Source organism: Chimaeribacter arupi (assembly GCF_002858805.1).
Lineage (GTDB): Bacteria > Pseudomonadota > Gammaproteobacteria > Enterobacterales > Enterobacteriaceae > Chimaeribacter > Chimaeribacter arupi.
Genome location: NZ_PJZI01000007.1, coordinates 1 through 115,071 on the forward strand (window position 1 = coordinate 1; position 115,071 = coordinate 115,071).

Here is a 115,071-nt window from a genome sequence, read left to right on the forward strand (position 1 = left end):
GGCTTCGGCTGGTTATCGTCCGGCTTCGGCTGGTTATCGTCCGGCTTCGGCTGGTTATCGTCCGGCTTCGGCTGGTTGTCGTCCGGCTTCGGCTGGTTATCGTCCGGCTTCGGCTGGTTGTCGTCCGGCTTCGGCTGGTTATCATCCGGCTTCGGCTGGTTATCGTCCGGTTTTGGCTGCGGTTGCGGCTTCACATCGTCCGGTTCCGGCTGAGGTTGCGGCTTCACATCATCCGGTTCCGGCTGCGGTTGCGGCTTCACATCGTCCGGTTCCGGCTGAGGTTGCGGCTTCACATCATCCGGCTTCGGCTGCGGCTTCACATCATCCGGTCTTGGTGCCGGGCGTGCGCTATCCGGCCGTTTTGGCGGTGACGCTGCGTCTGGTTTTTTCTTGCCACCACCTCCGGTACCGAAGCTGAAGGAGATGTCATTGCCCCACTCTTTCTCATCTTTAGTGATGGTAGAGGTCTGGCTGCCATCCTTGTTCAGTTTGCCATTGACCTCACCGACGACGTCACCGACAGAAATGGTTGAGTGCTGTGTTTCGTTGAAATGCACTTCATCCACAGTTTCCACATAGCCGTTGACACTGACACCGGTTTTGGTGATACCACCGCCGCCGCCGCCGTAGGCACCGTCTTGCTCAACCTTATCAATGAGTTCAGTGGCGTTGATCTTGCCTTTCGTTTCCACCGTGCCGGTTTTGCTGTCAGAGATAATGTGGGCACCGGTCATGTTGATATCATCACCGCTCTTCACATTCAGCTCACCCTTGGTATGGATGCCCGCCTGTTTATTGGTTTTCGCTTCATCATGATATTCCGAGCCCCCACCAGCATTCACGCCAAAGGTTGGAATCGGCATCATCTTGCTGTCCGTTGTGACGGCCACGCCTACTGAGACCCCGGCATGCCAACTGGACGCGTCGGTGTTTACCGTATCCTGGCGTGAGATGATATTGAGTTTGCCGCCGGTCTCAATATCGGCGGTGTCCGCCTCAATATTCGACCCGTCCAGGGTCATATTTCCCCCGGTCTTAATCTTCACATCTTTCGCTGCAATGGAAGAGTTGGTGTAACTCTTCGTATCACCCGATGACTTACCGCCATGGGCGCTGATATCCAGCGAGGCCCCCATACCGACGGTGTCTTTGTCAACCGCCACGCCCGAACTGATACCGACCTCAAAGCCTTTGGATTTCTCTTTAAAGGAAGTTTTTGCCTCCGCCGCACGCACGCTGAGGTCACCGCCAATGTCCATATTCACGCCATCGGCTTTGATATCCACCCCGTTCAGGGCCGCATCGTTTTTGGTTTTAATATTGAGCTGGCCGGCTTCAATATGGGTAATGTTTTCCTTGCTCGACGATGTAGAACCTGAGGTAGAGTTTTTACTGACGCCCCACGTGGTGGTGGAACTTGCCAGGTCGTTGAAATAGAGGTTAGAGGCATCGCCCGCTACCTGGAGTGCCGTCATTGCCGGGTCAAAGCCAACGTCCGGGTTATTGACTTTATTCACCACCATCGCCGCGTTCTTATCCAGCACGTCGGCGACCACGCTGCCGCTCTGGTTTTTCACCCCAATGAACATCTCTTCCTTGGAATAGGTCGTCTCTAACGTATCTTCATACTTCGTGGACGCCAGTTCCTCGGCCGTGAGATTAACAAGGCCTTTGGACTTGATATCCGCGCCGCCGATATCCAGCGTTTTCCCGGCGGTCATATCCAGTTGTTCGTCAAAGTTAAACTGGGCGTTCTTATTGGTGGTGCTTTGGGCGGTGCTCTCTTCCTTCAGTGAGCTATAACCCGCTTTTACCTCAACCATCGGTGCCACCGGCGCTTTACCCGGTTTTCTGCTGCCCGGAGAGGCGGTGTCGGTGTCATTCACGTTCTCATAGTTGCCGCCATCGGTATGGGAGGATGCGCCGTCGCGGTTACTGTATTCCCCTTCTGCGGTATAGCCGCCGCCACTCACCTTGCCGGAGATAGAGAACTCTTCTTTGACATGTTTCGTTTCACTGTAGGCGTGATCCTGTGCAGTTTTGATCAGGATGTCATTGCCTGCGTTGAATTTACCCGCTTTCGCGGTGTATTCGCCGCCTTCCATGACGATGTCATTGGCTGCGTCAATAACCATATTGTTGCCGGCGGAAATATGGCTCTGCTTACTGGTTGCCTGCGTGTTTTTGGTTTCTGTGGACTCAAAGTTCAGCGCACCGCCAAAGTCAGAGGATTGTTTATATTCCGCAGAAATTTCATGCATTTCATTGAATTTGACATCCCCTTCAGTGGCCTTCATGCCGATATCTTTGCCTGCCGTAATGGTGCCGGCATTGACGGTGATATCTTTGGCTTGCATGCCGATGCTGCCGCCTGCGGAGATGGCATCATCGTAGCGATGGATCTCCTGTTTACCGGTGACATCACGGCCGACGCTGGCAGTGATATTGATTTCACCGTTTTCAGCGCTCATCAGGATATCCTGACCAGCTTTCATCGCAGCGCCGTCATTATTGATGGAGCCATCGGTACTCACCGCAATAATGCTCTCACCGGCTTTGATGCCGCTGTTCATGCCGCGGCTGACGTTATTGATGTCGCCTTTCGACTGGATCACAACACTCTTACCAGCGCTGATCACGCCGTTATTGTTGTTCACTTCAGTCGCGTCAGTGATCACGTTGTTATTGGCGTGAATCACTGCCGAGCCGGCGCCTTCCTGCACCCCGGTTTCCATCTGTTCAATGGTTTTGGCAGAGAGGTAAACCATCGGCACCAGCACATCTGTGCCGTCAATGTTCTGGTTAACGAACCAGACAATGTCCTGATCCAGATTGGCTTTTTGCTCATCCGTCAGCGGTTTACCCACTTCCAGCCCCATGAAAGCATCATCACTGGCCTGACGGGCATTGTTCATCAGCATCTGCACCAGGTCGGCGCCTTCTACCCCATCACGCACGCTGAAGAAGGTGCCGACGGATTGGTTCAGCTGGCGGCGGATCAGTTCGGAGATGAAGTAGTTGTCCCCAATCACCATCGCCGGCTGAGCAGGGTCGTAGCCTACCTGCTCAAAGAAGTACTCAGAGCCAAAGTAGTCGTCCTGATTAATCAGCGATGTCCGGGTCTCATACATCGGCACGACTTTGCTGTCAGGATCTGTTTTAACAGCCTTATCATCGCTATTGCGGGTATTCCACTCGGTCGAGGTGGCGAACATTCCTGGAATGTTGATAAGCTCCGCCAGCGTCGGCAGGGTACTGATGCCGCCACGCAGCTCTTCCACTTTTTTCAGGTTAACGTCGATTTCATAGCCGGCATCAATGGCGTCGACTTCTTGTTCGCCGACTTTCTCCACCACGACATTTTCGTCTTTGCCGGTTTTGATCTCGACATCGTCGATGCCGTTATTCAGGCTGCCGCCATCGTGGACAAAGTCCCCCCCGGAAACAATGCTGCCTTTATCACTTGGCAGGAAATATTGTTTCTTCTCTTTGAGTTGTTTCTCACTCTCACCATTAAGTTTTGCCCAATCACTTTTCAGGTCAGCATAATCTTTTGTGATCCAGCTTTCGCCAAACAGCCTGATCATAATATCGTTTAATTGCGCTGAAGAACTTGGCGTGCCCGCAGAGGTTTTCCGCATAACGTCAACGAATTTAGGACGATTGGCATCTTGCCACCAGCTCCAACTCGGATCGTCATCATAATAGTTATCTGGTTGCCCACTCCCTAACAGGTAATCCAGCAAACTATGCAGCGTATCGAAGGTAGCCGTACGCGTGCCGTCAGCAACGACGCGCCAATAAAAACTAATTTTAATAGGCGTTGCGAGCTGATGATGCAGATAGTCATGCATAGACATATCCACATAACGCGGGGTGTTATACAAATCACCCGTAATAAACATGCTGCCTTTGGACTGAATAATGCCGCCGTCATTTTTAACGCTCATCGGCTTTTCAGTACTGTTGGTAAACAGATCTTTCTGGTTAATGAACATATGCCCACCAGAAGAGATCTCCCCGGCTTTTACCAGTTCAATATCAGAAGAGAGGATGGGCAGGTCTGTCCACATTTTCCACTCTAAGTATTTCATCCCCTCATCACCGGTGATAGAAGCCGTGCCTTGCTGCGTTGGGCCGTAATCCCATTTATCGCCGCTGTACTGGCTGCGGTTTTCAATGACCTGGGCATCCAGGTTCATATTACCTTCAGAACGGATAATCCCTACGTCGTTAATCAGGTTTTCGGCGACGATAGATATATCGCTCATGCTCAGCACATTACCGTTATAACCATTGGTAAAGGTGCCTTCTTTCGCGTCGATATTAAGATCGTCCATGCTCCAGATCAGCGAGTTTTCACTGTTGGTAACATTGGTACCGGTCAGGTAGATGTCCTGGTTACTGATAATGGCGTGGTTATTGGTGAGGTCGCCTTCAGCATTCAGATGAATTTCACCGCGGCTTTCCAGGGCGGAGTCAATCTGCAAATCACCCGTGGTATTAATGGCGAGTTTATTCTTGGCGTTGATTGTCCCGGAGTTATCACTGTCATCAACGTTGTCATCCGGGTTGCTGTCGGCAATATCCCGAAGGGTGAAATCACCCTTGATATTCAGCTCCAGAGAATGATCTGACCAGAGCGTCCCTTCGTGGTTTTTCAGGAGCTTATTGATATTCAGGATCAGGTTTTCATACGCCTGAATTGCGCCGTGGCGGTTATCCAGCGTGTTAGTGAGTAAGTTGACCTCACCAGCGCTGATCTGGCCCCCCATCAGATGATCACCCTTGGCGTTGGACAGGGTGTCTGTGATGATATCCAGGCGGTTATTTGCGACCAGGGCAGCGCCGCCGGTGTTCACCAGCTCATCAGCAATCAACAGTTCCATGCTGTCATCTGCCAGCACGCCGGTACCTTCGTCTGTGTCAGTACCAATGTTCTCCATCGTATCGGCACTGATGCTCACATCGCCCGCGGATTGGATAATCGCTTTGCTGTTGATCAGCTTGCCGATCTGTTCCAGTACCGCTGCGGTTCCGCCGCTGATGTAGGCACCGTCCGCGTTGGTAAGCTCCGCGATGGCCTGCAGCGTCAGCTGCTCGATAGACGCAATCAGGGCCGTTTCACCGCTGTTGACCAGGCGGTTAATGCCCTTCAGCATCACGGCTTCATTCGCCTGAATGACGCCCTGGTTTGCCAGGGTATCGATGTTAACGATGGCTATCTGTGCGGCAGAGAGAATCTGGCTGGTCGCATCATTAGAGAGGACGCCGATATCAGACAGTGTCAGCGCGTCATTAATCGACAACATGCCGGACGCGTTTTCATTTTTCAGCAGGCCGACATTGTCGATATTGAGTGAACCCTGGGACTGAATTGTACTGCTGTCAATATTACGCAGTTGGACGGCATTGCTGATGTCAAGCGAGGTGCCGGCGCTGATCAGGCCTTTCTGGTTAACGATGTTTTCTACACCGTCCAGCACCACCTCATTGGTGGCCGACAGCGTAGACTGCGCATTGGTCAGGTCTTTAACCTGCGTCATGCTCAGCGAATCCCCGGCGAGGATGGTGGAGTCATTCTGGTTAGTCACGGTGTTGATGTTATCCAACACCACGTTATTACCCTGAATCAGGCCTGAGTCATTCAGCAATGTATTGCTGTTTTTCAGGTCAAACGTATTACTGGTAATAATGGTACCGTTATTTTGGTTCGTCAGCGTATCCAGCCCGTTAAGATGGATATTATTACCCTGCAACCAGCCACCATCATTGGTGATATTGAGTTTGCGCTCTTCTGCACCGGTTACCGTCAAATCGCCGTAGGCGGTGGTTTCACTGCCCTGATGCAGGTTTAGTGCATCGGTCAGCGCCAGGTTCATCTCTTTGCCGGAATAGAGTTTGCCGCTGTTGTCCAGGGTGTCGGTTTTAATGCGCAACGCATCTGCAGCCTGCACTTTCCCGGTATTGGTCATTTTCGCGCTGCCGGCCGTGGTGCCGTTCTGCTCGATAGCGACATTTTTACCCTGAATATCCCCGCTGTTGTTAACCAGATCGCCATTCGCCTTGAGCGTAATATCCGCATTGGCGTTGATCACACCGCTGTTATCCAGCGCGCCGGTTTCAACGATGACATTATTGGCAAACATCGCGCCCTGGTTTTCCAGGCTACCCACCGTAAAGCGCTGGGTGTCAGCATAAATAATGCCGCTGTTTTTCGCCTTGCCTGTATTGAGGAAGAAAGAGCCGGCAGCCTGAATGGTACCGTCGTTTTCAGCCACATCAGTAATATTGAAGGTGATTGCGCCTTTTCTGGCTACCACCCCGCCTTTATTGTTTTTGAATTTTTTCACGTTAACGCTGATGTCACCCTGTTGTGCCACGAGCTGCGCATCAGAGGTCACACCGGCGTTCACCACCTGCCCGCCGACCCGCACCACATACGCGCCTTTTTCCAGCGTAATCGTGGCGTTATTCAGGCGGTTACCTTGGGCATCAACCGCATACAGATTGCCCGCAATCTGGTATTCATCATTGACGTTGATGATAATGGACGGGATATTGCCGGTGCTGCTCTGGCCATTTTTAGCCATCAACACTGCGGCGCTTTGCAGCATAGAGCCGGCATCGATGCGGATCGTGCCCTGTTCAGAGACCGCATCGGCCCCCAGCATCAGGTGGGAGAGTGCACGGATAACCAGATCGCCCTGGCTGGCAATGCCGCCGTAACCATTATGTTTCTGTACGGAAATGTTATTACCCGACAGCGTAACATTGCCCTGCTCGCTTTGGATGCCGCTCAGCATCAGGTCGCCGTCGGCCGTGATTTCAACGCCGCGCGTCCCCACCAGGCTGCCCTGGTGGCGCACGCCCACGCCGCTTTCCGTACTGATCAGCTGAACACGGCCGCCATACATGGAGCCTAAGGCGCTGCCGTCGATGGCGACTTCCGGGCGGCCTTCGCCGGTGGTGCTGCGCACGGTGTGCGTGCGGGTTTCCGGATCATAATCATTCAGACCGGTGACCACTTTGGTCTCAGCCTGGCCGGCGATTTCCCCGTCCAGTTTTACGGTGCGGCTGATGATATCAAAATAGCCCAGGCCATCGGTTGAGATGCCGCGCCCTTCGATATCTACCCCACCTTTTTCTACGTTAAGCAGAATACGGCCATCGTTCTGAGGGACGACTTTACCGGTAGTCAGGGTCAGGTTATTGGTATTGACCGTCGCCACACCATTCACTTTGATCCCATTTTCGTTGGCAATGATGACGTCAGCTTTACGGCCAAACACTTCCATGGTGCCGTTAAGGTGAGTACCTTTCGCGCCCGTCACCTCATTGAGGATGACGTTAGCCTCTTTATTCAATTGGGTGTTCTTCATCGTATGGCCGCCGATTTTAGAGACACCATCGGCCATGCTGTTGTTAAAGATCACACCCTGCTGGTTAACGTTGAATTCCGAGTATTTATTATGTGAAATTCCACGTTGGTTAGGATCTGTGATATTAACCACCGGCGTACCATTCGCTGACTGATTCATTGTCGGCGCATTTTGTTTATTGGTTTCCGGGATAATCGCATCACCCATTGCAGCGACCGGCATAACGCTGGCAACGGCCAGGTATAAGGGACGAAGCTTACTGTTCAACCCTTTTCCTTTTTTACTTCCTTTCTGAACCGGCTGTTTTTTACTCACCATTTTTTCCTCTAAAATATCACCATTGCACATCAAAGATTATTCACTTAAAAATTCAACCCAACGCTGTAATAGATTGCGCTTTCAGACACGTCCTGATCCCTTAACGTAGAAGGTTCAGCTAAAGGCCAGCTCATCGTAAGTGACGTATTAAAATATTGGCCGGAGGCTTTAATACCGACGGCAGCACCTGTCATATATTGCGTATGACATACATTAACCCCTGCCGGGCAGTTGTCTTTCACCGTCCCCAAATCGTAACCAATAAACGGCGTAATCTGGTTTACGCCAAATTTATTCACGTAAATCGGGAAATTGAGGTTATTCGCAATATAGGCACCGCTATGCACTGACATAAAGCTGTCTTTATAACCACGCACAGTAAATTCATCACCCACGCTGAATTTCGCGTCGCTTACGGTGACATCCGGCGTATATTGGAAACCTGAGCTCATGTCATAAGTGATGCCGACATGATCATTACGATAGAGGTCGCGTGACCAGTTCACCATGCCGTTATATTTGACATAGTTCAGGTCAAAGCCTTCCAGATCGGCATCGTCTTTCCAGGCTGCGTTAAACCAGGGTGTGCCGGTCGTGATATTCAGATCACCATAGAGCCAGCCGCCCCATAAGGCGCCCACCCGGTTTAACCCGGCAGTGATGCTGCTAAAACGTTTACTGCTGACATCAATGATGTCGCCTTCAATCAGGTTCGCGCTGTCACGCGTTTCTACTTTGACATAGCCGCTGGTTTTCCCCAGCGCGTCACGGTGCAACAGACGGCTCAATTTTAATGAGGCCCGGCTTGAATCACCTTCACTGTGGTAGCCGCCATAATAGCCGCCAATGGTTTTTGCATACCCGGACTTATAGAACATCATGTCCCAGGTCCAGTAGCCTAAAGGCAGGCTGTAGTTAACGGACCAGGAGTCCTGGTTATCCGGATTGTTTTTCAAGTCGTTAAAGGAGTAATAAAAGCCCAGCACATCGTTCAGGCCAAGCGGGTTATTCACATTCAGGCTGGCAGAATATTGCCCCCAGCCTTCAGCTTCCGAACCGGAGTTATTGGTGGCAATGCCGCCGGAAAAAGGCTGAACATCCGCACCTTGCAGATTCACCGTGGAGTAGCCCATTTTTTCATGGGGTACGATGCTCAGTTTGTCACTACGGGAAACACGCATCAGGTTATCGAGGCCCTGATCAATATCCTGAAGGTTTAATGGTTTCCCTTCAGCAAAGGGCATGGCACTGAACAGACGCGATGATTCACGGAATGTCGGCTTCTTTCCTTCCACGCTAAAGTCAGCAACTTTTCCCCACAGCACTTTCAGGTTCAGAATACCTTCACGCAGGTTACCCTGCTGAATGGTGACCAGCGTCGTGGAGTAGCCTTTTCCAATATAGAAATCACTCAGCTCCTTTACCAGGGACATAATTTCATATTGGCCCATTTTAGTATTGATATAACGATCAATAATTTTTTGGCGCGCCGGTGAATCTTCATAGATATCGTCACCGGCAACATTGATCTGTTTAATCATAAACTGGTAGCCGGCACCGGGTTTTCCCAGTTCCGACAAAGAAGTGTCGACCCCCATCTCTTTCTGGGTAATGATCTCTTTTTCACGTGCCTTCTCCTCCTCAATAGTGAGTTGGTTCTGACGGCGCTCTAATTGATCCAGTTCATGCTTTGCGTTATTTGTTGATAACATCGCAGAGTAAGCATTGCCGGAAAGTAGTAATACGCCTGCACTAACGCAAAGCATTTTCTTCATCATGTTAAATTACACCTATAAGACTTAATGTATTGAAATGAGTTAATCCATGTAGATATCAAAAATGGCATACGTATTGACTTTGCCCGGCGTCATCGAGGGAATATCAACAGGAACAATCTGTGCTTTATATTTCAATGTTTTCTTACCGGTAACGTTGCCCACATTGATTGCCTTTGTTTTATCGCCTGTGACATCAATGCCCATGCCCATGCTGTTCATTAATTTCACTTCAACGGATTTTGCGCATTCTGTTGTTTCGCAGTTTTTAATCACGCCTTTCGCTGCCCCAATACTTTGCTCCCCGGTAAAGGCAATTTTTACGGGTACCGTTACCGGGCAATCCAGGGTCAGTTCAAAATCCTTTACCACGCCTTTCGTAATTTTCTTTGTGGTGAAATCTGCAATGGAATAACTGCCTAAATCAACGTTCTGATAGGTTGTCAAAATCGCGCAGGATTTAGGCTGAATGTCGACGGCGCTGGCCAGCGTGACGTTCATTAATGTCAAAGGCGCGCCAGGGTTAGTGTCTGCAGTGACCTGAACCACCCCGATCTGGCCGGCAGGAATCACACCGGCAGAGATGGTGCCGGTCTGAACAAACTCCAGCTTAACCGTATCACCACGTTCACTACAGGCCCCATTACACGGGTATGCAGTGGGGAAATATGCCCCTCGCGACGTTGGCCAGCTTAACCGGATGCCTAAGCCTGGAATATTTGTCTGGTACACATCCGGCACCGTAGACTCCGTACTCAGCTCCGGGCGGGTAAATTTAGAACGCCAGGTATTCCTTATATTGGTTCCGCAGTTATAACTGATCCCCGGCGCCTGAATTTCTGCCGCCCCAAGCACGGTACCGGATGTGCCGTTACTCGCCGGACGCAGGGTAGGCACCGTGATAGCAATATTCATCACTGAACCCGATGTAATAGAGCAATTGTTGGCTGCCGCCACAGGCATGCTATAAAAAGAGAAACCTGCCGCCATAACAAAGGCTATTTTCATCAAAAATTTAAACATAACGCCCCCCTGCCCCGTTCAGAGCAGTAATTTATTTTTTACACATCAGATGCTGGGTAGGAATATCTTCGTCAGAATTAGTGGAAGATGTTTTATCCATTTTATAGTCAATGAAACAGCTGCCTTTCTCTTTTCCGGATGTCCAGCTCACCCGCAATTTTCCGGAAATCTTATCCTGCGGCAGGCTTAACATGGCACGGCCGCCCTGGCCTACAATGCCCAGAACCTCATCGCCTTCATTTTTGATCGTCGCACCATAAGGAATATATTTTCCGTCAACGCGGTTAATCTGAATAAATTGTGTTGAGGTACTTTTAGTATCCAGTTTTATTTTTACTGATGCACCGGCCGTCGGTACGGTCTGTAATTTGGATTCACCAAATTCCACGCCGATGGGTGCGCCCTTTGCTTCAACATAAATTTCGTTATATTGATAAGGGCTCAGGGAAGAGATGATCGCATAGCCATTATCCGACACGGTGGACGTCAACTCTGGGTAAATACGCGCGCCCGCCGCTCCTTTTGCTTCAACAATGCCGAAGGTATTCCCTAATGAAGAGGAGAAATTCACACCGCCGCCATGCACAACGACCGCACCGCTGGCATTTATTGACCCGGTATAAGAGGTTTCTGTCTGGCTATAACTGATGTTGCCTTGTGCGCGGCTGCCGTTATACCCCATATTGAAACCGAAATTGGTCTGGTGTTCCTGGGCATAATCAAACCAGGTGCCGTAGTCGAACTGATTATATTCACCGGCATTGCCGTATAAGGAAGCCCTGAGCTTGGCATCCTGATTGCTGTAACTGACAGCGGCATTCAGTGTCGGGACTTTGGTATGCAATGTCCCGAATGGCACCGACATCCCTAAATAAATTGCCCGATCTTCTATCCCGTCCTCATCAATGGTTTTACTTAAATTGACGCTATAACTGACAGAGCGCCAGGAATTGGAATAACCAAATTGATAGCTGCTTTGTGTATTACGGCTGTAGCGGCTGTCCCAGACACGGCCATAGTAACCGGATGCAAATACACTGCCCCAGCCAGGTGCCAGCGACTGGCTGATATTGACTTCAATTTTGTCGCGGTAGTTTTCCGGCAAAAAGCTGTCATCACCTGTCTCCTGCGCTTCCGCCGTTAACAGCGCATCCATCAACGAGTAGTAGTTCTGGCTGGAATAGCGATACCCTGCCAGGCTCAGGTTGGTGCCCGTCTGGTCAATGTATTTCGCCAGGCTGACTTTCAGGCTCAGATTGCAGATGCTGTCACAGGCATTATCCTGTTCGTCTTCAAACGAGGTGAAAGAGCGGGTTAAATCGATACCCAACGCCCCCAGAGGCGTATTGATTGCCATCCCGCCCATCAGCGCAGCGTAATCACCTGGTGCGGTAATCTGGCCGCCGCCATAGACCGTCACCGTATTATTCAAGCCGTACTGATAAGTGCCTTCCATTAATACAGGGGTATGGCGCAGCGATTCACTGCGGACTTCACCAGCCGTTGCTGAGAACTTCGACGTGCCTGGGCGCAGCAACATGGGCAGGCTGGCGTAAGGCGTAATGAAGGTGCGGGTCTTACCGTTACTTTCGTTGATCGTGACTTCTAAATCACCGCCATAGCCGGTCGCGTAGAGGTCATCGATGACGAACTCACCTGGCGGCACGCTCATTTCACGGATAAGGTTGCCGTTTTGTTTAATGGTGATCCGGGCATTGGTATCCGCCACACCGCGCACAACCGGAGCGTAGCCTTGCAATGACTGCGGCAGCATCCGTTCATCGCTCATCAGGCTTACGCCGCGCAATGCCACGGTATCGAAGAGTGACCCTGTGGTATTGATATCCCCGGCGGTCAGCTCCGCCTTAAGTGGAATAACGGCACGTTGTACATAAGAAGAGAGATGGCTCCATTGCGTGCCGGTCTCATCATTGGTGTTAATATTGTCATAGGTATAGAGACGCCAGGCGCCCCATTTCAGTGATGAGAGCAGGCTGCCGTAATAATAATTAGAGGACGTATGATCATCATATTGGGTGCTGGTTGCACTGACGTTATAGCTGGCTGAGAAGGAAGGCACGCCTTCATCCCACAGCATAGGGTTAATGTAACCCTCCGGATTGTTATTTAAATAACGCTGTGGAATGGTTATTTGCAGGATTTCATCATCAGTGTCATAGTCCGTCGTTGCACCGGGAATAATACCCTTAATTAAAATGCAGGCGTTATTCTGCCAACCGAGCGGCAACGTTTCAGGATTCACATCCATTTTAAGCAGCATCTCTGCTGACAAACAGGGTTCTACATTTCCGGCAGAATCCTTCACAAACTTAATGTGATGCGTACCTAATGTTTTTTTATTGCGCGTAACTTCAACAAAGTATTCGCCCGGCTGAGTGGTTGGCTCGCCATCATAAATACTGAAGTCTGTCCCTTCGTTATAAGCATTGGCAAAACCACGATTAAATTTTACCGCGGATTTTTTAGGGGCAACTGCGCCCCCATCAACAGGTTGGGTGTCACTGTTATTAATAATATGGCTTTCATCTGCATAGTTCACTGCCGGATAGATACTCAGGCTGCCGACCACCAATGAAAGGGCTATTTTTCCTCCTTGTCCAACCCGCATTTTATCTTTTCCTCTATCATAAAAAGTCTGACAACTTAAAACTGCTTATCCACGTAGGCACCAAGATCGGTGATGAAGGTGTATTCCAATACCGGCTTAGCGGTTTTGTTTTTCGTTTTAAAAGAAAATGTTTTTTTACTAAAAGGTGCAACCATATCGCCATTGATCAGCGTTTTATCATCGCCTTTAATGACCAGCCGGGAGAAAGAGACATGGAAAGGCGAATTATTTTCACAGGTATAGGTATACCCGTCCGCATTGTTTGCCATGCTCCACTTCAGATTTTCTCCGGCCTTGATTTCATCACCCTTCAGGCCTGCCGGACGATAGAAGAATTTCAGGCGGGTGCGGAACGCCAGATTAAGCAGATTTTTATCCTGCAACGACGCCTCTTCCGGCGGAATATCCAGGAAGTTAACCCATAAGACGGATTCACGATCTTTCGGGTATTTGTTTACCGTATCCTGCGTCTGGAATATGCGGAATGTTTTCCCTTTTCCTTCATTAACCCGCGCCATCGGCGGCGTAATAACAAACGGCAGATCTTCTTTATCCGCAACACCCGATTCTGCGCGGCTATCCAGCCACACCTGGACTAAGCTCGGTGTATTGCCAACGTTATTGACACGAATAGCCTGCTCTTTATCTTTCGCATTAAATATCACCCGGGTTCCCATAATTTGTATTGAGGCAAAAGAGGGGAAGGCTGTTGTAAATAACAGCGAAGTCAGTAAAAGTGCTTTCAGCTTCATAACATTAGCTCATGTAGAGTAAATAAGGGGGAGCACCCCCCTTATTTAATTAGTTGTAAATAATGGAATAAACAACGTTGGTATTAACCGTACCTGCAGTTGCTGCCCCACCGGTTGCAACATATTGCGCCCAGTAATCAAATCGGGCAGTACTGTTTGTAATTTGTTTACCTTTGGTTGGATCGGTAATTTGCTGGTTAAGATCAATCGCGTTCAGTTTTTCATCCGTCAGCCCTACCTGTACTTTGGTTGCCGCACCCGCTGCAGTGTGGTTTTTCAAATTACCGGTTACCGGGTCAATATTAAGGCTGAGCGCGCGCTCAAAGGAAACATTGGCATATTTCCCGTTTGGACATTGCGCACCACTCAATTTAATATAAAACGGTGTATCCCCAGCACGACGTTTGTCTGCATCCAGAGACGTCACACTGACAGGTTTCAGTTTTACGGTGAAATCACCGGTATCACTGGAACCCGTATCATCGCCCACTTCAATTTCACAGGTTGCATCACTAATATCACCCGTAAAGGTAATGGTGCCGTCTTCAGCGCTGACCGCTGTAGCACTTACCAGTAGACAAACAGGTAACATTAGTGCTTTCATACGTTTAGTAACAATACTCATAATTACTTCTCCTTTAACTAGGCCAATTTCCTAAGGGAGGAAATAATAGACAACCCCTAAAAATACATATATGGCGCTATGCCTAAAATATTCGGAGAAATACCTCAAAATCATTTACTTGCTTCATGATTTTTATTTTACTCATAGAAGAAATGCATTAATTAAACCTGCTTTTAAAGATAAATTAACAATAAAAGTGATGAATACGGGAGAAAAGGATTTAATTTTATAATTACCATTACTATTCGATAATAAGTTTTTCACTTGAATAAGGTGAAGAAAAAGTAAAAGTGCTTAATCAATAATAAGTTGGCTAATAACTAAAGCTTTCTCATTTTTCTCCGCCTTAAAGAAGCCGGCGATTTAAAGCAGAGAGAAAAATACCACTACCCACCCGCTTATTTATCATTATAAATATAAGCGCCGGCTGTCTTTACCTCTTCTTTCCTTTCTTATATTTATCCCTATGATTTACACGCCAATACATGGCGATGCGCTGCCTTTAAAGCGTGCGTTTTATCAGGCCAGCCCTGTAAATAAGACCCGGTGAAATAACTTGTTACTGTGCACAATTCTTATAACCAACTGTTTTTTTTAATTTTTATGAGGGAGGGGCAATAACGGGTAGCGAACAGAGAGGGTCATGACTAGGCTTAATACATCAACAAATCATCATAAGGAGGACACGATGTCGAACAAGAAAATTGCGGTACTCATCACCGATGAATTTGAAGATGCAGAATTTACCTCACCTGCGGACGCCTATAAACAGGCTGGTCATCAGGTCATTACTATTGAGAAGAAAGCCGGTAATGTAGTGAAGGGTAAAAAAGGTGAGGCCAGCGTCACCATTGATAAGTCTATTGATGACGTCAGTGTTGAGGACTTTGATGCGCTGCTGCTGCCCGGTGGCCACTCACCGGATTCCCTTCGCGGGGATGACCGGTTTGTTGCTTTCACCAAAGCATTCTCTGACAGCGGTAAACCCATTTTTGCGATTTGCCATGGGCCACAGCTGCTAATCAGTGCGGATGTGCTGCGCGGGCGTAAGGCCACCACCGTGAAACCGGTCGTGGTTGATGTAAAAAATGCCGGTGCTGATTTTTATGATAAAGAAGTGGTGGTAGACAACGATACACTGGTCACCAGCCGCACCCCGGAAGACTTGCCGGCCTTTAACCGTGAAGCATTGCGAATTCTGGCGCAGTAAGCGCGGGTGAAAGGTCAGTTACTGTGATGTGAAAAGGCCGCATAATGCGGCCTTTTTTATGGGCGGTTTTCACGCTGCCAGAAAAGTTTTTTACCGAACCCCAACGTGTTGTCGGTCATTTTTATTTCGTCCAGTGACAGCCGCCAGACAGGCGACGGCATAGCCCGGGCCACCGGAAATTGTTTGCAGTAAAGCGCCCTGCCCGCCTGCTCTTCCTCCCCCACCAGCTGTATTGCCCGGCCGCTGTATTGTACCCCTTTAATCAGCGCAACGGTTTTCGGCTGTGCGGCAATGGTGCCGCTGACACGGGGCTGCTGCGCCATCAGCGCGCCGTGGCGGGTTTTCAGATCGGTCATCAGCAACAATGCCATCTGTCCCGGTTCCACTACATAAAAACAGTTCGCGCACCATAAATCTTCCCCGGCTGCCGCGCAGAGGGTCAGGACATGGTATTTTTTCAGGTACTTCTCAATGGTTACCCGATCATCAGACAGCTGCATATGTTTCTCCCCTGGGAAGGGTACGCCGGCCTGGCCGGCGCACACGGCAAGTAGAACCCACCCGCCAACTGGTTTACCCTGTGGCCATGATAAATGATCAAAAAACCCTTATTGCTGACTGCGCGCCCGCCGCCCTGTGGCACCTCTATATGCTGCGTACCGCCGCCGGGCTGCTGTATACCGGCATCACTACCGATGTTCCGCGCCGCCTGACGCAACACCAATGCGGCAAAGGGGCGAAAGCCCTGCGCGGCAAGGGGCCGTTGACGCTGGTGTTTCACTGTGTCATTGGCGACCGCTCAGCCGCCCTGAAAGCGGAATATCGTATCAAGCAACTTTCACGCGGCCAAAAAGAGAGGCTGGTAAGTGACCAGCCTCAGGATCTTATGGCGTATATGGCGCAGACCGGCCGGGTGCCCGCTTAAAAACGGTTAAAAGGCGGCGCAAAACTGATAAGGCCGGAGGCATCATCCAGCGCCTGCTCCGACAGCGGATAGATCTGGAAGGCGGCTTCCGCCCCCGGCCAGCGGCAATGCAGCTGATGGGCGGCAGCCGGGGTGAACCCCAGCCGGCCGTACCAGGCCGGGTCACCTAGTACCACTACCGCCGCATAGCCAAATTCATTGAGCGCATCCAACCCCTCATACACCAGTTTGGTGCCGATGCCCTGATGGCGCAGCGTTTCATCCACCGCCAGCGGTGCGAGGCCCACCCACTGACGATCTTCCCCTTCCACATCCACCGGGCTGAATGCGGCATACCCGACTACCCCGCCTTCGTCATCGGTGGCGACGATGCCCAGGGTTAACAAGCCATCCTCACGCAATTGCTGGACCAGATCGGCCTCATCGTCACGGCCAAAGGCGCGGCGTAACAGGTTGTCGATGCCGGCAGCATCCACCGGGATTTCTACACGAATTAACATAATTCACCTGTACGGGAGAAGGTTGCGGTGTCCTGTTGCATACCGGCCTCAATAAAATCAGCCAGCTGGGTCAGCCCTTGCCGGAGCACCGGCGGCAGCGTGTCCAGATCCACGGCATCCATCAGGTTTTTCACATACAGGCCGAGTTCAGTATCCCCTTCAATGCGCAGACGGCGCTGGAAGAAGAGTGTGTCCGGGTCACGGCGGCGGGCCGCGATCAGGATCAGGTCATTGGCGTCCGCACTGAAGCGGACATCCGGCGTGGCGTCTGCACTGATTTTCAGGCTATCATTTTCCACGGTGACATACCAGCGCAGGCCCAGGTCCCGGACGTCGACCTCCAGCCAGCGCGATGCCAGAAATTCCAGCTCCCCGTCAGCCAGTGCCTGCCGGAACTGCCAGTGCAACAGTTGCTGTAACACCTGTCGTTGCAGAGCAAACGGCATAAAGGTTAACGGAATGCGCAACAGTGACGGCCCCTGCCGCACAATGCGTGCTCGTAATTGCTCCAACACTGGCATTTACTCCTCTGGTAAAGACTGGCGCTATTTTGCCATATCGGGAAACAGGTTCAGCGCGCGGTATCCATAAATTTTGCACCAGAACGTCGCTGTGTACAGTGGAATTTATTCATCAGCTTGTTAACAACTCGCCAGAAACTGCCTCAAATCAATACTTCAGCCTGCCGGGTTGCCTAAAATCGCCGGCTGTTATGTCATCACCCATGATGGGTGGCTCTGCCGGGAATATACTATGGAGTTACTTTGCCCTGCTGGCAATCTGCCAGCGCTGAAAGCTGCGATCGAACAGGGCGCGGATGCGGTTTACATCGGCCTGAAAGATGATACAAACGCCCGCCATTTTGCCGGGCTTAACTTCACTGAGAAGAAACTGCAGGAAGCGGTGGGCATTGTCCACCGCCATCACCGCAAACTGCATATTGCCATCAACACCTTTGCCCATCCCACAGGCTTTGAACGCTGGCAGCGCGCCGTGGATATGGCGGCCCAGTCCGGCGCGGATGCCCTGATCCTTGCTGATTTAGCGATGCTGGAGTACGCCGCCCAGCGTTACCCCCACCTGGAACGCCATGTCTCTGTGCAGGCGTCCGCCACCAATGAGCAAGCCATCGCGTTCTATCACCGGAATTTCGCTGTCAGCCGGGTGGTACTGCCGCGGGTGCTTTCCATGCATCAGGTTAACCAACTGGCACGCAGCAGCCCGGTGCCGCTCGAAGTCTTTGCCTTCGGCAGCCTGTGCATTATGGCGGAGGGGCGCTGTTATCTCTCCTCTTACCTGACCGGGGAGTCGCCCAACACGGTCGGCGTCTGTTCACCGGCCCGCTTTGTGCGCTGGCAGCAAACGCCACAGGGGATGGAATCCCGGTTGAATGACGTGCTGATTGACCGTTATGCCCGTGGCGAAAACGCCGGCTATCCGACGCTCTGCAAAGGCCGTTATCACGTCGGGGATGCGCTCTACCACGCTCTGGAGGAACCCACCAGCCTGAATACGCTGGCCCTGTTACCGGCGTTGATGGCGGCTAATATTGCGTCGGTGAAAATTGAAGGGCGTCAGCGCAGCCCGGCGTATGTCAGCGAGGTGACGCGCATCTGGCGGCAGGCTATCGACCTGTGTAAAGCCGATCCCAACGCCTTTGAGCCGCACCCCGCCTGGATGACAGCACTGGGCGGTTTGTCGGAAGGCACACAAACCACGCTGGGTGCCTATCACCGTAAATGGCAATAGAGGATAAGGGACATGAAATACTCATTGGGTGCAGTGCAATACTACTGGCCAAAAGAGAATGTGGAGGCGTTTTACCAGGCGGCGGCAGAGAGCAGCGCGGACATCATCTACCTGGGGGAGACGGTATGCAGCAAGCGCCGGGCGATGAAAGCCACTGACTGGCTGGCCCTGGCACGTATGCTGGCAGCCGCAGGCAAGCAATGCGTGATCTCTACCCTGGCGCTGGTGCAGGCCCCTTCAGAACTGAACGAGGTGCGGCGTTATGTTGAGAACGGGGAGTTTTTACTGGAGGCCAACGACCTGTCGGCCGTCAATATGGCGGCGGAACAGCATCTGCCGTTTGTGGCCGGCCATGCGCTGAACTGTTACAACGCCTATACCCTGCGCATTTTGCACCGGCAAGGCATGGTGCGCTGGTGTATGCCGGTCGAGCTTTCGCGCGACTGGCTGGCCGCATTGCTGGCGCAGTGCGAGACGCTGGGGCTGCGCGGTAAATTCGAGGTCGAGGTGCTGGGCTACGGCCATCTGCCGCTCGCCTATTCTGCCCGCTGCTTTACCGCACGCTCAGAGAACCGCGCCAAGGATGAGTGCGAAACCTGCTGCATTCGTTACCCGACCGGGCGGGCCGTGCATTCGCAGGAGCAACAGCAGGTTTTCGTCCTGAACGGTATTCAGACGCAAAGCGGTTACTGCTACAACCTGGGCAATGCGCTGGCCGGCATGGCGGGCCTGGTGGACATTGTCCGGCTTTCTCCCTCATCCATTGACGATCTGGAGATGCTGTCGCGCTTCAAGGCGAATGAGCAAGGAAACGCGCCGATGACTGTTGCGACACAGCCTGAATGCAATGGTTACTGGCACCGGATCGCCGGGCTGGCGCAGGTCGCGCAGCCGTAACCGGTGCGGCTGCCCGGATGAGGAAGCCCGCCCACTTTCCTGGGGCGGGCCAATAGCGCACATTCCCCTTAGGCAAGAACTGCGGGATGCGTAATACTCAGGGTTATGATTAGTTGGCGAGCTATTTCGCCACTGTATAAACCGTGGGTAATGACTATGTCTCAATCAACGACAGTATCCCAACAAACGGCCTCCCAGCCGCAAACCGTTCCTCTGTCGGTGCTGGACCTGGCACCGGTGCCGCAAGGCCTGGGTCCGGCCGATGCCTTCCGCCACTCCCTTGAGCTGGCACAACATGCTGAAAAATGGGGCTATCAGCGCTATTGGCTGGCCGAGCATCACAACATGACCGGCATCGCCAGTGCCGCAACTTCCGTACTGATTGGCCACCTTGCCGGCGGCACGAAAACCATCCGCCTTGGCTCCGGCGGCGTCATGCTGCCTAACCATTCCCCGCTGGTGATTGCCGAACAGTTCGGCACGCTGGCCACGCTCTACCCCGATCGTATCGATCTGGGGCTGGGCCGTGCGCCGGGTACAGACCAGCGCACCATGATCGCCTTGCGCCGCCATCTTTCCGGTGAAGTGGACAATTTCCCGCAAGATGTGCAGGAATTACAGCACTATTTTGCTGATGCCCAGCCTGGCCAGCCTGTACGGGCAGTGCCGGGCCAGGGGCTGCATGTGCCGATCTGGCTGCTTGGCTCCAGCCTTTACAGCGCGCAGCTGGCCGCCGCGCTCGGCCTGCCGTTTGCCTTTGCCTCACACTTCGCCCCGGACATGCTTTATCAGGCACTGGCGTTGTACCGCAAAAACTATAAGCCGTCAGAACGCTGGCCTGCGCCGTATGCGATGGTCTGTGTGAATGCGATTGCGGCCGACACTTCGGAAGAAGCACACCGTATGTTTACGTCGAACCAGCAGCAGTTTATCAACCTGCGTCGCGGCCACCCCGGCCCGCTGCCGCCGCCGGTGGATGACATCGACAGCCTCTGGTCTCCGGCGGAGCGTTTTGGCGTTGAGCAGTCACTGCGGATGTCAGTGGTCGGCGATAAGAAGAGTATCCGCCACGGCCTTCAGGCGTTGCTGCGCGAAACCCAGGCGGATGAGCTGATGATTAACGGCCAGATCTACGATCATCAGGCACGTCTGCGCTCATTTGAAATTGTGTCAGAGGTGCAGCAGGATTTGGTGAAAGAACCGCGCATCGGCTGAGGCCGTGAATAGCAGGCAAAAAAAAACCAGCCCGGAGGCTGGTTTTTTTATATCACTGGCAATTAATTACGCATCGCCAAAACGACGTGGGGTGCGCTGGCCGTCACGGTTACCTGCCGGACGACGCTCGCCGCCTTCACGACGTTCACCGTTGAACGGACGCGGAGGACGGGCACCGCCTTCACGACGCTCACCGCCGCCAAAGGAACGGCCACGGCCGCCTTCACGGCGATCACCTGCCGGTGCACCACCTTCACGACGCTCACGGCGTGGTTGCGGCTGTGCATCACCCAACAGCTGCATGTTCAGCGGCTTGTTGAGAATACGGGTGCGGGTGAAATGCGACAGCAGATCGCCCGGCATCCCTTTCGGCAGCTCAATGGTGGAGTGGGTAGCAAACAGCTTGATGTTACCGATGTAACGGCTGCTGATGTCGCCTTCGTTGGCGATCGCGCCCACGATGTGACGAACTTCAACGCCGTCATCGCGGCCCACTTCAATGCGGTACAGCTCCATGTCGCCCACGTCACGACGCTCACGGCGCGGACGGTCACCATCACGTGCATCACGGCGATCGCCACGATCGGCACGGTCACCACGACGATCGTCACGATCGTTGAACTCGCGGCGCGGACGCGCTTTGAAAGCCGGCTCCGGCGGCAGAATCAGCGGACGTTCGCCCTGGGCCATTTTCAGCAGTGCTGCGGCCAGGGTTTCGATTTCCAGCTCTTCTTCCGGTTGCAGTTTAGCCAGCAGACCACGGTACAGGTCCAGATCGCTGCTTTCCAGCTGTTGCTGCACTTTCGCAGCAAATTTAGCCAGACGACGTTGACCCAGCAGTTCTGCGTTCGGCAGCTCTACTTCAGGAATGGTCAGCTTCATGGTGCGCTCGATATTGCGCAGCAGACGGCGTTCGCGGTTTTCCACGAACAGCAGCGCACGACCCGCACGGCCTGCACGGCCGGTACGGCCGATACGGTGCACGTAGGATTCAGAATCCATCGGGATATCGTAGTTCACAACCAGGCTGATGCGCTCAACGTCCAGGCCACGGGCCGCTACGTCGGTAGCAATCAGGATGTCCAGACGACCATCTTTCAGGCGCTCCAGAGTCTGCTCACGCAGAGCCTGGTTCATGTCGCCGTTCAGGGCAGCACTGTTATAGCCATTGCGCTCCAGCGCTTCTGCCACTTCCAGGGTCGCGTTTTTGGTACGTACGAAGATGATCGCCGCATCAAAATCTTCCGCTTCCAGGAAACGTACCAGCGCTTCATTTTTACGCATACCAGACACAGTCCAGTAGCTCTGGCTGATGTCAGGACGGGTCGTCAGGCTCGACTGAATGCGCACTTCCTGCGGGTCGTTCATGAAACGACGGGTAATACGACGAATCGCTTCCGGCATGGTGGCAGAGAACAGGGCGGTCTGATGGTCAGCCGGGATCTGCGCCATGATGGTTTCAACGTCTTCGATGAAGCCCATACGCAACATTTCGTCAGCTTCATCCAGTACCAGACCGCTCAGGTTGGAGAGGTCCAGCGTACCGCGTTTCAGGTGGTCCAGCAGACGGCCTGGAGTCCCTACTACAATCTGCGGGCCTTGACGCAGGGCGCGCAGCTGTACGTCATAACGCTGGCCGCCGTACAGGGCAACCACGTTGACGCCATGCATGTGTTTAGAGAAATCGGTCATTGCTTCAGCAACCTGAACCGCCAGCTCACGGGTCGGTGCCAATACCAGGATCTGAGGTGCTTTCAGATCGGCTTTCAGGTTGTGCAGCAGCGGCAGCGAGAACGCTGCAGTTTTACCGCTACCGGTCTGTGCCATGCCCAGCACATCGCGGCCGTTCAACAGGTGAGGAATACACTCAGCCTGGATCGGTGACGGTTTTTCATAGCCCAGGTCAGTCAGGGCGGAAATGATCGGAGCAGACAGCCCCAGGTCAGCAAAAGAGGTTTCAAACTCAGTAGTCATGTACACGTGCCTCATATGAGATGGCGGCCAGTCTACGTAACTCGTCGAGAAAATTTTCAGTCATTTTCATTGAAAAGTGTGAACCGGCTCAAAATAAATTTAATAAACGAACAAAAAAGCCTCGCCCGTTAAGGCGATTGACGTTGGTGGAAAACCAAGGTAAATCAGGCTGATAGGTCCGTCAGCTATTGCTGGTCCGATTCTGATAGGTCGTCTTGCTCTTGGCCCAAAAGCGCCAATTCCAACAATGCGTAGCGGTGCTCAACAAAGTTATGAACATTGTTAGCCACCGTCAGCTTGAACAGTGCCGAAGCGCTGCTCTTGTCCCCCAGACTCAGGTAGTGTTTACCTAAATAGAAGTCAGTTTCACTGAGATGCTCAGCGAGCGAAGTGTTATCCGTTGCATCTGCCTTCAGGCGGTCCATCAGCGTGTCTTCGCTGATTTTGCCCAGGTAGAATTCGACAATATTCCATCCCCATTGCCCTCTGTCCGCTTTGTCGTGACGCTGTTCCAGCAACACGTCAGCCTCTTTGGGGTCGATTTCTCGTTCCACCAAATAAAGCCACAACGAACGGAAGGGATCATTTGGGTCGTCTTGATAAAACGCCTGCAGATCATCCTGCGCCAGGCGGTACCGGCCACCGTAATACAGTGCGATGCCCCTGTTTAAACGCGCGTAATTGTAAGTTGGATCAAGCTCTAATACAGAATCAAACGCTTCATAGGCAGCATCAAAGTTGCCTGCCTGCGTTAAGTAAATGCCCAGGTAGTTGAAAACTTCCGGCATGTCGGGACGAATCGCCAGCGCCTGTGAAAAGTCGTTTCGCGCTAACGCCCGTAATCCAAGGCTATCATACAGCACTCCACGCTCATATAACAACTGCGCACGCTCATCATCTGTCAATGCCCGGCTGGCAAGGATTTGTTCCATGCGTGCCAGAATGACTTCCTGCTGCAGCGTAGGCTGCAAAGGAATCGCCAGAACGTCGTCTTTACGCCAATCATGGTTGCTGCATCCTGCCAGCATAAGTGCTGTCGCAACATAACACCAGCGCAAGAAAGGCTTCATTTCCCACTCCCGAAGACAAACATTGGATGATCGTCCTGTCATCCGCTTGCTTAACACAAAGGCGTCCTGCCCTCGCGATACGAACAGCGCCCTGCCACCGGCAAGGCGCTGTAAAACTGCTTTAACAGTTATTCTGCTGCGGGTGCAGCCGCTTCCGGAGTTGGCGTCGTTGCTTCTTTAATGCTCAGACGCACACGGCCCTGGCGATCAACTTCCAGTACCTTAACCGGGACTTCCTGACCCATTTCCAGGTAGTCGGTCACTTTCTCAACGCGCTTGTCAGCGATCTGAGAAATATGAACCAGCCCTTCTTTACCGCCGCCGATAGCCACGAAGGCACCGAAATCAACGATACGGGTCACTTTGCCCTGATAGATGCGGCCTACTTCGATTTCAGCGGTGATCTCTTCGATACGGCGAATCGCGTATTTGGCTTTGTCACCATCTGTTGCGGCAATTTTAACGGTACCGTCATCTTCGATTTCGATGGTGGTGCCGGTCTCTTCCGTCAACGCACGGATAACAGAGCCGCCTTTACCAATCACATCCTTGATCTTATCAGGATTGATTTTGATGGTGTGGATGCGCGGAGCGAACTCAGAGATGTCACCACGCGGCGTGCTGATCGCCTGTTCCATCACACCCAGGATGTGCAGACGCGCACCCTTGGCCTGGTTCAGTGCCACCTGCATGATTTCACGGGTGATGCCTTCGATTTTGATATCCATCTGCAGAGCAGTGATACCTTCGCGGCTACCGGCTACTTTGAAGTCCATGTCACCGAGGTGGTCTTCGTCACCCAGGATGTCAGACAGCACGACAAAGTTCTCGCCCTCTTTCACCAGACCCATCGCGATACCTGCTACAGCGGCCTTGATCGGCACGCCGGCATCCATCAGCGCCAGGGAGGCACCACATACGGACGCCATAGAGGAGGAACCGTTGGACTCCGTGATTTCAGACACCACACGCACGGTGTACGGGAACGCATCAGCTTCCGGCATAACAGCCAGCACACCGCGCTTCGCCAGACGACCATGGCCGATTTCACGACGTTTTGGTGAACCTACCATGCCCGTTTCCCCGACCGAGTACGGAGGGAAGTTATAGTGGAACAGGAAGTTATCGGTACGCTCGCCCATCAGCTCATCAAGGTTCTGCGCATCACGTGCAGTACCCAGCGTCGCGGTAACCAGCGCCTGCGTCTCACCACGGGTGAACAGTGCGGAACCGTGGGTACGCGGCAGCACGCCGGTACGGACGTCCAGACCACGGATCATGTCTTTTTCACGGCCGTCGATACGCGGCTCACCACGCAATACGCGGCTGCGCACCACATTTTTCTCAATGTGACCCAACACATCCATGATTTCGCCGTCATCCAGCGATTCATCTTGTGCCAGCAGGGCAGCGCTGACGTCCGCTTTAATGGCGTCAACCTGCGCATAACGCGCTTGTTTGTCAGTGATGCGGTAAGCATCGCCCAGGCGGGACTCAGCCAGTTCTGCCACACGGGTGTGCAGGGCTTCGTTCACCGGCTCCGGCTGCCAGTTCCATTTTGGTTTACCGGCTTCAGCGACCAGAGAATTGATGTTCTCGATAACCACTTGCTGTTGCTCATGGCCAAAGACCACAGCACCCAGCATCTGATCTTCGCTCAGCAGCTGCGCTTCGGATTCCACCATCAGCACGGCACCCTGGGTCCCGGCAACCACCAGGTCCAGTTTGCTTTGCTTGAGTTCATCCGCAGTCGGGTTCAGCACGTACTGGTCATTGATGTAACCAACGCGCGCAGCACCAATCGGGCCATTGAACGGAATGCCGGACAGGCTCAGTGCAGCAGACGCGCCAATCATCGCCACGATATCCGGGTTAACCTGTGGGTTAACAGACACTACGGTCGCGATGACCTGAACTTCGTTCAGGAAGCCGTCTGGGAACAGAGGACGGATTGGGCGGTCAATCAGGCGGGAGGTCAGGGTTTCGCCTTCGCTCGGGCGGCCTTCACGACGGAAGAAACTGCCCGGGATGCGGCCTGCCGCATAGGTACGTTCTTGATAGTTAACAGTCAGCGGGAAGAAGTCCTGGCCCGGCTTCGCTTTTTTGGCACCGACGACGGTAACGAAAACCGCGGTGTCGTCCATGCTTACCATCACAGCGGCAGTCGCCTGGCGGGCCATCATGCCGGTTTCCAGCGTTACGGTGTGCTGGCCGTATTGGAATTTGCGTACGATCGGATTAAGCAAAATCATATCCTTCTTTAAGACACAGCACCGCATTGGCGGCGTCGTGTCAGTAACTTACCGACCTTCACATTACATCCTCGCGACTAATGACAATCCTTATCTTTTCCACTGAAAGACAAAGCCTCTCATTAGCCGCGCGAACCTCTGTAGCGGAAGATCCTCTTTAGAAACAACACCCATTACCATACTGCGTTCTTGTGTTGCTTCCTAGAATAAAGGGGCCAAATTTGGCCCCTTTACACTGAAACTCGCAGACTTAGCGACGCAGACCCAGACGTTCAATCAGGCTGGTGTAACGTGCAACATCTTTACGCTTCAGGTAGTCGAGCAGCTTACGACGCTGAGAAACCATACGCAGCAGACCACGACGGCTGTGGTGATCTTTTTTGTGCTCTGCAAAGTGACCTTGCAGGTGGTTGATCTGAGCGGTCAGCAGAGCTACCTGAACTTCGGTAGAGCCGCTATCGTTTGCACCGCGACCGTAGTCGGCTACGATCTGTGCCTTAGCTTCAACGCTTAGAGACATGGTAATACTCCAGATTATAGATAAAAAAAACAGGTGCCGATCTCTAATTCAGCAACCCAATGCATAAGCTGCGCCATTCTACTCTTTGCCTTGGGTATTCGCAAGATGAGCAGCAGCGCCTCAGACAGGGTTTTCTACCACCAGACGGCGGGGCGCAACACGTCCGTCATCCGCGATTTCGCCGACGCCGATAAAGTGGTGTTCTTCCCCTTCCGTGATGCGAACCATCCCTTGTGCCGGTGCCTGCGCGGCCTGAACCGGCTGCCCCTGCTTGACGTAGCCTGCCACCACGAGCGGCAGATTCACTTCCGGGAAGTGCTGTACGGCACTGTCCATCGGCATCAGCAGCGGATCCAGCACCTCTGACGGGGTACGCCCTTCGGCATCACACTGTTCAAGCAAACTGTTCAATTGCTCCAGGGTCACCATGCGGGCAACCGGATAGGTCGCGACCTGCACACGGCGCAGGAAGATAACGTGCGCGCCGCATCCCAGCTTCTCACCCAGGTCATCAATGATGGTACGGATGTAGGTGCCTTTGGAGCAGTGAATTTCCAGCTCCAGCTCCAGCCCTTCATGGCGGATAAACTGAAGTTCATACACCGTGATATCGCGGGCTTCGCGCGGAACCTCAATACCCTGGCGCGCGTACTCATACAGCGGTTTACCCTGATGCTTGAGCGCGGAATACATTGACGGCACCTGCTTGGTGGCACCGCGGAAACTCTCCAGTGCCGTCTCCAGCTGGGCAGCGGTAAACGCCACCTCACGCTCAGAGATGATCTGGCCGTCTGCATCGGAAGTATCCGTGCGCTGCCCCAGGCGTGCGATCACCCGGTAGCGCTTATCGGAATCGAGCAGGAACTGGGAAAATTTGGTGGCTTCACCCAGGCAAACCGGCAACATGCCGGTGGCCAGCGGGTCCAGTGCACCGGTATGCCCCGCCCGGTTGGCATTATAAATGCGCTTTACTTTTTGCAGGGCATCATTGGACGAGAGACCCTGCGGTTTGTCCAGCAGCAGGATGCCGTGAATATCGCGCCCGCGACGGCGAGGACGTCCCATTATTCTTCCTCGTTATCGCCTGCGGCAGAACGGCGCTCAGCGTCATTCTTCACAACATTGGTCACCAGGTTGGACATACGCATACCTTCAACCAGAGAGTTGTCGTAAGCGAATGTCAGCTCCGGCACCACGCGCAGGCGCATCGCTTTACCCACTAAGGTACGGATAAAACCTGAGGCGTCTTGCAACGCTTTGATACCGGTCACCACACGATCAGGATCGTGATTTTCTGCCAGCACATCCAGGAACGTGACGAAGACTTTGGCGTAGGCCAGATCGCGGGACACTTCGACGCCTGAAACAGTCGCCATACCAATGCGCGGATCTTTAACTTCACGCTGCAAAATGATAGCAATCTCTTTCTGCATCTCCTGAGAGACGCGCTGAGTGCGGCTAAATTCTTTTGCCATAAGGGATTCTCCAGACAAAGCGGGGGGCGCAAGGCCCCCCAATTGGATCTAAGCAGAGTGTCGCTGTGATTAAGCGATGGTGCGTTGGATCTCGATGGTTTCGAAGACTTCGATCATGTCGCCGGTACGAACGTCATTATAGTTCTTCACGCCGATACCACATTCCATGCCGTTACGCACTTCGCTGACGTCATCTTTGAAGCGGCGCAGGGATTCCAGCTCGCCTTCATAGATAACCACGTTTTCACGCAGTACACGGATTGGGCTGTGGCGCTTGATGATACCTTCGGTAACCATACAACCGGCAATCGCACCAAACTTCGGCGATTTGAACACGTCACGCACTTCGGCCAGGCCGATGATCTGTTGTTTGTATTCCGGTGCCAGCATACCGCTCATCGCCTGTTTCACTTCGTCGATCAGGTCATAGATCACGGAGTAGTAACGCAGGTCGAGGCTTTCAGACTCGATAACGCGACGGGCAGAGGCATCAGCACGCACGTTGAAGCCGATCACGATAGCGTTGGATGCAGCCGCCAGGGTTGCGTCGGTTTCGGTGATACCACCTACGCCGGAGCCAACAATCTTCACCTTCACTTCGTTGGTGGAGAGCTTCATCAGGGAGTCGGCAATCGCTTCTACAGAGCCCTGAACGTCCGCTTTGAAGACGATGTTCAGTTCGGACACTTCGCCTTCGGTCATGTTGGCAAACATGTTTTCCAGCTTGGACTTCTGCTGACGTGCCAGTTTGACTTCGCGGAATTTGCCCTGACGATAGAGCGCCACTTCACGGGCTTTCTTCTCGTCACGCACTACGGTGGCTTCATCACCTGCTGCCGGCACGCCGGACAGACCCAGGATTTCAACTGGGATAGACGGACCCGCAGAGTTAATCTCACGGCCCAGCTCATCACGCATCGCACGCACACGGCCATATTCAAAGCCACACAGCACGATATCGCCCTTGTTCAGGGTACCTTCACGTACCAGTACCGTTGCAACCGGGCCACGGCCTTTGTCCAGGAAGGATTCGATAACCACACCGCTTGCCATGCCGTTACGGATTGCTTTCAGCTCCAGAACTTCAGCCTGCAGCAGGATGGCGTCCAGCAGCTCATCAATGCCGGTACCCGCTTTGGCGGAAACGTGCATGAACTGGGATTCACCGCCCCACTCTTCCGGCATAACGCCGTACTGGGAGAGTTCGTGCTTAACACGGTCCGGATCGGATTCTGGTTTGTCGATTTTGTTCACCGCCACCACAATCGGCACATTGGCCGCTTTGGCGTGCTGGATAGCTTCAATCGTCTGCGGCATCACGCCGTCATCGGCAGCCACGACCAGAACAACGATATCGGTCGCCTGGGCACCACGGGCACGCATTGCGGTAAACGCGGCGTGGCCTGGGGTATCCAGGAAGGTGATCATGCCGTTTTCAGTCTCAACATGATAAGCACCGATGTGCTGGGTAATGCCGCCTGCTTCGCCTGCCGCCACTTTCGTGGAGCGGATGTAGTCGAGCAGAGAGGTTTTACCGTGGTCAACGTGGCCCATGATGGTCACAACAGGCGCGCGGGATTCTGCACCGGCACCGGTGTCACGGTCACTCATTACCGCTTCTTCCAGCTCGTTCTCACGACGCAGGATAACTTTGTGGCCCATCTCTTCAGCAACCAGCTGTGCGGTTTCCTGATCGATAACCTGGTTGATGGTAGCCATCGCGCCCAGTTTCATCATCGCTTTGATGACCTGAGAACCTTTGACCGCCATCTTGTTAGCCAGTTCTGCTACCGTCAGCGTTTCACCGATCACCACATCGCGGTTCACGGCCTGAGCCGGCTTGTTGAAGCCCTGCTGCAAGGTGCTTGGCTTACGCTTACCTTTACCGCCACGGGTAACGGCGCGGGCCTCTTCACGGTCAGCTTTGGATTCAGACAGCTTGCTGCCTTTCTTTTGCTTGGTGGATTTGCTGGTACGGACACGGCTGCGGCGCTCGCCTTCAACCTGACGATCGTTCTCGTCTTCCGCTTCGCGGGCATGGTGAGACGTGGTGACATGATAGTCAGCAGACTCGGACTCAGTCGGCTCTGCCGTTTCAGTCCATACGCCGGAATCCGCCATTTTACGGGCTTCTTCTGCAACGAGACGGGCATTTTCTTCAACCTTGCGGCGCGCTTCGTCTTCTGCTTTGCGTTTCAGTTCGGCGGCCTCAGCCTCGCGTCGTGCTTTTTCTGTCTGAGCTGGCTTGGTCATTTCGTCGGTATGTTGGTTAGTCACTTTTTCTTTTTCCGCTGCGTCACGCTTCGCTTTTTCAGCGGCCTCACGTTTGGCTTGCTCATCGGCTACACGCTTCGCTTTCTCAGCGGCTTCACGTTGAGCTTGCTCTTCTGCCAGGCGTCGTGCCTGCTCTTCCGCTTCGCGCCGTGCTTGCTCTTCCGCTTCAGCCTGAGCCTGTTCAGCCTCGGACGTGTCGCGTTTAACATAAGTGCGTTTCTTGCGGACCTCAATTTGCACCGATTTACTTTTACCGCCGGTGCTCGGAATATTCAGGGTACTACGCGTTTTGCGTTGCAATGTCAGTTTATTTGACGCACCGCTGTTATCACGGTTCAGATGCGCCAGTAATGTCTCTTTCTCGTGCTGGGTCACAGAGTCCGCTTCGGATTTATTGATCCCTGCATCAGCAAACTGCTGTACCAGGCGATCAACCGACGTTTGGATCTCTGCGGCCAATGATTTTACGGTTACATCTGTCATGCTGTTCCTTCCTGCTACAGTTTATTACGCATTGTCGCCGAACCAGCAGATATTACGTGCGGCCATGATCAGCTCGCCGGCTTGCGTATCGTCAAGCCCTTCAATATCTGACAGGTCGTCAACACCCTGCTCGGCAAGATCTTCCAGCGTACAAACCCCACGCGCAGCCAGTTTAAATGCCATGCTGCGTTCCAGACCAGCCAGGTTCAGCAGATCGTCTGCGGGTTGCTTATCGCCCAGACTCTCTTCCTGTGCCAGTGCCAGGGTGGTCAGTGCAGCTTTGGCGCGTTCGCGCAGCGCTTCGACTGTATCTTCGTCCAGACCGTCGATTTCCAGAAGTTCTTTCATCGGCACATAGGCCAATTCTTCAAGCGTAGAGAAACCTTCTTCCACCAGGACTGTCGCGAAGTCTTCGTCAATATCGAGGTGTTTAGTGAAGGTATCGATAGCAGCATGTGCTTCAGCCTGATGTTTGGCTTGCAAGTCATCTGCTGTCATGACGTTCAGTTCCCAGCCACTGAGCTGAGATGCCAAACGTACGTTCTGGCCGTTACGGCCGATCGCCTGAGCCAGATTACTGGCTTCAACAGCGATATCCATCGTGTGTCGATCTTCGTCAACCACAATTGACGCCACATCCGCCGGCGCCATCGCGTTAATGACGAATTGTGCCGGATTGTCATCCCACAACACGATATCAATGCGCTCACCGCCCAGTTCACTGGAAACGGCCTGAACGCGTGCGCCACGCATACCGACGCAAGCACCCACCGGATCGATGCGCTTGTCATTGGTCTTCACAGCGATTTTTGCACGGGAACCCGGATCGCGGGCTGCCGCTTTAATCTCGATCACTTCTTCGCCGATTTCCGGCACTTCAATGCGGAACAACTCAATCAGCATTTCCGGACGTGAGCGGCTGACGAACAGCTGCGCGCCGCGTGCTTCCGGGCGAACGGCATACAACACGCCACGGATGCGGTCACCCGGACGGAAGTTCTCACGCGGCAGCATATCTTCACGCAGAATGACTGCTTCCGCATTATTGCCCAGGTCCAGAGAGATGCTGTCACGGTTAACTTTCTTCACAACGCCGGTGACGATTTCGCCTTCCTGCTCGCGGAACTGGTCAACCACCATCGCACGTTCCGCTTCGCGGACTTTCTGTACGATAACCTGTTTAGCGGTCTGGGTGGTAATGCGGTCGAAGGTGACAGATTCAATCTGATCTTCAATATAGCCGCCTACATCAATAGACGGATCTTCAAACTGGGCAGCTTCACGGGTAATTTCACGCGTAGGCTGGGTAACTTCTTCAACAACCAGCCAGCGGCGGAAGGTGTCGAAATCACCGGTTTTACGATCAATGCTGACGCGTACGTCAATTTCTTGCTCGTATTTTTTCTTTGTCGCCGTAGACAGTGCAGTTTCCAGCGCTTCAAAAATTTTTTCCCGCGGGAGGGCTTTTTCGTTCGAAACTGCTTCTACAACAGCCAGAATCTCTTTATTCATCCTAGTTGCCTCATCCTAACTTTAAAAGTGGGGTACCAGGTTCGCTTTCTGGATGTTACTCAGCGCGAACACTTCATCTTTCCCATCCACAGTCACCGTGATCATCTCACCATCGACAGCCTTGATAATACCCTGCCATTTGCGACGGTTTTGCATTGCCATACGCAGGACAATGCTGACTTCTTCACCAAGATAACGGGTATAGTGTTCAGCGGTGAACATAGGACGATCAAGGCCCGGAGAGGAGACTTCCAGGTTGTAAGCCACAGTGATGGGGTCTTCAACATCAAGCACTGCGCTCACCTGATGGCTTACATCAGCACAATCGTCGACATTGATGCCGTCTTCACTATCAATATAGATGCGTAGCGTTGATTGGCGACTACGGATGAATTCGATACCGACCAGTTCATAGCCTAACGCTTCTACCGGCGCGGTAATCATCTCTGTCAATTTTTGCTCTAATGTGGACAAGCCCACCCCCAAGACATAAAAAAAGGGCTTAATAGCCCAGTGATTCTGTTGTCAAATAACAAAAAACCCCGATAAATCGGGGCTTTTTGTGACTGGACCCTATTTGCCGCAGTGCGGCTTCGGTGCACTTTCTGGCAAGAATTTTTTCAAATTGCCCTGAAAACACTGTCGATTCATTCACAGTATATTTGAAAAAAGACTTTAAGGGAAAGTGGTTGCGGGGGCCGGATTTGAACCGACGACCTTCGGGTTATGAGCCCGACGAGCTACCAAGCTGCTCCACCCCGCGTCCGAAAACGTGGCGAATACTACGCCGAAATTTGCGAAAATGCAAATCAATAAAAGGATTGGTACCGAGGACGGGACTTGAACCCGTAAGCCCATGCGGGCACTACCACCTCAAGGTAGCGTGTCTACCAATTCCACCACCTCGGCACTTTTTTTTAAACAACCGTCTTTGCTGCTTAGGCGCATTAACCGTTATTTGAAAAGCGTTTACTGCTGTTTGTCACGTGTCGCTTACTGCGGCAAGTCACTGTTCTGAGCCGGTGCTGCCGGTGCAGTTGTCTGCTCAGATTTTACTGGCTGACCCAGGTTTTCCCACTCGCTGCCTTTATGGCTTTGGTTACTGCTCAGGTTGCCCAGGATCAGGCTGATGACGAAAAACAGTGTTGCCAGAATCGCCGTCATGCGGGTCATGAAGTTACCGGAGCCGCTTGAACCGAAGAGAGTGGCTGAACCACCTGCTCCGAAAGAAGCGCCCATATCCGCACCTTTACCTTGTTGCAGCATAATCAGAGCTACAAGCCCTAACGCCACGATCAGGAAAATAACCAGAAGAGCTTCGTACATAAACGTACCTGTATCCTTGCGGGTTCACCGCATGCCAATTGCTTCGCACCAATCAAGCAGGTCAGGCTAACTCACTCACCTACTGAAGCGGGTGTGAATACTAACCAAAGGGAGCACCACGCGCAAGGGCAATTTTTTATATCTGGTTTGATTGCGGAAAAAAGCGCCAGACCAGAATAAATTACAGCCATTTGCCGGCCGTGCGACGTGCGCAGGCCGGCAAAAACCGGCTGTCAGCCAGCGGCTTTCACCGCATCGGCAATACGGTTCGCCAGGGATTCAACCAAAATGGCATCCTCCCCTTCCACCATCACGCGGATCAGGGGTTCAGTACCCGATTTACGCAACAGAACGCGGCCCTTACCTGCCAGTTGTTTTTCCACTTCCTCAGTGACTTTCATCACTTCAGGAGACTGCAGCGGATCATTTTCCCCGGCAAAACGCACGTTAACCAGAATCTGCGGCAGCAGTTTCATCCCGCTGCACAGATCATGCAGGCTCATATGGTTACGCACCATCGCAGTAAGCACTTGCAAACCTGCTACGATGCCGTCCCCGGTCGTGGTTTTGTCCAGCAGGATGACATGCCCGGAGTTTTCAGCGCCAATGCGCCAGCCCTTCTCCTGCATTTTTTCCAGCACATATCGGTCGCCCACTTTGGCACGCGCAAAAGGAATGCCCAGCTGTTTCAATGCCAGCTCCAGCCCCATGTTGCTCATCAAGGTACCGACAGCACCGCCACGCAATTGGCCCTGACGAAGCCCTTCCCGTGCAATGATGTACAGGATCTGGTCACCGTCTACGGTGTTACCCTGATGATCCACCATCATCACGCGGTCGCCGTCACCATCCAGCGCCAGCCCGACATCCGCCTTTTCAGCCACAACACGTTTTTGCAGCTCACGCACATCTGTTGCGCCGCATTTTTCGTTGATATTCATGCCATCCGGCTCACAGCCAATGGCGATGACTTTGGCACCCAGCTCACGCAGCACACTTGGCGCGATGTGGTAGGTTGCACCATTGGCACAGTCCACCACGATCTTCAGCCCGCTCAGGCTCAATTCGCTGGGGAACGTCCCTTTGCAAAATTCAATGTAACGGCCTGCGGCATCAACGATGCGGCTGGCTTTACCCAGCTCACTGGACTCTACACAGGTCAGCGGTTTTTCCATTTCCGCTTCAATGGCTTCTTCCACTTCATCCGGCAGTTTTGCGCCATCGATCGAGAAGAATTTTATACCGTTGTCATAAAACGGGTTATGGGACGCCGAGATTACAATCCCCGCCTCGGCCCGGAAGGTGCGGGTCAGGTAGGCAACCGCCGGGGTTGGCATCGGCCCGGTGAAGGCCGCTGAAAGCCCTGCGGCAGCCAGGCCGGCCTCAAGCGCGGACTCCAGCATATAGCCTGAAATACGCGTATCTTTTCCGATGATGACTTTCCGGGAGCCATTGCGCGCCAGGACTTTGCCGGCTGCCCAGCCAAGCTTCAGGACAAAATCAGGTGTGATAGGGGTCTGCCCGACCTTCCCACGAATTCCATCAGTGCCAAAGTATTTACGGTTACTCATAATCTCTTTTTAATCCTTCGCATAAAGTGTTGCTTCAACCACGCGCATTGCCTCAACCGTTTCTTTGACATCATGCACCCGGATAATTTTGGCGCCTTTCATGGCGGCAATCACTGCACAGGCAACACTGCCGGAAACACGTTGTTCTGGAGGAATATTTAACAGCTGCCCCACCATCGATTTACGCGACATCCCTACCAGGAGCGGCAAATCAAATTGATGCAGCTCGGACAAACGGTTCAGTAACTGATAGTTGTGCGACAAATTCTTACCGAAACCAAAGCCTGGGTCGAGCACCAATTTTTCCTTGCCGATCCCTGCCTGCTCACAGCGGGCAATATGATGACGGAAGAAGGCGAAGACATCTCCCATTAAATCATCATAGTGCGGCGCTTGTTGCATGGTAGAAGGCTGGCCCTGCATATGCATCAGGCACACCGGCAAGCCCGTGCCTGCTGCAGCTTCCAGCGCACCAGGCTCCTGCAAAGAGCGGATATCGTTAATCAGATCGGCCCCTGCCGCCGCACTGGCGGTTATCACCGCAGGTTTTGAGGTATCAACGGAAATCCACACATCAAAATAGCGGGTCAGAGCTTCAACCACCGGGATAACCCGATCCAGCTCCTCTTGCTCACTGACTTCTGCAGCGCCTGGCCGGGTGGATTCACCGCCTACGTCTATCAGCGTGGCACCCGCTTCAATCATGGTTTGAGCATGACGCAACGCGCGATCAATGGTGTTGTGTTTACCGCCATCTGAAAAAGAATCAGGCGTGACATTCAAGATGCCCATTACCTGCGGGTAAAGCAGGTTAAGTGAGCGGCTTCCCGCAGTCAGCTGCATAGGTTGTTCTCCACCGTGTAGCATATATAACAGACAATAAAAAACCCCGGGCGAGCCCGGGGTTAGTATGTAGCAAACAGCATTTCAGGCAGGCGTGAAACTTATTTGTCGCCCAGCTGCTCAGACATGGTGTTACCGGGGTTTGCTGTGCGCGGGTCATCAACCGGTGTTGGCGCTTTAGGGGAGCCGCCATCATTCGAATTGTTTTTCACCGCGTCATCCCAACCTGCCGGCGGACGCACATCTTTACGGTTCATCAGGTCATCAATCTGCGGCGCGTCGATGGTTTCATACTTCATCAGGGCGTCCTTCATTGAGTGCAGGATGTCCATGTTTTCCATCAGCAGCGAACGTGCACGCACGTAGTTGCGTTCAATCAGGGATTTCACTTCCTGGTCAATGATGCGTGCCGTTTCGTCAGACATGTGCTTGGCTTTGGCCACGGAACGGCCCAGGAACACCTCGCCCTCTTCTTCCGCGTACAGCAATGGCCCCAGCTTCTCAGAGAAGCCCCATTGGGTCACCATGTTACGTGCAATCGACGTCGCAACTTTGATGTCATTTGACGCACCGGTAGACACTTTTTCCGGCCCGTAAATGATCTCTTCTGCCAGACGGCCGCCGTAAAGCGTAGAAATCTGGCTCTCCAGTTTCTGACGGCTGGCGCTGATTGCATCCCCTTCCGGCAGGAAGAAGGTTACACCCAGAGCACGGCCGCGCGGGATGATCGTCACTTTGTGTACCGGGTCATGCTCAGGAACCAGACGGCCAATGATCGCGTGCCCGGCCTCATGGTACGCCGTGGACTCTTTCTGCGACTCGGTCATCACCATAGAGCGGCGCTCAGCACCCATCATGATTTTATCTTTGGCTTTCTCGAACTCAACCATCGACACCACACGTTTGCTGCCGCGGGCGGCAAACAGTGCAGCTTCGTTGACCAGGTTAGCCAAATCCGCCCCGGAGAAGCCTGGGGTACCACGTGCAATCACAGAAGCATCAATGTCCGGTGACAGCGGCACACGGCGCATGTGAACTTTCAGGATCTGTTCACGGCCGCGTACATCCGGCAGGCCGACCACGACCTGACGGTCGAAACGGCCCGGACGCAGTAACGCAGGGTCCAGTACGTCAGGACGGTTGGTCGCGGCAATCACGATGATACCTTCATTGCCTTCGAAGCCATCCATCTCAACCAGCATCTGGTTCAGCGTCTGCTCACGCTCATCATGGCCGCCGCCCAGGCCTGCACCACGCTGGCGACCCACGGCATCAATTTCATCGATAAAGATGATGCAAGGTGCCGCTTTCTTCGCCTGCTCAAACATGTCACGGACACGGGACGCACCCACACCCACGAACATTTCAACAAAGTCAGAACCGGAAATGGTAAAGAACGGCACTTTGGCTTCGCCTGCAATGGCTTTCGCCAGCAAGGTTTTACCGGTCCCCGGCGGGCCTACCATCAGGACGCCTTTTGGAATTTTACCGCCCAGCTTCTGGAAACGGCTCGGCTCGCGCAGGTAATCGACCAGCTCGCTGACCTCTTCTTTCGCTTCGTCGCAGCCGGCAACATCAGAGAAAGTGGTTTTAATCTGGTCTTCGGTCAACATGCGGGCCTTACTCTTGCCAAAGGACATGGCACCTTTGCCGCCACCGCCCTGCATCTGCCGCATGAAGAAGATCCAGACCCCAATCAGCAACAGCATCGGGAACCAGGAGATAAAGATAGAAGCCAGCAAACTCGGTTCTTCCGGCGGTTCACCAACCACTTTCACATTTTTCGTTAACAGGGTATCCAGTAATTTTGGATCGTTAACCGGGAGATAAGTCGTGTATCGGTTACTGTCTTTCTTGGTAACGTTGATCTCACGTCCGTTGATACGTGCTTCACGAATCTGGTCTTGGGTCAATTCGGACATGAAGGTAGAATAATCTACCCTACGGCCATTCGACTCGCTGGGCCCAAAGCTCTGGAACACAGACATCAGCACAACTGCGATGACCAACCAGAGAATTAGGTTTTTCGCCATGTCACTCAAGGGATTAACCTCATATTACAACTGTGTTAACAAACAGCGTTAGGGTACTACAGTTTGCGCCCTGTCGCTACGATGTACACTTCCCGCGACCTTGCCCGGGAAGCGTCTGGCTTACGAATCTTAACCTTCGTAAACAGAGAGCGGATTTCGCGCAGGTATGCGTCAAACCCATCCCCCTGAAACACCTTCACCAGGAAACTTCCCCCTGGCGCCAGTACATCACGACACATATCCAGCGCTAATTCAACCAGATACATCGATTTAGGAATATCGACAGCCGGAGTACCACTCATATTCGGGGCCATATCGGACATGACCACCTGAACTTTCTTGTCGCCTACGCGTTGCAGCAGCGCATCCAACACTATTGGATCACGAAAATCCCCCTGAAGGAAATCAACGCCAACAATAGGATCCATCGGTAAAAGGTCACAGGCAATAATGCGCCCGCTTCCGCCAATTTGGCTGACCACATACTGTGACCAGCCACCCGGTGCCGCGCCTAAATCCACGACGGTCATGCCCGGTTTGAAGAGTTTGTCGCTTTGTTGTATCTCATCAAGTTTAAACCAGGCACGTGAGCGTAGCCCTTTTTTCTGTGCCTGCAGGACATATTTATCGCTAAAGTGTTCCTGTAACCAGCGACTGGAGCTGGCAGAACGCTTTTTATTGGTCATCGGTTTTCCAACTATCCTGATTTTAAGCCTGTTTTACAGGCTCTTAGAGACATACGATTGATTGCTTAGCGCTCGGCAGCGGCGGAGAGGCAGATACCGGGTTGGTGATAAACCTGAGATGGCGGTAGAATGACCCGTTTTCAATCCCAACCTAAGCAAAAAATACGATGAATCTGAATAACAAACAAAAACAGCACCTGAAAGGCCTGGCGCATCCGTTAAAACCGGTCGTTATGCTGGGTAATAACGGGCTCACCGAAGGGGTGCTGGCCGAGATCGAGCAGGCGCTTGCGCATCATGAACTGATTAAAGTGAAGATCGCTGCTGAAGAGCGCGAAACCAAAACTTTGATCGTTGATGCGATTGTGCGTGAAACTGGCGCGGCTAACGTGCAAGTTATCGGGAATATTCTGGTTCTCTATCGTCCGTCCGACGACCGGAAAATCAGTTTACCGCGTTAAGCTTCCCACGTTTACTGAAAAGGTGCCATGTGCACTGCTCTGATAAAAGGCCGCATGCGGCCTTTTTCTTATCTTTACAAATGTAGCGGGATTGTAACCTTCCGGACAGCGTTAAAGATAATCAACGTGCAAAATTTCATATTCCACGTCGCCGCCCGGCGTGTTGATCACCACCACATCATCCTGCTCTTTGCCAATCAGGCCGCGGGCAATCGGGGAGTTTACCGAAATGAGGTTCTGCTTAAAGTCAGCTTCATCATCCCCTACGATCCGGTAAGATTGTTCTTCATCCGTATCCAGGTTCAGGACCTTCACGGTGGCACCGAAAATCACCCGGCCATTATTTGGCATTTTTGTGATATCGATCACCTGAGCGTTAGACAGTTTTGCCTCGATCTCCTGAATACGCCCTTCACAAAAGCCCTGTTGCTCACGGGCGGCATGATATTCAGCATTCTCTTTCAGGTCGCCGTGCTCACGCGCATCAGCAATATCAGCGATAATTTTCGGGCGACGCACACTCTTAAGGTAATCAAGCTCTTCGCGCAACTTCTCTGCGCCACGCAACGTCATCGGAATCTGTTTCATAGTTACACTACCTCTACTTCTATCCTGATTAAAAATCCGCCTTCCTGACGTGTTCGGATGAAAATGCGCAGGACCGGCGTGGCCCTTTCGCTTCCAGGCGAGAAACAAAAGAATCCTGACCGGCAGTGATAGCCGGGTCAGGATTGGTTTTGCATTTTGATACGCATTTTAACGTAGAGTTCATTATGGGTCATCGTTTACTTTTTCCTGCTTTGCACCGTAGTATGACGGCACATTATCCATCTGTTGCCCCAAAATTATGCGTTTTTCACGAATTGTCAGCGGATTAACCTGCGCATTTATGTTGTCTGCCCATGCTGCGCCGGTCGAAGATTACACGCAATACCTGCCTGATGGTGCCAACCTGGCACTGCTGGTTCAAAAAGTAGGCTCAACGACGCCCGCCATTGATTATCACGGCCAGCACATGGCGTTACCGGCCAGTACCCAAAAAGTGCTGACGGCATTGGCCGCGTTGCTGCAACTGGGGCCGGATTTCCGCTTCAATACGACGTTTGAGAGCAGCGCGACGATCGCAGATGGCGTATTGCGCGGCAACCTGGTGGCGCGTTTCGACGGCGACCCAACCTTTAAACGGCAAAACCTGCGCAATATGGTTGCGGCGCTGAAAAAGCAGGGTATTCGTGAAATCACCGGTGATGTGATTGTGGATACCTCCGTGTTTGCCAGCCATGACAAAGCGCCGGGCTGGCCGTGGAATGACATCACCCAGTGCTTCAGCGCTCCGCCGGCTGCCGCGATTGTTGACCGCAACTGTTTTTCAGTTTCGCTTTACAGCGCCCCAAAGCCTGACGATATCGCCTTTATCCGGGTAGCTTCCTACTACCCGGTGCATATGTTCAGCCAGGTACGTACGCTGGCAAAAGGCTCGCCGGATGCGCAATATTGCGAACTGGATGTGGTGCCGGGTGAACTTAACCGTTTCACGCTGACCGGCTGCCTGACCCAACGTGCTGACCCGCTGCCGCTGGCGTTCGCCATCCAGGATGGGGCCGCTTACGCGGGGGCCATCCTCAAAGACGAGCTTCAGGATGCCGGGATCCAGATTGGCGGCACATTGAAACGCCAGACACAGCAGACCCCGGCCGGAACAGTCCTGGCGCAGACGCAATCCCTGCCGTTGCATGATTTGCTGAAAATCATGCTGAAAAAGTCCGACAATATGATCGCCGATACGGTGTTCCGGACTATCGGCCATGAGCGCTTTGGCGTGCCGGGAACCTGGCGCGCCGGGGCAGATGCTGTCCGTCAGATTTTGCGGCAAAAAGCCGGGGTAGACCTCGGCAACAGCATCGTTGTGGATGGCTCCGGCTTATCGCGCCATAACCTGCTCTCCCCTGCCACCATGATGCAGGCACTGCAATACATCGCCCAGCATGACAACGAGCTGAATTTCATTGCGATGTTACCGTTGGCCGGTTATGACGGCACGCTGCGTTACCGCGGCGGCCTGCATGAGGCGGGTGTAGACGGCAAAGTGTCGGCGAAGACAGGTGCGCTTCAGGGTGTATATAACCTGGCCGGGTTTATCACCACCGCCAGCGGCCAGAAGATGGCCTTTGTGCAGTACCTGTCCGGCTATGCAGTTCCACCGGAAGATCAGCGCACACGGCGCGCCCCGCTGGTGAGGTTTGAAAGCCGCCTCTATCGCGATATCTACCAGAATAACTGAGCATGAAACTACTGATCATTGAAGATGATGCACTGTTGCAACAAGGCCTTTCGGCCGCGCTTTCTGCGCAGGGCTACGTGTGTGACTGCGTCAGCTGTGCAGCCGACGCAGTCCGTTATCTTCCTGCCAGTCAGTACAGCTTAATTATTCTTGATCTGGGGCTGCCGGATCGCGACGGCACGTCGCTGTTGCGTCAGTGGCGGCGTGAAAACATGGCGCTGCCGGTGTTAATTCTGACGGCGCGTGATGCCATGGAGGATCGGGTAGAGGGGCTGGATGCAGGCGCGGATGATTACCTGATAAAGCCTTTCGCGCTGGCTGAACTGCAGGCGCGTGTCCGCGCTCTGTTGCGGCGCTATCAAGGGCACAGCGATAATCTGCTGACCGTGGATAATCTCACGCTTAATCTGTCGACTCAGCAGGTTTCTCTGGATAACAAGCCCCTGGAGATCACGCCTAAAGAGTTTGCCATTCTGTCCCGGTTGATGCTGCGTGCAGGGCACACGGTCAACCGGGAGCTGTTACAACACGATCTCTACACCTGGCAGGATGATTTAGGCTCCAATACTCTGGAAGTGCATATCCACAATCTGCGCCGCAAACTGGGCAAAGAGCGCATCCGTACCGTGCGCGGTATTGGTTACCGGCTGGATGCCCAGTCATGATCAGTATGCGTCGGCGTTTATTGTTAATGCTGGCGTTAATTCTGCTGGTCACCCAACTCATCAGTGTTTTCTGGCTCTGGCATGAGAGCCGGGAACAGATTAGCCTGCTGGTGGATACTACACTGACCGCTAAAGTCCGTAACCAGCACGTGGAAATGGAAATTGCCGAGGCAGTGGCTTCCTTGCTGGCTCCCTCGCTGATTATGCTCGGCATCACGTTACTGCTCTCCTTCTGGGCCATCAGCTGGATTATCCGCCCGCTGAATCAGCTGCAACAGCGTCTGCAGAACCGTTCTGCGGATAATCTGACTCCCCTGCCGATTAATAGCGATATGCAGGAAATTGTGTCGGTGACGACATCGCTTAATCAACTGCTGGCGCGGCTCTCCAATACTATTCAGCAAGAGCGCCTGTTTACGGCCGATGCAGCTCATGAATTACGCACGCCCCTGGCGGGCATCAGGCTTCATCTGGAGCTGATGGAGCAAAAGGGAATCACTGAAAGCCGGGTGTTGATCGCACGTCTCGATCTGCTGATGCATACCATTGAGCAGCTGCTCATGCTGTCACGGGCCGGGCAAAACTTTGCCGGCGGCCACTATCAGCGGATTAACTGGGTTGAAGAGGTTGCCCTGCCCCTGCGCGAAGAGTTGGAGGAGATGGCTGCGCAACGTCAGCAAACGGTGATATGGCACATGCCAACCCAGGCCTGGATGGAGGGGGATGCGGTATTGCTGCGGCTGATGTTACGGAACATGGTGGAAAATGCGCACCGTTACAGCCCTGAACAGACGCGTATCACTGTGTCGTGTCTGGCACAGCAGGCGCAATGGCAACTGACGGTGAGCGACGAAGGGCCGGGCATTGATGAAAATCTGGCGGGTGAGCTGACTAAGGCCTTTACGCGGATGGATCAACGTTATGGCGGCAGCGGATTAGGGCTAAATATTGTTATTCGTATCGCCCAGCTTCACCGGGCGACCCTGACGCTACAAAACCGGCCTGAAGGGGGTTTGGCGGCCCAATGCCTGCTCCCTTCCCGGCTTGATCCAGCCTGATTGCTCAGATGCGTATAAAAAAGGCTGCCCGAAGGCAGCCTTTTTTCCGCAGATTAACGCTGGTAAATGATTTCGACGCCTTCGTCGTCATCTTCATCCCAGTCGTCATCCCACTCTTCTTCTGCTTCAGCCTCAGCTTCAGCCAGCTGTTCACGGTGGTAATCATCCCACATGAACTCTGCTTTTTCCGGCTTGCTCTCTTCGATGGCCATTTCACGCGGCTGCGTGTTCAGGAAGCTCATCACATCCCAGCACAGGGCATTTACCCCAGCGCGGTTTGCTGCTGAGATCAGGTAGTATTTACCTTCCCAGCCCATCTCTTCCGCAATGGCTTTGGCACGGGCTTCCGCTTCTTCATCGTCCAGCAAGTCAACCTTGTTGAACACCAGCCAGCGCGGCTTCTCAGACAGTTTTTCGCTGTACTGCTTCAGCTCGTTGATGATGACACGGGCATTTTCAACCGGGTTAGATTCATCGATCGGGGCGATATCCACCAGGTGCAGCAGCACGCGGCAACGCTCCAGGTGCTTCAGGAAGCGAATGCCGAGGCCTGCGCCTTCCGATGCGCCTTCGATAAGCCCAGGAATGTCAGCCACCACGAAGCTCTGTTCGCTGTCCATACGCACCACACCCAGGCTCGGCACCAGCGTGGTGAACGGGTAGTCCGCCACTTTTGGCTTCGCCGCGGAAACCGCACGGATGAAGGTCGACTTACCGGCGTTCGGCAGGCCCAGCATCCCGACGTCTGCCAGCAACAGCAGCTCCAGGTTAATGTCACGCTTTTCGCCCGGCGTGCCCATGGTTTTCTGGCGCGGGGTACGGTTAACGGAGGACTTGAAGCGGGTGTTACCAAGGCCGTGGAAACCGCCCTTGGCGACCATCAGGCGCTGCTGGTGACGGGTCAAATCGCCCACCACTTCACCGGTGCCCTGGTCGATAATACGCGTCCCGACCGGCACCTTAATGGTAATGTCTTTGCCGCGTTTACCGGTGCAGTCACGGCTCTGGCCGTTTTCACCCCGTTCTGCCCGGAAAGACTTCTCAAAACGGTAGTCGATCAGGGTATTCAGGTTCTCATCAGCCAGCAGGTAGACATCACCGCCGTCGCCGCCGTCGCCGCCATCCGGGCCGCCTTTAGGAATATATTTTTCGCGACGGAAACTCACGCACCCGTTGCCGCCATCACCTGCCACCACCAGAATCGTGGCTTCATCTACAAACTTCATTTGCTGTCTCCGTAAATCATTCGTCTGAGGGCTTTAATGAAGCAACCAGACTTTTTTCTGTCCGCCCGGGCCACCAACGGTGGCCAATTGCGGAAAACATTGCCCCTGACACCACAACGATCGCCCCGAGGTATCCCACCACATTCAGCGCAGGCACCGCGAAGAAATGCGGCCAGGCCAATGCCAGTAAATTCGAAAATAGCAGGGTAAACAGCGGTGTCAGCGTCACCAGGGCACTTACCTGTGCCGCCTGCCAGCGCGCCATGGCCTCAGCCAGCGCGCCATAGCCAATCAGGGTGTTGGCGCCACAAAACAGCAGACAGGCGAGTTGCCAGCCGCTCAATTGCATGATCATCCCCGGATGCGCCAGAGGAAAAAGCGCGACTGCACACAAAGTGTACAACATTACCAGGATCTGTTGCGATGCCAGGCGACGCAAAAGAACCTTTTGTGCCACGCCATAGCAGACCCAGACGGACGCGGCGCACACACCGAGCAAGACGCCCAGCGTGTAATCGGTCAGCCGGGTAAAAATTTCAATCAGGCTGTTGTTGAAAAACATGATCAGCCCGCAAATCAGCATCGCTGCGCCTATCACCTGCGTAATGCGCATCCGCTCTTTAAGGATGAACACACTGGCGATCATCATCCCAACCGGCGAAAGCTGGCCAATCACCTGTGAGGCTGTCGGGCTGAGGTATTGCAGCGAGGAGCTGAAAAAGATGAAGTTCCCCAGCAACCCTGCCGTGGCAACCGCCAGCAGCGCCAGCCAGCGCGGCTTGCCGAACAAGCGTAACGGCGGCAGATTCCCCCTGACAGCCAACAGCCCGCCCAGGCCCAGTGCGGCCATGGTAAAGCGGTACCAGACAACGGTAAACGGGTCCATGACCTGGAGTACCTGTTTCATCGCGATTGGCAATGCGCCCCAAAATACGGCGGTGGTCAATGCCAGCATGATGCCGATGCCTGCCTGCTGCCTGGTTTCCATATCCTGCCCCGACGTCCACTCTAAAATGTAAAAAGCCCCGCAACAGAATTGCGGGGCTTACATCTACCAGTAAGGCTCGAAAAACTTATTCAGCAACGATGCTGATGAATTTACGATTGTTCGGGCCTTTTACTTCGAACTTAACTTTACCGTCAGCCAGTGCGAACAGAGTGTGGTCTTTGCCGCAACCTACGTTGGTGCCTGCGTGGAACTTGGTCCCGCGCTGACGAACGATGATGCTGCCTGCCAGTACTGCTTCGCCGCCAAAGCGCTTCACGCCCAGACGTTTAGCTTCGGAATCGCGACCGTTACGAGTCGAGCCGCCAGCCTTTTTATGTGCCATTTTATGCTCCTAAACTTAAGCGCTGATGCCGGTGATTTTCACATCAGTGAACCACTGACGGTGGCCCTGCTGCTTACGGTAGTGTTTACGACGACGAAACTTAACGATTTTAATTTTCTCGCCACGACCGTGAGCCACAACTTCAGCGGTGATTTTGCCACCATCGACGAAAGGAACGCCGATGTTGATTTCTTCACCATTGGCAATCATCAGCACTTGGTCAAACTCAACAGCTTCACCAGTTGCGATGTCCAGCTTTTCCAAGCGAACGGTTTGACCTTCGCTTACTCGGTGTTGTTTACCACCACTTTGGAAAACCGCGTACATATAAAACTCCGCTTTCCGCGCACTCGCCTTTAGTAGTTCAAAGCGCGCTATAAATATTCACAATAGGGCGCGAATTCTACGCAAAAAAGCATCGCATGACAAGAGCAGAATAAAGTCAGAAGAAGAAAAAAAGCACAGCTCATTTCGCGACGTTTATCTATGCCATTTTTCAAGTACAATCAATGGTACTGTTACTACGATGAGCCGCTGCGTGCGGTGCTCCCATTCATGGTGAAGAGCATCCTAATAGAAAAAAACACAATGAACCTTGAACAGATTACCGACTTAACCGCACAAGATATGGCGGCCGTAAACGCGATCATTCTCGACCAGCTCAACTCTGATGTCACCCTGATCAACCAGTTGGGCTACTACATCATCAGCGGCGGCGGCAAGCGCATCCGGCCGATGATCGCGGTGCTGGCTGCGCGCGCGCTCAACTATACCGGCCAGAAACATGTCACCGTTGCGGCCCTGATTGAATTTATTCATACCGCCACCCTGCTGCACGATGATGTGGTTGACGAGTCAGATATGCGCCGCGGCAAAGCCACGGCGAATGCGGCCTTCGGCAACGCAGCCAGCGTGCTGGTCGGCGATTTTATCTATACCCGTGCCTTCCAGATGATGACCGGCCTGGAGTCACTGCGTGTACTGGCGCTGATGTCTGAAGCGGTCAATGTGATTGCCGAAGGCGAAGTGCTGCAACTGATGAACTGTAACGATCCGGACATCACCGAAGAGAGTTACATGCGGGTTATCTACAGTAAAACGGCCCGGCTGTTTGAAGCGGCGGCGCAGGCTTCGGCCATCCTGTCAGATGCCACCGAGCAGCAGGAAAAAGCGTTGCAGGACTATGGCCGTTACCTCGGTACCGCTTTCCAGCTCATCGACGATTTACTCGATTACGATGCCGATGGCAGCACGTTGGGCAAAAATACCGGCGATGATTTGGACGAAGGCAAACCGACCCTGCCGCTGTTACATGCCATGAAACACGGCAATGCCGAACAATCTGCACTGATCCGTCAGGCGATTGAGGAAGGCAACGGCCGCCATCTGCTGGAGCCGGTGCTGGAAACCATGCATCAGGCCGGGTCACTGGCCTATACCCGCCAGCGTGCGGAAGAAGAAGCGGATAAAGCCATTGCCTGCCTGAGCATCCTGCCGGACACGCCATACCGCCGCGCCCTGGAAGGGCTGGCGCACCTGGCCGTGAAACGCGAGTACTGAGGCAATAACCGGCTGCCTGGTCACCGGGGCAGCCGGTTAAGCAGCCCCTGCATCCCCTCTTTGACAATCAGGGCGATCACCCGCCGGCGTTGCGCGTCGGTCAGTTGGTGATAGCCCTCGATCCAGATCGTTAATGGGCTTTTCCCAGGCTTTCCGGGCACGACGCCAGAACACTGCCTCGTCAATTCAGCGACGGCGGCGGCCGGTAAACTCCGGATAGAATATTCCACCGCTTTTCCCTGTACGCCATGACGGCGCCGCCTGTCCCAGCCTTCGCGCCGGGCTCTGGCATTTACGCCCTGTGGGGTTGAAGGCAGGCTATACACTTCTGCCAGCTCTTTGGCCGTAAACCACGCTTGTTTCATTATCCTTCTCGCGTCTGAATGCCCGGTTAAGACAGGACACGCCCTGATCACTGCCGCGTGTTTTTAACCCCTCTGTTATACCATTCACCCACAAAGACCACACCAAAATTACGCGTATAAACGCGGATGCACAGATTTTTCAGACCCCTTGCCCGCTTTCAGGGATTTTTCAGATAAATTTTCGTTAATTTTCTATAAAAACCATTAATACATACTCCGTAAATGATTGATGGAAAACATTACCGTTCTGTTTCGTTTGGCTTATTTCACTGCATTTACAGCCATTATTTGTTGATGAGCACACATTCTTACCGTCTTTCAGAAAGTTATTTGCGCAAACTTACTAAATTTGATGTTATGAATTTCTCAAAATGCACGCAGGATTTTAAGCAACATGTGCATGTGGACGAGTAAGGACAAAGGGAATGAACATCAAGCTAAAGGCGGATTGGCACTCAGCAGATATTATTTCTGCCCTGCATAAAAGGGGCACGTCAATGGCGGCATTATCACGTAAAGCGGGGTTGAGTTCCTCGACCCTGGCCAACGTGCTTTACCGCCCCTGGCCTAAGGGAGAATGGATTATTGCCCACGCTCTGGGTGTTCACCCGAAGCGCATCTGGCCCAGCCGTTATTTTGATGCAGAGACGCTGTTACCGATTGAGCGGACAACCCGCCGGCCTTTGCCGAAGAAACTGCAACAGCCTTTGCCGAAGAGAGTGCCGCAGCCGTTGGTGAGAAAGGAGCGCGCCGGGGTGAAAAATCCCGGTTGAAAAAACCGCTGAAGCCAGCCCGGATTCCGGCCCCGAAAACGAACCGCTGGCATAGCGCCAGCGGTAATAGGGAAGTTATGCGTTAACGAATTTTACCCGTTAACGAACTGTTCCCCCAGTTCGATATCCTTGCGCAATACCTCCAGCATCCCTTCCAGCGCCTGTTTTTCAAATGCGCTTAATGTGCCGATATCCTGGCGTTCAGCCACGCCCTCTTTACCCAACAGCAGCGGTTGCGCAAAGAAACGGGCATAGCGGCCTTCCCCTTCAACATACGCGCACTCTACCACGTTACTTTCACCTTGCAGCGCCCGCACCAGCGACAGGCCAAAACGCGCGGCAGCCTGGCCCATAGAGAGTGTGGCTGAACCTCCGCCCGCTTTGGCTTCCACCACTTCTGTCCCGGCGTTCTGGATACGCCTGGTCAGCTCTGCCACTTCGTCCTCAGAGAAGCTGACGCCCGGCACCTGTGACAGCAGCGGCAAGATAGTGACACCGGAGTGCCCGCCAATGACCGGCACTTCAACCTCTTCCGGCTGTTTGCCTTTCAGCGCAGCCACAAAGGTATTCGCCCGGATGGTATCCAGGGTGGTCACGCCAAATAATTTGTTTTTGTCGTATACGCCGGCTTTTTTCAGTACTTCAGCCGCAATGGCCACGGTGGTGTTAACCGGGTTGGTGATAATACCGATCAATGCGCCGGGGCAGGTTTTCGCGACCTGCTGGATCAGGTTACGCACAATCCCGGCGTTGACGTTGAACAGATCAGAGCGATCCATACCCGGCTTACGTGCCACCCCGGCAGAGATCAATACCACGTCAGCGCCTTGCAAGGCCGGGGTGGCATCTTCACCACTGAAACCTTCAATGCTTACTGCAGTAGGGATATGGCTGAGATCGACGGCCACGCCGGGCGTGACGGGTGCGATGTCATAGAGAGAGAGTTCCGAACCTGAAGGCAATTGGGTCTTAAGCAAAAGGGCGAGCGCCTGACCAATACCGCCGGCTGCGCCGAGGACTGCAACTTTCATCCTATACTCCTTTTTTATGGTAAACGTAAAAATGCTGTGAATTCAGAACATTAATACTTTACGTCATCGCGTGATCCACCACAAACCATTAACAGGGCCTGTGCGGGCTTAGGCGATAATTCAGCCCGAACATTAAGGAAACTGCGAAGTAAATGAAGATCATAGTGCACAACGTGCCTGCAGAGTATGACATGATTCACAGCCTGCTAACCGTGAGCCGTGTGGCATCGATGCACAACATTTGAACAACATAATCTTAATAAGAATTCTACATATTGCCACTCGGCTAAAAACCCTGCCCAAACGGCATATTCATTACACAATGATTTTGCTACACTTCGCGCCTTTCCTTGTGCGAGTAAGCCTCAGATGATGCAGGCCCTCTCTCGACATTGCATAAAAATTCAATTATATGCATAATAATGACGTCAACTTTAGCTATTTCACGGTGCAATATGCGTAATCCCGCAAAACAAGAAGATCTGATCAAAGCCTTTAAGGCGCTGCTGAAAGAAGAAAAATTCAGTTCTCAAAGCGAGATTGTCCAGGCGCTGCAGGAAGAAGGTTTTGATAATATTAACCAGTCCAAGGTTTCGCGGATGCTGACCAAATTTGGCGCGGTACGCACCCGTAATGCCAAAATGGAGATGGTGTATTGCCTGCCCGCTGAACTGGGTGTGCCGACGACCACCAGCCCGCTGAAGAATCTGGTGCTGGATGTGGATTATAACGATGCCGTGGTGGTGATTCGCACCAGCCCAGGCGCCGCACAATTGATCGCCCGCCTGCTGGATTCGCTGGGTAAATCGGAAGGCATTCTCGGCACCATCGCCGGTGACGACACCATCTTTACCACCCCGGCAAACGGCTTTTCGGTGAAACAACTCTATGAGGCCATTCTCGGCCTGTTTGAACAAGAGCTGTAACCGGTGTGATACCGCAAGGGTACTGGCCAGGCTGGCCGGGCCATTGCGGTTGGTATGCTGCCCCTCCCCTCTTCCCTTTCCGCCCCTCTGCCTGCTCATTGTCCCTGAGTGATAATTCCATTGCGTTACCTGCATTACGCATATTGCTGCGCACTTCCCTGCTTCAGCAGTGATTATCACTGCTATGAACAGCACATTTAGTTAAATCATCCTAGATGTTTGATCTTACGAAAAATTAACCATAAATGTTCAAGATTTATACAATTTTTATGCTTTTTGGTTATTAAAAACTCACAAAGCCCCTCAAAGTAACCTCAAAAACTATTAGCGTCCTATTTATTTTCGAATGTTACCAGGCGTATACTTCTTTCCGTGATGAAACTCACAGTTTCCTAACGAATAATAAAATACGACGAGGCTAAACCATGAACATTAAAACAACCATCGCGGCTGCCAGCATCCTTTCTGCACTGTCATTCGGCGCGTTTGCAGCACAATCTATCGATGCCAATCAGGCCGCTTCTTTGCAACCTATGGGCACCATTTCTGTAAGCGGCGTCAGCGCAGCACCTTCTGACATCCGTCAGGCACTGTCTGAAAAAGCGGATGATAAAGGCGCAAAAGCCTACCGGGTTATCGAGGCGTATAACAACGGCAACTATCACGCGACCGCAGAAATCTACCAGTAATAAAACGTGCCCGGTAAAACGCACGTCAGTGAATCCCTGAGGGATCGGTGATCCCGGCAATGCATCAGAACAACCGGCAGGCAATACCTGTGATATGGCCTTAACGGTTGTCAGCCAACATTAAGGAACATCATCATGAACATGAAAAAAACCCTGGCCGCCCTGGCCCTGCTCTCTGTTGTCTCTGCCGGTGCCTCTGCCGCTGAGCTTATTACTGCGCCGGACAGCAACCTAACCCCGGCAGGCACCATCAGTGTCAGCGGTGTCAGCGGTTCTCCGTCTGATATCCGCCAGGCACTCTCAGAGAAAGCGGACAGCAAAGGGGCGAAAGCCTACCGCGTGATTGAGGCCTATCAGAACGGCAACTACCACGCCACCGCTGAGATTTACCAATAAGCACTCCCCCTCTGGAACCTTGCCGGCGCCCTCTCCCTACTCAAACCATTACGTTAAGAGGGTGCCGGGTTATCTCTTCAGGAATAGATCGTGTCATTACAAGTTATACCGGCCGTGTGTGGGTTGCTTGCTGCCCTTTCGTGGAGTGTGTCGGCGGCCCCTGTAGAGGCGAATGATGCCCAGGGGAACACGCAACATGCAGAAATGCTGCCGCTGACGCTGCCACACGCACTGACGGTAAAAGCCATTGAAAAAAAGGTGAGTGAACCTCACCGCTACGGCGTGCTGGAAAGCCAGGAGTGGCATACCCGCCCGCTCTGATCCAGATGTACCCTCGTCCTATCCGACGAACCCCATTGCCCCCGTTTGGGGGCTTTTTTTTGCCTGGAATGACGTGAAGGCGGGGCGTTGCCCAAAAAAACAGGGAGGCGAATGCCTCCCTGTTTTTGTAGCCCGCGGAATTGTCGTAGCCGGCGGAATTGCCGTAGCCGGCGGAATTGTCATAGCCGGTGCGGTTATCACTGCCGGTAACCTTTACCGGGCCGCTTTGGCCGCCAGCTTTTCCAGCAGCTTGTTATGAATACCGCCGAAGCCGCCGTTGCTCATCACCAGGATATGGTCACCCGGCTGGGCCGCTTTCACCACCATGTCGGCCAGCGTCTCCACGTCGGCGCTCCAGTGCGCGGGCTGGATACACTCCTCAGCGACTTCGGTGACCAGCCACGGAATATGCTGCGGCTGGAACAGGAAGACTTCATCAGCCCGGCCAAGCGACGGTGCCAGCTCGTTTTTGCACATCCCCATTTTCATGGTATTCGAGCGGGGTTCCAGCACGGCCAGAATGCGTGCTGTACCACCGACCTTACTGCGCAGCGCCGCCAGGGTCGCCAGAATGGCCGTCGGGTGGTGGGCAAAATCGTCATACACCGTGACGCCATTCTCCTCACCGCGCAGCTCCAGGCGGCGGCGGGCGTTGATGAAGTTATCCAGCGCCCGGCAGGCGTCCGCCGGCAAAACGCCCACATGGCGCGCCGCGGCAATCGCCATCAGGCCATTGTGCATATTGTGTTCACCCACCAGCGACCAGTTCACTTCGCCCACGCGCTCGCCATTCAGGAAGACCTCGAAACGGCTGGCGTCCGGCGTCAGCTTGGCAGCACGCCAGGTGCCGTTTTCACCGAGGAACTCCTGCTCACTCCAGCAGCCCATCGCCATCACCTGCTTCAGGTGGGCATCATTTTCCGGCAGGATAATTTTGCCCTGGCCCGGCACCAGGCGCACCAGATGGTGGAACTGTTTCTGGATCGCTTTCAGATCGTCGAAGATATCGGCGTGATCAAACTCCAGGTTATTCAGGATCAGCGTGCGCGGGCTGTAATGCACGAATTTGGAGCGTTTATCAAAGAAGGCGCAATCATACTCATCGGCTTCAATCACAAAGAATGGGCTGTTGCCCAGCCGGGCGGAGACATCAAAGTTCCCCGGTACCCCACCAATCACAAAGCCGGGCTGGTAGCCGCACGCTTCGAGGATCCAGGCTGCCATGCCGGCCGTGGTGGTTTTTCCATGCGTACCGGCCACGGCGATAACCCAGCGATCATGCAACACATCATCATGCAGCCACTGCGGGCCGGACATATAGCGGATGCCGCGCTCCAGTACCGCCTCCACACAAGGGTTACCGCGTGACATGGCATTGCCGATGATCACCAGGTCCGGTGCCGGGTCAAGCTGGGCCGGATCGTACCCCTGAATCAGGTTGATGCCCTGGTTCTCCAGCAGCGTGCTCATCGGCGGATAGACGTTATCGTCTGAACCGGTTACGTCATGGCCCAGGGAGCGGGCCAGCATCGCCAGCCCGCCCATAAAGGTGCCGCAGATACCAAGAATATGAATACGCATATTATTTCCATTAGATCACATCAGGTCAGCCGGTATTCTACCGCTCGGAATCGTCCAGAAGAAATGGATTTGCCTATGAATCGTCCATATCTTTACGTTAAACTCATTTCGCTTATGTTGGTGGTTTGTATCAAAAACCACTTTCCATCATTAGATTCAGGGATTGTGTCATGAAAACGTTAGGCGAATTCATTGTCGAGAAGCAGCACGATTTTCCCCACGCCACAGGTGAACTGACGGCGTTGCTCTCCGCGATCAAACTCGGTGCCAAGATCATCCACCGGGATATCAATAAAGCCGGGCTGGTGGATATTCTGGGGACCAGCGGCGTATCAAACGTTCAGGGCGAAGTGCAGATGAAGCTCGATCTGTTCGCCAATGAAAAGTTGAAAGCGGCGCTGAAAGCCCGTGGTGAAGTCGCGGGGATCGCGTCGGAAGAAGAAGATGAGATCGTGATCTTCGAAGGCGCGGAAGATGCCAAATACGTGGTGCTGATGGACCCGCTGGACGGCTCCTCCAACATTGACGTCAATGTGTCTGTCGGCACAATCTTCTCTATCTACCGCCGCATCAGCCCGATCGGCACACCGGTGCGGGAAGAGGATTTCCTGCAACCGGGCAGCGCGCAGGTCGCGGCCGGGTATGTGGTGTACGGCTCCTCAACCATGCTGGTCTACACCACCGGCTGCGGCGTGCACGCCTTTACCTATGACCCTTCCCTGGGTGTGTTCTGCCTGTCCCATGAAAAAGTCTGCTTCCCGGAAAAAGGCAACATGTACTCCATCAACGAGGGGAACTACATCCGCTTCCCGCTCGGGGTGAAGAAGTACATCAAATATTGCCAGGAGCAGGATGAGGCGACCCAGCGCCCTTATACCTCACGCTACATCGGCTCGCTGGTGGCAGATTTCCACCGCAACCTGCTGAAAGGCGGCATCTACATCTACCCAAGCACCGCCTCGCACCCGAAAGGGAAACTGCGCCTGCTGTATGAGTGCAACCCGATGGCCTTCCTGGCTGAACAGGCCGGCGGCAAGGCCAGTGACGGTATGCGCCGTATCCTCGACATTACGCCTGAATCCCTGCACCAGCGTGCGCCATTCTTTGTCGGCACCCGTTCGATGGTGGAAGACGCAGAGCGTTTCATCGAGCTGTACCCGGACAACTGATTCGCCACCGTGGCACACTCCCGAAGGGCGATCGTCAGATCGCCCTTTTTTATTGGGGGTGCGCAGCGTTGCCGCCTGCCGGCCGGTGAAGGATAAGTCTGAAAGTACCGCAAGCGGCGGCCTGGGCGTTTCCCGCCGGGCTGACCGCATGTTAAAAGGACAGGAATTCATAAAAGAGTTGGCTATAATAGCCGGCACTCTAATTCTGGTTCGATGAAAGGAAACCACTATGAGCTTGAACAACGTACCGGCGGGTAAAGATCTTCCGGAAGACATCTATGTAGTGATTGAGATCCCGGCTAACGCGGATCCGATCAAATATGAAATCGACAAAGAAACCGGCGCCCTGTTCGTTGACCGTTTCATGTCCACCGCGATGTTCTATCCGTGCAACTACGGCTACATCAACAATACCCTGTCCCTGGATGGTGACCCGGTAGATGTGCTGGTGCCGACCCCATACCCGCTGCAACCAGGCTCCGTGATCCGCTGCCGTCCGGTTGGCGTGCTGAAAATGACGGACGAAGCGGGCGAAGATGCCAAGCTGGTCGCCGTACCGCACAGCAAGCTGACCAAAGAGTACGATCACATCAAGGATGTGAACGACCTGCCGGAACTGCTGCGCGCCCAGATCAGCCACTTCTTTGAACACTACAAAGATCTGGAAAAAGGCAAATGGGTGAAAGTCGACGGCTGGGACAATGCCGACGCCGCTAAAGCTGAAATCGTGGCCTCTTTCGAGCGCGCGAAGAAGTAAGACTCATCAGCGTCACGCCTTATGATGTACGGCGTACCCTGTAAAAAAAAACACCGCTCAATGAGCGGTGTTTTTTTATGGGCGAGCTCCCGGCATTCACAGTGTCCGGGGTTCACGCGTCAGCCAGTTACCACTGGCAATGCGCGGCACGCCCGCCAGTGAACGCTTATAGATGTAGATCCATGCGCTGCCGTAGGGCGTTGCAATCAACTCCCGGCGGTAGTCCTTGGTATTGCTTTTCAGCTCGTCCAGTTCTGCAAGGATACCGGCATTAATCCGGTATACCTCACAGTAAATCGTGCCCTCACCGGGGACGGCCGCCGGATACTGCCCCAGATCATAGAGGTCAAACCCCTCTAACTCATGATCGCCCAACCATTGGGCATTGGTCATCCAGTGACTGTTACCCTGCTTGCGGCGCAAGCTGCCGTAGACAATTATTCGCATCGTTAAAACTCAAACTGATAGAGCAAATCCAATGCCTGGTCGAGTCCAGACACCGCTTCCAGATACAATTTCGGCATCAACCGGTAACGTAACGTCAGGGTCGCCAAAGAATCAAATATTCCTACACCATATTTTACTTGCAGGCCGGGCAGCACATAACCGCTGACCACCACCTGGGAGCTGTCGCCTACCCCGGCGGTATCCAGGGCCAGGTTGCTTACCCCGAATGCCTCGCCGATTTTACCCACAAGTTTACCACTTTGTGCAACCCCTAATCCCACCAGCATCGAGGTCATCATACTGCCGTCCGTGCCGGTGTCATCCAGCCCCTGGCCGCGCAGCAGATACGAGAGCGCTTCCTGTTGTGACATCGCCGGATCAGAGAAGATCTCCAGCTTCGGCTCGTCGGCCATGCCGGTGACTTTCACCCCGGCCACCACATCATTCTCGGTGGATTCCGGGTTACGGATCGCCTCAATGTTCAGCAGCGGTTGCGCCGGCGGGCCGGAGAACAGTAACTGCCCTTTGCGCACAATCAGATCCTGGCCATAGGCGTGGAAGCGGCCGGACGGAATATCGATCTGCCCGTTCAGCCCCAGCCCCTGCTGATCCTGCACCACTTTCAGCGCACCTTTCAGCTTCGCCCGCAGGCCAAAGGCATCCAGCCGCACATTGTCGCCAATGTTGACGGTCAGGTTGCTGTTGATCGGGATCGAGGCTTTTTTCGTTTCGATCGGCTGGTGTTGCGCATCCAGCATCACTTCATCCGACGACACGCCCACCGCGCTCTCCGGCAGGTCCTGCACCGTGATCCGCGCCCACGGGATATCGACATTACCGCTCAGCGAGAAGAGCTGCGGCGTCGCCTCAAATACCAGATCCGGCGAGACATCGAGCCGCACCATCGGCGGCACGATCACGCGCACCTTGTCACCTTTTGCCGCGATGCGCGCCCGCCACGCATCAATCTGCGCCCAGTCCGCGTTACCGGCCAGCGACAGCTGGCCTTGTGTCGTCTGGATCAGGCCATTGAGCGTGGAGTTATCACCGTTGAAGTTCAGGCCCAGGCGGCCGTTGGTGATGTCAAACGGCATCCATGAGCCGTCGATATCCACATCATCCAGCGCCATTTGCCCATACACCAGCGGACGCTGGGCGTTCCCGCCCAACCGCAGGTTGGCACTCAGCAGCCCCTTGGCTTTTTCATCGCTCGACAGCACCGGGTTAAGCATCGCCAGGGAAATAGCGTTAATGCTGACATTGCCCGAAATGTTGCGGCGGCCCTGCGGGTCACTGACCTGCACGTCACCGGCCAGCTGGCCGTTGTCCGCGATCTTGATAAGCCACCCCAGCCGTGCCCGGCCCTTGTCCAGCCCGGCCGAGAGGTTCAGCGTGTCGAAATCTACCGGCAGGGTTTTGCCCTGCAGGTTCTGCCGGACTTTTACCCCTTTGCCGGAAAGCGACACCGCCGCCTGCGGCAGGCCGCCCGCGGCATTCCAGCTGACATCCGCTTTGCCGGTAAAGATGCCGCTGAGCCGGGTATCGTCCGTCAGGTAAGGTTTGACCATCGCCAGATCAAAACGGTTGAGCACCAGGCTGGCCTGCCCGCTCGCCCCGGCGTTGATGGTTTTCGGCACACAGAGTTCAGCATTCGGGTTCAGCCAGCAATGCGGGCCTACCGTCACGCGCTGTTCACTGTTGAAATACTCCAGCGCGATTGCGCGGCTGAGCCGCACTTCGCCGACCGGCGTATCAAAGCGGGTATTATTGAGGGTGCCTTGCCAGCGCTGGGTCTGCCGGTCAAAACTGCCGGCCAGCGCCAGTTGGCCGGAAACCGGTTTGCCGTCAATACGCAGTTGCATCTGGTGCTGCTTTTCGCTGCCTTTGGCCTCCAGCGTTAACTGCCGGATCGCCAGCGAAGCCTGGGTCAGTTGCTGCACTCGCACGGCCAGTTCACCCTGGATCTGCTCGCCGGAGCGCACGTCCCCTTTCACGTTGACGCTGTTGATGCGCAGTTCCTGCCAGCGTAACCGGCTGGCAGTGAGATCGGCCAGAACCTGCGGGGCCTTCAGGTTTCCACGCAGCTTCAGGTTGCCTTTCGCCACGCCGCCCAGCCCCGGCAGGGCGTTATCCAGCGCCGGTGCATCGATCAGGGCATCCAGCGCCCAGTTCTCGTCCAGCTTGCCTTTCACATCAATTGCGTTGCGGCCGAGCGCCAGGTGCATCTGTGGAATATCCCACTGCCCGGCGGCATTGCCGCTGAGCTGGCCGCGCGCCTCGACCTTGTTCTGCCGCACATTACCGTCCAGTTGCAGCTCGGGAATGCGCAATTGCATGTTGCCGCCATACAGGCTGCCGCGCGTGACAATTTTGCCGCGCAGCGTCGCCGGCCATTCCGGCCACTGCTTCGCCGTGTTGATGCCGTCCAGCGTCAGCACCGTATTCCAGCTGATGGCTTTGCTCCAGTCCACCACGCCACTGAGGTCGGTGTTGCCCTGGAGGGCGGCCACCCGCAGCCGCGCCAGCCGGAACTGTTCAACATTGCCGCCGCCGTCCAGCGTGACGGTAGCCGGCGGCAGCCCGACACCGCTGATGTCAGAGTGCAGGCCGAGCCGGTAATCCACCGCTTTGCCGTTGAGGCTGACGTCAATATTCTTCACCTGATACTGCGGCTCGCCCACCAGCGGCCAGCGCAGTTCATCACTTTTCAGTGACAGCGCCAGCGGCAGCCCGGCCTCGGCCAGTTGCGTCTGCACGGTAAGATCGCTGCGTACCGGCCCGGAGAGGTTCAGCGCTACGTTAAGTTTGTCACGCAGCCCGCCGCCGACCGTCAGCCTGGCTTTCTCTCCTTTGAGCGGGTCCACATTCAGCGTGCTGTTCACGTCTATTGCCAGCGGCCAGTTGCCGCTGAGTGTGGCCTGCCCGCGGGCATTCAGGGTGCCCTGCGGCGAGTCCACATCCAGCGTGTCGAGTTGCAGATGCTGATCTTTGGTGCTGGCCTGTAACAGCAGTGAGGTGACGGTAACGTCGGTATCACCGGTCAGGCGCAGCTGGTTTCCGCGTATCGACTTCACGGAAATATCCAGCGGCAGGCGGAATTCCGGCAGATCCGGCAGCAACGGTTTGGCGAACAGCTGTTTCAGGGTGTCGCCCAGCGGCGGCCCAGGCGGTGCCGGTTTGGCCGGTTCCGGCGGGGCGGGTTCGGTGACCTTCTCCAGCGCCAGTTGGGCGGCGGTCGGCAGTGCCACCAGCAGGGAATTAATCTGCGTCGGCATCAGCGTCAGGGCGCGATCCTGCCATTGTAAGCCGGTGCGGAATTCATCCAGCGCAATCGCGGTGTTATCCACGGTCACTTTAACGTTATTGACCCGCAGCATCCGCAGGATGATGGGGTACGGCGTGCTCAGGTTGCTGTTGCCCGCTTCTTCTTCCGGTTGCGGGGCGGCCGGGGCCATCTGTTGGGTATTGACCGCCACATTCACATCCTGCGCCGTCAGCGCATTCACACAGAGCTGGCTGCGGCGGAAACAGGAGAGATCCAGCGAAAGATGGAACTGCCCGGCATTCACGGTGACACCCGGCATTTTATAGGTCACGCCGGTCAGCGTCAGGGAACGCCAGCCGCCGGTGACGCTGTTAATCTCCAGCCCCGGCACCCAGCGTGCCGCGCCGTTAATCACCAGATGCAGGCCGGTTTGCGTGCCGAGCAGAAAGGCGACAGTGCCCAGCAGCAGGAGCACCACGATCAGCACCCCAAGAGAAATCTTTTTCAACAGGCTCATAATTCAGGCCCCAACCCAATGTAGAACTCGACGCCGTGCTCTTCCTGATCGCCAACCGGGGCGGCGAAATCCAGTTTTACCGGGCCAATCGGTGATGCCCAGCGCACGCCTACCCCGGCGCCGGTCTTCACGTTGCTCTGTTTGATGTCGTTGACCGCTTCACCGGAATCAACAAACACCGCGCCCCACCACTTGCCGGTCACGTTGTATTGGTACTCCAGCGAGCCGGTCGCCAGCTTGGAGGCACCGGTGAGTTTGCCTTCATCATCCCGTGGTGAGATCGATTTGTACTGGTAACCGCGGATGCTGCGATCGCCCCCGGCAAAGAAGCGCAGGGAGGGCGGCACCCGTTCGAAGTCGTTGGTTTCAATCCAGCCCAGATTGCCGCGCACCACAAAGCGGTGTTTCTCCGCCAGGGTTCGGATCCAGACGTTTTGCGCCTGCACCACGGCAAAATCGATGTCAGAACCCCAGCCGGTATCGGAGACGTCAAGCGAATAGCGCTGCGAATCGCCCCAGTCCGGCATCAGCCCGCCGCGCTGGCGCGTCCGGCTGACGCTGACACCGGGGTAGATCAGCATCGTGGTGTTGGTGACGCTGCCCTGCGTAAAGTGGTCCATGCTCCAGCGCAGGTTGATGGCTTTTTTCCAGCCGCTGGAGGCATCCCAGTAGCGCGCCACGTTGGCGGTGGCCCCATCGGACTCGGTGTCGTTGAGGTCTTCGCGTTTAAAGCCGCCCTGTACCACGTAATATTGTTCGATCGGGTTTTTCAGCAGCGGAATTTTATAGCTGAGCTCCAGCTCCTGCTCCGGCCCGGAGAGGTTCATGGTGCTTTCCAGGCTGTGGCCGCGTGAGTTAAGCCAGGGTTTCTTCCAGTTGGCTTTGATGCGCGGCCCGACGTCGGTGGAGTAGCCCACCCCGGTTTCCAGCGTGTTACGGGTACGCGGCGTGACGACCGCGTTTAACGGCAAGACTTTGTGCTCTTTGGCATTCTTGAATTCAGGCGCGACCACCACGGAATTGAACCAGTTGGTGGCAGAGAGGCGACGGTTCAGCTCAGCCAGATCGCTGGCGCTGTAGTAGTCACCCTCATGGAAGGGAACAAGGTTTTGCAGATAATCATCACGGATTTGCGCACCCTCAAAGGTGACGCGGCCGAAGCGGTAACGCTGCCCGGTATCGAAGTCGATGTCCCAGAATGCCTGGTGCTGATCCTGGATGATGCCGAGCTGGCTTTTGCGCATGGTGGCATCGAAATAGCCTTTGCGCACCGCCACATTGGTAATCGAACTTTTGAAACTTTCGTAGGTGCCGTGGTTGAGCTGAGTCCCTTTCACCGGGATATTATTTTTCTTCAGCGTCTGGTAGTCCTCATCGTCTTTGCCCTGCCCTTCAATCACGACAGAGGTGCCGGCAATCCTGACCGGCTCACCCGGCGTGACGCGCGCAATCAGCACCGGACGGCCGGGCGGCGGCGTGGCCCGGTACTCAAAATCGATGGTGGGGTCGTAATAGCCGAACGGCCGTAACCCCTGGCGGACTGCCTTATCCACACTGGCCCGGAAACGCCCGTCAGCCGTGACTTCATCACTGCCGATGGCGGAAAGCCGCACCCGCACATTTTTCTCTAAATCCCCGCTCAAACCCTCCACCTGCAACCGCAACGTTGCGGCATGTGCCAGGGGGGAAGCCAGCAGTACACATAAAATACTAAGCACCCGGTTTTGTCGCACACGTACTCCTGGGAATGTTTTACTGTCCTGTAACGCAACACGCTGGCATAAAAAACAGCATCAGTATGGGCGAAATCCCTTCGGCCGGTAGCCGTTTAACCCTGAAATTTTGATTATCGTAAGAAAATTAATCGATAACAGACGATGTATTGTGTGCAAAGACGCAATCAGATACAACTAACGATCCTTACCCTGCTATTGAATGGAGCCCAGCGTGGTGCAGAATTTCGACAAAACTCAACCTGTTACTCAGGAAAACGCGTTACCGGGGCGGACCACGCCAATGCCGGTCGCCCCCCTTCATGCGGTCACCGGCCACTCCATGACCCATGTTCCTGACGGCATGGAGGAAGCGATTTTTGCGATGGGCTGCTTCTGGGGCGTAGAACGCCTGTTCTGGCAACAGCCGGGCGTGCACAGCACCGCGGCCGGTTACAGCGGCGGCTACACGCCAAACCCAACGTATACGGAAGTCTGCACCGGGCAGACCGGCCATGCGGAAGTGGTACGGGTGGTGTTTGACCCGGCCGTCATCAGCTATGCCACCCTGTTACAGCTGTTCTGGGAAAACCATGACCCGGCTCAGGGTATGCGCCAGGGCGGCGACATCGGCACCCAGTACCGTTCGGCGCTTTACCCGCTGACGGCGGCGCAGCAGGCCGCGGCGGAGCAGAGCCTCGCCGCGTTCCGCCGGGCGATGCTGGCCGCCGGCGACACCCGGCCGATTACCACGGAGATTACCGCGGCGCTGCCCTTCTATTATGCTGAGGATGAGCACCAGCAATATCTGCATAAAAACCCGGAAGGCTATTGCGGCCTCGGCGGCATCGGGGTTTGCCTGCTGCCGCAGTAATGCCTGAACGGCCGCCCGGTGCCCTTTTTTCTCCGCTGGCGGCCTTCTCAGCGCTGCTGCTATACTATGCGTGCTGCAAATGTAGGCTGTTTGCAGCATTTCTGTCTGTTATTTTAGAATTTTTCACTCAGTGTTACCCCCTGCCTCAAACGCGCCGGTCGGGAACCGGAACTAAGCGGATAAACTATGCTAAACAGTATATTACTCATTCTTTTATTGATCGCCGTGAGCGCCTTTTTCTCCCTGTCGGAGATCTCCCTGGCTGCCTCACGAAAAATCAAACTTAAACTTCTGGCGGATGACGGCAGTATTAATGCCCTTCGCGTGCTGAAACTCCAGGAAACACCCGGCATGTTCTTTACCGTGGTGCAGATTGGCCTGAACGCGGTGGCCATCCTCGGGGGTATTGTCGGTGACGCGGCCTTCTCGCCGGTATTTGAAACCTTCTTTATTCGTTTTATGTCGCCTGAGCTGGCTGAGCAAATCAGCTTCATCTGTTCCTTTGTGCTGGTTACCAGCTTATTCATCCTGTTTGCGGATTTAACCCCGAAGCGCATCGGTATGATTGCACCAGAGACGGTTGCCGTCCGGATCATCAACCCGATGCGTTTCTGCCTGGCGGTATTCCGCCCGCTGGTCTGGCTGTTTAACGGGCTGGCGAACTGTATTTTCCGTCTGTTTAAACTGCCGATGGTACGTAACGATGACATCACCTCTGATGACATCTACGCCGTGGTGGAAGCCGGCGCACTGGCCGGGGTGCTGCGTAAGCAGGAACATGAGCTGATTGAAAACGTGTTCGAGCTGGAATCGCGCACGGTGCCCTCCTCCATGACCTCGCGGGAAAGCGTGATCTTTTTCGACCTGCGGGAGAGTGAAGAGAGTATCAAGCAGAAGATCGCGACGCATCCGCACTCGAAGTTTCTGGTGTGCGATGGCCATATCGATCAGGTGGTGGGGTATGTGGACTCCAAAGATCTGCTGAACCGGGTGCTGGGTAACCAGAGCCTGATGCTGAGCAGCGGCGTTCAGATTCGCTCGGCGCTGATTGTGCCGGACACCCTGACGCTCTCCGAAGCGCTGGAGAGTTTCAAAACTGCCGGTGAAGATTTCGCGGTGATCCTGAACGAATATGCGCTGGTGGTCGGGATTATTACCCTGAATGACGTGATGACCACACTGATGGGTGACCTGGTCGGCCAGGGCATGGAAGAACAGATTGTGGCGCGTGATGAAAATTCCTGGCTGATCGAAGGCGGCACGCCCATCGATGACGTCATGCGCGTGCTGCACATCGACGAGTTCCCGCAGTCCGGCAACTATGAAACCATCGGCGGCTTTATGATGTTCATGCTGCGCAAGATCCCGAAACGTACCGACTTTGTGAAATTCTCCGGGTACAAATTCGAGGTGGTGGACATCGACAGTTATAAGATTGACCAGTTGCTGGTTACCCGCATCAGTGACAAGCCACTGACGCCGCTGCTGCCGAAAACGCCGGAAGAACTGGCGCGCGAGAAAAGCCTGTAACGGTTTCCCTCTGCCCCTTCGCTCAGCACAAACAATAATGGCCCCAATCGGGGCCATTATCTTTTATCCGGGTATGCTCTAAGGTACGGGGGTGTTACCTGACCAACGCGTTGACGCGCCCGTCATTACATCTCTGCCTGTAGGCTCATTACCTGGCGGTTAACTTCAGACATCACACTGAAGTGACGCTTATCGCGTACTTTCGGCAATAAAATTTTGCCGTTATCAAATTCAAATGCACCAACATCTTTGATGTAGATTCGACCACGAAACAGCGTTTTTACATATTTAGCCACTTTTAGCGGATTATAACGCTGAAAGATTCTCATTTCTTACTCTCTCCTTGCTGGGACCCGTTGTGTTCCTGCCAGATAAATAACCAGACTAGGGGCAGCTCTTCGAAACGAACACAACGTAATGGACTTTAAAAATAGTCGTTAGTTCTGAAATTGCCACTCTGTTTTGTTACTTTTACAGAATCTGACAGTAAATTGCATGTAATCAAACTGCTCTGAATACGTTGTACCGGTCTGGCGCCGGATACCTTGCCGGAAAGCGATCCTCGTCACGCTTACCAACAGGACAGACCACTGATTACAGCTTATGATGCGGCTTTCTACTATCAGAGCGCTCTTAAACCGATCGCATCGCCAAGGAGAAAGCATGTTCAAGCATAGTCTGCTGACTATAGTGTTAATGGCTTCATCATTTATCGCCTCCGCCCACAATTTTACAATTATGCAACCTGTTCCCCCGGTCTATGTCAGTGACAAAGGTGAACTGCTGCTTAACCACGGCACCTTCAGTTACCAGCGCTGGCAAAGTGCCGCATTGGCCGGGAAAGTCCGTGTTATCCAGCACATAGCAGGCCGTACTGCGGCTAAAGAGATAAACGCGCCACTGGTCGAGGCCATCAAGGCAGCCAATCTACCCGCCAAATATTACCAAACGACGACAATCGTCAATTCAGATGACGCGATCATCGGCACCGGTGCTTTTGTGCGCAGCAGCATTAAAGAGAGCAAAGAGAGTTTCCCGTGGTCACAGTTTGTGGTGGATGACCAGGGCGTGGTGCGAAAAGCGTGGGCATTGAAAGAGGCCAGCTCAGCCATCGTGGTGCTGGACACCGCCGGCAAGGTGCGGTTCGCCAAAGAGGGGGCGTTAACGGCGGCGGAGGTGCAGCAGGTAATCGCCCTGCTGCACCAGCTTATCCCGGCGGCTTAATAGAGTGAAACGCGGAAGCCGGGGTTAATAAAGGATTCGCGCGGGGTATAGCTCAATGTCTGGCCCTGCCAGTCATGCACCTGCGCCCCGGCGGCCAGCGCCACGGCGTGGCCGGCCGCGGTGTCCCAGATGGACGTCGGCCCGAAGCGCGGGTAAAGCTGCGCTTTCCCTTCGGCCACCAGGCAGAACTTCAGCGATGACCCGACAGCCACGGTCTGGTGCTCGCCCAGTTGCGCCAGATAGTCCTGCAATTCCTGGCTGCCGTGCGAACGGCTGACCACCACCAACGGCGGGCGCGCATCCCGCACCGCGATCTGCTCCCGGCGGCCGCCCTCTTCTTTCCAGGCTTTGCCGTCTGCCGCGGCGTACATCACGCCGGTAACCGGCACATACACCACGCCCAGCACCGGAATGCCATGTTCAATCAGCGCAATGTTCACGGTGAAGTCACCGTTGCGCTTGATGAACTCTTTGGTGCCGTCCAGTGGGTCAACCAGCCAGTAGCGGTCCCAGTGCCGGCGCACATCCCAGGCCGGGGGATCCTCTTCTGACAGCAGCGGGATATCGGGCGACAGCGCCGTCAGCCCGCGCTTAATCACCTGATGCGCGGCCAGATCGGCTGCCGTTACCGGCGAGTCATCTGTCTTGGTTTCAACATCAAGGGGCTTGTGGCCGTCATAGACCTCCATGATCGCCGCGCCCGCTTCCCGGGCCAGCTGACAAATTTTTTCCAGCATCCTCTACCTCTGCAATTTTGAACCTTATTAAGCAGACTAGTTATTTTTCCCCTGAAGATCTATAGCCGTGCCTGATGGATAACGCCCCCTGCCTGTAACAGGCCCGCCAGACGTGATTTCCTGCGCAGTTTTAAGGGCTTAAATTCGCCATACTTCACAGTTATTTGCGTCATCTGGTCATATTTACACGTTATTCTGCGAGCCCTGCCTGATAAATACCCAAGGAGAACGATCATGAGGAAAGGTTATTTTGCCCTGACGCTGCTGGCTGCCGCAGTCAGTACGCACGCCGCCACGGTGGATCTGCGCATCATGGAAACCAGCGATCTGCACAGCAACATGATGGATTTCGACTACTACAAGGATACGCCGACCGACAAGTTTGGCCTGGTGCGCACCGCGACCCTGATTGCGCAGGCACGCCAACAGGCCACCAACAGCGTGCTGGTGGATAACGGTGACCTGATCCAGGGCAGCCCCCTTGGGGATTATATGGCGGCCAACGGGCTGAAAGCCGGTGAGGTTCACCCGGTCTATCTGGCGATGAACACGCTGGGTTATTCGGTGGGGAATATCGGCAACCATGAATTCAACTACGGGCTGGACTACCTCAAGCGCGCCCTGGCCGGGGCCAAATTCCCCTATGTGAACGCCAACCTTATTGATGTGGCGACCGGCAAACCGCTGCTCTCCCCTTACCTGATTGAGAAAAAAGAGGTCAAAGACCGGGACGGCAACACCCACACATTGAATATCGGCTACATCGGCTTTGTGCCGCCGCAGGTAATGGTCTGGGATAAAGCCAACCTGCAGGGTAAAGTCACGGTGGATGACATCACTGAAACCGCGAAAAAGTGGGTGCCGGAGATGCGTAAAGCCGGGGCGGATATCGTGGTCGCGATCCCGCACTCCGGGCTATCCAGCGAGCCGTATAAGGCGCTGGCGGAAAATTCGGTCTACTACCTCAGCCAGGTGCCGGGTATCGACGCGATCATGTTTGGCCATGCGCACGCCGTGTTCCCCAGCGACGATTTCGCGGCGATCAAAGGCGCGGATATCAAACAGGGGACGCTGAACGGTATCCCGGCGGTGATGCCCGGCCAGTGGGGCGATCACCTCGGTATTGTCGACCTGCAACTCACGAACGATCAGGGGACATGGCAAGTCGCGCAGGCGCGGGCCGAAGCACGGCCAATCTTTGATAAAGCGGCGAAAAAATCCCTCGCCGCCGAAGATGCCAACCTGGTCGGGGTGCTGAGTGACGCCCACAAAGGCACGCGGGCGTTTGTCAGTAAACCGGTGGGCAAAGCCAGTGACAGCATGTACAGCTATCTGGCGCTGGTGCAGGACGACCCAACCGTGCAGATTGTGAATAATGCCCAGGCGGCCTATACCCGCCATTATATCCAGGGTGATCCGAACCTGGCGGACCTGCCGGTGCTCTCGGCAGCGGCGCCGTTCAAAGTGGGTGGCCGGAAAAACGATCCGGCAAGTTATGTCGAGGTAGAAAAAGGGGAACTGACCTTCCGCAACGCCGCCGATCTCTATCTCTACCCCAATACGCTGGCGGTGCTGAAAGTCACCGGCCAGGATGTCAAGGAGTGGCTGGAGTGCTCAGCCGGGCAATTTAACCAGATCGATCCGCACAACAGCCAGCCGCAGCCGCTTATCAACTGGGACGGTTTCCGCACTTATAATTTTGATGTGATTGATGGCGTGAACTACCAGATCGATGTTACCCAACCGGCGCGTTATGACGGCGAATGCACGCTGGTCAACCGCAACGCCAGCCGCATCCGCGACCTGACCTACCAGGGAAAACCGGTCGACCCGAAAGCGACCTTCCTGGTGGCGACCAATAATTACCGCGCGTACGGCGGTAAATTTGCCGGCACCGGTGACGCGCATATCGCCTTTGCCTCACCCGATGAGAACCGCGCAGTGCTGTCGGCCTATATCAGTGCGGAAACCCGTGAGCATGGCGAGGTAAAACCTCAGGCTGACAATAACTGGCAACTGGCACCGATTGCGGGCACCCAGCCGCTGGATATCCGCTTTGAAACTTCCCCCAACGCCAAAGCGGCCGCGTTTATCCAACAAAAAGCGCGTTACCCGATGGTGTTGAAAGGCCAGGATGAGATCGGCTTTGCGCTGTACAGCCTCGATCTCCGCCCGCGCTGAATTACCGGCGGCAAGGTTTCAGGCGACATCAGGCAATAAAAGCAGGGCAATAAAAAAGGCAGGGCCGGAAAACCGGCTCTGCCTTTCTGTTTATCTATAACGCACACATGAAACGGGGAAAAAAATTACAGAATTTCCAGCAGCTCAACGTCAAAGATCAACGCGCTGTACGGCGGGATCGACGCACCGGCACCACGCTCGCCATAGGCCAGGTTGTGCGGGATGTAGAGCTGCCATTTGGAGCCGACCGGCATCAGGGTCAGCGCTTCGATCCAGCCTGGGATCACGCCGCTGACTGGGAATTCTGCCGGCTGGCCGCGTTCTACGGAGCTGTCGAACACATCGCCATTGATCAGGCGGCCGGTGTAATGCACACGGACATGGTCCTGACGGCCTGGGATCGGGCCGTCGCCTTGCTGCATGACGGAGAATTGCAGGCCGGACTCGGTGCGGGTCACGTCATCACGTTCCGCATTTTTTTCGAGGAACGCCTGTCCCTCAACGGCCATCGCCTGCTGCTGCTCGCGGCGCACGGCGTCTGCACGCTCATGCACGGTGCGCAGGGCGCGGTGCAGAACGTCAACCGGAACCGCCGGGGCGTTCCCTTCGAGCGCATCGCGCAAACCTGCGGCCAGAGCTTCCGGCAGCAATCCTTCCAGGCCGGACTCCTGCAATTGCTGGCCAACCTGTAAACCGATGCCGTAACTTGCCTGCGCTTCCACGCTGTCATAAGAAGGGGTTGTCATGCATTTTCCTCAAATCGATAAAAAGTCGAAGGCAAAGCATAACAGCGCAACAGTTTGCGGTAAAATCTTGCATCAGGGAGGATGACATTTGTTACTGAAACAGAAACAATACCGCTCCGGGAAATACCTGATTTACCAATCCGCTTAGTTCCCTGCTGTCTCTTTCTGCCTCAAGCAGTTATCAGACTATACTCAACAGGTAATATTGGGCTGCATAACGCCGCCTCCCAATCATTACGCCGGTACTTTTGTTTGCCCGTTGCGGCAAACCGCGTTGTAAGAGAGGTTGTCATGGGCAGAATCGCGCCCAGGAGAAGGAAAACCCCCCAGGTCAATGTATCCCTGCGACACCTGTGGACCACGCTGAAATCTAAATGGCCGCAGCGCGCCGGGCAGGATACTGCGCCCGACGATCAGCCGCCCCCGCCTGCCGCACGTACCAGGCGCAGCGCCTCCTGGTTACCCTCCCGGTTATCGTCGTCCTGGTTAACCACGGCCTGGCAATCCCCGGCCCGCCTGCACTGGATGGACCCGTTGCCGCTGCCGCACCGCCGCGGTATTTTGCTGGCGGCACTGGTGATACTGCTGGCCATCCTCTGGCCCAACACCTCGCCGCGCTACCCGGTTGAGCAGGCTGACAGCCAGAACACGCGGGACATTCCGTTACAGGCGAATTTGCAGGGCAACACCGGGCGCCCTGCCACGGCAGAGAATGTCCGGGGCTGGCAAACTTACCAGATCCAACCCGGCCAGACGCTGGCCCAGCTCTTCCGCGACAATGATTTGATGGTGAATGATGTGTTTGCCATGGCGCAGGCAGAGGGCGATGACAAGCCGCTGAGTAACCTGCAAGCCGGCCAGCAGGTCAGGATACAGCGTAATGCGCAGGGTGTGGTGACGGCGCTGGAGATTGAAACCAGCACGAGCATGGTGCGGTTTGTCCGGCAGCCGGATGGCAGCTACCGCCGCGTGGGGTAACACGCCCGTTCATTACTCCCTTCTTCTTTTTCCCTTTCGCTCAAAAGCAAAACGCCGGCACAAGGCCGGCGTTTCACAAGCAGCGGAGTAAAACTTACTCTGCTACTACAACGATGTTCAGCTGAGCGAACACATCGCTGTGTACCTGGAAGTGCACTTCGTGCTCACCCACAGTACGCAGGACGCCGTTCGGCAGGCGAACTTCGCTCTTAGCTACTTCAACACCAGCAGCAGTGACCGCATCAGCGATGTCACGGGTACCGATGGAACCGAACAGTTTGCCTTCGTCGCCAGATTTAGACGCGATGGTAACAGAGCCCAGCTCGTTGATTTTAGCAGCGCGCGCTTCAGCAGCAGACAGAACGTCAGCCAGTTTGGCTTCCAGCTCTGCACGGCGTGCTTCGAAGAACTCAACGTTTTTCTTGGTAGCCGGGACAGCTTTGCCCTGCGGTACCAGGAAGTTACGAGCGTAGCCCGCTTTCACGTTAACCTGGTCACCCAGGCTGCCGAGATTTGCTACTTTATCAAGCAGAATAACTTGCATTACCTTATCCTCTCAAAGTCGTTAATGGACAGTGGCCGATTACTGATGACGATCAGTGTACGGCAACAAAGACAGGTAGCGTGCGCGCTTGATAGCACGGGCCAGCTGACGCTGGTATTTTGCACGGGTACCGGTGATACGGCTCGGAACGATCTTGCCGCTCTCGGTGATGTAGTTTTTCAGCGTAGCGATGTCTTTATAATCGATCTCTACAACGCCTTCCGCGGTGAAACGGCAGAACTTGCGACGACGGAAATAACGTGCCATTTGGCTAGTCTCCAGAATCTATCAATTCAATCTGCTCGGCATGCAGCACCATTTTGTTCAGCCCATTGCGCCCCTGAAGGCTGCTGATGAAACCTGACACGGTAATCTGACTGCCGACCGTTAATCTGTGAGTTAATGCTTGTAGTGGGTGTCCGCTGGCGACCACGGGCATTCTGCACCATGCCACCCTGCTGAATCCGGCTTCCTGCTGCTGCGAGCGGTGCTCAAGCACAAACTGGCAGTGCGGTATTCCGGACGGACTGACTTTTCGCGTAGGTGTCTTGCACACTGTGCCGGTTAACACCAGGCGATTGGCCATCACCGCAATTACTCTTCAGAATCCCCAGCATCAGCATCATCAGAGGTTTCGTTGGCGAAATCTTCACGGCGATCACGACGCTCGTCTTTCGCTTTAACCATCGGGGATGCTTCGGTAACCGCGTGCTTAGTACGCATTACCATGCTACGGATAACGGCGTCGTTGAAGCGGAAGTTAGTTTCCAGCTCATCGATCACTTCCTGCGAAGCTTCAACGTTCATCAGAACGTAGTGGGCTTTGTGCAGTTTGTTGATCGGGTAAGCCAGTTGACGGCGGCCCCAGTCTTCCAGACGGTGGATCGTGCCTTCAGCAGCGGTGATAGCACCGGTGTAACGCTCGATCATGCCTGGAACCTGTTCGCTTTGGTCAGGATGGACCATAAAAACGATTTCGTAATGACGCATCGAATTGCTCCTTACGGATTATTCAGCCTCCTGTCCGGGTCAACCGCGGCCCATGGAGGCAAGGAACGTGTTTGTGTGCGGCTGAAAAATGACGCGCAATTATAGGGGGGCAGGCAGGGAAACACAAGGTATGAATCACAGGGAATGCACATTTTACGGGCAGGGCTGACACATCAGAAAAATTGCATGGTAAACCGCATTAACAGAGTTGAGCGCCAAAAAAAAGCGGCAAAAGCTGCAATTTTGATCAATTTTATTGAACATATCGTTCAATAAAAGCTTATTTATTAGCAAAGCAGGTTGATTACAATAGCCTCAGAGAAACAGTATCAGGACATAAACGAAGCGATGTGTTTCCTCGCCCAGCGGTGCCTGAACGTCACACACCTATGCTGGCAGTAAAAAATGCAGTACCAGGGAATACCAAAAAAATAATATGTGCGTTAACGCCTGCTTACCAGCCCCCGTCATGGGGGCTTTTTCATGGGTGCCGTTCAGCCCAGATGCCGGGTGAAAAAGGTGGTGCAGGCTTGCAGGGCCGCAGGGGTTATCTTGTGCCCAATCTGCGGTTCGGTGAGATACGTCAGGTGTTGCGCCTGCCCCGCCTGCTGCAATGCCTGCGCAAGGCGGGCGCTTTCCTCCGCCGGGACCAGATCGTCCGCTTCGCCATGCCAGAGCAGCAGCGGCCGGTTGCCGAGCCTGTCCAGCGCGGCGCTCACGTCATACGCCTCCAGGAAGGCGAGCCGCTGTGCCAGTGCCTCCCCTTCCAGCGGGCGGCCCGCCTGTTGCGGCACGAATAACCGGCGCGACAGCGAATGAAAGTACGCCGAGCCCATAAAACTGGCGGCCGCATCAATCCACGGGTAACGCCCCAGCGCGCCCAGCGTGGTCATGCCGCCCATTGATGCCCCACACACCGCGACCTTTCCGTCAATCAACAGGCCGCGCTGCCGGTATGCCGCACGCAGGCCCGGCAGCTCATCAATATTGCTGCGTAAAATCTCCCAGAAGTGCGACAGCCGCTCCCCGGCATTGCCGTTATCCCGGGCGCCATGCATCAAGGCGTCCGGCATGATCACCCGGAACCCCGCCTGGGCCAGCGCATAACCAAAGTAGGCGTATACCTCTTTGGATGAGGTAAAGCCGTGATAGAAGAATATCGTCGGCAAGGCGTGCTCCTGTTTCCCGGCCGGTGCCGCATGGATGACCTGAATGCCGTTTATCTCTTCCTGAAACATTTCAATCATGCCGCCTCTCTCCTGTTAAATACGGTGTCTGTACGCTTGAATTCACACCTTAAATAAGATTTCCATGATCTAAGTCAAAGAAAACACCTTATTACACTTTATGCCTAAATTTTCTGCCGTTTTTGCCGTTATTGCCATCACCTTTTCTAACCCAAGAGATGACAAAAATGACGGGATTTTCTTTCCGACAATGGGGCCTGGGCGTCAAGCTTTCTGTGCTGGCCTCGCTTACCGTGGCTGCCCTGTTTCTGCTGTTTACCCTGTCGCTGACCCGCACTGCGGGTGAGCAGATGAGAGCCTTAACGCTGGAAGACATGAGCAGCCAGGTTCAGGGCGTTGAAGACATGATAACCATGTACGATTCGAGCCTGAAAGCAGAAGTCAGCAGCTATACCCAACTGTTTACCAGCTTTATGTCCCCGGCGTTCAGCCTGCAAACCACCGGTGACCAGACCGTGCTGAAAGCGGGTGACAGCGTCCTCAATGACAATACCGCCATTCCTGATGATTTCTTTGCCCGGACCGGGGCGATCTCCACCCTGTTTATGCGCCAGGGTGATGACTTTATCCGTATCACCACCTCGCTGAAAAAAGAGGACGGTTCACGTGCCAGTGGGACCAAACTCGATCGCCAGAGTGCGGCCTATCGCGCCGTGATGGCCGGTAACGTCTATAAGGGCCTGGCCACCCTGTTCGGCAAGAAATTCATCACCCAGTACCAGCCGGTCAAAGATCAGGCCGGAAAAATCATCGGCATCGCCTTTGTGGGCGTCGATATCACCCCACAGTTTGCCGAGATGCGCCGTACCATCCTGAGCAAAAAGATTGGTAAGAGCGGCTATTTCTTTGTGCTGGATGCCGGCCAGGGTAACAGCCGGGGCCAATACCTGTTCCACCCGCGGGCTGAGGGCCAGACGCCAGGCTGGGATGCCGGGGTGCGTGATCAGGTGCTGGGCACGCCGCACGGCACGCTGGAGTACCAGGACAGCAGCCTGCAGGCAGGCAGCGGCACGCAGGTGATGGTCTATAAAGCGCTGCCGGCCTGGGGCTGGGTGCTTGCGGGCACAGCGGATGAAGATGAGATCATGGCGCACATCACCCACAGCCGGAACCTGTTCCTGGGGATTGGCGTTGTACTGGTGGGCCTGTTTGCCGTGCTGTTTATGCTGGTGACCCGCAACTGGCTGAGCCGCCCGCTGGAAGAGGTGGTGAAAGTGGCGGAGCAGTATGCAGAGGGCAACCTGAGCGCCAGCCTGAGCACCACCCGGCAGGATGAAGTGGGCCGGATGATGACCGCGATGGACGGCATCGGCCGTGGTCTGGCGCGGATTGTATTGCAGGTGCGTGAGGCCGCGGTGGAGATTAACCACAGCACCGCCTCGCTGGCCGCAGACAGTGAAAACATCACCGGCCAGATCTCCCGCCAGGCCAGCAGCCTGGAAGAAACCTCCGCCAGCATGGAGCAGTTGACCGCGACCGTGCAGCAGAATGCGGACAACGTTTCAGAAGCGATGAAACTGGTGCGCCAGACGGAAAGCGCTGCCCAGTCCGGCGGCGAGGCGGTGACCTCCGCAGTCTCGACCATGAGCGACATCAAAGCCGCCTCCCAGCGTATTGCCGACATCACCAGCGTCATCGAGTCCATTGCTTTCCAGACCAACATTCTGGCGCTGAATGCGGCGGTAGAAGCGGCACGGGCCGGTGAGCATGGCAAAGGCTTTGCCGTGGTGGCCGCAGAAGTGCGCGCCCTGGCACAACGTAGCGCCAAATCGGTGAAAGAGATCGAAACGCTGATCGCTGAATCCCTGGACAAGGTCGAGCAGGGGAACCGCATCTCGGTGCAGACCCACGAGGCGATGAATGACATCCTCAGCCGGGTACAGCAGGTGCGGATGATCGTCAGTGACATCGACGTGGCCTCGCATGAGCAGTCTGCCGGCATTGGCCAGGTAAACATTGCCATTGTGCAGATCGGGCAGGCGACACAAGAGAACGCCATACTGGTCAGCAGCTCGGAAGAAACCGCGGCCGCGCTGAACCAGAAAGGGCAGCACCTGAAGAAGCTGGTCAGCATGTTCCGGCTTGATTAAAAAAACGGCACGCTCACCCCTCACGGCGATCCGCGCTACACTAAACACAGATGCTGTGAGGAGGAAAGAGATGACGTTTTCGCGTTTACTAACCGGGATTTTACTGGCGGGTACTCTGAGCGGTTGCAGTACCTTTCATGATACGCCTAAGCCGCCGCCACCGGCGACAGCGGCTGCGCAGGAAGTGACGCGCGCCCAGGTGGATTCCCTGCAAAAAATGGGGACCATTTCGGTGACGGAGCGCGGCAGCCCGATGGATGCCGCCAGGGCATTGCAGAAAAAAGCGGATGCCAGCGGTGCCCGTTACTACCTGGTGCTGATGAATGATGAAACGATTATTCCCGGCACCTGGTACTCGCAGGCCATTCTCTATCGCTGACCGGCTGATCCGCACCAGCGGGCATACCCGCCTGCCGGTGTCATCAGGTGATGAGGAGATAAATCATGAAAGCGTTGCCGATATTAATACCCTGCTGTTTAGCCCTGGGGCTGCTGGCCCAGAATGCCCAGGCCGCGGAAGCGGTTTCCGCGGCGAAGGCTGCTCAACTGACGCCCATCGGGTCAGTGTATCTGCAAGGCGTGCCGGGCAGCCCGCAACAGGTTGATACGCTGGTCGCCCGGCAAGCCACCGCCAAAGGCGCAGCCTACTACCGGATTCATTCCGTGCAGGAGAGCCAGAGCAAAAGCAACTGGCACGCCACAGCCACCCTCTACCGCTGAGCAGCGGCGTCCCTGCCGGGGCACCTTCGGGTGCCCTTTTTTATCCGGCGCCGGTAGCCCGGTTGAGCAGATCGGTGCAGAGGCTCTCCGGCAACGTACTGTCACCCCGGTGGTCAAACGCCATGCGGCACCAGGCTTCCGCCCGCGGCGGGGCAGCATGGCGCAGTAATTCCGCCCCACTGCACAGCATGAACAGCTGGCGGGTAATCTGCCTTGCCTGCGCTTCCGCCGGTTTTTGCAGCTGCTGGCTCAGTTGCCGCCAGCTACGGTCAAACAGCCGGTTCTGGCCGCGCACCTCATACATTTCCTGGTGTAACATCTCCAGCGCGCCGGGCATTTTATGCAGCGTACGCAGAACATCCAGACACATGACGTTGCCCGACCCTTCCCAGATGCTGTTGACCGGCGCTTCGCGATAGAGGCGCGGCAATTCGCTCTCCTCGCAATACCCGATTCCGCCCAGCACCTCCATCGCCTCAGCCACAAACGAGCTGCCGTGGTGGCATACCGCATACTTGGCCGCCGGGGTCATCAGCCGGGAGAACGCGAAGTGGTGCGCATCCCCGCGCAGCTCCCAGGCTTGCGCCAGCCGGAACAGCAGCGCGGTCTGCCCCTCCAGCCTTAAGGCCAGCCGCGCCAGTACCTGCCGCATCAACGGCTGTTCCACCAGCACTTTCCCGAATGCCTGCCGCTGAAACGCGTGGTAAAGCGCGACCGATAACGCCCGGCGCATCAGGGCATGGCTGCCGAGCGCGCAGTCAAAACGGGTATGTCCGCCCATCGTCAGGATCTGGCGGATGCCGTCGCCCTCCTCGCCCACCAGCCAGCCAGCGGCGTCCTGGAATTCGGCCTCACTGCTGGCATTGGAACGGTTGCCGAGTTTCTCTTTCAGCCGCTCCAGCCGGATGGCGTTACGCGTGCCGTCCGGCAGCAGGCGCGGCAGGAAGAAGCAGGATAACCCGCCCTCCGCCTGCGCCAGCACCAGATGCGCGTCACTTTGCGGCACGGAGAAAAACCATTTATGCCCTATCAGCCGGTAACACTCCCCCGGCCCGCGTGCACCGTCCGGCCGGGCGCGAGTGGTATTGCTCAGCACATCGGAACCGCCCTGCTTCTCTGTCATCCCCATGCCGATCAGCAGGCCGCGTTTCTGGCTGCCCGGCTGGCTGTGGGTGTCATAGCGATCGGAGAGCAGGCCCGGCAGCCAGTCGCGGAACGCCGCGGGCAGTGCGCGTTGCAGCAGCGGTATGGCGCCAAACGTCATGGTGACCGGGCAGAGCGTACCCGATTCCACCTGTCCATGCAGAATAAAGCGCGCGGCACGGGCGGCTACGCTGCCGATGCGCGCCTCATCCTGCCACGGCAGGTTATGCACCCGGTTCGCAATCAGCCCCTGCATCAGCAGGTGCCAGGCGGGGTGAAAACGCACGTCGTCCAGCCGCTGGCCGGCGGCGTCGTAACGCAGCAGTTCCGGCGGGTTGGCATTCGCCAGCCTGCCCAGCTCCAGGGATTCGGCACTGCCGAGTTGCTGGCCCACAGAGGCCAGAAGGTCTGCGTCCCAGTGGGCCTGCGCCCGGCTCACGGCCTCGCGCAGCGGCGTATCAGACAGGAACAGGTTACTGTTTCCCAGTGGCTTGGGCTGATTAAAGACGGTATGGGTTTGCCAGCTCATAACACTCCTCAGATGAATCACCACAGACAGATGCATCAGGCCGGAAAGGCGGATCAAAACAGAAGTAAGTATGGCTATTTTGCGGGGCGGTGCCGCAGAGGCGATCACAAAGACGGGAGGAAAGAGCCGGGGCAGGACGCCCCGGTTCAGGGTCAGGCTTTTGCGCTGCGCTGACGCACGATTTCAAACAGGCAGACGCCGGTTGCCACCGAGACATTCAGGGAAGAGACGGAACCTGCCATCGGGATGCTGATCAGTTCGTCACAGTGTTCACGGGTGAGGCGACGCATCCCCTCACCTTCCGCGCCCATCACCAGCGCTATCGGGCCGGTCATTTTGCTTTGGTAAACGTTGTGATCGGCCTCACCGGCGGTGCCGACGATCCAGACATTGCTCTCCTGCAGTAAACGCAGGGTACGCGCCAGGTTGGTCACGCGGATCAACGGCACGGTTTCTGCCGCCCCGCTGGCGACTTTTTTCGCCGTGGCGTTCAGCGCGGCAGAACGGTCACGCGGCACAATCACCGCATGGACGCCCGCCGCATCCGCGGTACGCAGGCAGGCACCGAGGTTGTGCGGATCGGTCACGCCATCCAGCACCAGCAGCAGCGGGTTTTCCACGCTCTCCAGCAGCCCTGGGAGATCGTTCTCCTGGTACTGGCGGCCTTCACGTACACGCGCCACGATGCCCTGATGCACCGCACCTTCCACTTTTTCATCCAGCCATTGCCGGTTTGCCACCTGGATCACAATACCGGTGGCTTCCAGTTCAGCAATCAGCGGCTGGAGGCGGCGGTCGTCACGCCCTTTCAGGATAAAGACTTCCAGAAAACGTTGCGGGTCGCGCTCCAGCAGGGCCTGGACGGCATGAATGCCGTAAATAATTTCGCTCATGATGCTCTTTAACAAGGTCAAACGGGCTTACAGGCCCGTGGGGTATTGGGTTGGCAGGTACCTGCGGCCATCGTGCACGGCCGCAGGACCCGCCAGGGTATCAGCTGTTGTCCCGCTTCGGCCCGCGGCGTGAGCGGCTGCCTGTGGCACCTTTCTGGTTTTTATCAGAAGGGCGGCGGGAACGGCGTGGTTTTTTGTCATCCTGAGCCGGTGCGCCGCTGCCGTCTTTACGGAAGGCGCTGTCCGGCTCGAAGTTGGTGCGCTTTTTGTTGTCACGGCGTGGGCGGCGGCCGCGGCCGTCATCACGCTGGGTGCCCGGCTTGGCTTTATCGCGGGCGGTTTTGCCTGCGCCACGCGGGCGGCGGGTACTGGAGACCAGCGCGAAGTCGATTTTGCGCTCATCCATATGCACCGCTTCAACGCGGATTTCCACCTCGTCACCCAGGCGGTAAACCTGCCCGGAGGACTCACCCACCAGCCGCTGGCCGATGTTGTCGTAACGGTAGTAATCGTTGTCCAGCGTCGACACATGCACCAGCCCGTCGATGAAGAGATCATCCAGGCGCACAAAGAAGCCGAAGCCGGTTACGCTGGAGATGATGCCGTCAAACACGGAGCCGACATGATCCTGCATGAAATCACACTTCAGCCAGTCGGCAACGTCACGCGTGGCCTCATCGGCGCGGCGTTCGGTCATCGAACAGTGCTCGCCCAGTTGCAGCATCTCTTCGTAATCGCTGTGCCAGCCGCCGGTCGGCGTCCAGCGCTCTTTCAGCGTACCGTGCTGTTTGGCGAGGATATATTTGATCGCGCGGTGCAGCGACAGGTCCGGGTAACGGCGGATTGGCGAGGTAAAGTGGGCATAAGCCGACAGCGCCAGGCCAAAGTGGCCGCGGTTTTCCGGATCGTAAATCGCCTGTTTCATCGAGCGCAGCAGCATGGTTTGCAGCATTTCGCGATCGGGACGGTCAGCAATCGCATCCATCACATCGGCGTAATCTTTCGGCACCGGCTTCATGCCGCCGCCCATTTTCAGGCCCAGCTCATTCAGCACGCTTTTCAGCGCCGAGATGTGGTCATCACTTGGGCGGTCATGATCGCGGAACAGCGCCGGTTCGTTGAATTTCTCCACGAAACGCGCGGCGGCCACGTTCGCCATGATCATGCACTCTTCGATCAGCTTATGGGCATCGTTACGTACCGTCGGCTCGACGCGCTCGATGCGGCGTTCGGCGTTAAAGATGAACTTTGCCTCTTCCGTTTCAAAGGCGATGCCGCCGCGATCGGCGCGGGCGTCATCCAGCACTTCGTACATCTCATGCAGCTCTTCCAGGTTCTTCACCAGCGGGGCGTACTGCTCGCGCAGTTCTTCATTGCCCTCGATGATCTGCCAGACTTTGTTGTACGTCAGGCGCGCGTGGGAGCTCATCACCGCTTCGTAGAATTTGTAAGAGGAGAGACGGCCGGTGGCGGAGATGGTCATCTCGCACACCATACAAAGGCGGTCTACCTGCGGGTTCAGCGAGCAGAGGCCGTTGGAGAGCACCTCCGGCAGCATCGGGATCACCTGCGACGGGAAGTACACCGAGGTGCCGCGGGTGCGCGCTTCGTCATCCAGCGGGGTGCCGGGGCGGACATAGTAGCTGACATCCGCAATCGCGACCCACAAACGCCAGCCGCCGCCGCGTTTTTTCTCACAGTAGACCGCGTCATCGAAGTCACGCGCGTCTTCGCCGTCAATGGTGACCAGCGGCAAAGTGCGCAGATCGATACGCCCTTTTTTTGCCTCTTCCGGCACATGCTCGCTCAACGAGGCAATCTGCTTCTCTACGGCGGCCGGCCAGACGTGCGGGATCTCATGGGTACGCAGCGCGATATCCACTGCCATGTTGGTACCCATTTTGTCACCCAGGACTTCGACAATCTTACCGACCGCTTTGGTGCGGCGCGTCGGGCGCTGGGTCAGTTCGACCACCACCATATAGCCCATGCGCGCCCCGCTCACCTCTTCCGGCGGGATCAGGATGTCGAAACTCAGGCGGCTGTCATCCGGCACCACGAAACCAGTACCGGCATCGGTAAAGTAACGGCCGACAATCTGGCTGGTTTTCGGTACCAGCACACGCACGATGCGTGCTTCGCGGCGGCCGCGGCGATCGGTGCCGCTCGGCTGGGCCAGCACCACGTCACCGTGGATGCACATTTTCATCTGTTCTGCGGAGAGGTAGATATCCTCTTTTTTGCCGCCTTCCAGACGCAGGAAACCAAAGCCGTCGCGGTGGCCGATAACGGTGCCTTTCAGCAGGTCAAGGCGTTCCGGCAGGGCGTAACACTGGCGGCGGGTAAAGACTAACTGGCCGTCGCGCTCCATGGCGCGCAGGCGGCGGCGCAGCGCTTCCAGCTGCTCTTCGCTGGAGAGCTCCAGCTCGTTTGCCAGCTCCTCGCGGCTGGCCGGGGCTTCGCGCTTCGCCAGATGCTCGAGAATAAATTCCCGGCTTGGGATCGGGGAGTCATATTTCTCTGCTTCCCGTTCCAGAAAAGGATCTTGTGACATTGCGGTTCCTCCGTTGTCATCAGCGGGGTTGTGCTGAAATGTGCTTATTCAACAAGCAACAATTTATAGAGCGACGCATTTTCAGTGACCATATCGGCCAGTGTGTATTGGTCCAGCTCGTTCAGGAAATTCTGCACAGCCTGATTGAGAACATGTTTCAGGCGGCAGGCGGGGCCGATGTGGCAAAATTCGCCGGAGCAGTTAACTAAGGTGAGAGGCTCCAGTTCACGCACGACATCGCCGATGCGAATTTGTGCGGCAGGCCTGCCCAGGCGGATACCGCCTTTTTTTCCGCGTACTGCGGTGACCAACCCGGCACGGCTTAACTGATTTATTATTTTAACCATATGGTTACGCGAGACACCATATACCGCAGTGACCTGAGAGATGTTCGTCATCCGATCCTCCGGCAGCGATGCCATATAGATCAGTGCTCTTAAACCATAATCAGTGAAACTTGTTAACTGCACACACACCTCTGGGCCTTATTGACCCTGCCTGTAGGCGTCTGATCTCACAACGCTTAACATATACTTCTGTAAGATTACTCTTTGGATGATAAACCAGCCACAAAGAATGCAGCTAATCATTTAGACCCAGAATGGAATGCGGCGTGCACAACATGGAAGGAAAAAACAATAAACCGGGCACGATGGCCCGGTTTGGCATTCAGTTTACTGAATGATGCGGCAATCAGGCATCAAACGGATCGCGGAGGATCATGGTTTCACTGCGATCCGGGCCGGTGGAGATAATATCAACCGGTACGTCTGTCAGTTCTTCCACACGCTTGATGTAGTCGCGGGCTGCCTGCGGCAGTTTATCAAACTCTTTCACGCCAAAGGTGGAGTCGCTCCAGCCCGGCAGGGTTTCATAGATCGGCTCAATGCCGTCCCAGTTTTCGGCGGCCAGCGGCGTGGTCGTGACTTCACGGCCATCCGGCAGGCGGTACGCCACGCAGATTTTAACCTCTTTCAGGCCATCCAGCACGTCCAGTTTGGTCATGCAGAAGCCGGACAGGGAGTTAATCTGCACTGCACGGCGCACGGCAACGGCGTCCAGCCAGCCGGTACGGCGGCGGCGGCCGGTGGTGGCACCAAACTCGTTACCCTGCTTGCACAGGAACTCACCGGTTTCGTCGAACAGTTCGGTCGGGAACGGGCCGGCACCCACGCGGGTGGAGTAGGCCTTCACGATACCCAGCACGTAATCCACATAGCGCGGGCCAATACCGGAACCGGTCGCCACGCCACCGGCGGTGGTGTTGGAAGAGGTTACATACGGGTAGGTGCCGTGGTCGATGTCCAACAGCGTGCCTTGCGCGCCTTCGAACATGATCAGTTCACCCTGCTTGCGGGCGTTGTCCAGCAGCTCGGAAACGTCAACCACCATACCGGTCAGGATGTCGGCAATTGCCATCACATCATCCAGGACTTTCTGGTAATCCACTGCGTCTTCTTTGTAGTAATGCACCAGCTGGAAGTTGTGGTACTCCACAATCTCTTTCAGCTTGGCCGCGAAATTCTCTTTGTTGAACAGGTCGCCAACACGCAGGCCACGGCGGGCAACTTTATCTTCGTAAGCTGGGCCGATACCACGGCCGGTGGTGCCGATTGCTTTTGCACCGCGGGCTTTTTCACGCGCAACATCCAGCGCGACATGGTAAGGCAGAATCAGGGGACAGGCTTCAGAAAGCAGCAGGCGCTCACGCACCGGAATACCGCGGTCTTCCAGCTGTTTCATCTCTTTCATCAGGGCGTCAGGCGCCAGTACAACACCGTTGCCGATGATGCTGGTGACGTTTTCACGCAGGATGCCAGAGGGAATTAAGTGGAGGACGGTTTTTTCACCGTTGATAACCAGTGTGTGGCCGGCGTTGTGACCACCCTGGTAGCGCACAACATATTTAGCCCGTTCAGTCAGCAGGTCTACGACCTTACCCTTGCCTTCGTCACCCCATTGGGTGCCCAGTACGACGACGTTCTTGCCCATCTTAAGAATCACCAGGTTGCTTAAAAAAGGATTCTAACATCTCATTCACGTGCTTTCAGTAATTTTTAGCACACGGTTGCCTGAAAAATTTTCGCCAATCAGGCACCGATCACCCATGAATTTGGTGAGATCCTGAATATGGTATTACCCACCGTTCCGGACACGCAACATGTAGTAAATCACGCAACCGGCCACCACAATGCCCCCACCGAAACGGCGCAGTGAGGCATCCGGTAACGCCGTCATGGCCAGGATCATTTTACGCCAGGTTTTCGGCCATAACATCGGCCCCAACCCTTCCAGTACCATGACCAGCCCTACGGCCAGCCAGATTGTTGTGTTCATTATTTTCCCTTGCACATAAAAAAGGCCCGCGTTAACGGGCCTGAAAAGGTATGCCGGATTACGGCGCGATGGTTTTTTCCGGTGACTTCATAAAGCGGAAGAAGTCGCTGTCCGGGCTTAAGACCAACACATCTTTGTTGCTCTTAAAGCTGTTTTCATACGCACGTAAACTACGGATAAAGGCATAGAAGTCCGGGTCCTGGCTGAACGCATTGGCGAACAGTTTAGCCGCTTCCGCATCGCCTTCACCGCGGGTGATCCGCGCCTGGCGCTCTGCTTCCGCCAGCGTACGGGTCACTTCGTAATCCGCCGTGGCACGCAGTTTCTCCGCCTCTTCATACCCCTGTGAACGCAGGCGCATGGCTACCGCGCTGCGTTCAGCACGCATACGCTGGTAAATCGCATCCGAGACTTCTGCCGGCAGGTTAATCTGCTTAACGCGCACGTCGATGACCTGAATACCCAATGCGGCCATACTGTTCGGATTGATTTGCAACTCCTGGCCGCTGGTTTCACGCTCAACCCGTTTGGCCACTGAGGCAATGGCGTCATCGGCTTCGGTGGTCGCGGCGGTTTCACCGTCTTCCGCCGTGCCGTTGTTCAGCTGGTCACGCACGTCAGACATCAGCTGGCCGCGCGAGTCGGTCACGATGTCTTTCACTTCCAGGCGGCCAATCTCTGAACGCAGACGGTCACTGAATTTGCGCTTCAGCAGCACTTCTGCCTGGGAGACGTCACCGCCGCCGGTCGCCAGATAGTAACGGCTGAAATCGCTGATGCGCCATTTGAGGTAGGAATCGACAATCAGGTCTTTCTTCTCATTGGTCACGAAACGGTCGGCCTGGTTATCCATGGTCTGGATACGGGCATCGAGCATTTTCACTGATTCAAAGAACGGAATTTTAAAATGCAAACCTGGGGTATAAACCTGAGGCTTGTTTTCATCATCCCGCAAGACTTTGCCGAAACGCAGCACGATGCCGCGCTCACCTTCCTGCACCACAAACAGTGAAGCGTACAGCGCCACCAGCACCACGACGACGATAAATATGACTGACTTACGCATTGGTTACTCTCTCCCTACGCGAGTGGTATCGTCACGCTGCGCATTGGCGCGGCGCTGGTCCATCACATTGCTGTCAACCGGGCGCTGGCCACTGTCGCCCTGGCTGAGGCCGGTGTTAGCCGGGTTCAGGCGAATCAGGCTGTCCGAGTCTTCGCTGTTGCTGTTGGACGCACCCTGACCGCCGCGCATCAGTTGTTCCAGCGGCAGCACCATCAGGTTGTTGCCTTTGTCACTGACCAGCACTTTACGCGTTTCGCTCAGCACTTTTTCCATCGTCTCGATATAGAGACGCTCACGGGTAATCTCCGGCGCGGCTTTATATTCCGGCAACAGGCGGGCAAAACGCGCCACTTCACCCTGTGCCTCAAGCACGGTACGGTCTTTATACGCCTTGGCATTTTCCAGTACGCGCTGGGCCTGGCCGTTGGCTTTCGGCTGCACCTGGTTGGCGTACGCTTCCGCTTCACGGATGTATTGCTGTTCGTTCTCACGCGCGGCAATCGCATCGTCAAAGGCGGCTTTCACCTCTTCCGGCGGACGTGCCGCCTGGAAGTTCACGTCCAGCAGCGTGATGCCCATCTTGTACGGACGGATAGTCTCTTCCAGTACGCGCTGGGTATCGTTACGCACCACGGTACGGCCTTCCGTCAGGATGCGGTCCATGGTGTATTTACCGATCACACCGCGCAGGGCGCTGTCCGTCGCCTGGCTCAGGCTGTCATCGGCACTCACTACGCTGAACAGGTACGCAGCCGGATCCGTCACGCGGTACTGCACGTTCATCTCTACGCGCACCACGTTTTCATCCGCCGTCAGCATCACGCCGGAGGCGGCCAGTTCACGCACAGATTCGACGTTCACTGCACGCACCTGATCGATAAAGGTCGGTTTCCAGTTCAGGCCGGGCTGTACCAGGTGGCTGAACTTGCCGAAACGGGTCACGACACCGCGCTCCGCTTCTTTAATGGTATAGAACCCGCTGGCAGCCCAGATAACGACCACGGCTACCGCCGCGATACCGACAATCCGCCCGCTGACGCCGCGCGCATTATTGCTGCCGCCGTTACCATTGCCTTTGCCGCCAAAACTGCCCAGTTTTTTGCTGAGCTTACGGAAAATGTCATCCAGATCCGGCGGCCCTTGTTCGCGCCCGCCTTTATTATTATTACCGCCAGAGTTGCCGCTATTATTATTGCTGCTCCCCCACGGGTCGCGGTCCTGTCCGTTATTACCGGGCTGATTCCACGCCATGTTTTAGCTCCATTCTTCTATGATTGGTGTTCTTCAGGCTTGCCTTACAGGTCCGATTCACACGACATAGCCGGTGAGCTCCTGCTCTTGCTTACAGAGGCGGCGCCAGTCAACGATGGGCATACGCACCACCAGACCCATACTGCCATCCTCTTCATTCCACTCTTTTTCAATCGCCTGAAGCTGGTAAAAACGGCTGCGCAGACGGCCTGCCTGCGGTGGGAGACGCAATTCAACTTGCGTAATTTCACCGGAAAGACGCTCCGTCAACGCCTGAAGCAGCAACGGGATCCCTTCGCCTGTCTGGGCTGATAACCACACCCGCACCGGTAAGTTTTCATCGTTGCGATCGATACGCGGCGTAAAGTCATCCAGCATATCGATTTTATTCATCACTAGCAGCACCGGGATATCATCTGCTTCGATCTCGGCCAGCACCGTATTCACCGCATCGATATTCTCATCCATACGGATGTCAGCGGCGTCAACCACATGCAGTAACAGCGTCGCCTGACGCGTCTCCTGCAAGGTTGCTTTAAACGCGGCCACCAGGTCATGCGGCAAATGCCGGATAAACCCGACGGTGTCCGCCATTACCGTGTCGCCGACGTCAGCCAGGCTGATGCGGCGAAGCGTGGGGTCCAGTGTGGCAAACAGCTGATCGGCGGCATACACACCGGCCGAGGTGACCCGGTTAAACAGGGTGGATTTACCGGCATTGGTATAGCCTACCAGTGACACGGTAGGGACATCAGCCCGGGTACGGGCACGGCGCCCCTGCTCGCGCTGCTTCTCCACCCGTTCCAGGCGGTTGAGAATCAGGCGGATCCGGTCGCGCAGCAAACGGCGGTCAGTCTCAAGCTGGGTTTCACCCGGCCCGCGCAGACCAATCCCGCCTTTCTGGCGCTCAAGGTGCGTCCAGCCGCGCACCAGCCGCGTGGCAATATGGCGTAACTGCGCCAATTCAACCTGTAACTTGCCCTCGTGGGTCCGGGCGCGCTGGGCAAAAATATCTAAAATCAGGCCGGTACGATCAATCACGCGGCATTGGCACAACGCTTCCAGATTTCTCTCCTGAGCCGGAGAGAGTGCGTGATCAAACAAGACGACAGAGGCGCCGGTGGCTTTTACGGCGTCCGCAATTTCTTCGGCCTTGCCTTCACCGACAAAGTATTTAGGATGTGGGGCCTTGCGAGTGCCCGTGATGACCTGCAAAGATTCAACGCCCGCAGAAGAGACAAGTGCCTCAAATTCACTGAGATTCTCAGTATCTTTATCCTGCGAGAAATAGATATGAACCAGTACGGCCTGCTCACCGGCTTCATAACGGTCAAACAAGCGTGCAACCTCTCAAACGGATAGGAACCGCTAAGGCGGAGGTCATAAGCAGAGATTGGCTGCCTATGGCCCCCGTCATGGTTGACAAGCAATACGCTTTATTCAGCGTCATCGCTTTCCGGCTGCGGCTGTTGCTGCGCAGTGGGAGTGCTACCATGATGATAATTACTGTTCTGGCCACCGCCCGGGTTATTGCTGTGATGCGATACCGGACGTGACGGTACAACGGTAGAGATAGCGTGTTTGTACACCATCTGGCTGACCGTGTTTTTCAACAGGATGACAAACTGGTCAAAAGACTCAATCTGGCCTTGCAGTTTGATACCATTCACCAAATAAATCGAAACCGGAACACGTTCACGACGCAAAGCGTTCAAGAACGGATCTTGCAAAGATTGCCCCTTAGCCATTCTATCTTTTCCTTATTTGCTTGTTGTTTGTAACTAAGAGCCTGACGGCCCTAAAATAAACGACATAAAAATTTGCGCGCTGAGTACCAATCAATTGTACACAAACATCCGGCCTATGCACCAACAACCTGAAGCACGCGATCCAGCGCTGCCTCCGGTTTTTCCGTATCAAGCCACTCTACAGAATCCCAGCCGCGCAGCCATGTCATCTGCCGCTTAGCCAGTTGGCGCGTCGCACAAATACCACGATAAACCATCTCATCGTAACTAATTTCACCGGCCAGATAAGACCACATCTGGCGGTAACCGACACAGCGAATGGCAGGCAAATCCGTATGCAAATCGCCGCGGGCAAACAGTGCCCTCACCTCATCTTCGAACCCGGCATCCAGCATCTGTTGGAAACGCAGTTCAATCCGTTGGTGCAGCAATTCGCGCCGGGTCGGCGCAATCGCAAACTGTTGAACGCGGTAGGGCAGCGTTTCACCCGAAATTTTTGTCAGTTCTGTTAAAGTTTTACCCGAAATAAAAAAAACTTCCAGTGCTCTGGAGAGTCTCTGGGGATCATTCGGATGAATGCGGTCGGCAGAAGTGGGATCGATTTCACGTAATTGATCATGAAGTGCTTCCCAGCCCTGTTCCTGCGCCTGCGCTTCAATGCGTTGGCGAACGGCGGCATCCGCCTGCGGCAAGGGAGAAAGCCCTTCCAGTAACGCTTTGAAATAGAGCATGGTTCCGCCCACCAGCAGCGGGATATTGCCCCGGCGGGTAATCTCTGCCATTTCGTTTAACGCGTCGGCCCGGAAATCAGCGGCGGAGTAAGATTGCGCCGGATCACGAATATCGATCAGGCGGTGCGGCGCCTGCGCCAGCTCCTGTGCCGTGGGCTTGGCGGTGCCGATGTCCATGCCGCGGTAAATGAGCGCCGAGTCCACGCTGATAAGCTCAACCGGCAGCTGCTGGCGCAGCGCCATAGCCAGGGCGGTTTTGCCGGATGCGGTGGGGCCCATAATGAAAATTGCCGCTGGGGCGGTCTTATCGTGTAAGTCAGTCATGCGTTAAAGAAGCGATGGCATCCGCGAGTTGTACTGGTTGCAAAAGGCCCGCCGGCGGTGATTTCACCAGCTGCGGGCAAAGGCGTTCAACCTCTGCCAGTAACTGGATCGCCTGCGAAGTGTTCCAGACCTCATGGTCACTGCCGAGGTGGCGAGCCAGCCAGGTGGCGACCTGCGCCGCCGTCAGATCCGGCGCAGAGGCCAGATAGCCTAACAGGTCTGGTATCAACTTTTGTAAATTTTGTTGGCGTAACGGTAAAGGCACCGCGCGCAGGGTGGCCCGCCCGTGGTCCACGCCCAGTTCCATGCCCAATGACTGGAGCACCGGCTGATAATGCCCGGCCGCCGTGGCCTCCTGTTTGCTGAGCGTCAGCTTAACGGGGATCAGCAACGGTTGCGGGCGTAACCCTTCCGGCGGCGGCAGCAGTTGTGCCTGTTTCAGCCAGCGCTCTGCCACCGGCAGGTTCAGCAATGCCAGCTGGCCGGGGCGCTCCAGCACCGCGTAACAGGGCGGAAACACCGTCAGTACCCGGCCAAGGCTCTGGCTATGCCCTTGCAGGGCCTCTTCCCGGGGCGGCCTCGCCGGAACAGGCGGAACCGGTGCAGCGGGCGGTGCCTCTTTGGCAGCCCCTTCCGCGGCCGGTTGCAGCAGCTTACGGTACAGCTCCCCTTCGCGGCGGGTATAGGCCGGGGTGTCTGACGGCGGGCGGCCGCCATACTGCCCGCCTGAAGGCTCTCTGGCCTGGCCGCCGCGCTGCGCCGGCATGGACGCGGCCGGAGGTTCACTGCGCGGTGCCGCCGGCGCTGAGAACTGGCTGGTGCCGGCGGCCTGCCGGGTTTCCGGTTGCCAGCGCGGCAACTCCGGCACTTGCGCAGCATCTTCATGCAGCGGCAAAGCGGCGGTACCCGCTTCCTGCAATACGCTGACCACCGCCTGATAGATAAAGTCATGCACCAGCCGCGCCTGATGGAACCGCACTTCATGCTTGGCCGGATGGACATTTACATCCACCTGGTGCGGATCGATATCAAGATAGAGCACATACGCCGGCAGTTGATCATCTTTCAGCTGATCCTGATACGCCTGCCGGATGGCATGGTTGATCAGCCGGTCTTTCATCATGCGGTTATTCACGTAGCAATACTGCATCTCCGTCAACGCGCGTGATCCGGCCGGATCGGCCACCCACCCACGGATCGACAGATCACCGTGGCTCCAGGAGACCGCCAGCGCATGTTGCAGGAACTGCGGGCCACAAATGACCCCCAACCGGCGTTCATGCTGGGAAGGATCTTTCGCGGCGCGGTACTGCCGCATGATTTTGCCGTTATGGCTCAGGGTAATCGCCACATCAAACCGGGCCAGCGCAATACGCCGCACCACTTCATCAATGTGACCAAATTCGGTTTTTTCGGTGCGCATGAATTTGCGCCGCGCCGGAGTGTTGTAGAACAGATCCAGCACCTCGAGCGTGGTACCGACCGGGTGGGCCGCCGGTTTTACCGTGACCTCCATATCACGCCCTTCTGCATACGCCTGCCACGCCTCGCTCTGCTCAGCAGTGCGTGAGGTCAGCGTCAGGCGTGAGACGGAACTGATACTGGCCAGGGCTTCGCCGCGGAACCCCAGGCTCATGATCGCCTCGAGATCGTCCAGCGAGCTGATTTTGCTGGTGGCGTGGCGGGCGAGTGCCAGCGCCAGCTCTTTCTGGGGAATGCCGCTGCCGTTGTCACGGATGCGGATAAGCCTGGCCCCGCCGCGATCAATCTCAATATCGATCCGCGTGGCGCCGGCATCCAGGCTGTTTTCAATCAGTTCTTTCACCACCGAGGCCGGGCGCTCAACCACTTCGCCGGCAGCAATCTGGTTGGCAAGCTGGGGAGGCAACACCTGAATCGCCATGCACGCTCCTGATAAGAAGAATCACGCCGCAGAGAAACGGGTGATCAGGGAATAATCAGTGTCTGGCCAAGCTGCACCTCGCCGGACTTCAGGCGATTGGCGCGCTTGATGTCACTCATACTGACGCCATAATGCGCGGCAATCGCGGACAGCGTATCACCGCGCACCACTTTATGCCGCGCCGGGCGTGAAGGGGCGGCGGTCACACTGCCTGAACCGGCCGGGATCTTCAGGCGCTGGCCTGTCCAGACGCCCGGCTTCTTCAGGTGATTATACTGGCTTAGTGCGTTGGCGGAGAGGCCGTAAGTCTGGGCAATACCGGAGAGCGTTTCCCCGCGTTTCACCACATGCACTTTGGCCTTTTTGCTGCTGGTGCCGTGCACCACCGGCTCCGATGCGCTTTCGCTGCCGGCCGCTGACGCACTCAGCGGCCGGTTTTCAACCTTTGGGCCGGTCTGGTACGGATGCGCCAGGAAATAAGTGCGCAGGCCGCTGTAAATCGCCTGAGCTATCTTATCCTGATACGCGCTGCTGCCCAGCAGCCGCTCCTCAGTCCGGTTACTGATAAAGCCGGTTTCCACCAGCAGTGACGGAATATCCGGCGAGCGCAGTACGCCCAGGCTGGCATGTTCCGGGCGGCGTTTGTGCAGCGAGCCGACATGTTGCAACTCACGCAGCACTTTCACCGCCACATCGTAGCCCACACGCTGTGAGTGGCCGAATTGCAGGTCCAGCACAGCCTGGCTGAGGTAAGGATCATCCGCGTTGTTGGCCAGCAGGTCACCGGCACCGCCCAGCAATTCAGACTGCTTCTCGTGCTGCTCCAGCCAGTTTGCCATCTCACTGTTGGCGCGCCGGTTGGAGAGCACCCAGACAGACGCCCCTGACGCGCTGCGGTTGGGGGCAGCATCGGCATGGATAGACACCAGCATACTGGCCCCCTGCTTACGCGCGACATCAGAACGCCCCATCACCGAGATAAAATAGTCACCGTCACGCGTCAGCACCGGCCTGAACATCGGGTCGCGGCTCAGCTTCTCGCGCAGTTTACGCGCAATGGCGATGGTGACATTTTTCTCTTTCAGCCCATTTGCGCCGATAGCGCCGGGGTCCTGCCCGCCGTGCCCGGCATCGATCGCCACCACAATGCGCTCAGAGGCCGTAGTGGGGCTGGCAGTGCGGGTCGAGGTGCTGCCGCTGGTCACCGCCGTGATCTTATTGTTATCAAAAGGGTTGTTTGCCGGCGGCTTGCTGCGTACCGGCGCCGCGGGTGCGCTGCGGCTGACGGTGCTGCTGCTGCCCTGCCCGCTCAGCGTAAAGACCACGCTTGAGAGGCGGCCGTTCTGTTGCGTGGCCGTCCGTGTGCGGGTTTTTCCGGTCAGTTCCACCACCAGCCGGATGCTTTGGGCATCTTTTGGGGTACTGGTACGGATGCGCTTCACCAGATTCTGCCCGCTGAATTCCAGCGGCAGCCCGGAGATCACCCCGCTCTGGTTGATGTCAATCACCACCCGCTCAGGGTTGTGCAGCGGGAAAAAGGCGTAAGCCGGCTTGCCGTCAAAGCTCAGGGTCACCGTGGATTGCTGCGCGCCATTGGTGACCTGGATGTCTTTCAGGTTGGCGGCCCAGGCCTGAAGCGGCCCGGCCAGGCCCGCCACGGCCAGGATCAGGGCTGCAAAGCGCCGCATCCGGGCCGGTGGGTTGAGCGATAATGTCCGCCGGATAATCCGGCTGATTCCCTGCATCATTGCTGGTTATCCCTGTTGATCAGCAACATGTTGCACCAGCCCGCGGCCATACTCAGACACCGCATGCAGCGTGGCTTGCCGTCCGTTTTCGGTATACGTCAGTGTGAGTTCAATATCCGGTTCCGGCAGGACACCGGCCCCCTGCTGCGGCCACTCGACCAGACACACCGCATCCTGAGAGAAATAGTCACGGATACCCATGAATTCAAGTTCTTCCGGATCGGCCAGCCGGTAGAGGTCAAAGTGGTACACCGCCAGCGGCGACAGCATGTAAGGCTCGACCAGCGTATAGGTCGGGCTTTTGACGTTGCCCTGATGCCCCAGCGCCTGAAGAAAGCCGCGGCTGAAGGTGGTTTTCCCGGCACCCAGGTCGCCAAACAGATAGATCACACTGGAACGCGTGCAGGCCTGGGCCAATTGCGCCCCCAGCCCCACGGTGGCTGCCTCATCCGGCAGAGATAAAATAAGTTCTTTCATTAAGTTATGTCGTTTATTTCAACTCTGGATTAACACTTTGCGCGATAACCGGCAGCAAGTCAGTCGCCAGCAGCCCGCGGGTGCCCTGGCGGCAGGCAACCAGATCGGCCGCATGGCCATGCACCACACATCCGGCACAGGCGGCATCAAACGGAGACAATTTCTGGGCCAGCAGCCCACCAATAATCCCGGAAAGAATGTCACCCATCCCACCTGATGCCATGCCGGCATTCCCGACATCGGCGATAGCCAACCCGCCTGACTCATCAGCGATTACCGTTCCCGCACCTTTCAATACCACCACGCCGCCATAGCACTCTGTCAGCTTCCGGGCTGAAAGTAAGCGATCACTTTCAACCTCTTTGACGCCGCAGCCCAACAAGCGGGCCGCTTCGCCCGGATGCGGCGTGAGGACGCGATTCTGACGCTTATCCGGGGTGATTGCCAGCAGGTTTAGCGCGTCAGCATCCCATAACGCAGGTTTGTTACTTTTCCTTAAGGCCGCCAGCGCATTTTTACTCCATGCGGATTGCCCCAGCCCTGGCCCAATCACCAGCACGTCGGCCCAGGCGTCGCCGTCGGCCAGCGTTTTATCGTTCAGTTCCTGCACCATCAGCTCTGGCCGGGCGGTCAGCAGCGGCGCGATGTTCTCTTTGTGAGTAAGTACTCGCACCAGCCCTGCACCGCTGCGCAATGCGGATTCAGCCGCCATCCGGATCGCCCCGGCGAAACCGTGGTCGCCCCCTATCACCAGCAGGCGGCCATGCTCGCCTTTATGGGAACAGGGGCGGCGCGGCTGGAGCCAGCGGGTGCGGCTTCCGGCATCCAGCCGCTCGACGGTGACCCGTTGTTTTTCCAGCCATTGTGATAAGCCTAGCGCAGAATGGTGAAGCTGCCCGACCCAGTCACGCGCCTGCCCGGTCAGCAGGCCGGGTTTGAGGGCGATAAAGGCCAGCGTATGGGCGGCGCGCACCACGCTGCCGGGTGCCTGGCCGGTTTCAGCCAGCAAGCCGGAGGGAATGTCCAGCGACAGCACCGGGGTATGATGGCGGTTCACGGCGTCAATCAGCGCGTCATACGGCGCACGCGGGGCGGAGGTGAGGCCGGTGCCGAGCAGGCCGTCAATGATCAGATCGCTCTCTGTGGGCCAGAGGCTCTCCGGCACGGCGATTTCACCGCCCGCCGCCAGCCACGCCTCACGTGCCTGTGCGGCCTCCAGCGGCAACGGGCGCTCTCCCGGCACGGCGATAACCGTTACCTGCAAGCCCGCAGCGCGTGCCAGCCTGGCCACCACATAACCATCACCGCCGTTATTGCCGTGCCCGCACAGCACCAGCCAATGGCGGCTCTGCGGATAATGTTCGCAGGCCAGCTGAAACGCCGCCTGCCCGGCGCGCTCCATCAGGCCATACAGGGTGGTACCGGTCTGTTCAGCTGCGCGGCTTTCCGCAGCGCGAACCCAGTCTGCGCTGAACACAGAGTGTGGTAAACTGGTGGCGTGTTGTTTCTCACGTTGGTTTGCCATGACTTTCCCTCTCGATCTCCATCAGTTATCCCAACATATCAAGCAATGGGGCCAATCGCTAGGCTTCCAGCAGGTCGGTATCTGTGACACCGATCTCTCGCTGGAGGAGCCGAAATTGCAGGCGTGGCTTGATAAACAGTACCACGGTGAGATGGCCTGGATGGCGCGCCACGGGATGCTGCGCGCGCGGCCGCATGAGCTGCTGCCCGGCACACTGCGGGTGATCAGCGTGCGGATGAACTACCTGCCCGCCAAAGCGGCGTTTGCCAGCACCCTGAAAAACCCGTCGCTGGGTTATGTCAGCCGTTACGCCCTGGGGCGTGATTACCATAAGCTGCTGCGCCAGCGGCTGAAAAAGTTGGGGGATCAGATCCAGGCCTGGTGTACGGAACAGGGCGGCGGCGACGTGGGCTTCCGGCCGTTTGTGGACTCTGCCCCGATTATGGAGCGCCCGCTGGCGGCCAAAGCCGGGATTGGCTGGGTAGGCAAGCACTCACTCATCCTTAACCGCGAAGCCGGTTCCTGGTTCTTTCTGGGCGAGCTGCTGATCGATCTGCCGTTGCCGGTGGATTCCCCGCAAGAGGAGCAGTGCGGAAAGTGTGTCGCCTGCATGACTACCTGCCCCACCGGCGCGATCGTGGCGCCTTATACGGTGGATGCCCGGCGCTGTATCTCCTACCTGACCATTGAACTGGAAGGGGCAATCCCGGAAGAGTTCCGGCCGCTGATGGGTAACCGCATTTATGGTTGTGATGATTGCCAGCTGATCTGCCCGTGGAACCGCTTTTCCCAGTTAACTGACGAAGAAGATTTCAGCCCGCGGGCGGCCCTGCATGCGCCGGAGCTACTGGCCCTGTTTGCCTGGGACGAGGAGAAATTCCTGCGGGTGACGGAAGGATCGGCGATTCGCAGGATTGGGCACCTGCGCTGGCTGCGCAATGTTTCGGTAGCGCTGGGCAATGCAGCCTATCAGGCAGAGATTGTGCTGGCGCTGCAACAGCGGCTCGGCCAGGACCCAATGCTGGATGAACATATCCACTGGGCGATTGACCAGCAGTTGACGAAACGTGAAGCAATGAAGATTGATGTCCAGCTGCCCCAACAGAAACGGCTGGTGCGCGCAGTGGAAAAAGGGCTGCCGCGGGACGCCTGAACCAGAAAGTTATCCACCGTTTCACTTATCCACCGCTTGTGTATAAAAACAAAAACAGCTTGCCAATCAAGTGGGAAAAAAACATCAAGTGATCGGTATAACGTTTTCATACAATAAAATTAACCAGATATATCAAGTAATTATTTTTATTTTATTTGATATGCATAAAAAATAAACTGGTTAAAAAAAGCGCTTAAATTGTGGATAACTCTGTTTAAAACAAATTTTGGCTAAACAGGGATAAGGGACAGGAAGACCAACCCGGTAGGGTGGAAAGAAAAAGTAGGGAGAAAAATTTGGAGCGGGAAACGAGACTCGAACTCGCGACCCCGACCTTGGCAAGGTCGTGCTCTACCAACTGAGCTATTCCCGCATAGGAGGTACATCGTGCGCTTACCGTCGGTGCCGGTAAGTAAAATTTGGAGCGGGAAACGAGACTCGAACTCGCGACCCCGACCTTGGCAAGGTCGTGCTCTACCAACTGAGCTATTCCCGCGTCGCATGGGTATGACGTTTACTGCGTACTGCTTTTTACTCTTTACTGCGTACTGCTGTTTCATCACGCTGATATCAGAAGATGAAATTGGAGCGGGAAACGAGACTCGAACTCGCGACCCCGACCTTGGCAAGGTCGTGCTCTACCAACTGAGCTATTCCCGCTCTGCATACTAACGAAATTCTTCATCGGTACGGGGTGCGCATTATACGAGAATTCCTTTTTGCTGCAAGCCCCTGGAATCAAAAAATCGCTTTTTTTGTTTGATTGCTGCATAAATCGCCAAGGCGATGAATTATGCAGCAACCCCTGTATACTAAACCACCGACAACGCGTTTTCAGCGGTAAAAAAAATTATGGCTGAATAAAATGCTCGCGATAGTAAGCCAGTTCAGCCACCGATTCGCGGATGTCATCCAGCGCCTGGTGGGTATTCTTTTTCTGGAAACCGGCCAGGATTTCCGGCTTCCAGCGCCGTGCCAGCTCTTTCAGGGTGCTGACGTCCAGATAGCGGTAATGGAAATAGGCTTCCAGCTCCGGCATGTAGTTGAACAGGAAGCGGCGATCCTGTGCGACACTGTTCCCACAGATCGGTGACTTGCCGGCCGGCACCCATTGTTGCAGGAATTTAATCGTTTCCAGTTCGGCTGCCCGCTCATCAAACGCACTCTGTTTGACCCGTTCGGTCAGGCCGCTTGCCCCGTGGGTGCGGGTATTCCACTCGTCCATCAGGGCCAGCTGGGCGTCGCTCTGGCGAACCGCCATCACCGGCCCTTCTGCCAGAATATTGAGGTTGGCATCCGTGACCAGCGTGGCGATTTCAATGATGCGATCGCGCTCCGGGTCCAGCCCGGTCATTTCCAGATCGATCCAGATCAGGTGGTTTTCATTTTGCGTCATAGTCTTTCCTGCACCTGCGCCGGGCCAGCGCAGCGGCTGTATAGCCCTCTGCCTGGCGTCGCGCTTTTTTCACGGGGAAGTCATTCACCAGCCATACGGTGAACGGTTAATTAATATAAAATAGCGTGTATCATAGTCTTTTTGGTCGCAACGAGCGATAAAAGCCGGTTTAAGTGAGGCGCAGTGAGTAAGAACAAACTGTCTAAAGGTCAACAACGTCGTGTATCCGCCAACCACCAGCGGCGTCTGAAAACAGACAACCGCAAGGAGCTGGATGATTCCCTGCATGGCGATCCGCAAGAGGGGATCGTGATCAGCCGCTTCGGCATGCATGCAGATGTTGAAGCCGCCGACGGCACCCAGCATCGCTGCAACATCCGGCGCACCATCAAATCGCTGGTCACCGGCGACCGGGTGGTGTGGCGCGCGGGCAAAGAGGAAAATACCAGTGCCAAGGGCATCGTTGAGGCGGTGCATGAGCGCGAGTCGGTGCTGACCCGGCCCGATTTTTATGACGGCGTAAAACCGATCGCCGCAAACATTAACCAGATCGCCATTGTCTCGGCGATCCTGCCTGAGCTGTCGCTGAATATCATCGACCGCTATCTGGTGGCCTGTGAAACGGTCGAAATTGAGCCGCTGATCGTCTTAAACAAGATCGACCTGCTGGACGCCGCCGGCCGCCGCGCAGTGGATGAGGCAATGGGTATCTACCAGCGTATCGGCTACCGCGTGCTGAATGTCTCCAGCCAGACCGGCGAAGGCATGGAAGCGTTCAAACAGGCGCTGACAGACCGCATCAGCATTTTTGCCGGGCAGTCCGGCGTCGGCAAATCAAGCCTGCTGAACGCCCTGCTGCCGCCGGAGGAAAAGCAAATTCAGGTAAATGCCGTTTCCGATGTCTCAGGACTTGGGCAACATACCACCACCGCATCCCGCCTGTACCATTTCCAATATGGCGGCGATGTGATTGACTCGCCGGGCGTGCGTGAGTTTGGCCTGTGGCATCTGTCACCGGAGCAGGTCACCCAAGGGTTTATTGAGTTCCGCGACTATCTGGGCGGCTGTAAATTCCGTGACTGCAAACATGGCAGTGACCCAGGCTGTGCCATCCGGGCGGCGGTTGAACGGGGCGAGATTGCCAGAGAGCGCTTCGAGAATTACCACCGTATCCTGGAAAGCATGGCGGAAGTCAAAGTCCGCAAAAGCGCTGACGAGCTCTGACGCGCACGCTTTCGCGCCCTGTCTGAAGGAACAGACTCTGTGCCGCTGCCGTAAGGCGGCGGCGCTTCACGTCTGGAGACCAGACAAATATTGAACACCATGCCCTGCGCCGCTACAATGCGCGCCCCTTATCCCGAGGCATGTCACATCCTATTGAGAGGCATCTGTGCTGGACAGTATCAAAATCAAATTACAGTACCTTCTTCCTAAACAGTGGCTTACCCGCCTGGCTGGTTGGGGGGCAAATAAACAGGCCGGCGCGCTGACGCAACTGGTCATTAATCTGTTTGTGCGTCACTACAAAGTGAATATGCAGGAAGCGCAACAGCCGCAGATTTCTGCCTACCGCTCTTTCAATGAATTCTTTATCCGCCCGCTGCGTGACGGCGCGCGCCCGGTCGTTGCCTTGCCGCAGCAGGTCTGCCTGCCGGCGGACGGCGTGATAAGCCAGCTTGGCCCCATCGACAATGGCCAGATTTTCCAGGCCAAAGGGCATTACTACAGCCTGGAAGCGCTGCTGGCCGGGAACTATATGCTGGCTGCCGAGTTCCATGACGGGTTGTTCGCCACCACCTACCTGGCCCCGCGTGACTACCACCGCGTACACATGCCGTGCGACGGCACCCTGCGTGAGATGATTTACGTGCCGGGCGACCTCTTTTCGGTGAACCCGTTGACAGCGGCCAACGTGCCGAACCTGTTTGCGCGTAATGAGCGGGTTATCTGTGTATTTGACACCGAATTCGGGCCGATGGCGCAGATTCTGGTCGGTGCGACGATTGTCGGCAGTATTTCCACCGTCTGGGCCGGCATCATTAACCCACCGCGGCCGGGCATTATCCAGCGCTGGACGTACGCACCGGCCGGCATTGAAGGCGCGGTGACGCTGGAAAAAGGCCAGGAGATGGGGCACTTCGCACTGGGGTCGACGGTGATTAACCTGTTCCCGGCCGGAAAAGTACGCCTTGAGCCGCAATTGGCCAACGGCAGTGTGACCCGTATGGGCGCACCTTTTGCTGAAATCCTCCCCTCCCCGGCGCCGTAACTGTTTTTACCAAAGGAATTCCCCCGTGCGTTTCCTCGCTGCCCTGCTGATCAGTCTGCTCTTTTCCCTGCCGCTGTATGCGGCATCCCCCCCTGACCAGGGGCAGCTTGAACAAGAGCTGAAACAGGCAGAAGCCAATAAGGGCGCGCCAAATCAGGCTGAGATTGTCCAGGCGCTGCAAAGCGCCCTTAACTGGCTCAGTGAAGCCCGGGCTTCCGCCGTCCGGGCTGCCCAGTACCAGAAAATCATCGATGACTTCCCGCACCTGACCCAGACCCTGCGCCAGCAAGTGACGCAGGAGAGTGAAAAGCCGCTGGACGTTAACCAGAACCTGCCCGCCACTGACCTCGAACAGCAGATTTTGCAGGTCAGCAGCCAGCTGTTGGATCAAAGCCGCCAGTTGCAGCAGGAGCAGGATGCCTCGCGTGACATCAGTGATTCCCTGAGCCAGATCCCGCAGCAGCAGTCTGAAGCGCGCCGGGTGCTGAGTGACATTGATGCCCAGTTGCAGGCCCAGGGCGCCCCCACCACTCCGCTGGCACAGGCACAGCTTTATGCACTGCAGGCTGAGGCCACGGCGCGCAAGGCGAAAGTTGATGAGCTGGAACTGGCGCAGTTGTCGGCCAATAACCGGCAGGAGCTGTCACGCATCCGCTCAGCGCTGTATAAGCACCGCCACGACCGACTGGATGCGCAATTGCAGGAGCTGCGCAATATCCTCAACAGCCAGCGCCAGCGTGAGGCGGAACAGGCGCTGGAGCGCACGGAGCTGCTGGCGGAACAGAGCGGCGATCTGCCGAAGGTCATCAGTACCCAATTGCAGAGTAACCGTGAACTCTCTATGGCACTGAATGAGCAGGCGCAGCGGATGGATCTGATCTCCTCCCAGCAGCGCCAGGCGGCGGCTCAGACTCTTCAGGTCCGTCAGGCGCTGACCACCATCAAGGAGCAGGCGCAGTGGCTCGGCTCGTCCAACGTGCTGGGGGAAACGCTGCGGGCGCAGGTGGCGCGGTTGCCGGAGATGCCGAAGCCGCAACAGCTCGACCGGGACATGGCCCAGCTGCGGGTGCAGCGCCTGCATTATGAGGAGTTGCTGGACAGGCAGGCGCAGTTGCGCCAGGCCAAACAAGATGACGGCAGCGCCCTGTCGGCGTCGCAGCAACGGATCCTGGATGCGCAACTGCGCACCCAGCGCGATCTGCTCAACTCCCTGCTTTCAGGCTGTGACACCCTGATCCTGGAGCTGACCAAACTGAAAGTGGCCAACAGCCAGCTGGTGGACGCGCTCAATGAGATCAAAGATGCCGCGCACCGCTACCTGTTCTGGGTGGCGGATGTCAGCCCGATAGGCTTTGCCTACCCGGTACAGGTCGCGCGTGACCTGACGCGCCTGCTCTCTCTGGATACGCTGACGCAGCTCAGCGGCGCATCACTGATGATGGTGACCAGCCGCGAAACGCTGATGCCTATTTTTGGGGCGCTGATTCTGGTGATCATCAGCATCAGCTCCCGCCGCCATTATGCGGCGTTTATGGAGCGCGCCCATAGCCGGGTCGGCAAGGTCACGCAGGATCAGTTCCGCCTGACGCTGCGCACCGTGTTCTGGTCTATCCTGGTGGCGCTGCCGCTGCCGGTGCTGTGGGCCGCCCTCGGCTATGGCCTGCGCAACGCCTGGCCTTACCCGATGGCCGTCGCGATAGGGGATGGCGTGACCGCCACGCTGCCGCTGCTGTGGGCCTTTATGATCTGCGCGTCTTTCGCCCATCCACGCGGGCTGTTTATCACCCACTTTGGCTGGCCGCAAAAAAGCGTGTCACGCGCCATGCGTTACTACACGCTCTCGATCTGGTTTATCGTGCCGTTGATCATGATGCTGATCACCTTCGATAACCTGAATGATCGGGAATTCGCCACCACGCTGGGGAGGCTCTGTTTCATCCTGGTCTGTGTGGCGCTGAGTATCGTGACCCACAGCCTGAGCCGTGCCGGTATCCCGCTCTACCTGAACAAAGAGGGATCGGGGGAAAACCTCTGCAATAAAGCGCTGTGGTGGTTCTTCCTCTCCGCCCCGCTGATTGCGGCCCTGGCCTCCGCAGTGGGTTACCTGGCGACCTCTCAGGCGCTGCTGGCGCGGCTGGAAACCTCAGCGGCCATCTGGTTCCTGCTGCTGGTGGTGTACCACATTGTACGCCGCGGTATGCTTATCCAGCGCCGCCGCATCGCCTTTGACCGGGCGAAACAGCGGCGGGCAGACATTCTGGCACAGCGGGCGCGCGGGGAAGAGGACGTGGCGCACGCCAACAGCAGCGAAGGCACGATTGAGATCGAGGAACCAGTGGTGGATCTGGACGCGATCAGCGCCCAGTCCCTGCGGCTGGTGCGATCCCTGCTGACGCTGGTGGCGTTGATCTCGGTGATCGTCCTCTGGTCTGAGATCCACTCCGCGTTCAGCTTCCTGGAAAACATCCACCTGTGGGATGTGACTGAAACGGTGAAAGGGGTTGAGAATGTCCACCCGATCACCCTGGGATCGGTATTGATCGCTATCCTGGTGTTGATCATCACCACCCAATTGGTGCGTAACCTGCCTGCGCTGCTGGAGCTGGCGTTGCTTCAGCATCTCGACCTGACGCCGGGCACCGGTTACGCCATTCTGACCATCACCAAATATGTGCTGCTGTTTTTCGGTGGCCTGACCGGCTTCTCCATGCTGGGCATCGAGTGGTCAAAATTGCAGTGGCTGGTGGCCGCGCTGGGTGTGGGGCTGGGCTTTGGTTTGCAGGAGATCTTCGCCAACTTTATCTCGGGGTTAATCATCCTGTTTGAGAAGCCGATCCGCATCGGCGACACCGTGACGATCCGCAACCTGACCGGCAGCGTCACCAAAATCAATACCCGTGCCACCACCATTTCAGACTGGGATCGCAAAGAGATCATCGTGCCGAACAAGGCGTTTATCACCGAGCAATTCATCAACTGGTCGCTGTCTGATTCCGTGACCCGTGTGGTGCTGACGGTGCCGGCCCCGGCTGAGGCTGATACGGCAGAGGTGACAAACCTGCTGCTCAGCGCCGCGCGCCGGTGCAGCCTGGTGCTGGACAACCCGGAGCCGGAAGTTTACCTGGTCGATATCCAGCAGGGCATCCAGCTCTTTGAGATGCGTATGCACGCCGGGGAGATGGCACACCGTATGCCGCTGCGCCATGAGATCCACCAGCTGATTCTGGCGGCCTTCCGTGAGCACGGCATTACCCTGCCCTTCCCGCCTTTCCAGGTACGGACGGATACACTGCACCGCAGCCAGCAGGGAAACACCACCGTCAGCTCGGTCAGCCGCCAGCAACGTTCCACCGGCGATCTCTGACGTTTCCACTGACCATAAAAAAGGGGCTGAATCTTCAGCCCCTTTTTATTGCACCGACAGCCTGTTGATCAGGCGCGTTCTACGGAGAACGCAATCACTTCACTTAAGCGCTCAGCACCCAGTGCCAGCATGATCAGACGATCCACACCCAGCGCGACCCCGGCACATTCCGGCATCCCATGCGTCAGGGCGTCCAGCAGGTTGTGGTCCACCGGATGCACCGGCAGGCCCCGCGCCGCCCGGCGGCGGTTATCCTGCTCAAAACGCTGGCGCTGTTCATTGCTGTCTGTGAGTTCACGGAAACCGTTCGCCAGCTCCATGCCTTTGTAATAGACCTCAAACCGCTCAGCGACCCGGTGATCTTCCGTACTGATCTCAGCCAGCGCCGCCTGGCTGGCCGGGAAGTGGTAAATAAACGTTGGGCGATCCAGCCCGATATGCGGCTCCACCCCGAAGGCGAACAGCATTTGCAACAGAGTATCGCGATCCTCTTCGGTCTCCGCGATGTTGCTCAGATCGAGCTTTTTCGCCGCCTCACGCAACTGCGCTTTGTCTGCTGACAGCGGGTCTACATCCAGATGGCGGGTAAACGCCTGCTGGTAAGAGAGCGACTCCGCGCTGTTGCAGTCCAGCACCTGTTGCAGCAGGTCATCCACCTCGTTCATCAGGCGGTACATGTCATAGTGCGGGCGGTACCACTCCAGCATGGTGAATTCCGGGTTGTGATGGCGCCCGGACTCCTCGTTGCGGAAGCTGCGGCAGAGCTGGAAAATCGGGCCGCTGCCGGCTGCCAGCAGGCGCTTCATATGGTATTCCGGGCTGGTCATCAGGTAGAGCGGCATGCCCCCGGCTGCGCCCGGCCCAACAAATTCAGTTTTGAAAGGAACCAGGTGGATATCCGTCACCGTTGCCTGGCTCATGGCCGGGGTTTCCACTTCCAGCACCCCGCGGTCGCTAAAGAACCGGCGGATCTCAGCCATGATCGCGGCACGTTTCAACAAATTGGCGACAGGAGCGCTGGGTTGCCAGCTTGCCGTTTCGCTCATGGTCATTCACTCCGAATTCAAAAGGGGTGCAGTCTACCTGTAACCCGGACAGCAAACAAATGCGGCGTTTTATCCTGCCGGGGTTTACCGCTTCGCCCCTTCAGGGTAACAGGGCAAGCCGGTTTGAGAGCGGTTTACACTTTTCCGATCCCTGCCGCAAAACGGCTGCGGCGATCGGGATAAACCCTCGATCGCATCAATATTTACGCATTTTTGTTTCGTTATACTCGGTTCCCTTATAAAAAGCAGGCCTATATTGCCGGCGCTGAGCCTTCATTTCACCGGCACGCCCGCCCGCGGGCAGGCCGCTGATGTCCCCTGAATGGAGGAGTGCCGTGCAAACCTTTAACGCCGATCTGGCCATCATCGGTGCCGGTGGTGCAGGGTTACGCGCTGCCATAGCCGCAGCGGAAGCTAACCCCGCCCTGACGATTGCGCTGATTTCCAAAGTTTACCCCATGCGCAGCCATACCGTGGCCGCAGAAGGCGGTGCTGCCGCCGTTACCCAACCCCATGACACCACAGACTCCCATTTTCACGACACGGTGGCCGGTGGCGACTGGTTGTGCGAGCAGGATGTGGTGGAGGAATTTGTCCGCCGCTGCCCGCAGGAAATGACACAACTGGAGTTATGGGGCTGCCCGTGGAGCCGCAAGCCGGACGGCAGCATCAATGTCCGCCGCTTTGGCGGCATGAAAATTGAACGGACCTGGTTTGCCGCCGACAAAACCGGCTTCCATATGCTGCATACCCTGTTCCAGACCTCCCTGAAATACCCGCAAATCCGCCGTTTTGATGAACACTTTGTCCTCGATATCCTGGTGGATGAGGGCCAGGTGCGCGGCCTGGTTGCCCTGAATATGATGGAAGGCAGCCTGATTCAGGTACGTGCGAATGCCGTCATCACCGCCACCGGCGGCGCGGGCCGGGTTTACCGCTATAACACCAATGGCGGCATTGTCACCGGGGACGGCATGGGCATGGCGTTCCGCCACGGTGTGCCGTTGCGGGACATGGAGTTTGTGCAATATCACCCGACCGGCCTGCCCGGCTCCGGCATTCTGATGACGGAAGGGTGCCGCGGCGAAGGCGGTATCCTGGTCAATAAAGAGGGCCACCGCTACTTACAGGATTATGGCATGGGGCCGGAAACCCCGCTGGGGCAGCCAAAGAATAAATACATGGAGCTTGGCCCGCGGGATAAGGTTTCACAGGCGTTCTGGCATGAATGGCAGGCCGGCCGCACCATCAGCACCCCGCGCGGTGAGGTGGTGCATCTCGACTTGCGCCATCTGGGTGAGAAAACGCTGCTGGAGCGGCTGCCGTTTATCTGTGAGCTGGCGAAAGCCTATGTCGGCGTGGACCCGGTCAACGAGCCGATACCGGTTCGCCCTACCGCGCACTACACCATGGGCGGCATCGAAACCAATGCCCAGTGTGAGACGCGCATCCGTGGGCTGTTTGCCGTGGGGGAATGCTCCTCGGTAGGGCTGCACGGTGCCAATCGCCTCGGCTCCAATTCGCTGGCGGAACTGGTGGTGTTTGGCCGCATCGCCGGTGAGCAGGCGGCGCTGCGTGCTGTCGAGAGCACACCCGTTCCGGTGCGGGCGCTGGACAGCCAGGCGCAGGATGTAGCGCAGCGGCTGACGGCGCTGATGAATCAACAGGGAACGGAAAAGTGGTCCACCCTGCGTGACGAAATGGGCATCGCCATGGAAGAGGGATGCGGCATTTACCGTACGTCAGCGCTGATGCAGAAAACCATCGATAAACTGGCGGAACTGAAAACCCGTTTCTCCCGCGTGGCCATCACTGACCGCTCAGGGGTCTTTAACACTGACCTGCTCTATACGCTGGAGCTGGCACACAGCCTGGATGTCGCCGAATGTATGGCGCACTCCGCCCTTGCCCGCCGCGAATCACGCGGTGCCCACCAGCGGCTGGATGAAGGCTGTACCGAACGCGATGACACCCATTTCCTCAAACATACCCTGGCGTTCTACACGCCCGGCGGCGCACCGCGGCTGGAATACAGCGACGTGAACATTACTGCCCTGCCGCCGGCAAAACGGGTCTATGGCGCTGAGTCTGAGGAGAAAACCCATGGCTGACATGACGATTACCGTGATGCGTTATCACCCGGAGTATGACAGCGCACCGCACCCAGAAACCTACACCGTGCCTTATGACGAGCAGACCTCACTGCTGGACGCACTCGGTTATATCAAAGATAACCTGTCGCCGGATCTCGCGTATCGCTGGTCCTGCCGCATGGCAATTTGTGGCTCCTGCGGCATGATGGTCAACCGCGTGCCTAAACTCGCCTGCAAAACCTTTTTGCGTGATTATCCGGCGGGCATGGAGGTGGAAGCCCTGGGCAATTTCCCGATCGAACGCGATCTGGTGGTGGATATGACCCACTTTATCGAAAGCCTGGAGGCGATTAAGCCCTACATCATCGGCAACGATCGCCAGCCGGCGGCCGGCCCGAACCGCCAGACCCCGGCGCAGATGGCGAAATATCACCAGTTTTCCGGCTGTATTAACTGCGGCCTCTGTTATGCCGCCTGCCCGCAATTTGGCCTGAACCCTGAATTCATCGGCCCGGCGGTGATTACCCTCGCCCATCGCTATAACCTCGACAGCCGCGATCGCGGCAAGGCCGCGCGGATGCCGCAGCTCAATGGCGAGAACGGCGTCTGGCGCTGCACCTTTGTGGGTTACTGCTCTGAAGTCTGCCCGAAACATGTGGACCCGGCAGCGGCTATCCAACAGGGAAAAGTGGAGAGCAGTAAGGATTTCATGATCGCCATGCTGAAGCCACGTTAAGGAGAGCACCATGATGACCACAAAACGTAAACCTTACCTCCGGGACGTTACGCCCAACTGGTGGCAGCGGCTTGGCTTTTACCGTTTTTATATGCTGCGTGAAGGCACCGCCCTGCCCGCAGTCTGGTTCAGCCTGCTGTTGCTTCACGGCCTTTACCGGTTAAAAGCCGGGCCGGCAGGCTGGGAGGCGTTTGTCCATTTGCTGCAAAACCCGGTGGTTCTGCTGCTCAACCTGATTGCCCTGGCGGCAGCCTTGCTGCACAGCAAAACCTGGTTTGATCTGGCTCCCAAAGCGGCGATTCTGATCGTCAAAGGGGAAAAACTGGGGCCGGCACCGGTGGTGCGCCTGCTGTGGGCGGTGATGATTGTGGTGTCGCTGGCAATCTTTGCCATCGCGCTGTATTAACAGGAGGAAAAGATGGACCAACATCCTAAACGCGCTGATGAACCGGTCTTTTGGGGCCTGTTTGGTGCCGGTGGCATGTGGGCGGCGCTATTTGCCCCGGCAGTGATTCTGCTGATCGGTATTCTGCTGCCCCTGGGCCTCGCCCCGGAAGGGACGTTCAGCTATGCGCGGGTACTCGCGTTTTGCCAGAGCCTGCCCGGTCGCCTGTTTCTGTTTCTGATGATTGCGCTGCCGTTATGGTGTGGCCTGCACCGGTTGCACCATATGACGCATGACCTGCAATGGGTTATCCCGGCCGGGAAATGGCTGTTTTATGGGCTGGCAGCCATTCTGAGTGTGGTCACCGCCATCGGCGTAATGACCCTCTGATCGCGGCTTTTTGCGTAAACGGCCCGGCAGGGCCGTTTTTCATTCCGCCATCCCTCTCTTATTCATTTTTATTACCTACACTTAGGAAAGATGGATGATAAAAGGAAAGGCTATGCATCTTTGGTCAAAACTCGGCGTCATGATGACCGCATTGTTTTCGGTAGCGTGCAGCGTAAAGCCGCCGCCGGACGTTAAAGTGGTAGAAAACTTCGAGCTGCCGCGCTATCTCGGCACCTGGTATGAAATTGCCAGGATGGATCACGGCTTCGAACGCGGGCTGGATCATGTCACGGCCAACTACAGCACCCGGCCGGATGGTGGCATCAAAGTCATTAACCGCGGTTATAACCCTAAAAAGAAATCCTGGCAGGAGAGTGAAGGGAAAGGCTATTTCCTGGGTACGCCGGTACGCGCCGCGCTCAAGGTCTCTTTCTTTGGCCCCTTCTATGGCGGCTATAACGTGATTGAGCTGGACAGGAACTATCAGTATGCGCTGGTCTGCGGCCCGAATAAGAAGTATTTATGGATTTTGTCACGCACCCCTATGCTGGACGAAGTGGCGCGAACCCGCCTGCTGGAAACGGCAAAACGTTATGGGTTTGATACCAGTAAGCTTATCTGGGTAAATCAATCCTGATCGGGAAATCAGGTACGGCCACCGGCAACCGCGTGTCCGTACCTTTTATCCGCATCAGGTTTATCCGCGTCAGCGTTCAGGGTTATCTGCGTCAGCGTTACTGTGCACTGCGTTGGATAGCTTCACCGCCTGCCGATACATCCTCGCCAACACCGCGCGTGGTATTACATGCCGTCAGCGACGAGAGGAACAGCAAAGAAAACACCACCAGAATTGATTTCTTCAACATAAAAATTTCCTTCTTTTAAGGGAGTAGGTGCTTAAGCCCTTTTAGTTTAGACAAGAAAAGCAAGGAAGTAGAAAGAAGGTGGTATTTTTTAAACGGGGGAATTAACTGGCGATATGGGAAATAGCGCTGCCCAGGTGCTGTACATCCTCACCAAAGCCGCGTGCGGTGTTACACCCGCTTAATGCAGCCAGCACCACGAAAGAGAGCGCAGCCAGCCAGATTTTCTTCAGCATCGTTAACAGATTCCTGAATGGCTGCTGCAACAGGCGTTGCAGCAGCATGACACTCGGGGCGTCAGAACAACCGTTACTTCACGCGGGAAACGTATTCGCCGGAACGGGTGTCAACTTTGATCACTTCGCCACGCTGAACGAACAGCGGAACTTTTACCACAGCACCAGTAGACAGGGTCGCCGGCTTGCCGCCAGTCCCTGCGGTGTCACCTTTCAGGCCCGGATCGGTATCAGTGATTTCCAGCTCAACGAAGTTCGGCGGGGTCACTGCGATCGGCTGGCCGTTCCACAGGGTCACGATACATTCTGCCTGATCCAGCATCCATTTCGCGCTGTCACCTACGGCTTTGGCATCGGCGGCCAGCTGCTCGAAGGTTTCGTTGTTCATGAAGTGCCAGAACTCACCGTCGTTGTACAGGTAAGTCAGGTTCATATCGATAACGTCTGCGCCTTCAGCGGAGTCGGTAGATTTGAAGGTTTTCTCAACGCGGGTACCGGTCAGCAGGCGACGCATTTTAACACGTGCAAAGGCCTGGCCTTTGCCCGGCTTAACGAACTCGCTGGATTCAATGGCGTAAGGTTCGCCTTCGAACATGATTTTAAGACCGGAACGGAAATCGTTGCTAGAATAAGTCGCCATAGTGGCCCTCTGAAAAAATGTATATTGGTAGCTTAGCCAAAAAATGGCACATATTATAACCCAAAACACGGCGACGAGAGAAGATTGGTTGCAGCAACTCGCCGATGTTATTACTGACCCGGACGAGTTGCTGTCGCTGCTGGCACTCGACACCCATCCGGAACTGCATAAAGGGCGTGATGCCCGCCGCCTCTTTCCTCTGCGCGTCCCGCGCGCGTTTGCTGCACGTATGCAGCCCGGCAATGCCGCTGACCCGTTACTGGTTCAGGTGCTGACAGCCCAGGAGGAGTTCCTTGCGGCCCCCGGTTTTACCACTGACCCGCTTGATGAGCAGCAAAGTGTGGTTCCCGGCCTGTTGCACAAGTACCGTAACCGCGCCCTGTTGTTGGTGAAAGGGGGCTGTGCAGTTAACTGCCGCTATTGCTTCCGCCGTCATTTCCCGTATCAGGATAATCAGGGCAACAAAGCAAACTGGGGCAAGGCGTTGGAGTATATCCGCCTGCACCCGGAATTGGATGAAATTATTTTCTCCGGCGGCGATCCGCTGATGGCCAAAGATCATGAGCTCGACTGGCTGATTAGTGAACTGGAAGCGATTCCTCATATCAGGCGGCTGCGGATCCACAGCCGCCTGCCGGTCGTGATCCCGGCCCGTATCACTGACACGCTCTGTCAGCGGCTGGCGGCTTCACACCTGCAGGTGCTGATGGTGACGCATATTAACCATCCGAATGAGATTGATGATCATCTGCGCCATAGTATGGCACGCTTGAAACGCGCAGGCGTGACGTTGCTGAACCAGAGTGTGCTGCTGCGCGGCGTGAATGATGATGCGGATGTGCTGGCGACTTTGAGTAATGCACTGTTTGATGCGGGCATTCTGCCTTACTACCTGCATGTGCTGGACAAGGTGCAGGGCGCGGCGCATTTCATGGTAGATGATGAAGAAGCGCGGGCGCTGGTCAAAGCGTTACTGGCTAAGGTTTCCGGCTATATGGTGCCGAAGCTGGCACGGGAAGTGGGTGGCGAGCCGAGCAAAACGCCGCTCGATCTCCGGTTGAAACAGGCCTGAGGAAGAGATTTCAGGCGAGGTACGCCTCGCCCGGATAAGCGAGACCTATCCCTGCCGGCAATGGATTGCCGTTATGGACACTTGTAGACCTGCCCTACCATTTTGCTGTCTTTTGGTACAAAGCTGGACCAGAAATCTTCGCTTGGGCTGGTGGCGCCATAAATGACGTTACCCCCCATTGCGGCCGCCTTATTGCGGAGATCATTCGCCGCGCCGCGCATTGAACTGCCGTCACCGCTGGTGCCTGAGAACCAATTGCTCTGCGTACCGGTCACTTCGCCCACCAGCTGGCATTCATTGCCGGGTTGAGCGTCAGTAAATTTAACTTGTTGTCCGGTGCTGCTCAGTTGGTGGGTGGAGTTACAACCCGCCAGCAGCAACGCGGCCGAAAGTCCAAGAAACACGTTAATCCGCATCTTTTTCCCCATTTGGTTGAGAATCTCGCAAACCTTATCAGCATGTGCGACATGCTGGTTAAGCATCCGTTGCCGTAATGAGATGAAGCCCGGCCCATCCCGCTGATAAGTAACGCGTCGGTAGTTTACAGTTTATACGTTAATTCAGCGAGACAATGATAGATATATAGCAGCAACAATCAATTAGATGCGAATTATTCTGCACCCATAATAAAAAACCCCCGGCCTGAGCCGGGGGTTTTCATAACAGACTGTAAGGGGAACAGTCGGCAGAAATTACATCATGCCGCCCATACCGCCCATGCCGCCCATACCGCCGGCGCCCATGTCTGCTTTCTCTTCTTTCGGCAGTTCAGTGACCATGCACTCGGTGGTGATCATCAGGCCAGCCACAGAGGCCGCGTACTGCAGAGCAGAACGGGTCACTTTGGTTGGGTCCAGGATGCCCATGCCGATCATGTCGCCGTACTCTTCGGTTGCAGCGTTGTAACCGTAGTTACCTTCGCCCGCTTTCACGCTGTTAGCAACCACAGACGGTTCTTCACCGCAGTTCAGGACGATCTGACGCAGAGGTGATTCCATTGCGCGCAGCGCAACTTTGATACCCACGTTCTGGTCTTCGTTCTGGCCGCGCAGGTCAGCCAGTTTGGATGCAGCACGGATCAGCGCAACACCACCACCGGCAACCACGCCTTCTTCCACCGCAGCACGGGTCGCGTGCAGGGCGTCTTCAACGCGGGCTTTCTTCTCTTTCATTTCAACTTCAGTTGCTGCGCCTACTTTGATGACGGCCACGCCGCCAGCCAGTTTAGCCACACGCTCCTGCAGTTTTTCGCGATCGTAGTCAGAGGTCGCTTCTTCGATCTGCTGACGGATCTGGGTCACACGGCCCTGAATGGTGGTTTCGTCACCCACGCCATCGATGATGGTGGTGGTGTCTTTGTTGATGACCACACGTTTAGCCTGGCCCAGGTCTTCCAGGGTCGCTTTTTCCAGCTCCAGACCGATCTCTTCAGAGATAACGGTACCGGCAGTCAGGGTCGCGATGTCCTGCAGCATTGCTTTACGACGGTCGCCGAAGCCCGGTGCTTTCACCGCAGCCACTTTCACGATGCCGCGCATGGTGTTCACCACCAGGGTCGCCAGCGCTTCGCCTTCAACGTCTTCAGCGATGATCAGCAGCGGTTTGCCTGCTTTGGCAACGGCTTCCAGCACCGGCAGCATTTCGCGGATGTTGGAGATTTTTTTGTCAGCCAGCAGGATGAACGGGCTTTCCAGCTCAACAGCACCGGTTTCCGGTTTGTTGATGAAGTAAGGGGAGAGGTAACCGCGGTCGAACTGCATACCTTCAACCACGTCCAGCTCGTCTTGCAGGCCGGTACCTTCTTCAACGGTGATCACGCCTTCTTTACCGACTTTTTCCATCGCTTCAGCAATCAGTTTGCCTACGGTGTCATCGGAGTTAGCGGAGATGGTACCTACCTGAGCAATGGCTTTGGAGTCAGAGCACGGTACGGAGAGTTTTTTCAGTTCTTCAACCGCAGCGATAACAGCTTTGTCGATCCCGCGTTTCAGATCCATCGGGTTCATGCCAGCGGCAACGGCTTTCAGGCCTTCAGTAATGATGGATTGCGCCAGAACGGTTGCGGTAGTGGTGCCGTCGCCTGCTGCGTCGTTCGCTTTAGAGGCCACTTCTTTCACCATCTGTGCACCCATGTTTTCGAACTTGTCTTCCAGTTCGATTTCACGGGCAACAGACACGCCGTCTTTGGTGATGGTCGGTGCGCCGAAGGATTTGTCCAGTACGACGTTACGGCCTTTCGGGCCCAGGGTCACTTTTACCGCATCAGCCAGCACATTTACGCCGCGCAGCATTTTTACACGAGCGTCATTACCGAATTTTACGTCTTTAGCTGCCATTTTACTTTCCCTTAAATTCGTTCAGTTCAGTGATATACGCGTGATTACGCTTCAACAATCGCCAGGATGTCGCTCTCAGACATGATCAACACTTCTTCATTGTCGATCTTCTCGGCTTTCACACCGTAGCCATCGTTGAAAATGACGATGTCGCCTACTTTCACATCCAGCGGCTTCATTTCGCCGTTTTCCAGGATGCGACCATTGCCCACAGCCAGCACTTCACCACGGGTAGATTTACCCGCCGCGGAGCCGGTCAGAACGATGCCGCCAGCAGATTTAGACTCAACTTCTTTACGCTTGACGATAACGCGGTCATGCAATGGACGAATTTTCATTGATAGCTCTCCTTTGAGAAGGTCCATATCTGATTCAGGATAAGATGCCGTATACGCTGCGCATACCGGCCTCGTGGTGTTTTAGATGGGGGCATTAGCCCCCCCTTCAAGGGACACCAACAAAAATTTTTTTATTTTTGTCGTGTCACCGCATAACAAACAGCTAACAAAAGGTCAGCCCGCACTCTATCTTGCCGGGGCCGGCACCGCCACCCCAGCGAAACGTTTTTCTGTTACCGCTTAGTGATCGTCTTTGTGGGTATCGCGTTGTTCCAGGCGGGGGTGAGGATCATCCTTGCGCTGGTATTCGCCGTCAAAGGTGGTGCCGCCCCCCTGGCCGGGCCGGAACCCGCCGCGGGCCGTAAAGGCGAGGTGCGGCAGCAGTTTCAGCGTCAGGCGTTTTTGCACCGGCGGCAACAGCAGCAGCAACCCTAAGAAATCGGTAAAGAACCCCGGCAGCAGCAGCAGGAAACCAGCCAGCACCAGCGAAACGCTTTTCACCATCTCAGCCGCCGGGCTTTCACCCTGCGCCAGCTTCTGTTGCATCTGGATGAAGGTTTTCATCCCTTCGTTACGCACCAGCGACACCCCGACACCAGAGGTAAAAATCACCAGCAGCAGCGTCATAAAGACGCCCAGCACATGGGCAACCTGGATAAACAGGGATATCTCAATGTAGGCCAGTAAAAATATCACCAGCAACGGTAACAAACGCACCGTATTCTCCTTTCAGCAAACGCGTTGGCAAAGAGGCACCAACGCGTAAAAATAGAGGCCCGGCAGGTCATGTTACCGGGCTGACGTTATTGAGATGGAGTTGGTGCCGGATGAATTCAACCGCAACCGCTATTTTTATTGAGCAGGTCAACGAAATGTGAAGCCCTTCACAGTTATCAAATCCTCCTGCGGCGAGCGTACAAGGCGTGATCGCGCTGCGTGCATTTCTCAGAAAGCAGCATATGATCGTGCGCGGCAGGAAGCCGGCGGTTAATTCTATGGTGTGAACATGCGCCAGCATAATGTCTACTATTTATTCAGTCATCCATTTACGGCATCAAATAGAGAAGGTTCTATGTCAAACACAATTCGTATCGAAGAAGACCTGCTCGGCACACGTGAAGTGCCGGCCGAGGCTTACTATGGGATCCATACCCTGCGTGCGATCGAAAATTTCTACATCAGCAATACCAAAATCAGTGATGTCCCTGAATTTGTCCGCGGCATGGTCATGGTGAAGAAAGCGGCGGCGCTGGCGAACAAAGAGCTGAAAACCATCCCGCGCAAGATTGCTGATGTCATTATCCAGGCATGTGATGAAGTGTTGAATAAAGGCAAGTGCATGGATCAGTTCCCGGTAGACGTTTTCCAGGGCGGCGCCGGGACGTCACTCAACATGAACACCAACGAGGTGCTGGCCAACATCGGGCTGGAGCTGATGGGCCATCAGAAAGGGGAATACCAATACCTCAACCCCAATGACCACCTGAATAAATGCCAGTCCACCAACGATGCCTACCCGACCGGCTTCCGCATTGCGGTGTATGCCTCAATCCTGAAACTGATCGATGCCATCAGCCAGTTGGGTGACGGTTTCGAGCGCAAAGCCAAAGAATTTGAAACCATCCTGAAAATGGGCCGCACCCAGTTGCAGGATGCCGTGCCGATGACCCTGGGTCAGGAGTTCCATGCGTTTAATGTGCTGCTGAAAGAAGAGACGAAAAACCTGCTGCGCACCGCGGAATTGCTGCTGGAAGTGAACCTGGGCGCGACCGCTATCGGCACCCGCCTCAACACGCCGGAAGGTTACCAGCAACTGGCCGTGCAGCATCTGGCCGCGGTAAGTAACCTGCCGTGCGTCCCGGCTGAAGACCTGATCGAAGCGACCTCGGACTGTGGTGCCTACGTCATGGTGCACAGCTCTTTGAAACGCCTGGCGGTTAAGCTGTCGAAAATCTGTAACGACCTGCGCCTGCTGTCGTCCGGCCCGCGTGCCGGGCTCAATGAGATCAACCTGCCGGAGCTCCAGGCCGGTTCCTCCATCATGCCGGCCAAGGTTAACCCGGTTATCCCGGAAGTGGTCAATCAGGTCTGTTTCAAAGTGATCGGCAACGACACCTGCGTTACCATGGCGTCAGAAGCGGGCCAGTTGCAGCTGAACGTGATGGAACCGGTCATCGGCCAGGCCATGTTTGAATCCATCCATATCCTGACCAACGCCTGCTATAACCTGCTGGAAAAATGCGTCAACGGTATTACGGCCAACAAAGCGGTGTGTGAGGCGTACGTCTTTAATTCCATCGGTATCGTCACGTACCTGAACCCGTTCATCGGCCATCATAACGGTGATATCGTCGGTAAAATTTGTGCGGAAACCGGCAAGAGCGTGCGTGAAGTGGTCCTTGAGCGCGGCCTGCTGACGGAAGCGGAACTGGATGACATCTTCTCGGTGCAGAACCTGATGTTCCCGGCGTATAAAGCCAAACGCTATACCGATGAGAATGAACAGTAACCCTGTTCTGACCTGACATCAGGGCACGTTATTCAGTGAATAACGTGCCCTTTTCTTTTGGAAGGTACAAAAATATAACAAGTTGTTTTCATTTTTCACTAAGGAACAAACGCAATGTTGATTCTGGAATTTGTCATTGTGCTGCTGGCCATCTTCCTTGGCGCGCGGCTGGGCGGCATCGGCATTGGTTTTGCCGGTGGGCTGGGGGTGCTGGTGTTGGCGCTGATTGGCGTAAAGCCGGGCACCATCCCGTTTGATGTGATCTCCATCATCATGGCGGTGATTGCAGCCATCTCCGCCATGCAGGTGGCCGGGGGCATGGATTACCTGGTCCGCCAGACGGAAAAACTGCTGCGGCGTAACCCACGCCACATCACGCTGCTGGCACCGGTGGTCACCTACTTCCTGACGATTTTTGCCGGCACCGGCAATATCTCGCTCTCTGCCCTGCCGGTGATTGCGGAAGTGGCCAAGGAACAGGGCATCCGCCCCAGCCGCCCGCTCTCAACGGCTGTGGTGGCCGCACAAATCGCCATTACCGCCTCGCCTATCTCCGCCGCGGTGGTGTACATGGCGACGGTGATGGAGCCGCACGGCGTCAGTTA

Annotated in this window: 104 protein-coding genes and 5 tRNA genes (1 of these 109 only partly in view); 37 read left to right on the top strand and 72 right to left on the bottom strand. The window is 55.7% G+C overall.

Translation table 11 applies throughout. From position 1 onward, the window contains the following. From CYR52_RS05830 to CYR52_RS05855, 6 genes are all read right to left on the bottom strand, one after another. Positions 1 to 7,649, bottom strand: a 7,649-nt coding sequence (locus tag CYR52_RS05830; protein ID WP_165699069.1) for a two-partner secretion domain-containing protein, incomplete at its 3' end; no start/stop codon positions are given. 95 nt (positions 7,650 to 7,744) lie between these two features. Beyond that, positions 7,745 to 9,478: a ShlB/FhaC/HecB family hemolysin secretion/activation protein gene (locus CYR52_RS05835; protein WP_101828183.1), complete on the bottom strand. Its 1,734-nt coding sequence runs from the start codon at positions 9,476 to 9,478 to the stop codon at positions 7,745 to 7,747. A 39-nt stretch (positions 9,479 to 9,517) separates the two neighbouring features. Beyond that, complete coding sequence (locus CYR52_RS05840; RefSeq protein ID WP_072927145.1) at positions 9,518 to 10,498, bottom strand: fimbrial protein; 981 nt, start codon at positions 10,496 to 10,498, stop codon at positions 9,518 to 9,520. Positions 10,499 to 10,529: 31 nt separating this feature from the next. Then, positions 10,530 to 13,127: a fimbria/pilus outer membrane usher protein gene (locus CYR52_RS05845; protein WP_101828184.1), complete on the bottom strand. Its 2,598-nt coding sequence runs from the start codon at positions 13,125 to 13,127 to the stop codon at positions 10,530 to 10,532. A 35-nt stretch (positions 13,128 to 13,162) separates the two neighbouring features. Next, positions 13,163 to 13,879 (bottom strand): fimbrial biogenesis chaperone, encoded by a 717-nt coding sequence (locus CYR52_RS05850; RefSeq protein ID WP_072927134.1) that lies wholly within the window; start codon positions 13,877 to 13,879, stop codon positions 13,163 to 13,165. Positions 13,880 to 13,928: 49 nt separating this feature from the next. Beyond that, on the bottom strand, positions 13,929 to 14,504 hold the full coding sequence (locus CYR52_RS05855; RefSeq protein ID WP_072927132.1) for a fimbrial protein: 576 nt from the start codon (positions 14,502 to 14,504) through the stop codon (positions 13,929 to 13,931). A 688-nt stretch (positions 14,505 to 15,192) separates the two neighbouring features. On the opposite strand from CYR52_RS05855, the gene CYR52_RS05860 reads away from it, so the two are divergent. After that, positions 15,193 to 15,714 carry a type 1 glutamine amidotransferase domain-containing protein gene (locus CYR52_RS05860; protein WP_072927131.1) on the top strand — a complete coding sequence of 174 codons (522 nt, stop codon included), beginning with the start codon at positions 15,193 to 15,195 and terminating at the stop codon, positions 15,712 to 15,714. Positions 15,715 to 15,770: 56 nt separating this feature from the next. Here CYR52_RS05860 and CYR52_RS05865 read toward each other — a convergent pair whose 3' ends face one another. After that, complete coding sequence (locus CYR52_RS05865) at positions 15,771 to 16,214, bottom strand: YhbP family protein (protein ID WP_101828185.1); 444 nt, start codon at positions 16,212 to 16,214, stop codon at positions 15,771 to 15,773. Positions 16,215 to 16,300: 86 nt separating this feature from the next. Here CYR52_RS05865 and CYR52_RS05870 point away from each other — a divergent pair, with 86 nt between their 5' ends. Continuing rightward, positions 16,301 to 16,639, top strand: coding sequence for a GIY-YIG nuclease family protein (locus CYR52_RS05870; protein WP_101828216.1), 339 nt, complete (start codon positions 16,301 to 16,303; stop codon positions 16,637 to 16,639). Here CYR52_RS05870 and CYR52_RS05875 read toward each other — a convergent pair. Then, positions 16,636 to 17,139: a GNAT family N-acetyltransferase gene (locus CYR52_RS05875; RefSeq protein ID WP_072927127.1), complete on the bottom strand. Its 504-nt coding sequence runs from the start codon at positions 17,137 to 17,139 to the stop codon at positions 16,636 to 16,638. The genes CYR52_RS05870 and CYR52_RS05875 overlap by 4 nt on opposite strands. Continuing rightward, positions 17,133 to 17,654, bottom strand: coding sequence for a ubiquinone anaerobic biosynthesis accessory factor UbiT (ubiT, locus tag CYR52_RS05880; RefSeq protein WP_165699071.1), 522 nt, complete (start codon positions 17,652 to 17,654; stop codon positions 17,133 to 17,135). The genes CYR52_RS05875 and ubiT overlap by 7 nt, the downstream gene beginning before the upstream one ends. A gap of 238 nt (positions 17,655 to 17,892) precedes the next feature. Between ubiT and ubiU the strand changes: the two genes are divergently transcribed. From ubiU to CYR52_RS05895, 3 genes are all read left to right on the top strand, one after another. Continuing rightward, positions 17,893 to 18,888: a ubiquinone anaerobic biosynthesis protein UbiU gene (gene ubiU / locus CYR52_RS05885; protein ID WP_072927124.1), complete on the top strand. Its 996-nt coding sequence runs from the start codon at positions 17,893 to 17,895 to the stop codon at positions 18,886 to 18,888. A 12-nt stretch (positions 18,889 to 18,900) separates the two neighbouring features. Further along, positions 18,901 to 19,785 (top strand): U32 family peptidase, encoded by an 885-nt coding sequence (locus CYR52_RS05890; RefSeq protein WP_072927123.1) that lies wholly within the window; start codon positions 18,901 to 18,903, stop codon positions 19,783 to 19,785. Between the two features lie 156 nt (positions 19,786 to 19,941). Further along, positions 19,942 to 21,000 carry a luciferase-like monooxygenase gene (locus CYR52_RS05895; protein WP_101828187.1) on the top strand — a complete coding sequence of 353 codons (1,059 nt, stop codon included), beginning with the start codon at positions 19,942 to 19,944 and terminating at the stop codon, positions 20,998 to 21,000. 66 nt (positions 21,001 to 21,066) lie between these two features. Here CYR52_RS05895 and CYR52_RS05900 read toward each other — a convergent pair whose 3' ends face one another. The 17 genes from CYR52_RS05900 to rlmE all read right to left on the bottom strand — a co-directional run bounded on the left by CYR52_RS05900 (position 21,067) and on the right by rlmE (position 39,019). Next, positions 21,067 to 22,974: a DEAD/DEAH family ATP-dependent RNA helicase gene (locus CYR52_RS05900; RefSeq protein WP_072927119.1), complete on the bottom strand. Its 1,908-nt coding sequence runs from the start codon at positions 22,972 to 22,974 to the stop codon at positions 21,067 to 21,069. Further along, positions 22,964 to 23,044 carry a protein YrbN gene (gene yrbN, locus CYR52_RS23070; RefSeq protein WP_101816386.1) on the bottom strand — a complete coding sequence of 27 codons (81 nt, stop codon included), beginning with the start codon at positions 23,042 to 23,044 and terminating at the stop codon, positions 22,964 to 22,966. The genes CYR52_RS05900 and yrbN overlap by 11 nt, the downstream gene beginning before the upstream one ends. A 115-nt stretch (positions 23,045 to 23,159) precedes the next feature. Beyond that, positions 23,160 to 24,044, bottom strand: coding sequence for a lipoprotein NlpI (gene nlpI, locus CYR52_RS05910; RefSeq protein ID WP_101828188.1), 885 nt, complete (start codon positions 24,042 to 24,044; stop codon positions 23,160 to 23,162). Between the two features lie 128 nt (positions 24,045 to 24,172). Beyond that, positions 24,173 to 26,290: a polyribonucleotide nucleotidyltransferase gene (pnp, locus tag CYR52_RS05915; protein WP_072927389.1), complete on the bottom strand. Its 2,118-nt coding sequence runs from the start codon at positions 26,288 to 26,290 to the stop codon at positions 24,173 to 24,175. A gap of 256 nt (positions 26,291 to 26,546) precedes the next feature. Next, positions 26,547 to 26,816, bottom strand: coding sequence for a 30S ribosomal protein S15 (gene rpsO / locus CYR52_RS05920; RefSeq protein WP_072927115.1), 270 nt, complete (start codon positions 26,814 to 26,816; stop codon positions 26,547 to 26,549). A 120-nt stretch (positions 26,817 to 26,936) separates the two neighbouring features. After that, the gene (gene truB, locus CYR52_RS05925; protein ID WP_101828189.1) at positions 26,937 to 27,881 is read right to left on the bottom strand and encodes a tRNA pseudouridine(55) synthase TruB; all 945 of its coding nucleotides are present in this window, start codon (positions 27,879 to 27,881) and stop codon (positions 26,937 to 26,939) included. Next, a complete protein-coding gene (gene rbfA, locus CYR52_RS05930; protein ID WP_072927112.1) occupies positions 27,881 to 28,291 on the bottom strand; it encodes a 30S ribosome-binding factor RbfA in 411 nt (136 codons plus the stop codon). Before rbfA ends, truB begins: the two co-directional genes overlap by 1 nt. Positions 28,292 to 28,360: 69 nt before the next feature. Then, positions 28,361 to 31,048: a translation initiation factor IF-2 gene (gene infB / locus CYR52_RS05935; RefSeq protein WP_072927110.1), complete on the bottom strand. Its 2,688-nt coding sequence runs from the start codon at positions 31,046 to 31,048 to the stop codon at positions 28,361 to 28,363. A gap of 24 nt (positions 31,049 to 31,072) precedes the next feature. After that, positions 31,073 to 32,560: a transcription termination factor NusA gene (gene nusA / locus CYR52_RS05940; protein ID WP_072927109.1), complete on the bottom strand. Its 1,488-nt coding sequence runs from the start codon at positions 32,558 to 32,560 to the stop codon at positions 31,073 to 31,075. Between the two features lie 21 nt (positions 32,561 to 32,581). Then, positions 32,582 to 33,034, bottom strand: coding sequence for a ribosome maturation factor RimP (gene rimP, locus CYR52_RS05945; protein WP_139300262.1), 453 nt, complete (start codon positions 33,032 to 33,034; stop codon positions 32,582 to 32,584). Positions 33,035 to 33,246: 212 nt separating this feature from the next. Then, positions 33,247 to 33,323: transfer RNA gene (locus CYR52_RS05950), tRNA-Met, on the bottom strand. 59 nt (positions 33,324 to 33,382) lie between these two features. Then, positions 33,383 to 33,469, bottom strand: a tRNA-Leu gene (locus tag CYR52_RS05955). 84 nt (positions 33,470 to 33,553) lie between these two features. After that, a complete protein-coding gene (gene secG, locus CYR52_RS05960) occupies positions 33,554 to 33,886 on the bottom strand; it encodes a preprotein translocase subunit SecG (protein ID WP_072927106.1) in 333 nt (110 codons plus the stop codon). A gap of 233 nt (positions 33,887 to 34,119) precedes the next feature. Further along, positions 34,120 to 35,457 carry a phosphoglucosamine mutase gene (gene glmM / locus CYR52_RS05965; RefSeq protein ID WP_072927104.1) on the bottom strand — a complete coding sequence of 446 codons (1,338 nt, stop codon included), beginning with the start codon at positions 35,455 to 35,457 and terminating at the stop codon, positions 34,120 to 34,122. A gap of 9 nt (positions 35,458 to 35,466) precedes the next feature. Beyond that, on the bottom strand, positions 35,467 to 36,300 hold the full coding sequence (gene folP, locus CYR52_RS05970) for a dihydropteroate synthase (protein ID WP_072927102.1): 834 nt from the start codon (positions 36,298 to 36,300) through the stop codon (positions 35,467 to 35,469). A gap of 101 nt (positions 36,301 to 36,401) precedes the next feature. After that, positions 36,402 to 38,333, bottom strand: a complete 1,932-nt coding sequence (ftsH, locus tag CYR52_RS05975) for an ATP-dependent zinc metalloprotease FtsH (protein WP_101828190.1) — start codon at positions 38,331 to 38,333, stop codon at positions 36,402 to 36,404. A 56-nt stretch (positions 38,334 to 38,389) separates the two neighbouring features. Continuing rightward, on the bottom strand, positions 38,390 to 39,019 hold the full coding sequence (gene rlmE, locus CYR52_RS05980) for a 23S rRNA (uridine(2552)-2'-O)-methyltransferase RlmE (RefSeq protein WP_072927099.1): 630 nt from the start codon (positions 39,017 to 39,019) through the stop codon (positions 38,390 to 38,392). A gap of 167 nt (positions 39,020 to 39,186) precedes the next feature. On the opposite strand from rlmE, the gene yhbY reads away from it, so the two are divergent. Further along, positions 39,187 to 39,480: a ribosome assembly RNA-binding protein YhbY gene (gene yhbY, locus CYR52_RS05985; RefSeq protein WP_072927097.1), complete on the top strand. Its 294-nt coding sequence runs from the start codon at positions 39,187 to 39,189 to the stop codon at positions 39,478 to 39,480. Positions 39,481 to 39,591: 111 nt separating this feature from the next. On the opposite strand, the gene greA is transcribed toward yhbY, so the two are convergent. Further along, positions 39,592 to 40,068: a transcription elongation factor GreA gene (gene greA, locus CYR52_RS05990; protein WP_072927095.1), complete on the bottom strand. Its 477-nt coding sequence runs from the start codon at positions 40,066 to 40,068 to the stop codon at positions 39,592 to 39,594. Positions 40,069 to 40,327: 259 nt separating this feature from the next. Between greA and dacB the strand changes: the two genes are divergently transcribed. From dacB to pmrB, 3 genes are read left to right on the top strand one after another with little or no spacing between them, the layout of a single operon-like run. Next, a complete protein-coding gene (dacB, locus tag CYR52_RS05995; protein ID WP_072927093.1) occupies positions 40,328 to 41,761 on the top strand; it encodes a serine-type D-Ala-D-Ala carboxypeptidase in 1,434 nt (477 codons plus the stop codon). 2 nt (positions 41,762 to 41,763) lie between these two features. Further along, positions 41,764 to 42,426 carry a two-component system response regulator PmrA gene (gene pmrA / locus CYR52_RS06000; protein WP_101828191.1) on the top strand — a complete coding sequence of 221 codons (663 nt, stop codon included), beginning with the start codon at positions 41,764 to 41,766 and terminating at the stop codon, positions 42,424 to 42,426. Further along, positions 42,423 to 43,484 carry a two-component system sensor histidine kinase PmrB gene (gene pmrB, locus CYR52_RS06005; RefSeq protein ID WP_072927090.1) on the top strand — a complete coding sequence of 354 codons (1,062 nt, stop codon included), beginning with the start codon at positions 42,423 to 42,425 and terminating at the stop codon, positions 43,482 to 43,484. The genes pmrA and pmrB overlap by 4 nt, the downstream gene beginning before the upstream one ends. A 53-nt stretch (positions 43,485 to 43,537) precedes the next feature. On the opposite strand, the gene cgtA is transcribed toward pmrB, so the two are convergent. The 4 genes from cgtA to rplU form a co-directional block, all read right to left on the bottom strand. Further along, complete coding sequence (gene cgtA / locus CYR52_RS06010; protein WP_072927088.1) at positions 43,538 to 44,710, bottom strand: Obg family GTPase CgtA; 1,173 nt, start codon at positions 44,708 to 44,710, stop codon at positions 43,538 to 43,540. Between the two features lie 16 nt (positions 44,711 to 44,726). After that, on the bottom strand, positions 44,727 to 45,698 hold the full coding sequence (locus CYR52_RS06015) for a DMT family transporter (protein ID WP_072927087.1): 972 nt from the start codon (positions 45,696 to 45,698) through the stop codon (positions 44,727 to 44,729). A gap of 85 nt (positions 45,699 to 45,783) precedes the next feature. Beyond that, the gene (rpmA, locus tag CYR52_RS06020) at positions 45,784 to 46,041 is read right to left on the bottom strand and encodes a 50S ribosomal protein L27 (RefSeq protein ID WP_072927085.1); all 258 of its coding nucleotides are present in this window, start codon (positions 46,039 to 46,041) and stop codon (positions 45,784 to 45,786) included. Between the two features lie 15 nt (positions 46,042 to 46,056). After that, entirely contained in the window at positions 46,057 to 46,368 is a 312-nt protein-coding gene (gene rplU, locus CYR52_RS06025) for a 50S ribosomal protein L21 (RefSeq protein WP_072927084.1), read from the bottom strand. A 261-nt stretch (positions 46,369 to 46,629) separates the two neighbouring features. Here rplU and ispB point away from each other — a divergent pair, with 261 nt between their 5' ends. Next, on the top strand, positions 46,630 to 47,601 hold the full coding sequence (ispB, locus tag CYR52_RS06030; RefSeq protein WP_072927387.1) for an octaprenyl diphosphate synthase: 972 nt from the start codon (positions 46,630 to 46,632) through the stop codon (positions 47,599 to 47,601). 20 nt (positions 47,602 to 47,621) lie between these two features. Here the strand turns inward: ispB and CYR52_RS06035 are convergent, their stop codons facing one another. Next, positions 47,622 to 47,966 (bottom strand): DNA-binding protein, encoded by a 345-nt coding sequence (locus CYR52_RS06035; RefSeq protein WP_072927082.1) that lies wholly within the window; start codon positions 47,964 to 47,966, stop codon positions 47,622 to 47,624. 425 nt (positions 47,967 to 48,391) lie between these two features. Here CYR52_RS06035 and CYR52_RS06040 point away from each other — a divergent pair, with 425 nt between their 5' ends. After that, positions 48,392 to 48,739, top strand: a complete 348-nt coding sequence (locus CYR52_RS06040) for a helix-turn-helix domain-containing protein (RefSeq protein ID WP_079205173.1) — start codon at positions 48,392 to 48,394, stop codon at positions 48,737 to 48,739. A gap of 92 nt (positions 48,740 to 48,831) precedes the next feature. Here the strand turns inward: CYR52_RS06040 and mdh are convergent, their stop codons facing one another. Beyond that, positions 48,832 to 49,770: a malate dehydrogenase gene (gene mdh, locus CYR52_RS06045; RefSeq protein WP_072927081.1), complete on the bottom strand. Its 939-nt coding sequence runs from the start codon at positions 49,768 to 49,770 to the stop codon at positions 48,832 to 48,834. 455 nt (positions 49,771 to 50,225) lie between these two features. Between mdh and argR the strand changes: the two genes are divergently transcribed. The 4 genes from argR to CYR52_RS22345 all read left to right on the top strand — a co-directional run bounded on the left by argR (position 50,226) and on the right by CYR52_RS22345 (position 52,102). After that, positions 50,226 to 50,696 (top strand): transcriptional regulator ArgR, encoded by a 471-nt coding sequence (argR, locus tag CYR52_RS06050; RefSeq protein ID WP_072927079.1) that lies wholly within the window; start codon positions 50,226 to 50,228, stop codon positions 50,694 to 50,696. A 425-nt stretch (positions 50,697 to 51,121) separates the two neighbouring features. After that, positions 51,122 to 51,385: a peroxide/acid stress response protein YhcN gene (yhcN, locus tag CYR52_RS06055; RefSeq protein WP_072927077.1), complete on the top strand. Its 264-nt coding sequence runs from the start codon at positions 51,122 to 51,124 to the stop codon at positions 51,383 to 51,385. A 135-nt stretch (positions 51,386 to 51,520) separates the two neighbouring features. Then, positions 51,521 to 51,781 carry a peroxide/acid stress response protein YhcN gene (yhcN, locus tag CYR52_RS06060; RefSeq protein ID WP_072927075.1) on the top strand — a complete coding sequence of 87 codons (261 nt, stop codon included), beginning with the start codon at positions 51,521 to 51,523 and terminating at the stop codon, positions 51,779 to 51,781. 90 nt (positions 51,782 to 51,871) lie between these two features. After that, the gene (locus CYR52_RS22345; RefSeq protein WP_139300261.1) at positions 51,872 to 52,102 is read left to right on the top strand and encodes a hypothetical protein; all 231 of its coding nucleotides are present in this window, start codon (positions 51,872 to 51,874) and stop codon (positions 52,100 to 52,102) included. A gap of 213 nt (positions 52,103 to 52,315) precedes the next feature. Here CYR52_RS22345 and mpl read toward each other — a convergent pair whose 3' ends face one another. Further along, positions 52,316 to 53,683: a UDP-N-acetylmuramate:L-alanyl-gamma-D-glutamyl-meso-diaminopimelate ligase gene (gene mpl / locus CYR52_RS06065; protein ID WP_072927073.1), complete on the bottom strand. Its 1,368-nt coding sequence runs from the start codon at positions 53,681 to 53,683 to the stop codon at positions 52,316 to 52,318. A 170-nt stretch (positions 53,684 to 53,853) separates the two neighbouring features. On the opposite strand from mpl, the gene fbp reads away from it, so the two are divergent. Both fbp and ppa read left to right on the top strand, forming a co-directional pair. Then, on the top strand, positions 53,854 to 54,852 hold the full coding sequence (gene fbp, locus CYR52_RS06070) for a class 1 fructose-bisphosphatase (protein WP_072927072.1): 999 nt from the start codon (positions 53,854 to 53,856) through the stop codon (positions 54,850 to 54,852). A gap of 229 nt (positions 54,853 to 55,081) precedes the next feature. Next, positions 55,082 to 55,609: an inorganic diphosphatase gene (gene ppa / locus CYR52_RS06075; RefSeq protein ID WP_072927070.1), complete on the top strand. Its 528-nt coding sequence runs from the start codon at positions 55,082 to 55,084 to the stop codon at positions 55,607 to 55,609. A 96-nt stretch (positions 55,610 to 55,705) separates the two neighbouring features. Here the strand turns inward: ppa and CYR52_RS06080 are convergent, their stop codons facing one another. Genes CYR52_RS06080 through tamA form a run of 3 tightly spaced genes read right to left on the bottom strand, consistent with a single transcriptional unit; the run spans position 55,706 to position 61,571 of the window. Then, positions 55,706 to 56,056, bottom strand: a complete 351-nt coding sequence (locus CYR52_RS06080; RefSeq protein WP_072927069.1) for a gamma-glutamylcyclotransferase family protein — start codon at positions 56,054 to 56,056, stop codon at positions 55,706 to 55,708. 2 nt (positions 56,057 to 56,058) lie between these two features. Beyond that, complete coding sequence (gene tamB / locus CYR52_RS06085; RefSeq protein ID WP_101828192.1) at positions 56,059 to 59,838, bottom strand: autotransporter assembly complex protein TamB; 3,780 nt, start codon at positions 59,836 to 59,838, stop codon at positions 56,059 to 56,061. Continuing rightward, positions 59,835 to 61,571: an autotransporter assembly complex protein TamA gene (tamA, locus tag CYR52_RS06090; protein WP_072927065.1), complete on the bottom strand. Its 1,737-nt coding sequence runs from the start codon at positions 61,569 to 61,571 to the stop codon at positions 59,835 to 59,837. The genes tamB and tamA overlap by 4 nt, the downstream gene beginning before the upstream one ends. A gap of 217 nt (positions 61,572 to 61,788) precedes the next feature. On the opposite strand from tamA, the gene msrA reads away from it, so the two are divergent. Both msrA and paeA read left to right on the top strand, forming a co-directional pair. Next, positions 61,789 to 62,424 (top strand): peptide-methionine (S)-S-oxide reductase MsrA, encoded by a 636-nt coding sequence (msrA, locus tag CYR52_RS06095; RefSeq protein ID WP_101828217.1) that lies wholly within the window; start codon positions 61,789 to 61,791, stop codon positions 62,422 to 62,424. A 186-nt stretch (positions 62,425 to 62,610) separates the two neighbouring features. Next, positions 62,611 to 63,954, top strand: a complete 1,344-nt coding sequence (gene paeA, locus CYR52_RS06100; protein ID WP_072927063.1) for a polyamine export protein PaeA — start codon at positions 62,611 to 62,613, stop codon at positions 63,952 to 63,954. A gap of 125 nt (positions 63,955 to 64,079) precedes the next feature. Here paeA and CYR52_RS06105 read toward each other — a convergent pair whose 3' ends face one another. Continuing rightward, on the bottom strand, positions 64,080 to 64,283 hold the full coding sequence (locus CYR52_RS06105; RefSeq protein WP_072927062.1) for a DUF1107 domain-containing protein: 204 nt from the start codon (positions 64,281 to 64,283) through the stop codon (positions 64,080 to 64,082). 334 nt (positions 64,284 to 64,617) lie between these two features. On the opposite strand from CYR52_RS06105, the gene CYR52_RS06110 reads away from it, so the two are divergent. Continuing rightward, positions 64,618 to 65,178, top strand: a complete 561-nt coding sequence (locus tag CYR52_RS06110; RefSeq protein WP_101828193.1) for a YtfJ family protein — start codon at positions 64,618 to 64,620, stop codon at positions 65,176 to 65,178. On the opposite strand, the gene cysQ is transcribed toward CYR52_RS06110, so the two are convergent. Next, complete coding sequence (cysQ, locus tag CYR52_RS06115; RefSeq protein WP_072927058.1) at positions 65,175 to 65,915, bottom strand: 3'(2'),5'-bisphosphate nucleotidase CysQ; 741 nt, start codon at positions 65,913 to 65,915, stop codon at positions 65,175 to 65,177. The genes CYR52_RS06110 and cysQ overlap by 4 nt on opposite strands. Positions 65,916 to 66,149: 234 nt before the next feature. On the opposite strand from cysQ, the gene CYR52_RS06120 reads away from it, so the two are divergent. Further along, positions 66,150 to 68,096, top strand: a complete 1,947-nt coding sequence (locus tag CYR52_RS06120; protein ID WP_101828194.1) for a bifunctional 2',3'-cyclic-nucleotide 2'-phosphodiesterase/3'-nucleotidase — start codon at positions 66,150 to 66,152, stop codon at positions 68,094 to 68,096. Between the two features lie 125 nt (positions 68,097 to 68,221). Here CYR52_RS06120 and CYR52_RS06125 read toward each other — a convergent pair whose 3' ends face one another. Next, positions 68,222 to 68,842, bottom strand: coding sequence for a BamJ family beta-barrel-assembly machinery protein (locus CYR52_RS06125; protein WP_072927054.1), 621 nt, complete (start codon positions 68,840 to 68,842; stop codon positions 68,222 to 68,224). A 291-nt stretch (positions 68,843 to 69,133) separates the two neighbouring features. Between CYR52_RS06125 and CYR52_RS06130 the strand changes: the two genes are divergently transcribed. Next, positions 69,134 to 69,820 carry a LysM-like peptidoglycan-binding domain-containing protein gene (locus CYR52_RS06130; RefSeq protein ID WP_101828195.1) on the top strand — a complete coding sequence of 229 codons (687 nt, stop codon included), beginning with the start codon at positions 69,134 to 69,136 and terminating at the stop codon, positions 69,818 to 69,820. Positions 69,821 to 69,914: 94 nt separating this feature from the next. Here the strand turns inward: CYR52_RS06130 and rplI are convergent, their stop codons facing one another. The 5 genes from rplI to yjfP all read right to left on the bottom strand — a co-directional run bounded on the left by rplI (position 69,915) and on the right by yjfP (position 72,601). Continuing rightward, entirely contained in the window at positions 69,915 to 70,364 is a 450-nt protein-coding gene (gene rplI, locus CYR52_RS06135; protein ID WP_072927050.1) for a 50S ribosomal protein L9, read from the bottom strand. A 39-nt stretch (positions 70,365 to 70,403) separates the two neighbouring features. Then, a complete protein-coding gene (rpsR, locus tag CYR52_RS06140; RefSeq protein ID WP_005974788.1) occupies positions 70,404 to 70,631 on the bottom strand; it encodes a 30S ribosomal protein S18 in 228 nt (75 codons plus the stop codon). Between the two features lie 4 nt (positions 70,632 to 70,635). Continuing rightward, the gene (priB, locus tag CYR52_RS06145) at positions 70,636 to 70,953 is read right to left on the bottom strand and encodes a primosomal replication protein N (RefSeq protein ID WP_165698493.1); all 318 of its coding nucleotides are present in this window, start codon (positions 70,951 to 70,953) and stop codon (positions 70,636 to 70,638) included. A gap of 5 nt (positions 70,954 to 70,958) precedes the next feature. Further along, positions 70,959 to 71,354 (bottom strand): 30S ribosomal protein S6, encoded by a 396-nt coding sequence (gene rpsF / locus CYR52_RS06150; RefSeq protein WP_072927046.1) that lies wholly within the window; start codon positions 71,352 to 71,354, stop codon positions 70,959 to 70,961. Positions 71,355 to 71,848: 494 nt separating this feature from the next. Beyond that, positions 71,849 to 72,601 carry an esterase gene (gene yjfP, locus CYR52_RS06155; protein WP_072927044.1) on the bottom strand — a complete coding sequence of 251 codons (753 nt, stop codon included), beginning with the start codon at positions 72,599 to 72,601 and terminating at the stop codon, positions 71,849 to 71,851. Positions 72,602 to 72,768: 167 nt separating this feature from the next. Here yjfP and CYR52_RS06160 point away from each other — a divergent pair, with 167 nt between their 5' ends. From CYR52_RS06160 to CYR52_RS06170, 3 genes are all read left to right on the top strand, one after another. Next, positions 72,769 to 74,691 carry a methyl-accepting chemotaxis protein gene (locus CYR52_RS06160; protein WP_072927042.1) on the top strand — a complete coding sequence of 641 codons (1,923 nt, stop codon included), beginning with the start codon at positions 72,769 to 72,771 and terminating at the stop codon, positions 74,689 to 74,691. A 70-nt stretch (positions 74,692 to 74,761) separates the two neighbouring features. Next, positions 74,762 to 75,070 carry a biofilm peroxide resistance protein BsmA gene (gene bsmA, locus CYR52_RS06165; RefSeq protein WP_072927041.1) on the top strand — a complete coding sequence of 103 codons (309 nt, stop codon included), beginning with the start codon at positions 74,762 to 74,764 and terminating at the stop codon, positions 75,068 to 75,070. A gap of 65 nt (positions 75,071 to 75,135) precedes the next feature. Further along, positions 75,136 to 75,411, top strand: coding sequence for a YdgH/BhsA/McbA family protein (locus CYR52_RS06170; RefSeq protein ID WP_072927039.1), 276 nt, complete (start codon positions 75,136 to 75,138; stop codon positions 75,409 to 75,411). Between the two features lie 40 nt (positions 75,412 to 75,451). On the opposite strand, the gene CYR52_RS06175 is transcribed toward CYR52_RS06170, so the two are convergent. From CYR52_RS06175 to nnr, 15 genes are all read right to left on the bottom strand, one after another. Further along, positions 75,452 to 77,083 (bottom strand): isovaleryl-CoA dehydrogenase, encoded by a 1,632-nt coding sequence (locus CYR52_RS06175; protein ID WP_165699070.1) that lies wholly within the window; start codon positions 77,081 to 77,083, stop codon positions 75,452 to 75,454. Positions 77,084 to 77,235: 152 nt separating this feature from the next. Then, positions 77,236 to 77,976, bottom strand: a complete 741-nt coding sequence (rlmB, locus tag CYR52_RS06180; protein ID WP_101828196.1) for a 23S rRNA (guanosine(2251)-2'-O)-methyltransferase RlmB — start codon at positions 77,974 to 77,976, stop codon at positions 77,236 to 77,238. A 100-nt stretch (positions 77,977 to 78,076) separates the two neighbouring features. Continuing rightward, positions 78,077 to 80,530 (bottom strand): ribonuclease R, encoded by a 2,454-nt coding sequence (gene rnr / locus CYR52_RS06185; protein WP_101828197.1) that lies wholly within the window; start codon positions 80,528 to 80,530, stop codon positions 78,077 to 78,079. 44 nt (positions 80,531 to 80,574) lie between these two features. Beyond that, positions 80,575 to 81,000, bottom strand: coding sequence for a nitric oxide-sensing transcriptional repressor NsrR (nsrR, locus tag CYR52_RS06190; protein ID WP_072927032.1), 426 nt, complete (start codon positions 80,998 to 81,000; stop codon positions 80,575 to 80,577). Between the two features lie 223 nt (positions 81,001 to 81,223). Next, the gene (locus CYR52_RS06195; protein WP_072927030.1) at positions 81,224 to 82,522 is read right to left on the bottom strand and encodes an adenylosuccinate synthase; all 1,299 of its coding nucleotides are present in this window, start codon (positions 82,520 to 82,522) and stop codon (positions 81,224 to 81,226) included. A 144-nt stretch (positions 82,523 to 82,666) separates the two neighbouring features. Continuing rightward, the gene (locus CYR52_RS06200; RefSeq protein ID WP_072927027.1) at positions 82,667 to 82,867 is read right to left on the bottom strand and encodes a DUF2065 domain-containing protein; all 201 of its coding nucleotides are present in this window, start codon (positions 82,865 to 82,867) and stop codon (positions 82,667 to 82,669) included. Between the two features lie 58 nt (positions 82,868 to 82,925). Beyond that, complete coding sequence (hflC, locus tag CYR52_RS06205) at positions 82,926 to 83,933, bottom strand: protease modulator HflC (RefSeq protein ID WP_072927025.1); 1,008 nt, start codon at positions 83,931 to 83,933, stop codon at positions 82,926 to 82,928. A gap of 3 nt (positions 83,934 to 83,936) precedes the next feature. Continuing rightward, complete coding sequence (hflK, locus tag CYR52_RS06210; protein WP_072927023.1) at positions 83,937 to 85,184, bottom strand: FtsH protease activity modulator HflK; 1,248 nt, start codon at positions 85,182 to 85,184, stop codon at positions 83,937 to 83,939. 57 nt (positions 85,185 to 85,241) lie between these two features. After that, positions 85,242 to 86,522 carry a ribosome rescue GTPase HflX gene (gene hflX, locus CYR52_RS06215; RefSeq protein WP_101828198.1) on the bottom strand — a complete coding sequence of 427 codons (1,281 nt, stop codon included), beginning with the start codon at positions 86,520 to 86,522 and terminating at the stop codon, positions 85,242 to 85,244. Between the two features lie 98 nt (positions 86,523 to 86,620). Next, positions 86,621 to 86,932 carry an RNA chaperone Hfq gene (gene hfq, locus CYR52_RS06220; protein ID WP_072927018.1) on the bottom strand — a complete coding sequence of 104 codons (312 nt, stop codon included), beginning with the start codon at positions 86,930 to 86,932 and terminating at the stop codon, positions 86,621 to 86,623. Between the two features lie 113 nt (positions 86,933 to 87,045). Next, positions 87,046 to 87,987, bottom strand: a complete 942-nt coding sequence (gene miaA / locus CYR52_RS06225) for a tRNA (adenosine(37)-N6)-dimethylallyltransferase MiaA (protein WP_072927017.1) — start codon at positions 87,985 to 87,987, stop codon at positions 87,046 to 87,048. Further along, on the bottom strand, positions 87,980 to 89,890 hold the full coding sequence (mutL, locus tag CYR52_RS06230; RefSeq protein ID WP_101828199.1) for a DNA mismatch repair endonuclease MutL: 1,911 nt from the start codon (positions 89,888 to 89,890) through the stop codon (positions 87,980 to 87,982). Before mutL ends, miaA begins: the two co-directional genes overlap by 8 nt. A gap of 44 nt (positions 89,891 to 89,934) precedes the next feature. Further along, positions 89,935 to 91,578: an N-acetylmuramoyl-L-alanine amidase AmiB gene (gene amiB, locus CYR52_RS06235; RefSeq protein WP_241521481.1), complete on the bottom strand. Its 1,644-nt coding sequence runs from the start codon at positions 91,576 to 91,578 to the stop codon at positions 89,935 to 89,937. A 66-nt stretch (positions 91,579 to 91,644) separates the two neighbouring features. After that, complete coding sequence (gene tsaE, locus CYR52_RS06240; protein ID WP_072927013.1) at positions 91,645 to 92,115, bottom strand: tRNA (adenosine(37)-N6)-threonylcarbamoyltransferase complex ATPase subunit type 1 TsaE; 471 nt, start codon at positions 92,113 to 92,115, stop codon at positions 91,645 to 91,647. A gap of 13 nt (positions 92,116 to 92,128) precedes the next feature. Next, positions 92,129 to 93,640: a bifunctional ADP-dependent NAD(P)H-hydrate dehydratase/NAD(P)H-hydrate epimerase gene (gene nnr, locus CYR52_RS06245; RefSeq protein WP_101828201.1), complete on the bottom strand. Its 1,512-nt coding sequence runs from the start codon at positions 93,638 to 93,640 to the stop codon at positions 92,129 to 92,131. Between nnr and queG the strand changes: the two genes are divergently transcribed. Then, positions 93,639 to 94,793 carry a tRNA epoxyqueuosine(34) reductase QueG gene (gene queG, locus CYR52_RS06250; RefSeq protein ID WP_072927010.1) on the top strand — a complete coding sequence of 385 codons (1,155 nt, stop codon included), beginning with the start codon at positions 93,639 to 93,641 and terminating at the stop codon, positions 94,791 to 94,793. The two genes, nnr and queG, sit on opposite strands and share 2 nt — an antisense overlap. Before the next feature lie 297 nt (positions 94,794 to 95,090). On the opposite strand, the gene CYR52_RS06255 is transcribed toward queG, so the two are convergent. The 4 genes from CYR52_RS06255 to orn all read right to left on the bottom strand — a co-directional run bounded on the left by CYR52_RS06255 (position 95,091) and on the right by orn (position 96,189). Continuing rightward, positions 95,091 to 95,166 (bottom strand) — tRNA-Gly (locus tag CYR52_RS06255). 47 nt (positions 95,167 to 95,213) lie between these two features. Continuing rightward, positions 95,214 to 95,289, bottom strand: a tRNA-Gly gene (locus CYR52_RS06260). Between the two features lie 88 nt (positions 95,290 to 95,377). Then, a tRNA-Gly gene (locus CYR52_RS06265) sits at positions 95,378 to 95,453 on the bottom strand. Between the two features lie 190 nt (positions 95,454 to 95,643). Beyond that, positions 95,644 to 96,189, bottom strand: coding sequence for an oligoribonuclease (gene orn / locus CYR52_RS06270; RefSeq protein WP_072927009.1), 546 nt, complete (start codon positions 96,187 to 96,189; stop codon positions 95,644 to 95,646). Positions 96,190 to 96,372: 183 nt separating this feature from the next. Here orn and rsgA point away from each other — a divergent pair, with 183 nt between their 5' ends. The 3 genes from rsgA to mscM all read left to right on the top strand — a co-directional run bounded on the left by rsgA (position 96,373) and on the right by mscM (position 101,822). Next, positions 96,373 to 97,413, top strand: a complete 1,041-nt coding sequence (gene rsgA / locus CYR52_RS06275; RefSeq protein ID WP_072927007.1) for a small ribosomal subunit biogenesis GTPase RsgA — start codon at positions 96,373 to 96,375, stop codon at positions 97,411 to 97,413. 166 nt (positions 97,414 to 97,579) lie between these two features. Further along, the gene (gene asd, locus CYR52_RS06280; protein WP_072927005.1) at positions 97,580 to 98,458 is read left to right on the top strand and encodes an archaetidylserine decarboxylase; all 879 of its coding nucleotides are present in this window, start codon (positions 97,580 to 97,582) and stop codon (positions 98,456 to 98,458) included. A gap of 25 nt (positions 98,459 to 98,483) precedes the next feature. Next, positions 98,484 to 101,822: a miniconductance mechanosensitive channel MscM gene (mscM, locus tag CYR52_RS06285; protein ID WP_101828202.1), complete on the top strand. Its 3,339-nt coding sequence runs from the start codon at positions 98,484 to 98,486 to the stop codon at positions 101,820 to 101,822. A gap of 68 nt (positions 101,823 to 101,890) precedes the next feature. Here mscM and epmA read toward each other — a convergent pair whose 3' ends face one another. Continuing rightward, positions 101,891 to 102,868, bottom strand: a complete 978-nt coding sequence (gene epmA / locus CYR52_RS06290; RefSeq protein ID WP_072927382.1) for an elongation factor P--(R)-beta-lysine ligase — start codon at positions 102,866 to 102,868, stop codon at positions 101,891 to 101,893. Between the two features lie 335 nt (positions 102,869 to 103,203). Between epmA and frdA the strand changes: the two genes are divergently transcribed. The 5 genes from frdA to blc all read left to right on the top strand — a co-directional run bounded on the left by frdA (position 103,204) and on the right by blc (position 107,109). After that, complete coding sequence (frdA, locus tag CYR52_RS06295) at positions 103,204 to 104,979, top strand: fumarate reductase (quinol) flavoprotein subunit (RefSeq protein WP_072927002.1); 1,776 nt, start codon at positions 103,204 to 103,206, stop codon at positions 104,977 to 104,979. Continuing rightward, positions 104,972 to 105,697 carry a succinate dehydrogenase/fumarate reductase iron-sulfur subunit gene (locus tag CYR52_RS06300; RefSeq protein ID WP_101828203.1) on the top strand — a complete coding sequence of 242 codons (726 nt, stop codon included), beginning with the start codon at positions 104,972 to 104,974 and terminating at the stop codon, positions 105,695 to 105,697. Before frdA ends, CYR52_RS06300 begins: the two co-directional genes overlap by 8 nt. A gap of 13 nt (positions 105,698 to 105,710) precedes the next feature. Continuing rightward, a complete protein-coding gene (frdC, locus tag CYR52_RS06305) occupies positions 105,711 to 106,103 on the top strand; it encodes a fumarate reductase subunit FrdC (protein ID WP_072927380.1) in 393 nt (130 codons plus the stop codon). Positions 106,104 to 106,115: 12 nt separating this feature from the next. Beyond that, complete coding sequence (frdD, locus tag CYR52_RS06310; RefSeq protein ID WP_072926999.1) at positions 106,116 to 106,472, top strand: fumarate reductase subunit FrdD; 357 nt, start codon at positions 106,116 to 106,118, stop codon at positions 106,470 to 106,472. Between the two features lie 112 nt (positions 106,473 to 106,584). Beyond that, positions 106,585 to 107,109, top strand: a complete 525-nt coding sequence (gene blc / locus CYR52_RS06315; RefSeq protein ID WP_072926997.1) for an outer membrane lipoprotein Blc — start codon at positions 106,585 to 106,587, stop codon at positions 107,107 to 107,109. 97 nt (positions 107,110 to 107,206) lie between these two features. Here the strand turns inward: blc and CYR52_RS06320 are convergent, their stop codons facing one another. From CYR52_RS06320 to efp, 3 genes are all read right to left on the bottom strand, one after another. Further along, positions 107,207 to 107,338 (bottom strand): entericidin A/B family lipoprotein, encoded by a 132-nt coding sequence (locus tag CYR52_RS06320; protein WP_072926995.1) that lies wholly within the window; start codon positions 107,336 to 107,338, stop codon positions 107,207 to 107,209. A 101-nt stretch (positions 107,339 to 107,439) separates the two neighbouring features. Beyond that, positions 107,440 to 107,571: an entericidin A/B family lipoprotein gene (locus tag CYR52_RS06325; RefSeq protein WP_072926993.1), complete on the bottom strand. Its 132-nt coding sequence runs from the start codon at positions 107,569 to 107,571 to the stop codon at positions 107,440 to 107,442. 73 nt (positions 107,572 to 107,644) lie between these two features. Continuing rightward, positions 107,645 to 108,211 carry an elongation factor P gene (gene efp, locus CYR52_RS06330; RefSeq protein WP_072926992.1) on the bottom strand — a complete coding sequence of 189 codons (567 nt, stop codon included), beginning with the start codon at positions 108,209 to 108,211 and terminating at the stop codon, positions 107,645 to 107,647. Between the two features lie 43 nt (positions 108,212 to 108,254). Here efp and epmB point away from each other — a divergent pair, with 43 nt between their 5' ends. Then, positions 108,255 to 109,283 carry an EF-P beta-lysylation protein EpmB gene (gene epmB / locus CYR52_RS06335; RefSeq protein ID WP_101828204.1) on the top strand — a complete coding sequence of 343 codons (1,029 nt, stop codon included), beginning with the start codon at positions 108,255 to 108,257 and terminating at the stop codon, positions 109,281 to 109,283. Between the two features lie 71 nt (positions 109,284 to 109,354). Here epmB and CYR52_RS06340 read toward each other — a convergent pair whose 3' ends face one another. The 4 genes from CYR52_RS06340 to CYR52_RS06355 all read right to left on the bottom strand — a co-directional run bounded on the left by CYR52_RS06340 (position 109,355) and on the right by CYR52_RS06355 (position 112,674). Continuing rightward, a complete protein-coding gene (locus tag CYR52_RS06340; RefSeq protein WP_072927378.1) occupies positions 109,355 to 109,699 on the bottom strand; it encodes a DUF4156 domain-containing protein in 345 nt (114 codons plus the stop codon). Between the two features lie 276 nt (positions 109,700 to 109,975). Next, positions 109,976 to 111,619 carry a chaperonin GroEL gene (gene groL, locus CYR52_RS06345; protein WP_072926989.1) on the bottom strand — a complete coding sequence of 548 codons (1,644 nt, stop codon included), beginning with the start codon at positions 111,617 to 111,619 and terminating at the stop codon, positions 109,976 to 109,978. A gap of 44 nt (positions 111,620 to 111,663) precedes the next feature. Then, positions 111,664 to 111,957 (bottom strand): co-chaperone GroES, encoded by a 294-nt coding sequence (locus tag CYR52_RS06350; protein WP_036103188.1) that lies wholly within the window; start codon positions 111,955 to 111,957, stop codon positions 111,664 to 111,666. 240 nt (positions 111,958 to 112,197) lie between these two features. After that, on the bottom strand, positions 112,198 to 112,674 hold the full coding sequence (locus tag CYR52_RS06355) for an FxsA family protein (RefSeq protein WP_072926985.1): 477 nt from the start codon (positions 112,672 to 112,674) through the stop codon (positions 112,198 to 112,200). Positions 112,675 to 113,029: 355 nt separating this feature from the next. Between CYR52_RS06355 and aspA the strand changes: the two genes are divergently transcribed. Further along, positions 113,030 to 114,466 (top strand): aspartate ammonia-lyase, encoded by a 1,437-nt coding sequence (aspA, locus tag CYR52_RS06360; protein WP_101828205.1) that lies wholly within the window; start codon positions 113,030 to 113,032, stop codon positions 114,464 to 114,466. A gap of 114 nt (positions 114,467 to 114,580) precedes the next feature. Then, positions 114,581 to 115,071: the start of an anaerobic C4-dicarboxylate transporter gene (locus tag CYR52_RS06365; protein WP_072926975.1), read on the top strand. Its footprint extends 826 nt past the window's final position; only the first 491 of its 1,317 coding nucleotides appear in the window; the start codon lies at positions 114,581 to 114,583; its stop codon lies off the right edge, out of view.

What these genes read in the sequence shown, in the direction of transcription:
- CYR52_RS06125 (WP_072927054.1), bottom strand. Translation starts at nt 68,842, where the DNA reads ATGACAACCCCTTCTTATGACAGCGTGGAAGCGCAGGCAAGTTACGGC.
- rpsR (WP_005974788.1), bottom strand. Translation starts at nt 70,631, where the DNA reads ATGGCACGTTATTTCCGTCGTCGCAAGTTCTGCCGTTTCACCGCGGAA.
- aspA (WP_101828205.1), top strand. Translation starts at nt 113,030, where the DNA reads ATGTCAAACACAATTCGTATCGAAGAAGACCTGCTCGGCACACGTGAA.
- CYR52_RS06130 (WP_101828195.1), top strand. Translation starts at nt 69,134, where the DNA reads ATGGGCAGAATCGCGCCCAGGAGAAGGAAAACCCCCCAGGTCAATGTA.
- tamB (WP_101828192.1), bottom strand. Translation starts at nt 59,838, where the DNA reads ATGAGCCTGTTGAAAAAGATTTCTCTTGGGGTGCTGATCGTGGTGCTC.
- dacB (WP_072927093.1), top strand. Translation starts at nt 40,328, where the DNA reads ATGCGTTTTTCACGAATTGTCAGCGGATTAACCTGCGCATTTATGTTG.
- fbp (WP_072927072.1), top strand. Translation starts at nt 53,854, where the DNA reads ATGAAAACGTTAGGCGAATTCATTGTCGAGAAGCAGCACGATTTTCCC.
- rpsO (WP_072927115.1), bottom strand. Translation starts at nt 26,816, where the DNA reads ATGTCTCTAAGCGTTGAAGCTAAGGCACAGATCGTAGCCGACTACGGT.
- epmA (WP_072927382.1), bottom strand. Translation starts at nt 102,868, where the DNA reads ATGAGCGAAACGGCAAGCTGGCAACCCAGCGCTCCTGTCGCCAATTTG.
- blc (WP_072926997.1), top strand. Translation starts at nt 106,585, where the DNA reads ATGCATCTTTGGTCAAAACTCGGCGTCATGATGACCGCATTGTTTTCG.
- epmB (WP_101828204.1), top strand. Translation starts at nt 108,255, where the DNA reads ATGGCACATATTATAACCCAAAACACGGCGACGAGAGAAGATTGGTTG.
- pmrB (WP_072927090.1), top strand. Translation starts at nt 42,423, where the DNA reads ATGATCAGTATGCGTCGGCGTTTATTGTTAATGCTGGCGTTAATTCTG.
- CYR52_RS06175 (WP_165699070.1), bottom strand. Translation starts at nt 77,083, where the DNA reads ATGAGCTGGCAAACCCATACCGTCTTTAATCAGCCCAAGCCACTGGGA.
- amiB (WP_241521481.1), bottom strand. Translation starts at nt 91,578, where the DNA reads ATGCGGCGCTTTGCAGCCCTGATCCTGGCCGTGGCGGGCCTGGCCGGG.
- hflK (WP_072927023.1), bottom strand. Translation starts at nt 85,184, where the DNA reads ATGGCGTGGAATCAGCCCGGTAATAACGGACAGGACCGCGACCCGTGG.
- CYR52_RS05840 (WP_072927145.1), bottom strand. Translation starts at nt 10,498, where the DNA reads ATGTTTAAATTTTTGATGAAAATAGCCTTTGTTATGGCGGCAGGTTTC.
- CYR52_RS06160 (WP_072927042.1), top strand. Translation starts at nt 72,769, where the DNA reads ATGACGGGATTTTCTTTCCGACAATGGGGCCTGGGCGTCAAGCTTTCT.
- groL (WP_072926989.1), bottom strand. Translation starts at nt 111,619, where the DNA reads ATGGCAGCTAAAGACGTAAAATTCGGTAATGACGCTCGTGTAAAAATG.
- ftsH (WP_101828190.1), bottom strand. Translation starts at nt 38,333, where the DNA reads ATGGCGAAAAACCTAATTCTCTGGTTGGTCATCGCAGTTGTGCTGATG.
- CYR52_RS06170 (WP_072927039.1), top strand. Translation starts at nt 75,136, where the DNA reads ATGAAAGCGTTGCCGATATTAATACCCTGCTGTTTAGCCCTGGGGCTG.
- CYR52_RS05850 (WP_072927134.1), bottom strand. Translation starts at nt 13,879, where the DNA reads ATGAAGCTGAAAGCACTTTTACTGACTTCGCTGTTATTTACAACAGCC.
- yjfP (WP_072927044.1), bottom strand. Translation starts at nt 72,601, where the DNA reads ATGATTGAAATGTTTCAGGAAGAGATAAACGGCATTCAGGTCATCCAT.
- CYR52_RS06200 (WP_072927027.1), bottom strand. Translation starts at nt 82,867, where the DNA reads ATGAACACAACAATCTGGCTGGCCGTAGGGCTGGTCATGGTACTGGAA.
- yhcN (WP_072927075.1), top strand. Translation starts at nt 51,521, where the DNA reads ATGAACATGAAAAAAACCCTGGCCGCCCTGGCCCTGCTCTCTGTTGTC.
- CYR52_RS06195 (WP_072927030.1), bottom strand. Translation starts at nt 82,522, where the DNA reads ATGGGCAAGAACGTCGTCGTACTGGGCACCCAATGGGGTGACGAAGGC.
- CYR52_RS05890 (WP_072927123.1), top strand. Translation starts at nt 18,901, where the DNA reads ATGAAATACTCATTGGGTGCAGTGCAATACTACTGGCCAAAAGAGAAT.
- glmM (WP_072927104.1), bottom strand. Translation starts at nt 35,457, where the DNA reads ATGAGTAACCGTAAATACTTTGGCACTGATGGAATTCGTGGGAAGGTC.
- rnr (WP_101828197.1), bottom strand. Translation starts at nt 80,530, where the DNA reads ATGTCACAAGATCCTTTTCTGGAACGGGAAGCAGAGAAATATGACTCC.
- CYR52_RS06040 (WP_079205173.1), top strand. Translation starts at nt 48,392, where the DNA reads ATGAACATCAAGCTAAAGGCGGATTGGCACTCAGCAGATATTATTTCT.
- CYR52_RS05855 (WP_072927132.1), bottom strand. Translation starts at nt 14,504, where the DNA reads ATGAGTATTGTTACTAAACGTATGAAAGCACTAATGTTACCTGTTTGT.
- frdC (WP_072927380.1), top strand. Translation starts at nt 105,711, where the DNA reads ATGACCACAAAACGTAAACCTTACCTCCGGGACGTTACGCCCAACTGG.
- CYR52_RS06110 (WP_101828193.1), top strand. Translation starts at nt 64,618, where the DNA reads ATGTTCAAGCATAGTCTGCTGACTATAGTGTTAATGGCTTCATCATTT.
- queG (WP_072927010.1), top strand. Translation starts at nt 93,639, where the DNA reads ATGACTTTCCCTCTCGATCTCCATCAGTTATCCCAACATATCAAGCAA.
- mdh (WP_072927081.1), bottom strand. Translation starts at nt 49,770, where the DNA reads ATGAAAGTTGCAGTCCTCGGCGCAGCCGGCGGTATTGGTCAGGCGCTC.
- yhcN (WP_072927077.1), top strand. Translation starts at nt 51,122, where the DNA reads ATGAACATTAAAACAACCATCGCGGCTGCCAGCATCCTTTCTGCACTG.
- rpmA (WP_072927085.1), bottom strand. Translation starts at nt 46,041, where the DNA reads ATGGCACATAAAAAGGCTGGCGGCTCGACTCGTAACGGTCGCGATTCC.
- tsaE (WP_072927013.1), bottom strand. Translation starts at nt 92,115, where the DNA reads ATGAAAGAACTTATTTTATCTCTGCCGGATGAGGCAGCCACCGTGGGG.
- ubiU (WP_072927124.1), top strand. Translation starts at nt 17,893, where the DNA reads ATGGAGTTACTTTGCCCTGCTGGCAATCTGCCAGCGCTGAAAGCTGCG.
- rbfA (WP_072927112.1), bottom strand. Translation starts at nt 28,291, where the DNA reads ATGGCAAAAGAATTTAGCCGCACTCAGCGCGTCTCTCAGGAGATGCAG.
- rplU (WP_072927084.1), bottom strand. Translation starts at nt 46,368, where the DNA reads ATGTACGCGGTTTTCCAAAGTGGTGGTAAACAACACCGAGTAAGCGAA.
- CYR52_RS06035 (WP_072927082.1), bottom strand. Translation starts at nt 47,966, where the DNA reads ATGAAACAAGCGTGGTTTACGGCCAAAGAGCTGGCAGAAGTGTATAGC.
- CYR52_RS05900 (WP_072927119.1), bottom strand. Translation starts at nt 22,974, where the DNA reads ATGACTACTGAGTTTGAAACCTCTTTTGCTGACCTGGGGCTGTCTGCT.
- CYR52_RS05875 (WP_072927127.1), bottom strand. Translation starts at nt 17,139, where the DNA reads ATGTTAATTCGTGTAGAAATCCCGGTGGATGCTGCCGGCATCGACAAC.
- frdD (WP_072926999.1), top strand. Translation starts at nt 106,116, where the DNA reads ATGGACCAACATCCTAAACGCGCTGATGAACCGGTCTTTTGGGGCCTG.
- CYR52_RS05835 (WP_101828183.1), bottom strand. Translation starts at nt 9,478, where the DNA reads ATGATGAAGAAAATGCTTTGCGTTAGTGCAGGCGTATTACTACTTTCC.
- pmrA (WP_101828191.1), top strand. Translation starts at nt 41,764, where the DNA reads ATGAAACTACTGATCATTGAAGATGATGCACTGTTGCAACAAGGCCTT.
- nlpI (WP_101828188.1), bottom strand. Translation starts at nt 24,044, where the DNA reads ATGAAGCCTTTCTTGCGCTGGTGTTATGTTGCGACAGCACTTATGCTG.
- nnr (WP_101828201.1), bottom strand. Translation starts at nt 93,640, where the DNA reads ATGGCAAACCAACGTGAGAAACAACACGCCACCAGTTTACCACACTCT.
- greA (WP_072927095.1), bottom strand. Translation starts at nt 40,068, where the DNA reads ATGAAACAGATTCCGATGACGTTGCGTGGCGCAGAGAAGTTGCGCGAA.
- mpl (WP_072927073.1), bottom strand. Translation starts at nt 53,683, where the DNA reads ATGCGTATTCATATTCTTGGTATCTGCGGCACCTTTATGGGCGGGCTG.
- truB (WP_101828189.1), bottom strand. Translation starts at nt 27,881, where the DNA reads ATGGGACGTCCTCGCCGTCGCGGGCGCGATATTCACGGCATCCTGCTG.
- CYR52_RS06300 (WP_101828203.1), top strand. Translation starts at nt 104,972, where the DNA reads ATGGCTGACATGACGATTACCGTGATGCGTTATCACCCGGAGTATGAC.
- CYR52_RS05865 (WP_101828185.1), bottom strand. Translation starts at nt 16,214, where the DNA reads ATGCAGCTGTCTGATGATCGGGTAACCATTGAGAAGTACCTGAAAAAA.
- CYR52_RS06120 (WP_101828194.1), top strand. Translation starts at nt 66,150, where the DNA reads ATGAGGAAAGGTTATTTTGCCCTGACGCTGCTGGCTGCCGCAGTCAGT.
- ppa (WP_072927070.1), top strand. Translation starts at nt 55,082, where the DNA reads ATGAGCTTGAACAACGTACCGGCGGGTAAAGATCTTCCGGAAGACATC.
- argR (WP_072927079.1), top strand. Translation starts at nt 50,226, where the DNA reads ATGCGTAATCCCGCAAAACAAGAAGATCTGATCAAAGCCTTTAAGGCG.
- paeA (WP_072927063.1), top strand. Translation starts at nt 62,611, where the DNA reads ATGCTAAACAGTATATTACTCATTCTTTTATTGATCGCCGTGAGCGCC.
- infB (WP_072927110.1), bottom strand. Translation starts at nt 31,048, where the DNA reads ATGACAGATGTAACCGTAAAATCATTGGCCGCAGAGATCCAAACGTCG.
- hflC (WP_072927025.1), bottom strand. Translation starts at nt 83,933, where the DNA reads ATGCGTAAGTCAGTCATATTTATCGTCGTCGTGGTGCTGGTGGCGCTG.
- rlmE (WP_072927099.1), bottom strand. Translation starts at nt 39,019, where the DNA reads ATGACCAATAAAAAGCGTTCTGCCAGCTCCAGTCGCTGGTTACAGGAA.
- cysQ (WP_072927058.1), bottom strand. Translation starts at nt 65,915, where the DNA reads ATGCTGGAAAAAATTTGTCAGCTGGCCCGGGAAGCGGGCGCGGCGATC.
- rplI (WP_072927050.1), bottom strand. Translation starts at nt 70,364, where the DNA reads ATGCAAGTTATTCTGCTTGATAAAGTAGCAAATCTCGGCAGCCTGGGT.
- rpsF (WP_072927046.1), bottom strand. Translation starts at nt 71,354, where the DNA reads ATGCGTCATTACGAAATCGTTTTTATGGTCCATCCTGACCAAAGCGAA.
- CYR52_RS06350 (WP_036103188.1), bottom strand. Translation starts at nt 111,957, where the DNA reads ATGAAAATTCGTCCATTGCATGACCGCGTTATCGTCAAGCGTAAAGAA.
- efp (WP_072926992.1), bottom strand. Translation starts at nt 108,211, where the DNA reads ATGGCGACTTATTCTAGCAACGATTTCCGTTCCGGTCTTAAAATCATG.
- miaA (WP_072927017.1), bottom strand. Translation starts at nt 87,987, where the DNA reads ATGACTGACTTACACGATAAGACCGCCCCAGCGGCAATTTTCATTATG.
- yrbN (WP_101816386.1), bottom strand. Translation starts at nt 23,044, where the DNA reads ATGAAAATGACTGAAAATTTTCTCGACGAGTTACGTAGACTGGCCGCC.
- CYR52_RS05895 (WP_101828187.1), top strand. Translation starts at nt 19,942, where the DNA reads ATGTCTCAATCAACGACAGTATCCCAACAAACGGCCTCCCAGCCGCAA.
- yhbY (WP_072927097.1), top strand. Translation starts at nt 39,187, where the DNA reads ATGAATCTGAATAACAAACAAAAACAGCACCTGAAAGGCCTGGCGCAT.
- ispB (WP_072927387.1), top strand. Translation starts at nt 46,630, where the DNA reads ATGAACCTTGAACAGATTACCGACTTAACCGCACAAGATATGGCGGCC.
- cgtA (WP_072927088.1), bottom strand. Translation starts at nt 44,710, where the DNA reads ATGAAGTTTGTAGATGAAGCCACGATTCTGGTGGTGGCAGGTGATGGC.
- CYR52_RS05845 (WP_101828184.1), bottom strand. Translation starts at nt 13,127, where the DNA reads ATGCGGGTTGGACAAGGAGGAAAAATAGCCCTTTCATTGGTGGTCGGC.
- rlmB (WP_101828196.1), bottom strand. Translation starts at nt 77,976, where the DNA reads ATGAGCGAAATTATTTACGGCATTCATGCCGTCCAGGCCCTGCTGGAG.
- CYR52_RS06340 (WP_072927378.1), bottom strand. Translation starts at nt 109,699, where the DNA reads ATGCGGATTAACGTGTTTCTTGGACTTTCGGCCGCGTTGCTGCTGGCG.
- folP (WP_072927102.1), bottom strand. Translation starts at nt 36,300, where the DNA reads ATGCAGCTGACTGCGGGAAGCCGCTCACTTAACCTGCTTTACCCGCAG.
- secG (WP_072927106.1), bottom strand. Translation starts at nt 33,886, where the DNA reads ATGTACGAAGCTCTTCTGGTTATTTTCCTGATCGTGGCGTTAGGGCTT.
- CYR52_RS05870 (WP_101828216.1), top strand. Translation starts at nt 16,301, where the DNA reads ATGATAAATGATCAAAAAACCCTTATTGCTGACTGCGCGCCCGCCGCC.
- CYR52_RS06325 (WP_072926993.1), bottom strand. Translation starts at nt 107,571, where the DNA reads ATGCTGAAGAAAATCTGGCTGGCTGCGCTCTCTTTCGTGGTGCTGGCT.
- CYR52_RS06105 (WP_072927062.1), bottom strand. Translation starts at nt 64,283, where the DNA reads ATGAGAATCTTTCAGCGTTATAATCCGCTAAAAGTGGCTAAATATGTA.
- CYR52_RS06015 (WP_072927087.1), bottom strand. Translation starts at nt 45,698, where the DNA reads ATGGAAACCAGGCAGCAGGCAGGCATCGGCATCATGCTGGCATTGACC.
- hfq (WP_072927018.1), bottom strand. Translation starts at nt 86,932, where the DNA reads ATGGCTAAGGGGCAATCTTTGCAAGATCCGTTCTTGAACGCTTTGCGT.
- mutL (WP_101828199.1), bottom strand. Translation starts at nt 89,890, where the DNA reads ATGGCGATTCAGGTGTTGCCTCCCCAGCTTGCCAACCAGATTGCTGCC.
- nusA (WP_072927109.1), bottom strand. Translation starts at nt 32,560, where the DNA reads ATGAATAAAGAGATTCTGGCTGTTGTAGAAGCAGTTTCGAACGAAAAA.
- CYR52_RS06080 (WP_072927069.1), bottom strand. Translation starts at nt 56,056, where the DNA reads ATGCGAATAATTGTCTACGGCAGCTTGCGCCGCAAGCAGGGTAACAGT.
- CYR52_RS06320 (WP_072926995.1), bottom strand. Translation starts at nt 107,338, where the DNA reads ATGTTGAAGAAATCAATTCTGGTGGTGTTTTCTTTGCTGTTCCTCTCG.
- CYR52_RS05860 (WP_072927131.1), top strand. Translation starts at nt 15,193, where the DNA reads ATGTCGAACAAGAAAATTGCGGTACTCATCACCGATGAATTTGAAGAT.
- orn (WP_072927009.1), bottom strand. Translation starts at nt 96,189, where the DNA reads ATGACGCAAAATGAAAACCACCTGATCTGGATCGATCTGGAAATGACC.
- bsmA (WP_072927041.1), top strand. Translation starts at nt 74,762, where the DNA reads ATGACGTTTTCGCGTTTACTAACCGGGATTTTACTGGCGGGTACTCTG.